100 protein-coding genes and 2 pseudogenes (2 of these 102 cut by a window edge) are annotated in these 115,343 nt (G+C 54.8%); 60 read left to right on the top strand and 42 right to left on the bottom strand.

Annotated features, from left to right (window positions below; all coding sequences use genetic code 11):
* The 4 genes from C3F35_RS02815 to flgL form a co-directional block, all read left to right on the top strand.
* A protein-coding gene (locus tag C3F35_RS02815; protein ID WP_032617538.1) for a flagellar basal body P-ring protein FlgI crosses the window boundary here: on the top strand, window positions 1-618 show its 3' portion. 480 nt of this gene lie to the left of the window's left edge; only the last 618 of its 1,098 coding nucleotides appear in the window; its start codon lies off the left edge, out of view; the stop codon is at window positions 616-618.
* Window positions 618-1,571: a flagellar assembly peptidoglycan hydrolase FlgJ gene (gene flgJ / locus C3F35_RS02810; protein ID WP_032617539.1), complete on the top strand. Its 954-nt coding sequence runs from the start codon at window positions 618-620 to the stop codon at window positions 1,569-1,571. The genes C3F35_RS02815 and flgJ overlap by 1 nt, the downstream gene beginning before the upstream one ends.
* A gap of 75 nt (window positions 1,572-1,646) precedes the next feature.
* Window positions 1,647-3,293: a flagellar hook-associated protein FlgK gene (gene flgK, locus C3F35_RS02805; protein WP_103792932.1), complete on the top strand. Its 1,647-nt coding sequence runs from the start codon at window positions 1,647-1,649 to the stop codon at window positions 3,291-3,293.
* Window positions 3,294-3,307: 14 nt separating this feature from the next.
* Entirely contained in the window at window positions 3,308-4,261 is a 954-nt protein-coding gene (flgL, locus tag C3F35_RS02800; RefSeq protein WP_103792931.1) for a flagellar hook-associated protein FlgL, read from the top strand.
* Window positions 4,262-4,338: 77 nt separating this feature from the next.
* Here the strand turns inward: flgL and C3F35_RS02795 are convergent, their stop codons facing one another.
* The gene (locus tag C3F35_RS02795; RefSeq protein ID WP_103792930.1) at window positions 4,339-5,553 is read right to left on the bottom strand and encodes an MFS transporter; all 1,215 of its coding nucleotides are present in this window, start codon (window positions 5,551-5,553) and stop codon (window positions 4,339-4,341) included.
* 109 nt (window positions 5,554-5,662) lie between these two features.
* Here C3F35_RS02795 and C3F35_RS02790 point away from each other — a divergent pair, with 109 nt between their 5' ends.
* Window positions 5,663-6,601: a LysR family transcriptional regulator gene (locus C3F35_RS02790; protein ID WP_103792929.1), complete on the top strand. Its 939-nt coding sequence runs from the start codon at window positions 5,663-5,665 to the stop codon at window positions 6,599-6,601.
* A 40-nt stretch (window positions 6,602-6,641) separates the two neighbouring features.
* Here C3F35_RS02790 and rne read toward each other — a convergent pair whose 3' ends face one another.
* Window positions 6,642-9,827, bottom strand: coding sequence for a ribonuclease E (rne, locus tag C3F35_RS02785; RefSeq protein ID WP_103792928.1), 3,186 nt, complete (start codon window positions 9,825-9,827; stop codon window positions 6,642-6,644).
* Between the two features lie 571 nt (window positions 9,828-10,398).
* Between rne and rluC the strand changes: the two genes are divergently transcribed.
* Window positions 10,399-11,346, top strand: coding sequence for a 23S rRNA pseudouridine(955/2504/2580) synthase RluC (gene rluC / locus C3F35_RS02775; RefSeq protein WP_059308268.1), 948 nt, complete (start codon window positions 10,399-10,401; stop codon window positions 11,344-11,346).
* A 77-nt stretch (window positions 11,347-11,423) separates the two neighbouring features.
* Here the strand turns inward: rluC and C3F35_RS02770 are convergent, their stop codons facing one another.
* Window positions 11,424-12,008, bottom strand: a complete 585-nt coding sequence (locus C3F35_RS02770; protein WP_032617546.1) for a Maf family protein — start codon at window positions 12,006-12,008, stop codon at window positions 11,424-11,426.
* A 141-nt stretch (window positions 12,009-12,149) separates the two neighbouring features.
* Here C3F35_RS02770 and yceD point away from each other — a divergent pair, with 141 nt between their 5' ends.
* From yceD to ptsG, 14 genes are all read left to right on the top strand, one after another.
* A complete protein-coding gene (gene yceD, locus C3F35_RS02765; protein ID WP_032617547.1) occupies window positions 12,150-12,671 on the top strand; it encodes a 23S rRNA accumulation protein YceD in 522 nt (173 codons plus the stop codon).
* A 16-nt stretch (window positions 12,672-12,687) separates the two neighbouring features.
* On the top strand, window positions 12,688-12,861 hold the full coding sequence (gene rpmF / locus C3F35_RS02760; protein ID WP_003857964.1) for a 50S ribosomal protein L32: 174 nt from the start codon (window positions 12,688-12,690) through the stop codon (window positions 12,859-12,861).
* 79 nt (window positions 12,862-12,940) lie between these two features.
* The gene (gene plsX, locus C3F35_RS02755) at window positions 12,941-13,975 is read left to right on the top strand and encodes a phosphate acyltransferase PlsX (protein ID WP_071886466.1); all 1,035 of its coding nucleotides are present in this window, start codon (window positions 12,941-12,943) and stop codon (window positions 13,973-13,975) included.
* Between the two features lie 6 nt (window positions 13,976-13,981).
* Entirely contained in the window at window positions 13,982-14,935 is a 954-nt protein-coding gene (locus C3F35_RS02750; RefSeq protein WP_103792927.1) for a beta-ketoacyl-ACP synthase III, read from the top strand.
* Between the two features lie 15 nt (window positions 14,936-14,950).
* The gene (gene fabD, locus C3F35_RS02745) at window positions 14,951-15,880 is read left to right on the top strand and encodes an ACP S-malonyltransferase (RefSeq protein WP_032617551.1); all 930 of its coding nucleotides are present in this window, start codon (window positions 14,951-14,953) and stop codon (window positions 15,878-15,880) included.
* 13 nt (window positions 15,881-15,893) lie between these two features.
* The gene (gene fabG, locus C3F35_RS02740) at window positions 15,894-16,628 is read left to right on the top strand and encodes a 3-oxoacyl-ACP reductase FabG (protein ID WP_032617552.1); all 735 of its coding nucleotides are present in this window, start codon (window positions 15,894-15,896) and stop codon (window positions 16,626-16,628) included.
* Window positions 16,629-16,782: 154 nt separating this feature from the next.
* Window positions 16,783-17,019, top strand: a complete 237-nt coding sequence (acpP, locus tag C3F35_RS02735; RefSeq protein ID WP_003857954.1) for an acyl carrier protein — start codon at window positions 16,783-16,785, stop codon at window positions 17,017-17,019.
* Window positions 17,020-17,111: 92 nt separating this feature from the next.
* Window positions 17,112-18,353: a beta-ketoacyl-ACP synthase II gene (gene fabF, locus C3F35_RS02730; protein ID WP_103792926.1), complete on the top strand. Its 1,242-nt coding sequence runs from the start codon at window positions 17,112-17,114 to the stop codon at window positions 18,351-18,353.
* 142 nt (window positions 18,354-18,495) lie between these two features.
* Complete coding sequence (gene pabC / locus C3F35_RS02725; protein ID WP_103792925.1) at window positions 18,496-19,305, top strand: aminodeoxychorismate lyase; 810 nt, start codon at window positions 18,496-18,498, stop codon at window positions 19,303-19,305.
* Window positions 19,306-19,307: 2 nt separating this feature from the next.
* On the top strand, window positions 19,308-20,330 hold the full coding sequence (gene yceG, locus C3F35_RS02720; RefSeq protein WP_103792924.1) for a cell division protein YceG: 1,023 nt from the start codon (window positions 19,308-19,310) through the stop codon (window positions 20,328-20,330).
* Window positions 20,320-20,961: a dTMP kinase gene (gene tmk, locus C3F35_RS02715; protein WP_103792923.1), complete on the top strand. Its 642-nt coding sequence runs from the start codon at window positions 20,320-20,322 to the stop codon at window positions 20,959-20,961. The genes yceG and tmk overlap by 11 nt, the downstream gene beginning before the upstream one ends.
* The gene (gene holB, locus C3F35_RS02710; protein WP_103792922.1) at window positions 20,958-21,962 is read left to right on the top strand and encodes a DNA polymerase III subunit delta'; all 1,005 of its coding nucleotides are present in this window, start codon (window positions 20,958-20,960) and stop codon (window positions 21,960-21,962) included. Before tmk ends, holB begins: the two co-directional genes overlap by 4 nt.
* Window positions 21,963-21,972: 10 nt before the next feature.
* The gene (locus tag C3F35_RS02705) at window positions 21,973-22,767 is read left to right on the top strand and encodes a metal-dependent hydrolase (RefSeq protein WP_032617559.1); all 795 of its coding nucleotides are present in this window, start codon (window positions 21,973-21,975) and stop codon (window positions 22,765-22,767) included.
* 297 nt (window positions 22,768-23,064) lie between these two features.
* Window positions 23,065-24,498, top strand: a complete 1,434-nt coding sequence (gene ptsG / locus C3F35_RS02700) for a PTS glucose transporter subunit IIBC (protein ID WP_032617560.1) — start codon at window positions 23,065-23,067, stop codon at window positions 24,496-24,498.
* Between the two features lie 201 nt (window positions 24,499-24,699).
* Here the strand turns inward: ptsG and fhuE are convergent, their stop codons facing one another.
* Window positions 24,700-26,886, bottom strand: coding sequence for a ferric-rhodotorulic acid/ferric-coprogen receptor FhuE (gene fhuE / locus C3F35_RS02695; RefSeq protein ID WP_103792921.1), 2,187 nt, complete (start codon window positions 26,884-26,886; stop codon window positions 24,700-24,702).
* A 354-nt stretch (window positions 26,887-27,240) separates the two neighbouring features.
* Here fhuE and hinT point away from each other — a divergent pair, with 354 nt between their 5' ends.
* The 8 genes from hinT to C3F35_RS02655 all read left to right on the top strand — a co-directional run bounded on the left by hinT (window position 27,241) and on the right by C3F35_RS02655 (window position 33,331).
* Complete coding sequence (hinT, locus tag C3F35_RS02690; protein WP_032617562.1) at window positions 27,241-27,600, top strand: purine nucleoside phosphoramidase; 360 nt, start codon at window positions 27,241-27,243, stop codon at window positions 27,598-27,600.
* A gap of 1 nt (window position 27,601) precedes the next feature.
* Window positions 27,602-27,976, top strand: coding sequence for a YcfL family protein (locus tag C3F35_RS02685; protein ID WP_032617563.1), 375 nt, complete (start codon window positions 27,602-27,604; stop codon window positions 27,974-27,976).
* Window positions 27,977-27,986: 10 nt separating this feature from the next.
* The gene (lpoB, locus tag C3F35_RS02680) at window positions 27,987-28,637 is read left to right on the top strand and encodes a penicillin-binding protein activator LpoB (RefSeq protein WP_032617564.1); all 651 of its coding nucleotides are present in this window, start codon (window positions 27,987-27,989) and stop codon (window positions 28,635-28,637) included.
* Window positions 28,618-29,442, top strand: coding sequence for a thiamine kinase (gene thiK / locus C3F35_RS02675; RefSeq protein ID WP_103792920.1), 825 nt, complete (start codon window positions 28,618-28,620; stop codon window positions 29,440-29,442). The genes lpoB and thiK overlap by 20 nt, the downstream gene beginning before the upstream one ends.
* Before the next feature lie 11 nt (window positions 29,443-29,453).
* Window positions 29,454-30,479 (top strand): beta-N-acetylhexosaminidase, encoded by a 1,026-nt coding sequence (nagZ, locus tag C3F35_RS02670; RefSeq protein ID WP_032617566.1) that lies wholly within the window; start codon window positions 29,454-29,456, stop codon window positions 30,477-30,479.
* A gap of 34 nt (window positions 30,480-30,513) precedes the next feature.
* Complete coding sequence (gene ycfP, locus C3F35_RS02665) at window positions 30,514-31,056, top strand: alpha/beta hydrolase YcfP (protein WP_032617568.1); 543 nt, start codon at window positions 30,514-30,516, stop codon at window positions 31,054-31,056.
* Between the two features lie 233 nt (window positions 31,057-31,289).
* On the top strand, window positions 31,290-32,594 hold the full coding sequence (locus tag C3F35_RS02660; protein ID WP_103792919.1) for an NAD(P)/FAD-dependent oxidoreductase: 1,305 nt from the start codon (window positions 31,290-31,292) through the stop codon (window positions 32,592-32,594).
* 197 nt (window positions 32,595-32,791) lie between these two features.
* The gene (locus C3F35_RS02655) at window positions 32,792-33,331 is read left to right on the top strand and encodes a glycine zipper 2TM domain-containing protein (RefSeq protein WP_032617569.1); all 540 of its coding nucleotides are present in this window, start codon (window positions 32,792-32,794) and stop codon (window positions 33,329-33,331) included.
* A 482-nt stretch (window positions 33,332-33,813) separates the two neighbouring features.
* Here the strand turns inward: C3F35_RS02655 and C3F35_RS02650 are convergent, their stop codons facing one another.
* Entirely contained in the window at window positions 33,814-34,449 is a 636-nt protein-coding gene (locus C3F35_RS02650) for a TetR/AcrR family transcriptional regulator (RefSeq protein WP_103792918.1), read from the bottom strand.
* A gap of 240 nt (window positions 34,450-34,689) precedes the next feature.
* Between C3F35_RS02650 and bhsA the strand changes: the two genes are divergently transcribed.
* Window positions 34,690-34,947, top strand: a complete 258-nt coding sequence (gene bhsA, locus C3F35_RS02645) for a multiple stress resistance protein BhsA (RefSeq protein WP_032617571.1) — start codon at window positions 34,690-34,692, stop codon at window positions 34,945-34,947.
* A 78-nt stretch (window positions 34,948-35,025) separates the two neighbouring features.
* On the opposite strand, the gene ldtC is transcribed toward bhsA, so the two are convergent.
* From ldtC to C3F35_RS02630, 3 genes are all read right to left on the bottom strand, one after another.
* Window positions 35,026-35,979: a L,D-transpeptidase LdtC gene (gene ldtC / locus C3F35_RS02640; RefSeq protein ID WP_032617572.1), complete on the bottom strand. Its 954-nt coding sequence runs from the start codon at window positions 35,977-35,979 to the stop codon at window positions 35,026-35,028.
* A gap of 154 nt (window positions 35,980-36,133) precedes the next feature.
* The gene (gene mfd / locus C3F35_RS02635) at window positions 36,134-39,580 is read right to left on the bottom strand and encodes a transcription-repair coupling factor (RefSeq protein WP_103792917.1); all 3,447 of its coding nucleotides are present in this window, start codon (window positions 39,578-39,580) and stop codon (window positions 36,134-36,136) included.
* A gap of 119 nt (window positions 39,581-39,699) precedes the next feature.
* Window positions 39,700-40,773 (bottom strand): acyltransferase family protein, encoded by a 1,074-nt coding sequence (locus C3F35_RS02630; protein WP_103792916.1) that lies wholly within the window; start codon window positions 40,771-40,773, stop codon window positions 39,700-39,702.
* A gap of 270 nt (window positions 40,774-41,043) precedes the next feature.
* Between C3F35_RS02630 and lolC the strand changes: the two genes are divergently transcribed.
* From lolC to cobB, 5 genes are all read left to right on the top strand, one after another.
* Entirely contained in the window at window positions 41,044-42,243 is a 1,200-nt protein-coding gene (gene lolC / locus C3F35_RS02625) for a lipoprotein-releasing ABC transporter permease subunit LolC (RefSeq protein ID WP_032617575.1), read from the top strand.
* Window positions 42,236-42,937, top strand: coding sequence for a lipoprotein-releasing ABC transporter ATP-binding protein LolD (lolD, locus tag C3F35_RS02620; protein WP_103792915.1), 702 nt, complete (start codon window positions 42,236-42,238; stop codon window positions 42,935-42,937). The genes lolC and lolD overlap by 8 nt, the downstream gene beginning before the upstream one ends.
* Window positions 42,937-44,181, top strand: coding sequence for a lipoprotein-releasing ABC transporter permease subunit LolE (gene lolE, locus C3F35_RS02615; protein ID WP_032617577.1), 1,245 nt, complete (start codon window positions 42,937-42,939; stop codon window positions 44,179-44,181). Before lolD ends, lolE begins: the two co-directional genes overlap by 1 nt.
* Window positions 44,182-44,358: 177 nt before the next feature.
* Window positions 44,359-45,270 (top strand): N-acetylglucosamine kinase, encoded by a 912-nt coding sequence (gene nagK, locus C3F35_RS02605; protein WP_103792913.1) that lies wholly within the window; start codon window positions 44,359-44,361, stop codon window positions 45,268-45,270.
* 15 nt (window positions 45,271-45,285) lie between these two features.
* Window positions 45,286-46,107 carry a Sir2 family NAD+-dependent deacetylase gene (cobB, locus tag C3F35_RS02600; protein ID WP_103792912.1) on the top strand — a complete coding sequence of 274 codons (822 nt, stop codon included), beginning with the start codon at window positions 45,286-45,288 and terminating at the stop codon, window positions 46,105-46,107.
* An 88-nt stretch (window positions 46,108-46,195) separates the two neighbouring features.
* Here cobB and potD read toward each other — a convergent pair whose 3' ends face one another.
* The 4 genes from potD to potA are packed head-to-tail and all read right to left on the bottom strand — an operon-like array spanning window position 46,196 to window position 49,992.
* Window positions 46,196-47,230 (bottom strand): spermidine/putrescine ABC transporter substrate-binding protein PotD, encoded by a 1,035-nt coding sequence (gene potD, locus C3F35_RS02595; RefSeq protein ID WP_103792911.1) that lies wholly within the window; start codon window positions 47,228-47,230, stop codon window positions 46,196-46,198.
* On the bottom strand, window positions 47,227-48,018 hold the full coding sequence (potC, locus tag C3F35_RS02590) for a spermidine/putrescine ABC transporter permease PotC (RefSeq protein WP_059308259.1): 792 nt from the start codon (window positions 48,016-48,018) through the stop codon (window positions 47,227-47,229). Before potC ends, potD begins: the two co-directional genes overlap by 4 nt.
* Window positions 48,015-48,872 (bottom strand): spermidine/putrescine ABC transporter permease PotB, encoded by an 858-nt coding sequence (gene potB / locus C3F35_RS02585; RefSeq protein WP_059308258.1) that lies wholly within the window; start codon window positions 48,870-48,872, stop codon window positions 48,015-48,017. The genes potC and potB overlap by 4 nt, the downstream gene beginning before the upstream one ends.
* Window positions 48,856-49,992 carry a spermidine/putrescine ABC transporter ATP-binding protein PotA gene (potA, locus tag C3F35_RS02580; protein ID WP_059308257.1) on the bottom strand — a complete coding sequence of 379 codons (1,137 nt, stop codon included), beginning with the start codon at window positions 49,990-49,992 and terminating at the stop codon, window positions 48,856-48,858. Before potA ends, potB begins: the two co-directional genes overlap by 17 nt.
* A 249-nt stretch (window positions 49,993-50,241) precedes the next feature.
* Between potA and pepT the strand changes: the two genes are divergently transcribed.
* A complete protein-coding gene (gene pepT / locus C3F35_RS02575; protein WP_032617586.1) occupies window positions 50,242-51,468 on the top strand; it encodes a peptidase T in 1,227 nt (408 codons plus the stop codon).
* Window positions 51,469-51,576: 108 nt separating this feature from the next.
* Here pepT and C3F35_RS02570 read toward each other — a convergent pair whose 3' ends face one another.
* From C3F35_RS02570 to rluE, 8 genes are all read right to left on the bottom strand, one after another.
* The gene (locus C3F35_RS02570; protein WP_103792910.1) at window positions 51,577-52,698 is read right to left on the bottom strand and encodes a ribosomal protein uL16 3-hydroxylase; all 1,122 of its coding nucleotides are present in this window, start codon (window positions 52,696-52,698) and stop codon (window positions 51,577-51,579) included.
* 89 nt (window positions 52,699-52,787) lie between these two features.
* Window positions 52,788-54,251 carry a two-component system sensor histidine kinase PhoQ gene (gene phoQ, locus C3F35_RS02565; protein WP_032617588.1) on the bottom strand — a complete coding sequence of 488 codons (1,464 nt, stop codon included), beginning with the start codon at window positions 54,249-54,251 and terminating at the stop codon, window positions 52,788-52,790.
* Entirely contained in the window at window positions 54,252-54,923 is a 672-nt protein-coding gene (gene phoP / locus C3F35_RS02560) for a two-component system response regulator PhoP (RefSeq protein WP_032617646.1), read from the bottom strand.
* Between the two features lie 125 nt (window positions 54,924-55,048).
* Window positions 55,049-56,419 (bottom strand): adenylosuccinate lyase, encoded by a 1,371-nt coding sequence (gene purB, locus C3F35_RS02555; protein ID WP_032617589.1) that lies wholly within the window; start codon window positions 56,417-56,419, stop codon window positions 55,049-55,051.
* A 19-nt stretch (window positions 56,420-56,438) separates the two neighbouring features.
* Window positions 56,439-57,068, bottom strand: coding sequence for a high frequency lysogenization protein HflD (hflD, locus tag C3F35_RS02550; protein ID WP_103792909.1), 630 nt, complete (start codon window positions 57,066-57,068; stop codon window positions 56,439-56,441).
* Window positions 57,069-57,095: 27 nt separating this feature from the next.
* Window positions 57,096-58,205, bottom strand: a complete 1,110-nt coding sequence (gene mnmA, locus C3F35_RS02545; RefSeq protein WP_146054048.1) for a tRNA 2-thiouridine(34) synthase MnmA — start codon at window positions 58,203-58,205, stop codon at window positions 57,096-57,098.
* A 41-nt stretch (window positions 58,206-58,246) separates the two neighbouring features.
* Entirely contained in the window at window positions 58,247-58,720 is a 474-nt protein-coding gene (locus C3F35_RS02540; RefSeq protein WP_103792907.1) for an NUDIX hydrolase, read from the bottom strand.
* On the bottom strand, window positions 58,713-59,384 hold the full coding sequence (gene rluE, locus C3F35_RS02535) for a 23S rRNA pseudouridine(2457) synthase RluE (protein ID WP_103792906.1): 672 nt from the start codon (window positions 59,382-59,384) through the stop codon (window positions 58,713-58,715). Before rluE ends, C3F35_RS02540 begins: the two co-directional genes overlap by 8 nt.
* A gap of 117 nt (window positions 59,385-59,501) precedes the next feature.
* Here rluE and icd point away from each other — a divergent pair, with 117 nt between their 5' ends.
* Window positions 59,502-60,752, top strand: a complete 1,251-nt coding sequence (gene icd, locus C3F35_RS02530) for an NADP-dependent isocitrate dehydrogenase (protein ID WP_103792905.1) — start codon at window positions 59,502-59,504, stop codon at window positions 60,750-60,752.
* Window positions 60,753-61,016: 264 nt separating this feature from the next.
* Window positions 61,017-62,243, top strand: a complete 1,227-nt coding sequence (locus C3F35_RS02525) for a Shedu anti-phage system protein SduA domain-containing protein (protein ID WP_103792904.1) — start codon at window positions 61,017-61,019, stop codon at window positions 62,241-62,243.
* Between the two features lie 76 nt (window positions 62,244-62,319).
* Here C3F35_RS02525 and C3F35_RS02520 read toward each other — a convergent pair.
* Together C3F35_RS02520 and C3F35_RS27020 are read right to left on the bottom strand one after the other, a co-directional pair.
* Window positions 62,320-63,460, bottom strand: a pseudogene (locus tag C3F35_RS02520) (phage integrase Arm DNA-binding domain-containing protein).
* Window positions 63,441-63,704, bottom strand: coding sequence for an excisionase (locus C3F35_RS27020; RefSeq protein WP_233211658.1), 264 nt, complete (start codon window positions 63,702-63,704; stop codon window positions 63,441-63,443). The pseudogene C3F35_RS02520 and the gene C3F35_RS27020 overlap by 20 nt, the downstream one beginning before the upstream one ends.
* A gap of 27 nt (window positions 63,705-63,731) precedes the next feature.
* Here C3F35_RS27020 and C3F35_RS02505 point away from each other — a divergent pair, with 27 nt between their 5' ends.
* The gene (locus C3F35_RS02505) at window positions 63,732-64,049 is read left to right on the top strand and encodes a hypothetical protein (RefSeq protein ID WP_103792903.1); all 318 of its coding nucleotides are present in this window, start codon (window positions 63,732-63,734) and stop codon (window positions 64,047-64,049) included.
* Window positions 64,050-64,334: 285 nt separating this feature from the next.
* Here the strand turns inward: C3F35_RS02505 and C3F35_RS02500 are convergent, their stop codons facing one another.
* Genes C3F35_RS02500 through C3F35_RS02490 form a run of 3 tightly spaced genes read right to left on the bottom strand, consistent with a single transcriptional unit; the run spans window position 64,335 to window position 67,114 of the window.
* Entirely contained in the window at window positions 64,335-65,834 is a 1,500-nt protein-coding gene (locus C3F35_RS02500) for a hypothetical protein (protein ID WP_103792902.1), read from the bottom strand.
* Window positions 65,835-66,755, bottom strand: coding sequence for a glycosyltransferase family 2 protein (locus tag C3F35_RS02495; protein WP_103792901.1), 921 nt, complete (start codon window positions 66,753-66,755; stop codon window positions 65,835-65,837).
* On the bottom strand, window positions 66,752-67,114 hold the full coding sequence (locus tag C3F35_RS02490; protein ID WP_103792900.1) for a GtrA family protein: 363 nt from the start codon (window positions 67,112-67,114) through the stop codon (window positions 66,752-66,754). Before C3F35_RS02490 ends, C3F35_RS02495 begins: the two co-directional genes overlap by 4 nt.
* Before the next feature lie 410 nt (window positions 67,115-67,524).
* Here C3F35_RS02490 and C3F35_RS27010 point away from each other — a divergent pair, with 410 nt between their 5' ends.
* Window positions 67,525-67,788: a hypothetical protein gene (locus tag C3F35_RS27010; protein ID WP_233211663.1), complete on the top strand. Its 264-nt coding sequence runs from the start codon at window positions 67,525-67,527 to the stop codon at window positions 67,786-67,788.
* A gap of 431 nt (window positions 67,789-68,219) precedes the next feature.
* On the opposite strand, the gene C3F35_RS02475 is transcribed toward C3F35_RS27010, so the two are convergent.
* Entirely contained in the window at window positions 68,220-69,185 is a 966-nt protein-coding gene (locus C3F35_RS02475) for a hypothetical protein (protein WP_103792899.1), read from the bottom strand.
* Window positions 69,186-70,828: 1,643 nt separating this feature from the next.
* Here C3F35_RS02475 and C3F35_RS02465 point away from each other — a divergent pair.
* Window positions 70,829-71,005: pseudogene (locus tag C3F35_RS02465) on the top strand (NADP-dependent isocitrate dehydrogenase); the annotation flags it as partial.
* 342 nt (window positions 71,006-71,347) lie between these two features.
* Here C3F35_RS02465 and C3F35_RS27005 read toward each other — a convergent pair.
* Window positions 71,348-71,614: a VOC family protein gene (locus C3F35_RS27005; RefSeq protein WP_233211657.1), complete on the bottom strand. Its 267-nt coding sequence runs from the start codon at window positions 71,612-71,614 to the stop codon at window positions 71,348-71,350.
* A gap of 222 nt (window positions 71,615-71,836) precedes the next feature.
* A complete protein-coding gene (locus C3F35_RS02450; RefSeq protein ID WP_032617657.1) occupies window positions 71,837-72,037 on the bottom strand; it encodes a hypothetical protein in 201 nt (66 codons plus the stop codon).
* 690 nt (window positions 72,038-72,727) lie between these two features.
* Between C3F35_RS02450 and C3F35_RS02440 the strand changes: the two genes are divergently transcribed.
* The 7 genes from C3F35_RS02440 (at window position 72,728) to C3F35_RS02410 (ending at window position 89,116) form a co-directional block, all read left to right on the top strand.
* A complete protein-coding gene (locus C3F35_RS02440; protein ID WP_158251933.1) occupies window positions 72,728-73,915 on the top strand; it encodes a TolC family protein in 1,188 nt (395 codons plus the stop codon).
* Entirely contained in the window at window positions 73,915-76,140 is a 2,226-nt protein-coding gene (locus C3F35_RS02435; RefSeq protein WP_103792894.1) for a peptidase domain-containing ABC transporter, read from the top strand. The genes C3F35_RS02440 and C3F35_RS02435 overlap by 1 nt, the downstream gene beginning before the upstream one ends.
* Window positions 76,130-77,380: an HlyD family efflux transporter periplasmic adaptor subunit gene (locus tag C3F35_RS02430; protein WP_082697346.1), complete on the top strand. Its 1,251-nt coding sequence runs from the start codon at window positions 76,130-76,132 to the stop codon at window positions 77,378-77,380. The genes C3F35_RS02435 and C3F35_RS02430 overlap by 11 nt, the downstream gene beginning before the upstream one ends.
* A gap of 80 nt (window positions 77,381-77,460) precedes the next feature.
* Window positions 77,461-80,028: a cadherin domain-containing protein gene (locus C3F35_RS02425; RefSeq protein ID WP_199186151.1), complete on the top strand. Its 2,568-nt coding sequence runs from the start codon at window positions 77,461-77,463 to the stop codon at window positions 80,026-80,028.
* Window positions 80,025-86,000 carry a cadherin domain-containing protein gene (locus tag C3F35_RS02420; RefSeq protein WP_103792892.1) on the top strand — a complete coding sequence of 1,992 codons (5,976 nt, stop codon included), beginning with the start codon at window positions 80,025-80,027 and terminating at the stop codon, window positions 85,998-86,000. The genes C3F35_RS02425 and C3F35_RS02420 overlap by 4 nt, the downstream gene beginning before the upstream one ends.
* Window positions 85,997-88,687: a tetratricopeptide repeat-containing sulfotransferase family protein gene (locus C3F35_RS02415; RefSeq protein WP_103792891.1), complete on the top strand. Its 2,691-nt coding sequence runs from the start codon at window positions 85,997-85,999 to the stop codon at window positions 88,685-88,687. The genes C3F35_RS02420 and C3F35_RS02415 overlap by 4 nt, the downstream gene beginning before the upstream one ends.
* Window positions 88,688-88,852: 165 nt before the next feature.
* Window positions 88,853-89,116: a hypothetical protein gene (locus C3F35_RS02410; protein WP_059308208.1), complete on the top strand. Its 264-nt coding sequence runs from the start codon at window positions 88,853-88,855 to the stop codon at window positions 89,114-89,116.
* 36 nt (window positions 89,117-89,152) lie between these two features.
* Here the strand turns inward: C3F35_RS02410 and yncL are convergent, their stop codons facing one another.
* Window positions 89,153-89,245, bottom strand: a complete 93-nt coding sequence (yncL, locus tag C3F35_RS02405) for a stress response membrane protein YncL (protein WP_071886459.1) — start codon at window positions 89,243-89,245, stop codon at window positions 89,153-89,155.
* Between the two features lie 362 nt (window positions 89,246-89,607).
* Between yncL and C3F35_RS02395 the strand changes: the two genes are divergently transcribed.
* Window positions 89,608-89,856 (top strand): GlsB/YeaQ/YmgE family stress response membrane protein, encoded by a 249-nt coding sequence (locus C3F35_RS02395; RefSeq protein WP_032617669.1) that lies wholly within the window; start codon window positions 89,608-89,610, stop codon window positions 89,854-89,856.
* 127 nt (window positions 89,857-89,983) lie between these two features.
* Here C3F35_RS02395 and C3F35_RS02390 read toward each other — a convergent pair whose 3' ends face one another.
* Both C3F35_RS02390 and C3F35_RS02385 read right to left on the bottom strand, forming a co-directional pair.
* The gene (locus C3F35_RS02390; protein ID WP_032617670.1) at window positions 89,984-90,082 is read right to left on the bottom strand and encodes a YoaK family small membrane protein; all 99 of its coding nucleotides are present in this window, start codon (window positions 90,080-90,082) and stop codon (window positions 89,984-89,986) included.
* Between the two features lie 44 nt (window positions 90,083-90,126).
* Window positions 90,127-91,155, bottom strand: coding sequence for a sensor domain-containing diguanylate cyclase (locus tag C3F35_RS02385; protein WP_103792890.1), 1,029 nt, complete (start codon window positions 91,153-91,155; stop codon window positions 90,127-90,129).
* A gap of 353 nt (window positions 91,156-91,508) precedes the next feature.
* Here C3F35_RS02385 and C3F35_RS02380 point away from each other — a divergent pair, with 353 nt between their 5' ends.
* Window positions 91,509-91,814 (top strand): hypothetical protein, encoded by a 306-nt coding sequence (locus C3F35_RS02380; protein WP_103792889.1) that lies wholly within the window; start codon window positions 91,509-91,511, stop codon window positions 91,812-91,814.
* 1 nt (window position 91,815) lies between these two features.
* Here C3F35_RS02380 and C3F35_RS02375 read toward each other — a convergent pair whose 3' ends face one another.
* Window positions 91,816-92,160, bottom strand: a complete 345-nt coding sequence (locus C3F35_RS02375; protein WP_103792888.1) for a DUF488 domain-containing protein — start codon at window positions 92,158-92,160, stop codon at window positions 91,816-91,818.
* A gap of 138 nt (window positions 92,161-92,298) precedes the next feature.
* Between C3F35_RS02375 and C3F35_RS02370 the strand changes: the two genes are divergently transcribed.
* Window positions 92,299-93,009: a CTP synthase C-terminal region-related (seleno)protein gene (locus C3F35_RS02370; protein WP_032617674.1), complete on the top strand. Its 711-nt coding sequence runs from the start codon at window positions 92,299-92,301 to the stop codon at window positions 93,007-93,009.
* A gap of 8 nt (window positions 93,010-93,017) precedes the next feature.
* Here C3F35_RS02370 and C3F35_RS02365 read toward each other — a convergent pair whose 3' ends face one another.
* Window positions 93,018-94,205, bottom strand: a complete 1,188-nt coding sequence (locus tag C3F35_RS02365; protein WP_077226411.1) for a CynX/NimT family MFS transporter — start codon at window positions 94,203-94,205, stop codon at window positions 93,018-93,020.
* Between the two features lie 99 nt (window positions 94,206-94,304).
* Between C3F35_RS02365 and C3F35_RS02360 the strand changes: the two genes are divergently transcribed.
* Window positions 94,305-95,093 carry an AraC family transcriptional regulator gene (locus tag C3F35_RS02360; RefSeq protein ID WP_077226421.1) on the top strand — a complete coding sequence of 263 codons (789 nt, stop codon included), beginning with the start codon at window positions 94,305-94,307 and terminating at the stop codon, window positions 95,091-95,093.
* Here the strand turns inward: C3F35_RS02360 and C3F35_RS02355 are convergent.
* Window positions 95,077-95,523: a DUF441 domain-containing protein gene (locus C3F35_RS02355; protein ID WP_032617676.1), complete on the bottom strand. Its 447-nt coding sequence runs from the start codon at window positions 95,521-95,523 to the stop codon at window positions 95,077-95,079. The two genes, C3F35_RS02360 and C3F35_RS02355, sit on opposite strands and share 17 nt — an antisense overlap.
* A gap of 347 nt (window positions 95,524-95,870) precedes the next feature.
* On the opposite strand from C3F35_RS02355, the gene C3F35_RS02350 reads away from it, so the two are divergent.
* Window positions 95,871-96,767: a diguanylate cyclase gene (locus C3F35_RS02350; RefSeq protein ID WP_103792887.1), complete on the top strand. Its 897-nt coding sequence runs from the start codon at window positions 95,871-95,873 to the stop codon at window positions 96,765-96,767.
* Between the two features lie 248 nt (window positions 96,768-97,015).
* Window positions 97,016-99,052: a TonB-dependent copper receptor gene (locus C3F35_RS02345; protein ID WP_103792886.1), complete on the top strand. Its 2,037-nt coding sequence runs from the start codon at window positions 97,016-97,018 to the stop codon at window positions 99,050-99,052.
* A 39-nt stretch (window positions 99,053-99,091) separates the two neighbouring features.
* On the opposite strand, the gene C3F35_RS02340 is transcribed toward C3F35_RS02345, so the two are convergent.
* Both C3F35_RS02340 and yeaG read right to left on the bottom strand, forming a co-directional pair.
* Window positions 99,092-100,378 (bottom strand): YeaH/YhbH family protein, encoded by a 1,287-nt coding sequence (locus C3F35_RS02340; RefSeq protein WP_032617680.1) that lies wholly within the window; start codon window positions 100,376-100,378, stop codon window positions 99,092-99,094.
* A 125-nt stretch (window positions 100,379-100,503) separates the two neighbouring features.
* Window positions 100,504-102,438: a protein kinase YeaG gene (gene yeaG / locus C3F35_RS02335; RefSeq protein ID WP_103792885.1), complete on the bottom strand. Its 1,935-nt coding sequence runs from the start codon at window positions 102,436-102,438 to the stop codon at window positions 100,504-100,506.
* Between the two features lie 433 nt (window positions 102,439-102,871).
* Here yeaG and C3F35_RS02330 point away from each other — a divergent pair, with 433 nt between their 5' ends.
* Together C3F35_RS02330 and C3F35_RS02325 are read left to right on the top strand one after the other, a co-directional pair.
* Entirely contained in the window at window positions 102,872-103,618 is a 747-nt protein-coding gene (locus C3F35_RS02330; protein ID WP_032617683.1) for a MipA/OmpV family protein, read from the top strand.
* A gap of 90 nt (window positions 103,619-103,708) precedes the next feature.
* On the top strand, window positions 103,709-104,563 hold the full coding sequence (locus C3F35_RS02325; RefSeq protein ID WP_103792884.1) for an aldo/keto reductase: 855 nt from the start codon (window positions 103,709-103,711) through the stop codon (window positions 104,561-104,563).
* Between the two features lie 46 nt (window positions 104,564-104,609).
* Here C3F35_RS02325 and C3F35_RS02320 read toward each other — a convergent pair whose 3' ends face one another.
* Window positions 104,610-105,494, bottom strand: a complete 885-nt coding sequence (locus C3F35_RS02320; RefSeq protein WP_059308179.1) for a D-hexose-6-phosphate mutarotase — start codon at window positions 105,492-105,494, stop codon at window positions 104,610-104,612.
* A 75-nt stretch (window positions 105,495-105,569) separates the two neighbouring features.
* A complete protein-coding gene (gapA, locus tag C3F35_RS02315) occupies window positions 105,570-106,565 on the bottom strand; it encodes a glyceraldehyde-3-phosphate dehydrogenase (protein WP_032617687.1) in 996 nt (331 codons plus the stop codon).
* Window positions 106,566-106,906: 341 nt separating this feature from the next.
* On the opposite strand from gapA, the gene msrB reads away from it, so the two are divergent.
* Both msrB and C3F35_RS02305 read left to right on the top strand, forming a co-directional pair.
* Window positions 106,907-107,320 carry a peptide-methionine (R)-S-oxide reductase MsrB gene (gene msrB / locus C3F35_RS02310; RefSeq protein ID WP_077226407.1) on the top strand — a complete coding sequence of 138 codons (414 nt, stop codon included), beginning with the start codon at window positions 106,907-106,909 and terminating at the stop codon, window positions 107,318-107,320.
* Between the two features lie 42 nt (window positions 107,321-107,362).
* Window positions 107,363-107,641: a YeaC family protein gene (locus tag C3F35_RS02305; RefSeq protein ID WP_103792883.1), complete on the top strand. Its 279-nt coding sequence runs from the start codon at window positions 107,363-107,365 to the stop codon at window positions 107,639-107,641.
* Window positions 107,642-107,804: 163 nt separating this feature from the next.
* Here the strand turns inward: C3F35_RS02305 and pncA are convergent, their stop codons facing one another.
* From pncA to sppA, 3 genes are read right to left on the bottom strand one after another with little or no spacing between them, the layout of a single operon-like run.
* Window positions 107,805-108,446: a bifunctional nicotinamidase/pyrazinamidase gene (pncA, locus tag C3F35_RS02300; RefSeq protein ID WP_103792882.1), complete on the bottom strand. Its 642-nt coding sequence runs from the start codon at window positions 108,444-108,446 to the stop codon at window positions 107,805-107,807.
* Window positions 108,447-108,455: 9 nt separating this feature from the next.
* Window positions 108,456-109,472 (bottom strand): asparaginase, encoded by a 1,017-nt coding sequence (gene ansA, locus C3F35_RS02295; protein WP_032617821.1) that lies wholly within the window; start codon window positions 109,470-109,472, stop codon window positions 108,456-108,458.
* A 59-nt stretch (window positions 109,473-109,531) separates the two neighbouring features.
* Window positions 109,532-111,388: a signal peptide peptidase SppA gene (sppA, locus tag C3F35_RS02290; protein WP_032617692.1), complete on the bottom strand. Its 1,857-nt coding sequence runs from the start codon at window positions 111,386-111,388 to the stop codon at window positions 109,532-109,534.
* A gap of 163 nt (window positions 111,389-111,551) precedes the next feature.
* On the opposite strand from sppA, the gene C3F35_RS02280 reads away from it, so the two are divergent.
* The 3 genes from C3F35_RS02280 (at window position 111,552) to C3F35_RS02270 (ending at window position 115,172) form a co-directional block, all read left to right on the top strand.
* Window positions 111,552-112,103: an NAD(P)H nitroreductase gene (locus C3F35_RS02280; protein ID WP_032617693.1), complete on the top strand. Its 552-nt coding sequence runs from the start codon at window positions 111,552-111,554 to the stop codon at window positions 112,101-112,103.
* 116 nt (window positions 112,104-112,219) lie between these two features.
* Window positions 112,220-113,263, top strand: coding sequence for a selenide, water dikinase SelD (selD, locus tag C3F35_RS02275; RefSeq protein WP_103792881.1), 1,044 nt, complete (start codon window positions 112,220-112,222; stop codon window positions 113,261-113,263).
* A 4-nt stretch (window positions 113,264-113,267) separates the two neighbouring features.
* Window positions 113,268-115,172: a DNA topoisomerase III gene (locus tag C3F35_RS02270; protein WP_103792880.1), complete on the top strand. Its 1,905-nt coding sequence runs from the start codon at window positions 113,268-113,270 to the stop codon at window positions 115,170-115,172.
* A 72-nt stretch (window positions 115,173-115,244) separates the two neighbouring features.
* Here C3F35_RS02270 and gdhA read toward each other — a convergent pair whose 3' ends face one another.
* Window positions 115,245-115,343, bottom strand: partial view of an NADP-specific glutamate dehydrogenase gene (gdhA, locus tag C3F35_RS02265; RefSeq protein ID WP_103792879.1) — the final stretch only. Its footprint extends 1,245 nt past the window's final position; the window shows 99 of its 1,344 coding nt (coding positions 1,246-1,344); its start codon lies beyond the right edge, outside the window; the stop codon is at window positions 115,245-115,247.

Below are 115,343 nucleotides of genomic sequence, written 5' to 3'. Positions count from 1 at the left end.
AATGGCGGCCGTATTACCAACGGGGCGATCATTGAGCGTGAACTGCCGACCCAGTTCGGCACCGGGAACACCATCAACCTGCAGCTGAACGATGACGACTTCACCATGGCGCAGCAGATCGCTGACACCATTAACCGCGGTCGCGGCTATGGCAGTGCCACGGCGCTGGACGCCCGCACCGTGCAGATCCGTGTCTCCAGCGGCAACAGCAACCAGGTTCGCCTGCTGGCGGATATCCAGAACATGGAAGTGAACGTCACGCCGCAGGATGCCAAAGTGATCATCAACTCCCGTACCGGTTCGGTGGTAATGAACCGTGAAGTGACTCTGGACAACTGTGCCGTGGCGCAGGGCAACCTCTCGGTCACCGTCAACCGCTCGGCTAACGTCAGCCAGCCGGATACGCCGTTTGGCGGCGGTGAAACCGTAGTGACGCCACAGACCCAGATTGATATGCGTCAGAGCGGCGGCTCGCTGCAGAGCGTGCGCTCCAGCGCCAACCTGAACAACGTGGTGCGTGCGCTGAATGCGCTCGGCGCGACCCCGATCGATCTGATGTCGATTCTGCAATCCATGCAGAGCGCAGGCTGCCTGCGCGCCAAAGTGGAAATTATCTGATGCTGACCGATAGCAAACTGCTGAGCAGCGCGGCCTGGGATACCCAGTCGCTCAACGAACTGAAATCCAAAGCAGGCAAAGATCCGGCGGGTAATATCCGCCCGGTTGCCCGCCAGGTGGAAGGGATGTTTGTCCAGATGATGCTGAAAAGCATGCGTGAGGCGCTACCGAAAGATGGCATCTTCAGCAGCGATTCAACGCGTCTGTATACCAGTATGTATGACCAGCAGATTGCGCAGCAGATGACTTCCGGTAAAGGGCTGGGGCTGGCGGATGTGATTGTTAAGCAGATGGCGGCCGCTCAGGGCGTGCCGCCGGAAGAGACCCCTCAACAGGTCCCGATGAAGTTCGACCTGGAAAGGGTGACCAGCTATCAAAACCAGTCCCTGACGCAAATGGTGCGTAAAGCAGTGCCGAAAGTGCCAGAAAGTAACGATGAGCCGCTCACCGGCGACAGCAAAGACTTCCTGGCCCAGCTCTCGCTGCCGGCGCGTCTTGCCAGCCAGCAGAGCGGGGTACCGCATCACCTGATTCTGGCCCAGGCGGCGCTGGAATCTGGCTGGGGGCAACGGCAGATCCGTCGTGAGAACGGCGAGCCAAGCTTCAACATCTTTGGTGTGAAGGCCACAGGAAGCTGGAAAGGGCCAACCACCGAGATCACCACCACCGAATATGAAAACGGTGAAGCGAAGAAAATTAAAGCGAAGTTCCGCGTCTACAGCTCGTATCTGGAAGCGCTTTCGGACTATGTCGGGGTGCTGAGCCGTAACCCACGCTATGCGGCAGTGACTCAGGCCGCCACGGCAGAGCAGGGTGCACAAGCGTTGCAGCAAGCGGGCTACGCCACCGATCCGCAGTATGCCCGTAAGCTGACCAGCATGATCCAGCAGCTTAAAGCGATGGGTGAAAAAGTGAGCAAAGCATACAGCAACGATATCGAAAATCTGTTCTGAAAGTTCTCAAGTCCAGCTGGGGGCTGCCGATAATCTCCAACAGGACTCGTGTCTGAAAGTATAAAAGGAACCCCCATGTCCAGTTTGATCAACAGCGCCATGAGTGGCCTCAGCGCGGCACAGGCTGCGTTGAATACCGCCAGTAATAACATTTCAAGCTACAACGTGGCGGGATACACCCGTCAGACCACGGTGCTGAGCGCCTCAAACAGCACCCTGACAGGCGGCGGTTGGGTTGGCAACGGCGTGTATGTCTCCGGGGTACAGCGCGAATATGATTCATTCATTACCAACCAGCTGCGCGCCGCGCAGAACCAGAGCAGCGCCCTGACCACCCGCTACCAGCAGATGTCCAAAATTGACGACGTTCTGTCCGGCAGCACAAACAGCCTGGCGTCGACGCTGCAGGACTTCTTCAGCAGCCTGCAGACCCTGGTCAGCAACGCCGAAGATCCGGCGGCGCGTCAGACCGTGCTGGGTAAAGCTGCGGGCCTGGTGAACCAGTTCAAGGTGAACGATCAGTATCTGCGCGATCAGGATAAGCAGATCAACATTGCGATCGGCACCAGCGTGGATCAGATCAATAACTACGCGAAGCAGATTGCGAACCTCAATGACCAGATCTCCCGTCTGACCGGCGTGGGTGCAGGGGCTTCCCCGAACAACCTGCTCGACCAGCGTGACCAGTTGGTGAGCGAGCTGAACCAGATCGTGGGCGTTGACGTCTCGGTCCAGGATGGCGGCACCTACAACGTCTCCTTCGGTAACGGCTACAACCTGGTCCAGGGCAGCACCTCTAACCAGCTGGCGGCCGTGAAGTCCAGCGCCGACCCGTCCCGTACCACAGTGGCGTTTGTGGATGGCACCTCTGGCCCGGTCGAGATCCCGGAAAAGCTGCTGACCAGCGGCTCACTGGGCGGGATATTAACCTTCCGTACCGAAGAACTTGACACTGCACGCAACACCCTAAACCAACTGGCGCTCTCCTTTGCAAACTCGATGAACAGTCAGCATGCAAAGGGCTTTGACGCAGAAGGCGAGGCCGGCGAGAAATTATTTGATATCGGTGCTCCGGCGGTGCTGGCTAACAGCAAAAATAGTGGTTCGGCTTCCGTCTCCGCGACGGTTGATATGGACAACTATGCCAAAGTGCAGGCTACCGACTACAAGATGGAGTTTGATGGCTCCAACTGGCAGATCACCCGTCTCTCCGATAAAACCACGGTAAATGCCACCAACGACGGCAACGGTAACTTGTCCTTCGATGGGCTGACGGTCAACGTATCAGGTGCGGCAAATAAAAAAGACAGCTTTATCGTTAAGCCTGTCGCCAATGCCATCGTGAATATGGATCTGGCGATCAGTGACGAGTCAAAACTGGCTCTCGCCTCTGATGCAAACGGCGGTGAAAGTGATAACCGCAATGGTCAGGCGCTGCTGGATCTGCAGAAAACCAAAGTGGTGGGCGGCAACAAAACCTTTAACGATGCCTATGCCTCTCTGGTCAGTACCGTCGGCAGCAAAACCGCGACGCTGAAAACCAGTAGCACCACCCAGGCTAACGTGGCGACGCAGCTGAGCAACCAGCAGCAGTCGATCTCCGGGGTTAACCTCGACGAAGAGTACGGCAACCTGCAGCGTTTCCAGCAGTACTACCTGGCCAATGCCCAGGTGCTGCAAACCGCCAGTACGCTCTTTGACGCGTTAATTAATATTCGCTAAGGCCGAGGTCAACGATGCGTATTAGCACCCAGATGATGTATCAGCAGAACATGCGCGGGATCACCGATTCCCAGAGCAAGTGGATGGAATACGGTGAGCAGATGTCCACCGGTAAACGTGTTAATCGTCCTTCGGACGATCCGATCGCGGCCTCACAGGCCGTGGTGTTGTCCCAGGCGCAGTCGGAGAACAGCCAGTACACCCTGGCCCGCTCTTTCGCTACGCAAAAAGTGTCGTTGGAAGAAAATATTTTGGGTCAGGTGACAACCGCGCTGCAGTCGGCGCAAGAAAAAATTGTCTATGCTGGCAACGGCACACTGAGTGACAGCGATCGCAACTCGCTCGCTACCGATCTGCAGGGTATTCGCGATCAGCTGATGAACCTGGCAAACAGTACCGATGGTAACGGACGTTATATTTTTGCCGGTTATAAAACTGACGCCGTTGCATTCGATCAGGCTAGCGGGACTTATACTGGCGGTTCAATGCCAATTAGCCAGCAGGTTGATTCTGCACGTACCATGCAGATTAGCCATACTGGCAGCGAAGTGTTTGAATCCTTTACCAGCAATGCGGCGCCAGAACCTGTTGGCAGCGCGACGGAAAAAAATCTGTTTAAAATTTTTGATAACGCGATTGCAGCGCTGAAAGTACCTGTTGAAGGCGATCAGACAAAAGCTGACCAGTTTGCTGTTGACATTGATAAGGCAAACCGCGGCTTACGTAATTCGCTGGATAACGTGCTGACTGTGCGTGCCGATCTGGGGACCAAACTGAAGGAGCTGGAATCTCTCGATACGTTGGGAAGTGACCGTGCTTTAGGTCAATCAACTCAGATGAGTAATCTTGTGGAAGTAGACTGGAACGCAGCGATTTCGTCTTACACCATGCAGCAGGCTGCGCTTCAGGCTTCCTACAAAGCGTTCAGCGATATGCAGGGTATGTCTCTGTTCCAGCTCAACAGATAACCGTCTTGACCTTTGGACATGACTTGAAACTGGTTATGTTCTGTGCCCAATCCGTTTGCGCGGATTGGGCTTTTTTTTCAGGAATTCTGCATCACTGAGGCGCTAGTGCGGGCGCTCTCTGCCAGACGAATGGCCAGGGCGATGGCTGCGGTCACCGTTGCCAGGGCAACCACACCCGGCCAGCCAGCCATCGTATACAGCTGACTACCCAGCGCCGAACCCAGCGCCATCCCGATAAACACGCCGGTAAAGAGCAGGGCGTTCAGACGACCACGTGCCTGCGGCTCGAGGCCATAAACCAGATTCTGGTGGGCAACCAGGCTTGACTGCAGGCCGAGATCAAAACCGACGGCGGAGACCGCGATCAGGATCAGCTGGCCGTGTACGCCAAGAGCGGGCATCAGGAACATCAGGGCGAAGGAGACGGTCACCAGCGCGGCACCCAGTTGGGTGACTTTACCGGCGCCCAGTTTATCAGCTAGGCCACCTGCGAGCGGCGCTGCCAGGGCACCTGCGGCACCGGCAATCCCGTATCCCCCCGCAACCGCACTGCCCAACTGATAGTGTTCCATCAGCATCACTGCCAGCGTAGACCAGAAGGCGCTGAAGGCAATAGAGAGGAAGCCCTGCGCCAGAGCGGCCCGACGCAGCGCCGGATAACGACGCCACAGGTGCACCACTGAGCGCATCAAATCTGGATAACGCAGGTTTGAATGCACCGCGAAACGGGGCAGAATCAGCCACATCACGGCGGCAAGAATGGCAATGCTGCCCGCCGCCAGTTGATACATCACGCGCCAGCCAAAGGCTTCACCCACGACGCCGCTCACCGTACGGGAGAGCAGGATCCCCAGCAACAGGCCAGTCATGACCGTTCCGACGGTTTTCCCCTGTTTGCCTTCCGGGGCCAGAATCGCCGCCGCCGGAACGATATCCTGCGCCATGGTGGCCGCCATCCCAATCAGCAGGCTGACCAACAGCAGCGAGTGAATCTGCCCTGTCAGGCTACAGGCCAGCAGCAATCCCGCCAGCGCAATGCTTTTTACCACTATCAGGGTGCGACGGTCATAGCGATCGCCCAGTGGCAGAAGGAAAAGGATACCCAGCGCATAGCCTGCCTGGGTCAGGGTTGGCACCATCCCCATCCCTTCAATGCTGAGATGCAGATCGGTGCCCATCAGCGGCAGCAGCGGTTGGGCATAATAGATGGACGCGACGCTGAATCCTGCGCCGATGGCAAGGATAAAAATGACCCAACGGCTGACGGCTGGGGTTAAGGTGCTGGTGTTCATATGCAGTTCCTCATTTCGGGTGTGTCGCTATTCTTTACCAGCCCGGCTTGCGGTGGTAGCAGGCGCAGTGTTAAAACACTTATACGTGTAACGTATAACCGGATAAATCATGAAACGCTCAGAGCGTATAGACAGGGTCGAACTGATGCGAACCTTCGTGCGCATCATCGAAACAGGCTCCCTTTCCGCTGCCGCCGTACAGATGGCCACCACCCAGGCCACCGTGAGCCGTCGCCTGCAATCGCTGGAGACGCTGCTTGGGGTGCGCCTGATCCTGCGCACCACGCATGCCATGAAGCTGACCGATGATGGGGAACGCTGCTACCAGCACGCCCGGCGGGTAATCGACAGCTGGCATGCGCTTGAGGACGACGTCGGGCAGACGGAAGATGAACCCGTGGGCGTGCTTCGCGTCCGTGCCCCTCATGCTTTCGGGCAGGAGCAATTGCTGGAACCGTTAACGGCGTTTCTGCTGCGCTATCCGCGGTTGAATGTGGAGTGGATGCTCAACGACCGCTCGGCCGATTTCCTGAGTGACAATATTGACTGCGCCATCCGTGTGGGAGCGGAGATCGACCCCGCCACGGTATCGGTGTTGCTGGCGGAGGTTCCGCGCAGTGTCGTTGCCTCGCCAGGGTTGCTCGCTGGTCATGCGCCTGTTAAAAAGCCAGAAGATCTCTCTGCGCTGCCCTGGGTGGCACTCAATACGTTTTATCGTGAGCACGTTGAGCTGTTCCACGCGGGCACCCCGCAATCGCTGCGGGTGGCTATCTCTCCACGGTTGAGTACGGACAGCCTGTACGTGGCGCGTAAAAGCGCATTAACCGGGTTGGGGGTGGCGGTGGTATCAAGCTGGACGGTAGAAGCTGACATTCGTGAGGGCAGGCTAGTGCACCTGGTGCCCGACTGGCAGCCAGCCGCGTTGCCGGTTCATCTGGTCTATCCGTGGTCACGCTATTATCCGGCACGCCTTCGTCGCTTTCTTGAGATGATGCGAGAGGTAATGCCTGAAATCGCCGGTATGCGCAGGCCAGAACAGAAGCAATAAAAAAGCCGACCCGAAGGTCGGCTTTTACGCTTAAGCGGGCTTATTCAGCCGGCTGTGGACGCGTGGCAGGCGCGGTCGCCTGGTGCGTTGCGCTGTGACCACCTGCTGAACCTTTACCCTCGAAATCAAACGCCGGGCGTACCCAGTCGCTGTGACGCGGGGCTTCCGGCACATATTCCGGGGCTGGCGCGCGGGTCATTGGCGCAGTGGCGTGGTGAACACCCGCGTTAACCTGAGCTACGGGCGCTGGTGCTGGTTTCACTTCCGGCGCTTTCACTTCAGCGACTTCAGGTTTCTCTTCAGCAACAGGTTCAACAGCAATCTCAACTTCAGGTTGAACTTGCGTTTCCACTTCCACTTCTACAACTGGCTGTGGCTCCACGGCTTCCGCGGTAATTTCAACCGGCTCGGCAGCCTTAACGTCTTCCACTACCTGCTCTGCGACAACCACATCTTCAGGAGTGATGATCTGCGGCTGTTCAGTAACAGGCGCGGCAATCACTTCCGGGTGTGACGTTTCCACTTCAGCAGTCTGTGGCTGTGGCTCGGGGATGACAACTGCCGCAGCCTCGGTGATAACCTCATCAACCACTGGCGCGACTGGGGCAACCGCTTCGGCCGTCACGTTCTGCTCGTCAAACTGCTGCTCCTGAGGACGTGCAACCGGATAACGGATCCAGGCTTTGCCGGAGGCCATTTCTGGTGACGCACAGGCGATTGCCAGCGGCATTGGCGACTGCAGCGGATAACGCTCGTCACGATAACGGCGACGACGCTGACCGCTCACGCGCAGATGACGCGGGGAGCGACGTGAGCGACGCGGCATACCCGCATTGTCACGGCCTTCGGTGGTCTCTTCCTGTTCAGGGGCATTTTCGATGACCGCAGGCAGGTCGACTTTTGCCAGTTCGGTGCTCTGAACGGGTTCAACCTGTGGCGCTACCGCTTCAACAGCTGCTTCGTCGGTCTGAGACTCGAAACGGACTTTCTGGCTCAGCTGACGCTGCTTACGGCGTGGCATGACCTGAACACGCTCTTCCTGATCCGCATCCTGCACGGTCTCTTCTTCGCGATTCAGCGCTTTTACTTCCTGCTGCGCCTGGCGCTTGTCATCATTACGACGACGGTTGCGCTCGCGGCGTGGCTGCTGCTCATCACGCGATCTGCTCTTTTCAGACTCCTCGCCGGCCGGCTGGCGAATTTCACGATCTTCCGCGTTCTGCTGCGGCTTCTCACGGCGGTTGCGACGGTTATCGTCACGTCCTTCGCGGCGTTCACGACCCTCACGGCCTTCGCGACCTTCACGGTTATCGCGATTGTCACGGCTTTCATTGCCTTCACGGCCTTCGTTGTTGTCTGAACGGTTATCGCGACGCTCGTTGCGGTCACGGCGGTTGTTCTGACGTTTACGACGATCCGGTGAACGCTCCTGTTTCTCTTCTTTCTTCTCAACCGGCGCCGGGGCAGGTTGTGGCTCTTCGCCAGCAAACATTTTCTTCAGGGCACTGAAGAAGCGGCTCAGCAGGCCAGGCTGCGCTGCCGGTTGGCTGACGTCTGCCGCAGGTTTAGCTGCTGCTGGTTTGGCAACGGTGCTCTCCTGCGCAGGCGCAGGTGGGGCTTCTGGCATCACAAAGGCCGCCAGAGCAGGCTGTTCTGGAAGTTTACGCTCGGCGTACTCTTCTTCGGACGGCAGAGCCATCGCCTCTTCATGCAGCTTAGGCAGCATGTAGCTCAGGGTTGAAGTCTCTTCGCCTTTGCGCACGCGCAGCACGGAGTAGTGCGGGGTCTGCATCTGGTCGTTAGGCACGATCACGCAGCGTACGCCGCTCAGACGGGCTTCGATAGCACTTACCGCGGCACGTTTTTCGTTCAGCAGGTAGGAGGCGACCGGCACAGGCACAATGGCGTGGACTTCTTTGGTGTTCTCTTTCAGCGCTTCTTCTTCAATCAGACGCAGGATAGAGAGTGACAGGGATTCGTTGTCACGCACGGTGCCGGTGCCGCTACAGCGTGGGCAGACGTGGTGGCTGGATTCACCCAGCGACGGACTCAGGCGCTGACGGGACATCTCCAGCAGACCGAAACGGGAGATATGGCTGATCTGAATACGCGCACGATCCTGACGCACCGCCTCACGCAGACGGTTTTCCACCGCGCGCTGGTGACGTACTGGCGTCATGTCGATGAAGTCGATAACGATCAGACCGCCCAGGTCGCGCAGACGCAGCTGACGCGCAATCTCATCTGCCGCTTCGAGGTTGGTGTTGAACGCCGTTTCTTCGATATCACCGCCGCGGGTTGCACGTGCGGAGTTGATGTCGATGGCGGTGAGCGCCTCGGTGCTGTCGATAACGATAGAACCGCCAGATGGCAGACGGACTTCACGCTGGAAGGCGGATTCAATCTGCGATTCGATCTGGTAGTGGCTGAACAGCGGGATCTCACCGGTGTACAGTTTGATTTTGCTAGTGAAATCAGGACGACCCAGCGCGGCAATGTGCTGGCGAGCCAGCTCAAGCACTTTTGGGTTATCAATCAGAATTTCACCGATGTCCTGACGCAGATAGTCACGGAAGGCACGTACGATAACGTTGCTTTCCTGGTGGATCAGGAACGGGGCGGGGCGGCTTTCAGCGGCTTTCTGAATCGCTTCCCAGTGCTTCAGGCGGAAGCCGAGGTCCCACTGCAGCGCTTCGGCAGATTTGCCTACGCCTGCGGTACGAACAATCAGGCCCATGCCGTCTGGCAGTTCAAGACTGGCCAGCGCTTCTTTCAGTTCGGTACGGTCGTCGCCTTCAATGCGGCGAGAGATGCCACCCGCGCGCGGGTTGTTTGGCATCAGTACCAGATAGCTGCCTGCCAGACTGATAAAGGTGGTCAGCGCGGCGCCTTTGTTGCCACGCTCTTCTTTATCGATCTGAACGATAACTTCCTGGCCTTCACGCAGGACATCTTTGATGTTCGGACGGCCATGGGCGTTATAGTTAGAAGGGAAGTATTCGCGAGCAATCTCTTTCAGGGGGAGGAAACCATGACGCTCGGCACCGTAGTCTACAAATGCGGCTTCAAGGCTGGGTTCGATGCGGGTGATTTTGCCTTTGTAAATGTTCGCTTTTTTCTGTTCGTGTCCAGGACTTTCGATATCCAGATCGTACAGACGCTGCCCATCCACAAGGGCGACACGCAACTCTTCTTGCTGAGTTGCGTTGATTAACATTCTTTTCATCGTAACTTACTCATTATTCTTACATTGACGACTAAGCTGCGGGCAAGGTGACGCTTTCCGGGGTATGAACCGATGGCCTCGTGTCTATTCACGTCGCCAACCTCACGGTTGTCGCTCGCTTAAGAGGCGCAAAGTGTCGGTTGCCTGTATTTCATACGGAAATACAGCGCGATTATCAGGGGAATAGCCTGGGTAAAACTCTCCAGAGAAGATTCCATTTACCGGTAAGTACTGCAACCCGCAGCCCGCTAACTGTCTGAAAGATCAATACGTCTTACGCCATTGCTGCGTGGATGATCGGTCAGACAAAATTGGTCATTCCGTCGACATCCTTACTTAACCAGGATTTAACACGGAAAACAGCAGCATTATTCCATTGCTAACCGGGTTATAGCAAGATGACTTTTGCCAATTATCACCCGGTTACTCACAGTTTTTTCACTTCCTTCGCAGGATTGGTTTAATAACCACCAAATCGATTGCGTGAACGAAACACTGACCGGGTAGAGCTAAATATAAGCATAGAAAAATGAGTGGCGCTAATGGCTGACGATAATTAGAATCGCCCCCCATGAAAACAGAGACTCCAGCCGTAAAAATGGTTGCCATTACCGAAGATGAAGCGGGGCAACGCATTGACAACTTTTTGCGCACCCAACTGAAGGGTGTGCCAAAGAGCATGATTTATCGCATCCTGCGTAAGGGTGAGGTGCGCGTGAATAAAAAGCGCATCAAACCGGAATATAAACTTGAAGCGGGTGATGAAGTTCGCATCCCGCCTGTGCGCGTAGCCGAGCGGGAAGAGGAGGCGGTGTCGCCGCATCTGAACAAAGTCGCCGCGCTGACGAATGTGATTCTGTATGAAGACGATCATATTCTGGTGCTCAATAAGCCCTCTGGCACGGCCGTCCACGGCGGCAGTGGATTGAGCTTTGGCGTGATTGAAGGTCTCCGTGCGCTGCGCCCGGAAGCCCGCTTCCTTGAACTGGTTCATCGTCTTGATCGCGACACCTCCGGCGTGCTGCTGGTCGCGAAAAAACGGTCGGCGCTGCGTTCGCTGCACGAGCAGCTGCGTGAGAAAGGAATGCAGAAGGATTACCTCGCGCTGGTGCGCGGACAGTGGCAGTCCCATGTCAAAGTGGTGCAGGCGCCGCTGCTGAAAAACATTCTGCAAAGCGGTGAGCGTATCGTTCGTGTGAGTCAGGAAGGCAAACCGTCGGAAACCCGGTTCAAGGTGGAAGAGCGTTATGAATTTGCCACCCTCGTGCGCTGCAGCCCGGTGACCGGGCGTACCCACCAGATCCGCGTTCATACGCAGCATGCGGGCCATCCTATCGCCTTTGACGATCGCTATGGCGACCGTGAATTTGATAAACAGCTGGCCGGGACGGGTTTATCGCGTCTGTTCCTGCATGCCGCCGCGTTAAAGTTTACTCATCCGGGTACTGGCGAGGTGATGCGTGTCGAAGCGCCGCTGGATGATCAGCTGAAGCGCTGCCTGAGCATTCTGCGCGGTTAATTGCCGGGGCGCTGCGCTTAGCTGGCCTACACAGCGTAGGTCCGTGCAAGCGTAGCGCCGCAGGGCGAGGCCGATGGCTACGCCATCAACGGGTTGTAATTCTCCCGACGCAGCATCTGGCACAGCGCAATCAGCGGTAATCCCACCAGCGCGTTCGGGTCTCGCCCGTCCAGTCTCTCAAACAAAGCAATACCCAGTCCCTCACTTTTAAAACTGCCCGCGCAATTTAATGGCCGCTCTTTTCGGACGTAGTCGTCAATTTCTTGTTCACTGAGATGGCGGAAGTGAACGTCAAACGGCTCGCATTCCGTCTGTAAATGGCCCGTAGACGAATTATAAAGTGCCAGGCCGGTGTAGAAGGTGACAATACTACCGCGCGCTTTCAGCAGCTGCTGGCGAGCATTCTCTTCGGTATGCGGTTTGCCGGTAATTATTCCATCCAGGACGCAAACCTGATCGGAACCTATAATTAAATGATCGGGGAATCGCGCTGCCAGACTTTTCGCTTTTTCCTGAGCCAGACGGACCACCAGATGGCGTGGCGATTCACCGGGTTGTGGGCTTTCATCCACGTTCGGCGCGGCGCATTCGAAGGTAACTCCGAGCTTTTCCAGCAACACGCGGCGGTAAGGTGATGTGGAGGCAAGAATGAGATTTGGCATATTTTTTTCACCAGATATAGCGTATCGATGCCAGCCATTTTAAACTACAGGCCGCAATGTGTGCGAATAAATGGCAAAAGGCAGCCTGAGGTTGCCTTTTTCTTTGACTCTATGACGTTACAAAGTTAATATGCGCGCCCTATGCAAAAGGTAAAATTACCCCTGACTCTTGATCCGGTTCGTACGGCTCAAAAACGCCTCGATTACGAAGGTATTTATACTCGTGACCAGGCTGAGCGTATCGCCGAATCCGTAGTCAGTGTGGACAGTGATGTGGAATGCTCCATGTCGTTTGAGATCGATCCCCAGCGCCTTGCCGTTATTACCGGTGATGCAAAGGTGTCGGTCACGCTCGAATGTCAGCGTTGCGGGAAACCGTTCCCACTTCATGTTCACACAACATATTGTTTTAGTCCGGTTCGTTCAGACGAACAGGCTGAAGCACTCCCGGAAGCGTATGAGCCGATTGAGGTTAACGAATTCGGTGAAATCGATCTGCTGGCGCTGGTTGAAGATGAAATCATCCTCACCTTGCCTGTAGTTCCGGTGCATGATTCTGAACACTGTGAAGTGTCCGAGGCGGACATGGTCTTTGGGGAACTGCCTGATGAAGCGCAAAAACCAAACCCATTTGCCGTATTAGCCAGTTTAAAGCGTAAGTAATTAAGGAGTAAGGTCCATGGCCGTACAACAGAATAAACCAACCCGTTCCAAACGTGGCATGCGTCGTTCCCATGACGCGCTGACTGCAGTTACCAGCCTGTCTGTAGACAAGACTTCTGGTGAAAAACACCTGCGTCACCACATCACCGCTGACGGTTTCTACCGCGGCCGCAAGGTTATCACTAAGTAATCACGCGTTTGCGTGATTAGGCTTAGTGAGGGTTTCCCCGTGAAAACGGGGATATACCGAACCAGGCTGCGACGATACCTTGACACGTCTAACCCTGGCGTTAGATGTCATGGGGGGAGATTTTGGCCCTTCCGTGACAGTGCCTGCAGCATTGCAGGCACTGAACTCTAATTCGCAACTCACTCTCCTTTTAGTCGGCAATCCCGACGCTATCACGCCATTACTTGCAAAAGCTGACTTTGAACAACGTTCACGTCTGCAGATTATTCCTGCCCAGTCAGTTATTGCCAGTGATGTTCGAGCCTCACAGGCGATCCGCAGCAGTCGCGGAAGCTCCATGCGCATTGCGCTGGAGCTGGTGAAAGAGGGTCGTGCCGAGGCCTGCGTTAGTGCCGGTAATACCGGCGCGCTGATGGGGCTGGCAAAATTACTGCTCAAACCTCTTGAGGGGATTGAGCGCCCGGCGCTGGTGACGGTATTGCCGCACCAGCAAAAGGGCAAAACGGTGGTGCTGGATTTAGGCGCTAACGTTGACTGCGACAGCGTGATGCTGGCGCAGTTTGCCGTAATGGGCTCGGTGCTGGCAGAGGAAGTGGTAGGGATTTCTCATCCCCGCGTTGCTCTGCTGAATATTGGTGAAGAAGAGACGAAAGGTCTCGACAGCATCCGTGAGGCGGCCGAGCGGCTAAAAAATGAGCCATCCATCAACTATATTGGATATCTCGAAGCCAACGAATTATTGACCGGAAAAACGGATGTACTGGTGTGTGACGGGTTTACAGGAAACGTTACATTAAAAACCATGGAAGGGGTGGTGAGGATGTTTCTTTCTCTGCTTAAATCGCAGGGAGAGGGGAAAAAACGGTCATGGTGGCTGATTTTATTGAAGCGTTGGTTACAAAAGAGCCTGGCGCGGCGATTCAGTCACCTCAACCCCGACCAGTATAATGGCGCCTGTCTGTTAGGATTGCGCGGCATTGTGATTAAGAGTCACGGTGCGGCCAATCAGCGAGCGTTTGCCGTCGCGATTGAACAGGCAGTGCAGGCGGTGCAGCGACAAGTCCCACAGCGGATTGCCGCTCGCCTGGGATCTGTATTAGCAAAAAGTGACTGAGCGTACATGTATACGAAGATTTTAGGTACCGGCAGCTATCTGCCAAAACAAGTGCGAACCAACGCCGATCTGGAAAAAATGGTAGATACGTCTGACGAGTGGATCGTCACGCGTACAGGTATCCGCGAACGTCGTATTGCCGCGCCAGATGAAACAGTTTCCACCATGGGCTATGAAGCCGCACAGCGTGCGCTGGAAATGGCGGGTGTCGATAAAGACGACATCGGCCTGATTATCGTTGCGACAACCTCTGCAACGCATGCCTTCCCGAGCGCAGCGTGCCAGATTCAGAGCATGCTGGAGATCAAAGGTTGCCCGGCGTTCGACGTTGCCGCTGCGTGCGCAGGCTTTACCTATGCGCTGAGCATTGCCGATCAATATGTAAAATCTGGCGCGGTGAAAAATGCGCTGGTGATCGGTGCTGACGTGCTGGCGCGCACCTGCGATCCAACCGATCGCGGGACGATCATTATTTTTGGTGATGGTGCAGGGGCTGTCCTGTTAGGACAATCTGAAGAACCCGGCATCATCTCCACGCATCTGCATGCTGACGGTAGCTATGGCGAACTGTTAACGTTGCCAAACGCTGATCGTGTTAACCCGGACAACGCCATCTATCTGACCATGGCCGGTAACGAAGTCTTCAAAGTGGCGGTCACAGAGCTGGCGCACATCGTTGACGAGACGCTGGCAGCGAACAATCTGGAGCGTTCCGCCCTCGACTGGCTGGTGCCGCATCAGGCGAACCTGCGCATTATTAGCGCCACGGCGAAGAAACTCGGCATGTTTATGGATAACGTTGTGGTGACGCTGGATCGTCATGGCAATACGTCTGCAGCATCCGTGCCCTGCGCGTTTGACGAAGCGGTGCGCGATGGACGCATTCAACGAGGCCAACTGGTCTTGCTCGAAGCCTTCGGTGGCGGTTTCACCTGGGGTTCTGCGCTGGTTCGTTTCTAGTATAAGGATAAAAAAATGACGCAATTTGCTTTTGTGTTCCCCGGCCAGGGTTCTCAGGCCGTTGGAATGTTGTCCGGCTTAGCGGAGCAGTATCCAGTCATCGAAGCGACCTTCCGTGAAGCGTCGGATGCACTGGGCTATGATCTTTGGGCGCTGACCCAGCAAGGGCCAGCCGAAGAGCTGAATAAAACCTGGCAGACCCAGCCTGCACTGCTGACCGCATCGGTCGCGCTGTGGCGCGTATGGCAACAGCAGGGCGGCAAAACGCCAGCACTGCTGGCCGGTCACAGCCTGGGTGAATACTCTGCGCTGGTTTGTGCTGGGGTGATTGCGTTTGCTGATGCAGTGCGTCTGGTTGAGCTGCGCGGTAAATTCATGCAGGAAGCGGTGCCGGAAGGTACGGGCGGCATGTCAGCCATTATTGGTCTGGATGATGCTTCCATTGCGAAAGCCTGTGAAGAATCTGCAGAAGGTCAGGTGGTTTCTCCGGTAAACTTCAACTCGCCGGGCCAGGTGGTTATCGCCGGTCATAAAGAAGCGGTTGAACGTGCAGGCGCAGCCTGTAAAGCTGCGGGCGCCAAACGTGCGCTGCCGCTGCCGGTAAGCGTACCGTCACACTGCGCGCTGATGAAGCCTGCTGCTGAGAAGCTGGCGGTAGAGCTGGAAAAAATCACCTTTAACGCGCCAACCATTGCGGTGGTAAACAACGTTGATGTGCAGTGCGAAACCGCGCCAGAGGCCATTCGCCATGCGCTGGTTCGCCAGCTGTACAGCCCGGTTCAGTGGACCAAAACCGTTGAGTTTATGGCGTCCCAGGGCGTTGAGCACCTGTATGAAGTCGGTCCGGGTAAAGTTCTCACCGGTCTGACCAAGCGTATTGTTGATACCCTGACTGCCTCGGCCATTAATGAGCCGGAAGCCCTGTCAGCGGCACTCACGCAGTAAGAAGAGGAATACCATGAGTTTTGAAGGAAAAATCGCACTGGTCACTGGTGCAAGCCGCGGTATTGGCCGTGCTATCGCTGAAACCCTCGTCGCGCGCGGCGCGAAAGTTATCGGCACCGCGACCAGCGAAAGCGGCGCGCAGGCGATCAGTGAGTACCTGGGTGCGAACGGTAAAGGTTTGATGTTGAATGTGACCGATCCTGCATCTATCGAATCTGTTCTGGGAAATATTCGCGCAGAATTTGGCGAAGTGGATATTCTGGTCAATAATGCCGGAATCACTCGCGACAACTTATTGATGCGAATGAAAGATGATGAGTGGAGCGATATTCTCGAAACCAACCTGTCATCTGTGTTCCGTCTGTCAAAAGCGGTAATGCGAGCTATGATGAAGAAGCGTCATGGGCGTATTATCACTATCGGTTCTGTGGTTGGTACCATGGGAAATGCTGGTCAGGCTAATTACGCTGCGGCGAAAGCAGGTCTGATCGGTTTCAGTAAGTCTCTGGCACGCGAAGTTGCGTCCCGCGGAATTACTGTAAACGTTGTTGCTCCGGGCTTTATTGAAACGGACATGACGCGTGCGCTGACCGATGAGCAGCGTGCGGGTACGCTGGCGGCAGTTCCAGCGGGTCGTTTAGGCGACCCTAAAGAAATCGCCAGCGCGGTTGCATTTTTAGCCTCTGACGAAGCGAGTTACATCACTGGTGAAACTCTCCACGTCAATGGCGGGATGTATATGGTTTAATCACGATAGAAAATATTTGCGTTATTAGGGTCAATGGCCTCAAAATAACGTAAAATCGTGGTAAGACCTGCCGGGATTTAGTTGCAAATTTTTCAACATTTTATACACTACGAAAACCATCGCGAAAGCGAGTTTTGATAGGAAATTTAAGAGTATGAGCACTATCGAAGAACGCGTTAAGAAAATTATCGGCGAACAGCTGGGCGTTAAGCAGGAAGAAGTTGTGAACTCCGCTTCCTTCGTTGAAGACCTGGGCGCAGATTCTCTTGACACCGTTGAGCTGGTAATGGCTCTGGAAGAAGAGTTTGATACTGAGATTCCGGACGAAGAAGCTGAGAAAATCACCACCGTTCAGGCTGCCATTGATTACATCAACGGTCACCAGGCGTAAGTGAGCATCTCCAGGCGGTCATTCGACCGCCTGTGTTTTTTCTTTTGTAGTCCCTCGTTTTTCTTTTTTTTATCCCTCCCTGGAGGACAAGCGTGTCTAAGCGTCGTGTAGTTGTGACCGGACTTGGCATGTTATCTCCTGTCGGCAATACCGTAGAGTCTACCTGGAACGCTCTCCTTGCCGGTCAGAGTGGCATTAGCCTAATCGACCATTTCGATACTAGCGCCTATGCAACGAAATTTGCTGGCTTAGTAAAGGATTTTAACTGTGAAGAGATCATCTCGCGCAAAGAACAGCGCAAGATGGACGCCTTCATTCAATATGGAATTGTCGCTGGCGTTCAGGCCATGCAGGATTCTGGCCTTGAAATTACGGAAGAGAACGCAACCCGTATCGGTGCCGCTATCGGCTCCGGGATTGGCGGTCTTGGCCTGATTGAGGAAAACCATACCTCTCTGGTAAATGGTGGTCCACGTAAAATCAGCCCGTTCTTCGTTCCGTCAACGATTGTTAACATGGTGGCAGGTCACCTGACCATCATGTTTGGCCTGCGTGGTCCTAGCATCTCGATTGCCACTGCCTGTACGTCCGGTGTGCATAACATCGGCCAGGCGGCGCGTATCATCGCTTATGGCGATGCCGATGCGATGGTTGCAGGCGGCGCTGAAAAAGCCAGTACCCCGCTGGGTGTAGGCGGCTTTGGCGCTGCACGTGCCCTGTCTACCCGCAACGATAACCCGCAGGCGGCAAGCCGTCCGTGGGATAAAGACCGTGATGGTTTTGTGCTGGGTGACGGTGCGGGTATGGTCGTGCTGGAAGAGTACGAGCATGCGAAAAAACGCGGCGCAAAAATCTATGCAGAAGTCATTGGTTTCGGCATGAGCAGCGACGCTTATCACATGACCTCTCCGCCGGAAGACGGGGCAGGTGCTGCGCTGGCAATGGTTAATGCGATCCGCGATGCGGGTATCGAACCGGGCCAGATTGGCTATGTGAATGCGCACGGTACCTCCACGCCAGCAGGCGACAAAGCTGAAGCGCAGGCCGTTAAGTCTGTGTTTGGCGATGCGTCCCGCCGCGTGATGGTCAGCTCAACCAAGTCCATGACCGGCCACCTGTTGGGTGCGGCGGGTGCAGTAGAATCAATCTATTCCATCCTTGCGCTGCGCGATCAGGCTGTTCCGCCAACCATCAATCTGGATAACCCGGATGACGGTTGCGATCTGGACTTCGTTCCGCACGAAGCGCGTCAGGTCAGCGGTCTGGAGTACACCCTGTGTAACTCCTTCGGCTTTGGCGGCACCAACGGTTCTCTGATCTTTAAGAAGGTCTGAGGCTGACAGCCGGGGCGGCCGATCGCCTTCCCGGCAAATTGATAAAAAAGGTCCGCTTGTCGGGCCTTTTTTATTCGGTTTTATTCCCTTGTCCACGGCCCTCCTTCCTGCCAGACTATTCGCCCATTCAAAAGGAGCCATCATGTTCTTGATCAATGGCATACCACAGGAAACATTGCCCGCGAGCGACAGGGCTATACAGTTTGGTGACGGCTGCTTCACGACGGCACGCATTGCTGCGGGCCAGGTCTGTCTGCTGAATGCCCATCTGCAGCGCTTGCAGATGGCCTGTGAAAAACTGCTTATCCCTTTCGTTGCGTGGGCAGAATTACAGCGTGAGATGGTAGAGCTTGCGCGGGGAAACGAGCGTGGCGTGCTGAAGGTCATTATCAGCCGGGGAAGCGGCGGCAGAGGTTACAGCGCGGCGAACTGCCTGCATCCGGTCCGAATCCTCTCGGTGTCGGGGTATCCCGCCCATTATGATGGCTGGCGTCGCGAGGGCATCACGCTTGAGCTAAGTCCGGTGCGGCTGGGACGTAACCCGCATCTTGCCGGTGTTAAGCACCTGAACCGGCTTGAACAGGTGCTGATCCGCACCCATCTTGAACAGACCGATGCGGATGAGGCCTTGGTTCTTGACAGTGAAGGGTTCGTTACGGAATGCTGTGCGGCGAATTTATTCTGGCGTAACGGGAAAGATGTTTTTACCCCCCGGCTGGATCAAGCAGGCGTTAACGGTCTGATGCGCCAGTTTTGTCTGCAACAGCTGGCACACTCCGGTTATCGCGTTGTCGAAGTACACGCCCGGGAGGCTGTACTGGCTGAGGCCGACGAAATGGTGGTCTGCAATGCGTTGATGCCCGTCGTGCCGGTTCGCCAGTATGGTTCTCAACGTTTTTCATCGCGTGAGTTGTACGCTTTTTTAGCCCCTCAGTGTGAGCAAATCAGATAGTCATGAAGAAAATGTTGCGCTTTATTCTCCTCATCCTTGTCGTGCTGGGCATTGCCGCTGGGGTGGGGATGTGGAAAGTTCGCCAGCTGGCGGGCAGTCAAATCCTGATCGAGACGGAGACCATCTTTACCCTGAAACCGGGCACCGGACGGTTGGCGCTGGGTGAGCAGCTGTACAATGAGAAGATCATTAACCGCCCACGGGTGTTCCAGTGGTTATTACGTGTGCAGCCGGAGCTGTCGCATTTCAAAGCGGGCACGTATCGCTTTACGCCGGGGATGACCGTCAAGGAGCTGCTGCAACTGCTGGAGAGCGGTAAAGAGGCGCAGTTCCCGCTGCGTTTTGTGGAAGGGATGCGCCTGAGCGACTACCTGAAGCAGCTGCGTGAAGCCCCTTACATCAAACACACCCTGCAGGATGACAGCTACGCCACCGTCGCTCAGGTTCTGAAGTTTGAGCATCCTGAGTGGGTGGAAGGGTGGTTCTGGCCGGATACCTGGATGTATACCGCAGGTACTACCGATGTGGCGTTGCTGCAGCGTGCGCATAAAAAAATGGTCGCTGCGGTGGATAAAGCCTGGGAAGGGCGGATGGAAAATCTGCCGTATAAAGATCAAAACCAGCTCGTCACCATGGCCTCGATCGTCGAGAAAGAGACGGCAGTCGCGAGTGAACGGGATCAGGTTGCCTCGGTATTTATCAATCGCCTGCGTATCGGCATGCGTCTGCAAACCGATCCGACGGTGATTTACGGTATGGGGGAAAATTACAAGGGCAATATTTCACGTAAAGACCTGGAAACCCCGACCGATTATAATACCTATGTCATTAGCGGCTTACCGCCGGGGCCAATCGCCACACCGGGGCAGGCATCGCTGAATGCCGCCGCGCATCCTGCAAAAACGCCGTATCTCTATTTCGTCGCGGACGGAAAGGGTGGACACACTTTTAACACCAATCTTGCCAGTCATAATCGTTCAGTTCAGGACTATCTGAAGGCACGTAAGGAAAAAAATGCGCAGTAATTACATCGTCATTGAGGGGCTGGAAGGCGCCGGGAAAACCACCGCACGTGACGTGGTGGTCGAGACGCTCAAACAGTGTGGCATTGAAGAGATGATCTTCACCCGCGAACCGGGCGGCACTCAGCTGGCTGAAAAATTGCGTAGCCTGGTACTGGACATCAAATCGGTCGGGGATGAGGTCATTACCGATAAAGCCGAAGTCATGATGTTCTACGCCGCGCGTGTCCAACTGGTTGAAACCGTGATCAAACCCGCGCTGGCGCGGGGATGCTGGGTGATTGGCGATCGTCACGATCTCTCTACCCAGGCCTATCAGGGCGGTGGACGCGGCATTGATCAGCATATGCTCGGCACACTGCGCGATGCGGTGCTCGGGGATTTCCGTCCTAACCTGACGCTCTATCTCGATGTGACGCCCGAAGTGGGTCTGAAACGCGCCCGCGCCCGCGGCGAGCTGGATCGTATTGAGCAGGAGTCGCTGGACTTCTTTAATCGCACCCGCGCCCGTTACCGTGAGCTGGCCGTCGAGGACCCTTCGATCCGCACCATCGATGCGACCCAGCCGCTTGAAGACGTAATGAACGACATTCGCAAAACAGTCACTGACTGGCTGAAGGAACAACAGGCATGAAATGGTACCCATGGTTGCGCCCGCACTTTGAACAGCTGGTGAACAGCTATCAGTCCGGTCGGGGGCATCATGCGTTACTGATCCAGTCGCTGCCGGGCATGGGCGATGAGGCGTTGATCTACGCCATCACCCGTTTTTTAATGTGCCAACAGCCGCAGGGATACAAAAGCTGCGGTCAGTGCCGTAGCTGTCAGCTGATGCAGGCAGAAACGCACCCGGATTATTACGCGCTGGAGCCGGAGAAGGGCAAGACTACGCTGGGTATTGATGCGGTGCGCGCCATCAGTGAAAAGCTGTACGAGCGCGCGCGGCTCGGCGGGGCGAAAGTCGTCTGGCTGAAGGATGCCGCCGAGCTTACCGAGGCAGCAGCCAACGCGCTGTTAAAGACTCTTGAAGAGCCGCCGGAAAATACCTGGTTCCTAATGGCCTGCCGTGAGCCTGGAAGACTCCTGGCGACCCTCCGCAGCCGCTGTCGTTTGCATCATCTTAGCGTGCCGCAGGAGGCCTGGGCTATCAGCTGGCTTGCACGAGAAGTGACAACGTCACAGGAAGCGGCGTTTAGCGCGCTGCGCCTGAGCGGCGGAGCTCCTGCCGCGGCGCTGGCATTGTTGCAGCCCAACGTCCAGACGCAACGGGAACAACTCTGTCACGCGCTCGGCGGAGTGGCAGACAGTGGCGACTGGCTGAGCCTGCTCCCGGCTCTCAACCATGATCAAGCACCCGATCGCCTGCATTGGCTGGCGGCTCTGCTGTTGGATGCCCTTAAAATTCAGCAGGGAGCAACCCTTGTCAGCAATGTCGATGCCTGGTCGCTCGTTGATAGTCTGGCGCAGCGCCTGCCAGGTGTGGCGTTGCGGGCTATCCTTCATGATGTCTGCCAGTGTCGGGAACAACTACTCAGCGTAACGGGGCTGAATCGGGAGCTTGTCCTGACCGACCTGTTACTCACAATCGAGCATTACCTGCAACCGGGCACAACGCTGCCTGCATCCTATCTCTGAGAGAGACATTATGTTTTTAGTCGACTCACACTGCCATCTCGATGGCCTGGATTATCAATCCCTGCATAAAAACGTCGATGACGTGCTGGCAAAAGCCGCCGCCCGCGATGTGAAATTTTGTCTGGCGGTCGCCACGACGTTACCGGGTTACAAAACCATGCGTGAACTGGTGGGCGTACGCGACAACGTGGTGTTCTCCTGCGGCGTGCATCCCCTGAACCAGGATGAAGCGTACGACGTTGAAGATTTGCGCCGTCTGGCGGCGGAAGAGGGCGTAGTGGCGATGGGCGAAACCGGCCTGGATTATTTCTACACCCCGGAAACCAAAGCCCGCCAGCAGGAATCGTTCCGCGACCATATTCGCATTGGCCGGGAGTTGAATAAACCGGTGATTGTCCACACCCGTGATGCGCGCGCTGATACGCTGGCGATCCTGCAAGAAGAAAAGGTGACGGATTGCGGCGGCGTACTACACTGTTTCACAGAAGACAGAGAAACAGCGGGTAAGCTGCTGGATTTGGGTTTTTATATCTCGTTTTCCGGGATCGTGACGTTCCGTAATGCTGAGCAGCTTCGTGATGCTGCGCGTTACGTTCCGCTCGATCGCCTGCTGGTGGAAACAGACTCTCCTTATCTGGCACCGGTACCGCACCGCGGCAAAGAGAATCAACCCGCGATGGTACGGGATGTGGCCGAGTACATGGCCGTTTTGAAAGGCGTCGACGTTGCAGAACTGGCACGCATTACCACCGATAACTTTGCCAGCCTGTTTCACATCGATCCCTCCCGCCTGCAATCTGCCTGATTAATCTATTTTTTTATGGCTCGTAATTAATAGCCAAAACGAGTAAAGTTCACCGCCCATGTTGGGGCGGTGAAGCGCTTTCTTGAAACATTTGGCAATTAATTTTGTAAATATCTGAAAGTTTTTCAGCTGCCTTACGCTGAAACGTGATAGCCGTCAAACAACGCTACGCGGATTTATTTTACTCTGTGTAATAAATAAAGGGCGCTTAGATGTCCTGTCCACGGCACGGTTCTCCCCCCGGGCCAATGCGTGAAAACGTAAAAAAAGCACAAATACTCAGGAGCACTCTCAATTATGTTTAAGAATGCATTTGCTAACCTGCAGAAGGTCGGTAAATCGCTGATGCTGCCAGTATCCGTACTGCCTATCGCAGGTATCCTGCTGGGCGTCGGTTCTGCAAACTTCAGCTGGCTGCCAGCCGTAGTTTCTCATGTGATGGCCGAAGCAGGCGGTTCTGTTTTTGCTAACATGCCACTGATCTTCGCCATCGGCGTTGCGCTTGGCTTCACCAATAACGACGGCGTATCAGCTCTGGCTGCTGTAGTTGCATACGGCATCATGGTTAAGACCATGGCTGTGGTAGCCCCTCTGGTGCTGCATTTACCTGCTGAAGAAATCGCGGCAAAACACCTGGCTGATACGGGTGTTCTGGGCGGTATCATTTCGGGTGCGATTGCGGCATATATGTTTAACCGCTTCTATCGCATCAAGCTGCCTGAGTATCTGGGCTTCTTTGCAGGCAAGCGTTTCGTACCAATCATCTCTGGTCTGGCGGCGATCTTCACCGGTGTGATCCTCTCCTTCATCTGGCCACCGATTGGTTCCGCGATCCAGACCTTCTCCCAGTGGGCTGCATACCAGAACCCGGTAGTGGCGTTCGGTATCTACGGCTTCATTGAGCGTTGCCTGGTACCGTTTGGTCTGCACCACATCTGGAACGTTCCTTTCCAGATGCAGATCGGCGAATACACCAACGCAGCAGGTCAGGTCTTCCATGGCGACATCCCTCGTTACATGGCAGGCGACCCAACTGCAGGCAAACTGTCTGGCGGCTTCCTGTTCAAAATGTACGGCCTGCCGGCTGCTGCGATTGCAATCTGGCACTCTGCTAAACCAGAGAACCGTGCAAAAGTGGGCGGTATCATGATCTCCGCAGCGCTGACCTCGTTCCTGACCGGTATCACCGAGCCGATCGAGTTCTCCTTCATGTTCGTTGCGCCGATCCTGTACATCATCCATGCGGTTCTGGCTGGCCTGGCGTTCCCAATCTGTATTCTGCTGGGTATGCGTGACGGTACGTCCTTCTCGCACGGTCTGATCGACTTTATCGTTCTGTCCGGTAACAGCAGCAAACTGTGGCTGTTCCCAATCGTTGGTGCGTGCTACGCGGTGGCGTACTACACCATCTTCCGCGTGCTGATCAAAGCACTGGACCTGAAAACACCAGGCCGTGAAGATGCGACAGACGACGTTAAAGCTGGCGCGACCAGCGAAATGGCTCCGGCACTGGTTGCAGCGTTCGGCGGTAAAGAGAACATCACTAACCTGGACGCGTGTATCACTCGTCTGCGTGTGAGCGTTGCTGATATCGCGAAAGTTGACCAGCCGGGTCTGAAAAAACTGGGCGCAGCAGGCGTAGTTGTTGCAGGTTCCGGTGTACAGGCTATCTTCGGTACTAAATCCGATAACCTGAAAACCGAAATGGATGAGTACATCCGCAGCAACTAAGTTGTGACCTGGGGAGACTAAGGCAGCCGAATGGCTGCCTTTTTTATTGCCTGTTGCCTGTTGCCTGGTGCCTGGTGGCGCTGCGCTTTCCTGAGCACACAACATTCAGGGCTCTGAGGTGGGTAAGGCACAGCCGTCATCCGGCCAACAGCGCGCATAAAAAAAGGGAGCCTTCAGGCTCCCTTTGACGACAGAATATTATCAGAACTGATAGCTTGCGGTCAGGCTCACGTTGCGCGGTTCGCCATACACAATTTCGCCTTCAACGTTGGTGTCGTAGGTCTTATCGAAGAGGTTATTCAGGTTACCCTGCAGGGAGAAGTTCTTCGTCACCTGGTAACGCGTGAAGAGGTCCACCAGCGCGTAGCTGCCCTGCGATGCACGCCAGGTGCCATAAGGCGTGTCCTGATAGGTATACACGCTGTTTTGCCAGTTAACGCCGCCGCCAACGGTCAGCTCAGGCATCGCCGGCAGACGGTAGCTGGTAAACAGTTTTACGGTCGTGCGCGGCAGCTGCGGGTTCACCGCCTTGCCCTGGTTATCTTCCGCAACGTAACGCGTTGCACCAAAGGTCATCTGCCAGTTATCGGTCAGCGCACCGTTGATTTCAAACTCAACGCCTTTACTTACCGTACCGTCAACGCTCTCGTAAGCCACATCGGTGGAGCCCTGAATGGTCCGGCCGGTGCTTTGGCCCAGGTTATCCTGCTCAATACGGAACACGGACAGCGTGGTGGTCAGTCGGCTGTTCATCCAGTCGGATTTCAGGCCCGCTTCGTAGTTATTACCGGTGATCGGGTCAAGATATTTTCCGGAGCTGTCGCGGTAGTTCTGCGGCTGGAAGATAGAGGTATAGCTGGCGTAGGCAGACCAGTTGTCATTGATGTCGTAAACCAGACCCGCATAAGGCGTGGTATGGTTTTTCTCCATGCCGTAGGTCAGGGTGTCTACACTCCAGTTGGTATAACGGGCACCAAGAATTAAATGCAGAGGATCGGCCAGTGAAATGCGCGTCGCGGCGTACAGCGATTTCATATTGGTGGTGTCATCCTGAGCCAGCGACTGCGATCCCCAGTTGGTTTCCGGGAAGTAACCGTTATAGTCGTAGAAACTGCCGAACTCATCCGGGTAGACGTTAGCCCACGAGTTAGTGTAACGGTTCGTCTGACGGCTGAAGCTGCCGCCAATCATCATGGTGTGCTGGCGGCCTAACAGTTCATAGCCACCGTCAGCGAACAGATCCACCGCATCCACTTTACGCTTACCGCTGTTCCAGCCGGTGCCGCCAATGTAATCATAGCCTGGGCCATAGTTCGAATAGGGGCCTTCCAGCATGCCAGTGCTCTTATTCACAAAGGCATCGATGTACATCGCTTTACTGTCGAACTTCGCTTCGGTATGGGTCGCATTCAGCGTGGCCTGCCAGTCGTCGGCAAAGCGCTGCTTCAGGGTGAAGAAGACCTTATTGAACTCTTTGTCGTTGTAAGCCCAGTCTGGCGACGTGCTGTGCGCACGATCGTAATGTTTGGTGCTGCCGTCGGTGTTCCAGCGCGGCAAACCGCCCCAGGTCTGGTTATTGATGTCGATACGCTGGTATTCGTAGCCGGCGGACAGCGAGGTGCTGGTGCCCAGGTCGGCGTCCAGAATCCCGGAGAAGAAGGTTCGCTTCTGATTGTAGTTGTCGAGCCAGGAATCACTGTCCTGATAACCCGCTACGATGCGGCTGCGCAGATTGCCGTCTTCCGTCAGCGGGCTTTGCATATCCATCACGTAACGCTGTTTGTTCCAGCTGCCGTATTCAGCCGACAGATTGGCCTTAAATTCGCGGCTGGTGGCATGTTTACGCACCATATTGATCGCCGCAGACGGGTTGCCTGTACCGGTCATCAGACCGTTAGCGCCGCGCACCACTTCGACCCGCTCAAACAGAGCCGTGTCTGACTGCGAATCGCCCAGATTCCAGCGTGACTCGAAATAGGTTGGGATGCCATCGACCATATAGTTGTCGATTTCAAAACCACGGGAATAAAAGTTGCTGCGATCGGAGTCAGTGGTGCTTTTGCTGATCCCCATCGTGTTATCCATCACGTCGCCCAGGGTTTGCAGCTGTTGGTCTTCCATGCGTTGTTCGCTGACGATGGTGACCGACTGCGGAATGTCACGCTGCACCATCTGCATTTTGGTGCCTACGGTCGTGGTTTTTACGCTGTAGTCCTGGCTTTCATCCGCGGCGTCCGACGCCGTTGAACCATCAACAATAACGGTCTCTTCGGCCGGAGCGGCGAAGGTGGCCACTGGGGTCAACGCGAAGGCAATACAGGCTGCGAGCAGCGAAGGTTTAGCGACAGGCTGGCGCTGCCCGTCCCTGGTATAATTCATGAAAGACATCAATAAACCTTTCTGAGTGAAGTGTGAATGTTATGCCTCAGTTCCGTAAGTACAGACTGAGATCGTTATCGGTTTTTGAAATGCGCATGTAAATGCAAATGCGAAATATACGCATTGTGATTAACCCTGTAAACAGACGTTTCAGCCGTATCTGAAATTCTGTTTTAAGATTTAAGGGGAGGGCGCAGTGGGCGACAGCGTATAAATTGCGCTATAAGGAAAGAATTCGAGGGATAAGGTTGAAAGGATTAGAGAAAGTCGCTCATACTCTTGAGTCGTGTCACATAATAGTGCGCCTGCGACGGGGGGTTATCTCCGGGCACGTCGGCAGATTAAATGAACAAGGAAAATCTCATGGCTGAAGAAACTATTTTCAGTAAAATTATCCGTCGCGAGATCCCGGCGGATATCGTCTATCAGGACGATCTGGTTACCGCTTTTCGCGATATTTCTCCGCAGGCTCCTACGCACATCCTCATTATTCCTAATATTCTGATTCCGACGGTAAATGACGTGAAAACTGAGCATGAACTGGCATTAGGCCGTATGCTGACAGTAGCCGCGAAAATTGCTGAGCAGGAAGGCGTGGCCGAAGACGGATACCGTTTGATCATGAACTGCAACCGCCACGGTGGTCAGGAAGTTTATCATATTCATATGCATCTGCTCGGCGGTCGCCCGCTGGGACCGATGCTGGCGCATAAAGGTCTCTAAGATGCCTGCAGGACGGATTGCGATACTGTTCATCATGATGGTGCTGGCGGGATGTAAATCTCAGCCAGCGATACCCGTCAATGATGAACAATCGCTGGTAATGGAATCATCAGTGCTGGCAGCAGGTATCACCGCCGACAAGCCTTCTCTAACGATCAGCGAAATTCAACCATCCGCTTCCTCTGTGCTGTTTAATGAAAGAGATGAGGCGGTTACCGTCCATTACCGATTTTTCTGGTATGACGCCCGTGGCCTGGAAATGCATCCACTTGAAGCACCGCGTAGCGTAACGATCCCGGCGAATTCGTCGGTTAAACTTTACGGCGGCGCAAATTACCTGGGCGCGCATAAGGTCAGACTTTATCTATATCTCTAAGGGGTGAATTTTGATTAAAAACATCAGTCGTTACACGCTTGTCACGGCTTTTGCACTGTTCCTGTCGGGCTGTATTAGCCGCACTGAGCAACCACCCGCACCGGTGGAAGAGGTGAAACCGGGTGTTGAGCAGCCGGTTCAACCGACCCAGCCTGTGCCAACCGTGCCTACTGTGCCGTCCGTACCTGAGCAACCAGGCCCGATAGAACATCAGGAAGAGCCCGCGCAGCCTGCGCCGCGTGAGCGTCATTACGACTGGAATGGCGCGATGCAGCCAATGGTCGGCAAAATGTTGCAGGCGCAGGGCGTCAACGCAGGCAGCGTACTGCTGGTGGACAGCGTCAACAACCGTACCAACGGCAGCCTGAATGCCGGGGAAGCCACCGAAACGCTGCGCAATGCCCTGGCCAACAACGGCAAATTTACCCTCGTGTCGGCGCAGCAGCTGGCCGTGGCCAAGCAGCAGTTAGGCCTCTCTCCACAGGACAGCCTTGGCTCACGCAGTAAAGCCATCGGCATTGCCCGCAACGTAGGCGCGCAGTATGTGCTCTACTCCAGCGCGACCGGCAACGTCAACTCACCAGCGCTGCAAATGCAGCTGATGCTGGTTCAGACAGGTGAAATTATCTGGTCGGGCAAAGGTGCAGTTCAGCAACAGTAATCTGACGCGCGACACAGTGCTGTCGCGCTTTTTCCCGCAATATCGTCTTATCGCGCCGCAAACCCACGCCGGGTTGAGCGGCGCGAGTTGCATTATTGAGCATGCCGGACAGCGGCTGGTGCTACGCCAGTATCACGCTGCACTGGCCACGCCAGCCCATTTTCGACGCCAGTATCATGCGCTCCGCCATCTTCCCGCCGACATTGCTCCTCAGCCGCGGTTTTACAGCCCCGGCTGGATAGCCGTCGATTATCTGTCCGGCGAGATCAAAACCGGGTTACCCACCGCACCAGCGCTTGCCGCAATGCTGTATCATCTGCATCAACAGCCCAGGTTTGGCTGGCGTATCACCCTGGCCCCGCTGCTGGAGCAGTACTGGTTGCAGGCCTCGCCGTCCCGGCGCACGCCGTTATGGCTACGATGGCATAAGCGGTTGCAAAAACGGGGCGAGCCGCGCCCGCTGCGACTGGCGCCGCTGCATATGGATGTTCATGCGGGTAATATCGTGCATACAGAGACCGGCTGTCGGCTGCTGGACTGGGAATACGCCGGAGACGGCGACATTGCCCTCGAGCTGGCCAGCGTCTGGTCTGAGAGCGACGCCCAGCGTCAGCTGCTGCTCGCCGCGTACAGTGAGATCGCGCAGCTTGACCGCTTCCTGCTGCAACGCCAGGTGAATCGCTGGCGCCCGTGGGTGCTGATGCTGATGGCAGGCTGGTTTGAGCTGCGCTGGCAACAATCACAAGACAAACATTTTATTACGCTGGCCGATGAGATCTGGCGCCAGTTAGAAACAACAGAATAAGAGAGGTTCGTGTGGGTCCGGTCATGTTGGATGTGGAAGGTTATGAACTGGATGCGGAGGAGCGCGAGATTCTGGCGCATCCGCTGGTGGGTGGTCTGATCCTGTTTATGCGCAATTATCACGATCCGGCGCAGTTGCGGGAGCTGGTGCGTCAGATCCGTGAAGCTTCTCATCACCGTCTGGTGGTGGCAGTCGATCAGGAAGGCGGCCGCGTGCAGCGTTTTCGCGAGGGCTTTACCCGTCTGCCTGCCGCCCAGTCATTTGCGGCGTTACTCGGGCTTGAAGAGGGCGGCAAACTGGCGCAGGAGGCCGGCTGGCTGATGGCCAGCGAAATGATCGCCATGGACATTGATATCAGCTTTGCACCTGTGCTGGACGTGGGCCATATCAGTGCCGCCATCGGGGAGCGCGCGTATCACGAGGATCCGCAGAAGGCGCTGCAAATCGCCACCCGCGTTATCGACGGGATGCATGAGGCCGGAATGAAAACCACCGGCAAACATTTCCCTGGGCACGGTGCCGTCACGGCGGATTCCCATAAAGAGACCCCGCGCGACCCACGCCCGCAGGCGGAGATCCGCGCCCGGGATATGTCGATTTTCAAATCGCTGATCAGCGACAACAAGCTCGATGCCATCATGCCCGCGCATGTGATCTACCCCGATGTCGATCCGCGTCCAGCGAGCGGCTCGCCGCACTGGCTGAAAACGGTCCTGCGCCAGGAGCTGGGCTTCAACGGTGTGATTTTCTCTGACGATCTGTCGATGGAAGGCGCGGCGATCATGGGCAGCTACGCCGAACGCGGCCAGGCATCGCTGGACGCGGGTTGCGATATGATCCTGGTCTGCAATAATCGTAAAGGCGCAGTCAGCGTGTTAGATAACCTGTCGCCGATCAAGGCTGAACGTGTTACACAATTGTATCATAAAGGTTCTTTTAGCCGTCAGGATCTGCGGGATACAGCACGCTGGAAAACGGTGAATGCGCAGCTTGAGGCGCTTCATGAGCGCTGGGAAGCGCATAAAGCGGGGCAATAACCCCTCCTGGCAAGCGTAGTGTGGCGAGGATACGATGATCATCTATTTGCACGGTTTTGATTCGAACAGTCCCGGTAATCACGAGAAAGTCCTGCAGTTGCAGTTTATCGACCCGGATGTACGGCTGATTAGCTATAGCACACGCCATCCGAAGCATGATATGCAGCATCTGCTGAAAGAAGTGGACAAAATGTTGCAGTTGAACGTTGACGATCGCCCGTTGATCTGTGGCGTCGGCCTCGGGGGATACTGGGCGGAGCGCATCGGGTTCTTGTGCGATATTCGCCAGGTGGTGTTCAATCCAAACCTGTTCCCGAACGAGAACATGGAAGGCAAGATCGACAGGCCGGAAGAGTATGTCGATATTGCCACCAAGTGCGTAAGCAACTTTCGCGAAAAGAACCGCGATCGCTGTCTGGTGATCCTCTCCCGCAACGATGAGGCACTGAACAGCCCACGTGCCGCGGAGCTGCTGCACCACTACTACGAGATTGTCTGGGATGAAGAGCAGACGCATAAGTTCAAGAATATTGCCCCTCATCTGCAACGTATCAAAGCGTTCAAGACATTAGGTTAATTCCTGATTACAGCCTAAGCCCGGCCACGTAGCGTGAGCCGGGCTTTCTTTTTGCTAAGCTTGTGTAAATTTTAAGCGGCAAAACTTGATGCATATCAATTTTGGTATGACCAATGCACCGAACATGTTATTCTCATGACAGTTGAATGGTTTCAGTGCTGTAACCTGTTGTTAATTAAAGGTTATTTTCATAACTTTTAGTTAACAATTGGTTAATAATTTAGGGGGTCACGTTGACTACGCCATTGAAAAAGATAGTGATTGTGGGTGGTGGTGCTGGCGGTCTGGAACTGGCTACGCAGTTAGGAAAGAAGCTTGGTCGCGGTAAAAAGGCCAAAGTAACACTCGTCGATCGTAACCACAGCCACCTGTGGAAACCGCTCTTGCACGAAGTGGCTACCGGTTCTCTGGATGAGGGCGTTGACGCGCTGAGCTATCTGGCACATGCGCGCAACCACGGTTTCCAGTTCCAGCTGGGTTCGGTGATGGATATCAACCGCGAAAGCAAAACCATTACCCTGGCAGAACTGCGTGATGAGAAGGGCGAGTTGCTGGTACCGGAGCGCAAGCTGGCGTATGACACGCTGGTTATGGCGCTGGGCAGCACCTCTAACGACTTCAACACCCCGGGCGTGAAAGAGTACTGCATCTTCCTCGACAACCCGCACCAGGCGCGTCGTTTCCATCAGGAGATGCTGAACCTGTTCCTGAAATACTCCAATAATCTCGGCGCAAATGGCAAGGTTAATATCGCCATCGTGGGCGGCGGTGCTACCGGCGTTGAGCTTTCTGCGGAGCTGCATAACGCGGTCAAACAGCTGCACAGCTACGGCTACAAAGGGTTAACTAACGACGCCCTGAACGTGACCCTGGTGGAAGCGGGAGAGCGTATTCTGCCTGCGCTGCCGCCGCGTATCTCTGGCGCTGCTCACAACGAGCTGACCAAGATGGGCGTGCGTGTCCTGACTCAGACCATGGTCACCAGTGCCGATGAGCATGGCTTGCACACCAAAGATGGCGAATACATCAAAGCCGATCTGATGGTCTGGGCGGCAGGTATCAAGGCGCCTGATTTCATGAAAGAGATTGGCGGCCTGGAAACAAACCGCATCAACCAGCTGGTGGTAGAGCCAACGCTGCAAACCACCCGCGACCCGGACATTTACGCCATTGGTGACTGCGCCTCCTGCGCACGCCCGGAAGGCGGGTTTGTTCCTCCTCGCGCTCAGGCCGCTCACCAGATGGCCAGTCTGGCGCTGCATAACATCCTGGCGCAGGCGAAAGGCAAAACCCTGAAGAATTACGTCTACAAAGACCACGGTTCTCTGGTGTCGCTCTCAAACTTCTCTACAGTGGGTAGTCTGATGGGTAACCTGATGCGCGGCTCGATGATGGTAGAAGGGCGCATTGCGCGCTTCGTCTATATCTCGCTGTACCGTATGCACCAGGTGGCGCTGCACGGTTACTTCAAAACCGGACTGATGATGCTGGTTGGCAGCATCAACCGCGTGATCCGACCGCGACTGAAACTGCACTAAGACCCATGCCCCTCCGCACTCGCTGGAGGGGCTTTTTCAGCATATTCTTCTGTGTATCTCGCCCCTGGGGTCTAAGAGTCCTCCTAAACAGACCTTTTTTGTGTTTATCCCCACGTTTTTAATCCTTTCTCTGATTTGCGGACACACCTCTTTAGTTGCAGAATTGTTACCAATAGCAACGAAAAGGAGAACGTCCCATGAATAAATCCATGGTGGCAGGTATAGGGATTGGCGTGGTTGCCGCGTTAGGCGTGGCGGCAGTTGCCAGTCTTAATGTCTTTGAACGTGGCCCACAATACGCGCAGGTTGTTTCGGCGACACCCATTAAAGAGACGGTGAAAACACCGCGTCAGGAGTGCCGTAATGTAACCGTAACGCATCGTCGTCCGGTGCAGGATGAAAACCGGATTGCCGGATCCGTACTGGGTGCAGTGGCAGGTGGCGTGATTGGTCATCAGTTTGGTGGCGGGCGCGGTAAAGATGTCGCGACTGTTGTGGGTGCGCTGGGCGGCGGTTATGCCGGTAACCAGGCTCAGGGAGCACTCCAGGAGCGGGATACTTACACCACGACGCAGCAGCGTTGTAAAACCGTTTATGACAAATCGGAAAAAATGCTCGGCTACGATGTGACGTACAAAATTGGCGATCAGCAGGGCAAAATTCGCATGGATAAAGATCCCGGCACGCAAATCCCTCTCAACGGTGATGGGCAGTTGGTACTGAATAATAAAGCATAAAAAAATCTGTTCTCTGCGTTTAGCTCCTCATTCGCTCAGGCTGGGGAGCTTTTTTTATTTATAAAAAAGACCTCAACCCCCGCAGCGATGCGTCAGGAATAAGGTCTTTCTTAAGGATAAAGCAGGGTTAACCGTGGTTAAAGGTCAAATTCGTTATCCTGGCGCAGTAACATAAATCCTGTTATCAGTACGGAAAGGAATGCAAATAAAACTGACCCACCACATAAAACCCAGAGACCGAATAACAATGTAATGACCATTAACACCTTGAAAAATGGTAATAGCAAAATCATTTTTATTCTCCTTCTGAATGTGAATAGCCAGAACATCTCCCTTATGACCACGCGTCTAATCATTAGCACGTCAATAATCACCCGTTAAGGATAGCAAGCGGCAGACATGTGGTGATAGTTTTTACCTATCTTTAAACAGATTTGTCTGAAAGTGGGGCAGAAGCAGGGCGGTAAACCGCCCTTTTTTGATCAGGATTTCAGGAGTTCAGGCCACAGGCGCAAGGTGGTTTGCGTGATAGTCTGCAGTTTTTCCAGGCTGGCACCTTCCCGGGCGCTGATTGACATTCCCTGCAGAATGCAGCTCAGATACTGCGCCAGTTTTTGCGGATCGCACTGGGCGGGGATCTCACCGCGCTGCTGACGTTGCTGTAAAAACCGGCACAGCGTCTCTTCCTGCATCGCATGGCGAGATTTAACCGTATGGGCAATCTCTTCTGACGACGCCGCCAGCGTCGCTGACGTGTTAATCATAAAACAGCCTGCGGGCGTGTCTTTGCTGGTAAAGCAGGTCGCCACTGCGGTGAAGTAGTCTTCCAGCGCGTCTTCAACGCGCTTCTCTTCGCAAAACAGCTGCGCTTCATGGCGGGCAGCGAATCGGCTGATATAGCGATCCAGCACCGCGCGGAACAGTCCTTCTTTATTGGTAAATTCTGCGTACAGCGTAGGCGCTTTGGCCCCGGTCGCTGCGACCAGGTCAGCCAGCAATGTGGCTTCATACCCATGCTGCCAGAACAATGTCATGGCCTTGTCCAGCGCCGCTTCCCTGTCGAACACTTTTGGTCGGCCACGGCTTTTCTTAGCGCAACGCGTGTCATCGGTTGTCATGAGCCGTTGTACCTCAATTGGTTTGTTGAATGACCATTATAAAAATAATCCCTTCTGGCAGCCAGCGCTGAATTCATAAAATAAATATCTTCATATCAATATGAATTTAAACGCTTTTAATTTTATTTTAACGATCGTTATAAAAATAGTTTGACCGTGATGGGGATCACATTTATCATTTAGTTATCGATCGTTAAGTTAATGCTTACGACATCCCATCACTTGCATAAGGTTCTCATTATGAAAAACGTAAAAACACTGATCGCCGCAGCCGTACTAAGCTCACTCTCTTTTGCCAGCTTCGCTGCTGTGCAGGTTCAGTCTACCCCTGCGGATCAACAAAAAGTGGGCACGATTGCCGCAAATGGCGGGCCTAACCTGGGTTCACTGGAAAGCCAGTTGGCGCAAAAAGCCGATGAGATGGGTGCAAAATCTTTCCGTATCACCTCTGTTACCGGTCCAAATAACCTGCACGGTACTGCGGTGATCTACAAATAAGCCTGGCTTAACCCTCATTAATGCCACTGCGAAAAAAACGCTCTGCAATTGCAGAGCGTTTTTTATTTGGCTATCTGGCTACAGGGCCTGAACCTCAGCATGGCGGGTAACATCCACCGGCATTCCCGAGCGGGCCTCCATTGCTCGCTCCATCACTGTTTCATCTGCACTGGCTTTGAAGCTCTGCTGGGCACTATTCAACACAATCGGCAGGGTCTGGGGATCGTCATTCAGCTGCTTCGAGAGCGGTTGATGCACCTCCACCAGCCGCACGCCGCCTGGCTCTTCTGACACTTTAACCGGCGTATTCATGATATTCACTTTGGTGCCGGGCTGTATGACGCGGAACAGCGTCTCAATGTCATTATCACGCAGGCGAATACAGCCGGAGCTGACGCGCATGCCAATCCCGAAATCGGCGTTAGTGCCGTGCAACAGGTAGACACCACCGTAGGCGGCGAGACGAATCGCATGATGTCCCATCGGGTTTTCCGGCCCGGCAGGCACGACCGCAGGCAGATCGATGCCCTGGGCTTTATAACGGGCGCGGATATTGGCGGTCGGGGTCCAGGTAGGGTTGGCGCGTTTGTCCGATACCGTGGTCACCATGGTTGGCGTCAGGGTATCGCCCCCCAGCTGGCCAATGCCAATGGGATAGACCGTGACCTCATTTTTACCCGGCGGGTAATAATAGAGACGCAGTTCGGCCAGGTTGATCACTATTCCTTCCCGGGGTGCGTCGGGGAGCAGGGTCTGCAACGGGATGGTCAGCACGCTGCCCGCGCGGGGAACATAGGGATCCACCCCAGGGTTAGCCTGGAGCAGGGCCAGAAAGCCGACATTATATTTTTTGGCAATCGCTTCCAGCGAGCCGCCGTCATTTTCCACCACATGAAAGCGATTCTCGCCCACGAGACGGCTGCCTGACGGGGGCAGGGGCCAGGTATTGGCCCGGGCCGGCAGAGCAAAGGCCAGGGTCGAGAGCAGCGCAACCAACGATATCCAACGGGTAAAACGCGGAGTTGTCATCATCACCAGAATCCATAGCAATAAAGATTATTGTTATCTGAAAGTTAATTGATAATTATGGCGAATGGACGTGTCGGGAAATCCAGGCGTATTGCAAAGAGTTGTAAATTGCGCGGGGAAATCAGGCCGGGCGATCGTAGGATCGCCCAGCAGTAGGTCAGGCGACGGCGTTCTCTTCGAGCTGACGCATAAAGTTACGCACCCATTCCATGCGGGTTTTCCGTTCCGCCAGATCCTGAGTGAATTTCAAACGCGTCGGGCCGTCCAGGCGATAGTGCTGAGGCTGCTTTTGCAGCAGGCTAATCAGCCACATCGGATCGACATGGTTCTTCTCGGCAAACTCAATCATGCCGCCTTTATCGTTCCCTTCAAGTTTGCGGATCCCCAGTTTCTGCGCCTGCTGACGTAACCGGGCGATATCCAGCAGGTTACGCGCCGCATCCGGCAGCAGGCCAAAGCGGTCGATCAGCTCTACCTTGATCTCGTCGAGGCTCGCTTCGTCTTTGGCGCTGGCAATGCGTTTATAGAATGACAGACGGGTATTAACGTCCGGGATAAAGTCATCTGGCAGCAGGGCGGGCATCCGCAGTTCGACTTCTGTTTGCTGGCTGGTGAGATCTTCCAGTGATGGCTCACGGCCTGCCTTGAGGGCATCGACGGCGTTCTCCAGCAGTTCCATATACAGCTGGAACCCGATGGTCTCCATCGATCCGCTCTGATCTTCACCAAGCAGTTCACCCGCGCCGCGGATCTCGAGGTCGTGCGTCGCCAGCGCAAAGCCAGCCCCCAGATCTTCCAGCGAGGCGATAGCTTCAAGACGTTTTTGCGCATCGGTGGTCATCGCCTTCGGATGCGGGGTCATCAGCCAGGCATAGGCCTGATGGTGCGAACGCCCGACACGACCACGCAGCTGGTGAAGCTGCGCCAGACCAAAGTGATCCGCCCGCTCAATGATGATGGTATTGGCGGTAGGAATGTCGATCCCGGTTTCGATGATGGTGGTACACACCAGCACGTTGAACCGCTGGTGGTGGAAGTCGTTCATCACCCGTTCCAGCTCGCGTTCGCGCATCTGCCCGTGGCCGATGGCGATCCGCGCTTCCGGTACCAGTTCCGCCAGCCGGTCGGCCGCTTTCTGGATATTTTCCACGTCGTTATAGAGATAGTAGACCTGGCCGCCGCGCAGGACTTCACGCAGGATCGCCTCGCGTACCACCAGATTATCGTATTCACGTACAAAGGTTTTCACGGCCAGACGACGGGCCGGTGGGGTGGCGATAATCGACAGATCGCGCATCCCGCTCATCGCCATGTTCAACGTGCGCGGGATCGGCGTGGCCGTCAGGGTGAGGATATCGACATCGGCGCGCATCGCTTTAATGCGCTCTTTATGGCGCACACCAAAGCGGTGCTCTTCATCGACAATCAATAGCCCCAGATCTTTCCACTTCACATCGCTCTGCAGCAGCTTATGGGTACCGATCAGAATATCGATTTTGCCTTCGCTGGCCTGCTCCAGGATCTGCGCCTGCTCTTTAGCGCTGCGGAAACGCGACATCATCTCAATGCGCACCGGCCAGTTGGCAAAGCGGTCGCGGAAGTTATCGTAGTGCTGCTGCGCCAGCAGCGTGGTCGGCACCAGGACCGCCACCTGCTTGTTATTCTCTACCGCGAGGAAGGTGGCACGCATGGCCACTTCGGTTTTCCCGAAGCCCACGTCGCCGCACACCAGCCGGTCCATCGCCAGCGGCTGACACATGTCGCTCAGTACGGCATTGATTGCCTGGGCCTGATCCGGGGTAGTTTCAAACGGGAAGCTGTCGCAGAACAGCTGGTACTGCTCTTTATCGTGTTTAAAGGCGTAGCCAGACTTCGCCGCACGCTGGGCGTAGATATCCAGCAACTCTGCCGCCACGTCGCGAACTTTTTCCGCCGCTTTCTGCCGCGCCCGCGCCCAGGCATCACCACCGAGTTTATGCAGGGGGGCATTCTCTTCTGCGCCGCCTGCGTAGCGGCTGATCAGGTGCAGGGATGACACAGGGACATAGAGTTTGGCGTCGTTGGCGTACATCAGCATCAGGTATTCGCCCTTGATGCCACCGGCTTCCAGCGTCGTCATCCCCGCATAACGGCCCACGCCATGTTCGAGATGGACAATCGGCTGGCCAGGATGCAGCTCTGCCAGGTTACGGATCAGCGTGTCGGGGTTGATGGTGCGGCGGCTGTCCTGGCGACGGCGGGCCACACGCTCACCCAGCAGATCGCTTTCGCAGATCAGCGCCAGGTTATTGAGCGTATCAATAAACCCGTGTTCAGCAGCACCGATCATCAGATAGCGCCCGTTACCGCTGGCTTCGTCCAGACGCAGGATGCGCTTTGGCGCCACTTTGATGCGGCTGAGCAGTTCGCCCAGCGCTTCACGACGCCCTTCGCTTTCAACCGAGAAGATCACCGGGCCGGTAAAGGCTTCGAGGAACTTGCGCAGGTTATCCAGCGGGGATTTATTCTGCGCCTGCACCGCGAGGTCCGGCAGTGGTTGATAGGCCAGATTGGTGTTGGCGGCTTTGTCCGGCAGGCTGTCCGTTTTAAGCTGCACGCGCGGCCAGCGCTTCAGCTCGCTGAAGAGTTCGTCAGTGCGCAACCACAGCAACTCCGGCTCGAGCAGCGGGCGCATCGGGTCCACGCCGCGGTTTTCAAAGCGGGCACGGGTTTCACTCTCAAAACGGTTGGCGCTGGCTTCCAGATCGCCGGTGTTGAGCACCAGCGTATTGGCCGGGAAATAGCTGAACAGGGCGGGCAGCGGCTCGCTGAAGAACAGCGGCTGCCAGTACTCGATCCCCGTCGGCAGGGTGCCTTTGCTCACCTGCTGATAAATATGCTCGGCATCGCGCTTGACCTCAAACTTGTCGCGCCACTGGCTGCGGAACAGTTCGATGGCGGCTTTGTCGGTCGGGAACTCGTGCGCTGGCAGCAGGTTGATGGCCTCCACTTCCTCCAGCGTACGCTGGGTGTCAGCGTCAAACAGGCGCAGGCTGTCGATCTCATCATCGAAGAAATCCAGACGATACGGCAGCGCGCTACCCATCGGGAAGAGATCGAGCAGGGCGCCGCGGGTGGCGTACTCCCCGTGCTCCATCACCTGATCCACATGGCGATAACCTGCGCTGTCGAGCTGGACGCGCAGTGCATCCCGCGACAAACGCTGGCCCTTTTTCATCACCAGCGCATGGCCGTGCAGATAGCTGTGCGGGCAGACGCGCTGCATCAGGGTATTTACCGGCACAATCAGCACGCCGCGCTGCATCGTGGGCAGCTGATAGAGCGTGGACAGGCGCGAGGAGATAATCTCCTGATGCGGCGAGAAGCTGTCGTAGGGCAGGGTCTCCCAGTCGGCAAGACTGGTAACCAGCTGATCGGTAAACTGGCGGATCTCATCATGCAGGCGCAGGGCGTTTTGCATATCCGGCGCGACCAGCACCACTGGCCCCTGATGACGCTCTGCAATTTCCGCAACCAGCGTGGCGCAGGCTGCGCCGGTCAGTTCACCCAACTGGCGTTGGTCGCCCGCTTTGCCGGGCAGGGAAAAACGATATTGTTCAGGCATGGCTTTGTCAGGATCTCTTAGTGGGCATATCACTGATACACAATGTCTTTATTATCCTTGATCGTTTTACATTAGCAAATCGTAACCGCACGCAGCGTGAAGACGCCCCCGCAGGGGCGCTAGCGCGTGGCCTGAACCGGCGTCAGACGGGCAGGCGGGCTAAAGAAGAAATCTCCGGTTAGCGCAGTGGAGAGTTTACGCGCGCCCAGTCCCACGAGGGTGCAGACCAGCAGGCTGGCAAAGGGATACAACAGTACCACCATCAATTCCGCCCACATCGGCCAGGTTCCGCTGTTCAGCTGGTGGATCATAAACAGGCTGACCCCTTCGATCAGAATGCGGTGGGTGGTGTAGATCGCAATGGTGTTAGAGCCAACCACGTTCAGCAGATTGTCAGGGCTGACGGAAAAACGCTGCTCAAAGCGGTAGAAAAGGGCCATGATCAGCAGAATCGACAGCAGCGACAGCGGCAGGGGAACCCCGACGAACCACAGCACCACGGAGACCACGCCAAACGCCGCTACCGCCAGCGCGTCACGCCGCCATACCCGGGCCTGCATCCACGCCATCAGCTGCACCCCATACCAGGCACCGAGGCTGTAATAGATCATATTGCGCACCACGCTGTTCATCCCCCACCACGGCAGCGGCAGAAAATTAATCGCGATGCTGACCAGCGCCAATAGTCCAATGAGCGGCAGCTTCCAGCGGCTCAGCAGCTTGCAGAGGGTGAAATAGACCACCAGCGCATAGAGGTACCACAGGCTGGTGCTGGCGGTGAGCATTCCGGTGATAAAGCCACTCAGCGAGTCGGCATAGGCGGCGTTCGAGGCGGTATTGAGATCCCGCTCCGGTGCCAGCCACGCATTCAGATGGGTCAATGCCTGCCACTGCAACACGCCCCACAGCGCCAGAACCCAGATAATGCTCCAGAGCCGTTTATCCACGCAGGTTTTCCAGTCCACCTCGTCAATATAGCGCCGCACCAGATACCCTGAGATAAAGAAGAACACCGGCATACGGAAGGGGGCGAGATAAAGATTGAACGTCACCCAACATTTGGCGAGCAGCACCGAAAGCGGAGCGTGCAGGGCCTCAAGGTGGGGATAAAAGGTGATCACCGAGTGGTAAATAACCACCAGGCAGATGCACAACCCCTTTATCTGGTTAATCCATAGTGCTTTTTGTTTCATCGCTTACCGGGTCCTGTTTTTCATCGTCATCGAACGGGTAAGTGTGTTCAGCCGCTGGCGGGATGTAACGGGTAAGAGTCTGTAAGCGGACGATTTTCAGAAAAACTGCAAAGTAAGGGTGAGGAAGCGGAGGGGCAGGTAGCGGTTACTGCCTTGATTTAGCCATATTTTTCGGATAATTGATTATCAAAGCTTCGGGTATCAGTCATTTACCCTTAGCGGATTCGCTTATATACTCGTGGGTCTGCTACCAGCAAACAGACGGATTTCATGTACCAACCTGTCGCACTTTTCATAGGCTTACGTTATATGCGTGGGCGCGCCGCGGACCGTTTCGGTCGCTTTGTCTCCTGGCTTTCAACCATTGGCATTACGCTTGGCGTGATGGCACTGGTGACGGTAATGTCCGTCATGAACGGCTTTGAGCGCGAGCTGCAAAATAATATTCTGGGGCTGATGCCGCAGGCCATTCTCTCATCCAGCAGCGGTTCGGTGGATCCGCAAAAGCTGCCAGAAAGCGCCGTTAAACTGCAGGGCGTGAGCCGGGTGGCGCCGATCACCTCCGGTGATGTGGTGCTGCAGAGCGCGCGCAGCGTGGCGGTCGGGGTAATGCTCGGTATCGACCCGGCGCAAAAGGACCCCCTGACGCCGTTTCTGGTTAATGTCAAACAAAGCGATCTCGCTCCCGGCCAGTACAATGTGATCCTTGGCGAACAGCTGGCCGGCCAGCTTGGCGTCAACCGCGGCGATCAGCTGCGGGTGATGGTCCCTTCCGCCAGCCAGTTCACCCCGATGGGGCGTTTGCCAAGCCAGCGCCTGTTTAACGTCATCGGCACGTTTGCTGCTAATAGCGAAGTGGACGGCTATCAGATGCTGGTCAATATTCAGGACGCCTCGCGCCTGATGCGCTACCCGCTCGGCAATATTACCGGCTGGCGTCTGTGGCTTAACGAGCCGCTGAAAGTCGATGTCCTGAGCCAGCAAACCCTGCCGGAAGGCACCAAATGGCAGGACTGGCGCGAACGTAAGGGCGAGCTGTTCCAGGCCGTGCGGATGGAAAAGAACATGATGGGCCTGCTGCTGAGCCTGATTGTGGCGGTCGCTGCGTTTAACATTATTACCTCGCTTGGCCTGATGGTGATGGAGAAGCAGGGCGAAGTGGCGATTTTACAAACCCAGGGGCTGACGCCGCGACAGATCATGGCCGTGTTTATGGTGCAGGGTGCCAGCGCCGGGATTGTTGGCGCGTTACTGGGGGCGGTACTCGGTACGCTGCTCGCCAGCCAGCTGAACAATCTGATGCCGATCATCGGCGCGTTTCTTGATGGCGCGGCACTGCCTGTGGCCATTGAGCCGCTGCAGGTCGTTGGTATCGCCCTGGTGGCGATGGTCATTGCCTTACTCTCCACGCTTTATCCTTCATGGCGCGCTGCCGCCACCCAACCCGCTGAGGCTTTACGTTATGAATAAGATCCTGTTGCAATGCGACAACCTGTGCAAACGCTATCAGGAAGGCACGGTGCAGACGGATGTCCTGCACAATGTCAGCTTCAGCGTCGGGGAAGGGGAGATGATGGCGATTGTCGGCACCTCCGGCTCCGGGAAAAGTACCTTACTGCACCTGCTCGGCGGGCTGGATACCCCAACCTCCGGGGATGTGGTGTTTTCCGGTACGCCCCTGAGTTCAATGTCGTCGAGCGCCAAAGCCGATCTGCGTAACCGCGAGCTGGGCTTTATCTATCAGTTCCACCACCTGCTGCCGGACTTTACGGCGCTGGAAAACGTGGCGATGCCGCTGCTGATCGGTAAAAAGAAACCTGCTGAAATCAACGCCCGCGCCAGCGATATGCTGAAGGCAGTAGGTCTCGGCCATCGCGGCAATCATCGCCCGTCAGAACTCTCCGGCGGCGAGCGTCAGCGTGTGGCGATTGCCCGTGCGCTGGTCAACAACCCGCGCCTGGTGCTGGCGGATGAACCGACCGGTAACCTCGACGCCCGCAACGCCGACAGCATTTTCCAGCTTCTCGGGGAGCTGAACGCCTCGCAGGGCACCGCATTTCTGGTGGTGACCCACGACCTGCAACTGGCAAAACGCATGTCCCGCCAGCTGGAGATGCATGACGGTCACCTGAATACTGAGCTGACCCTGATGGGAGCGGATTGATGGCTTCCCCGTTATCGTTACTCATCGGCCTGCGTTTTAGCCGGGGCCGTCGTCGCGGCGGCATGGTGTCGCTGATCTCCGTTATCTCCACCATCGGCATTGCGTTAGGAGTGGCGGTGCTGATCGTCGGTCTCAGCGCCATGAACGGCTTCGAGCGCGAGCTGAATAACCGTATTCTGGCGGTCGTTCCACACGGTGAAATTGAGCCGGTGAATCAGCCCTGGAATAACTGGGAAGAGGCGCTAAACAAAGTAGAAAAGGTGCCGGGTATTGCTGCTGCCGCACCGTACATCAATTTTACCGGGCTGGTGGAGAGCGGGGCGAACCTGCGCGCCATTCAGGTTAAAGGGGTCAACCCGCGTCAGGAAGAGAAACTCAGCGCGCTGCCGCAGTTTATTCAGAAAGAGGCCTGGGCGAACTTTAAAGCGGGCGAACAGCAGATCATTATCGGCAAAGGCGTGGCCGATGCGCTGAAAGTGAAGCAGGGCGACTGGGTATCGATCATGATCCCCAACGCCAGCGCCGATCATAAGCTTCAGCAGCCGAAACGCGTACGCCTGCACGTCACCGGTATTCTGCAACTGAGCGGCCAGCTGGATCACAGCTTTGCCATGGTGCCGCTGGAAGATGCGCGCCAGTATCTGGACATGGGCAGCAGCGTCACCGGTATCGCGCTGAAAGTTAACGACGTCTTTAACGCCAACAAGCTGGTGCGCGACGCCGGGGAAGTGACCAATAGCTATGTCTACATCAAGAGCTGGATTGGCACTTACGGCTATATGTATCGTGATATCCAGATGATCCGCGCCATTATGTACCTGGCGATGGTGCTGGTGATCGGCGTAGCCTGCTTCAACATCGTCTCTACCCTGGTGATGGCGGTAAAAGACAAAAGCGGCGACATCGCGGTGCTGCGTACGCTCGGGGCAAAAGACGGTCTTATTCGTGCCATTTTCGTCTGGTATGGTCTGCTGGCGGGGCTGTTTGGCAGCCTGTGTGGCGTGGTGATCGGCGTGGTGGTTTCGCTCCAGCTGACGCCAATCATCAACGGCATCGAGGCCCTTATCGGCCATCAGTTCCTGTCTGGCGACATCTATTTTATTGACTTCTTGCCATCAGAATTACACTGGCTGGACGTCGTTTATGTACTGGTCACGGCCCTGTTGCTGAGTCTGTTGGCGAGCTGGTATCCGGCGCGTCGCGCAAGCAAGATCGATCCGGCGAGGGTGTTAAGTGGCCAGTAATTTTACGTCATGACTGGTCGTCTTAGACACGCATCATTCGGGGTGCATCAGGATGGCAAGTCTGTGAAGCCCCGGACGCTTACACCGGTAAGTGGCTGGGGTAAACAGACGCCGCCAACGCAGAAGCAGCCTGAAGGATAAGGTGTATAGCCGCCAGATCAGAAAGAGGAATGCACTATGTATTATGGATTTGATATTGGCGGCACCAAAATTGCCCTGGGGGTATTTGATACCCAGCTCAAATTGCAGTGGGAAACCCGTGTTCCCACCCCGCGCGAAAGTTACGATGAATTCTTAACCGCTATTGCCGCACTGGTGGCCCAGGCCGATGAACGCTTCGGCGTGAAGGGGTCGGTGGGGATTGGCATTCCGGGGATGCCGGAGACCGACGACGGCAAGCTGTATGCTGCCAATGTCCCTGCTGCCAGCGGTAAGCCGCTGCGCGCCGACCTGACCCGACTGCTTGAGCGCGACGTGCGCCTCGACAACGACGCCAACTGTTTTGCCCTTTCTGAAGCCTGGGATGACGAGTTCCGGCAGTATCCGCTGGTGATGGGGTTGATCCTCGGTACCGGCGTCGGTGGCGGGATTATTGTTGAGGGTAAACCGGTCACCGGGCGCAGCTATATCACCGGCGAATTTGGCCATATTCGCCTGCCGGTGGATGCGCTGGAGGTCGTCGGGCGCGATTTCCCGCTGCTCCGCTGCGGCTGCGGCCAGCATGGCTGCATCGAAAACTATCTCTCAGGCGGGGGATTTGCGTGGCTTTATGAACACTTCTATCATCAAAAACGACAGGCGCCAGAAATCATTACGCTGTGGGAGCAGGGTGATGAACAGGCCATTGAGCACGTGGAACGTTATCTCGATCTGCTTGCCGTGTGCCTGGGCAACATCCTGACCATTGTCGATCCTGACCTGCTGGTGATCGGCGGGGGATTATCGAACTTTACGGCCATCGCCGAGCGGTTATCCGGTCGGCTGCCGCGTCATCTGTTGCCGGTCGCCCGTGTGCCGCGCATTGAGCGCGCGCGCCATGGCGATGCCGGAGGGATGCGCGGTGCCGCGTTCCTCCATCTCACCCGTTAGCCATACGAGGTTATTATGTTGTCGCGTCGGTCACATCGACTCAGCCGTTTTCGTCGAAACAAACGTCGCTTGCGTGAACGCTTACGCCAGCGGATTTTCTTCAGAGACAGGGTACTGCCAGAATTGATGGAAAAGCCAAGAGTGTTGGTCCTGACCGGGGCGGGGATCTCCGCCGAGTCGGGCATTCGAACCTTCCGCGCCACCGACGGGCTGTGGGAAGAGCATCGCGTTGAGGACGTGGCGACGCCGGAAGGCTTCGCCCGTAACCCGCAGCTGGTGCAGGAATTCTACAATGCCCGCCGTCGTCAGCTGCAGTCGCCGGAAATTGCTCCGAACGCGGCGCATCTGGCGCTGGCAAAGCTGGAAGAGGCGCTGGGAGATCGTTTTCTGCTGGTGACGCAGAATATCGATAACCTCCACGAGCGCGCGGGCAACCGCAACGTGATCCATATGCACGGCGAACTGCTGAAGGTGCGGTGTTCCGGCAGCGGCCAGGTATTTAACTGGACCGGCGATGTCACCCTTGCTGACAAATGCCACTGCTGCCAGTTCCCGTCCCCGCTGCGCCCGCACGTGGTCTGGTTTGGCGAAATGCCGCTGGGCATGGACGAGATCTATAGCGCGCTGGCGATGGCGGATGTGTTTATCGCCATTGGCACCTCCGGGCATGTTTATCCGGCGGCAGGATTCGTCCACGAGGCGAAGCTGCACGGGGCGCATACGGTGGAGCTGAACCTGGAGCCGAGCCAGGTCGGCAGCGAATTTGAAGAAAAAACCTACGGACTGGCGAGCGAAGTGGTGCCGACCTTTGTGGATAAACTGCTGAAAGGGTTATAACACGGAGATTTGCCGGGTAACGCTTCGCTTACCCGGTCTGCAACGCTATCACCCTCTCCCTGCGGGAGAGGGCATCAGGGCGCAGGGCTTAACGACCCGCCTTCAACTTCTGGTAATACTCTTCATACAGACGGCTGGCATCGCCCACATCATTCTGCCACTCGCCTTTACTGATGGTTGCGGCATCCGGGTAGAGCGATTTGTCGTTCGCCACGGCCGGGCTGAGCAGCTTGCGGGCGGCCAGGTTTGGCGTCGGGTAACCGATAGTTTCTGCCACCTGTTTCGCCACATCCGGGCGCAGCAGGAAGTTAATCAGCTTCAGCGCCCCGTCCACGTTTTTGGCATTGGCCGGAATGGAGAGGCTGTCCATCCAGAAGATGCCACCTTCTTCAGGCCACACCACCTCAAGCGGTGTACCCGCCTGACGCGCCACGTACGCCGAACCGTTCCACACCATCCCCACGTTAACTTCCCCTTCCATATACGGGTTAGCCGGGTTATCGGAGTTGAAGGCCGCGACGTTTGGCATCAGTTTTTGCAACTCGTGATACGCCGCTTCGATCTCTTTCGGATCGGTGGTATTGCCGGAGTAACCCAGCTTACGCAGTGCCACCTGGAAGACTTCGCGCGCGTCGTCGGTCAGCAGTAAACCGCCTTTGTATTCCGGCTTCCACAGGTCTGCCCAGCGGGTAACCGTTTTAGGATCCATTGCCTCGCTGTTGATGCCGATTGCTGTCGCGCCCCAGATGTAGGGGATAGAGTAGTCATTATTCGGGTCAAACGGCTTGTTGAGCATCTCAGGATCGAGGTTTGAAAAATTGGTTAGCTTCGTTTTGTCGATCTTCTGGATCATGCCCTCTTTGCGCATCTTGTCGACGAAATAGGTCGAGGGAACCACCAGATCGTAAGCGCCGTCTTTATAGGCTTTGAGCTTGGCATACATGGTTTCATTCGACTCGTAGGTGGAATAGATAACCTTGATGCCCGTCTCTTTGGTGAACTGCTCCAGCAGGCCTGGCGGCACATACTCGGTCCAGTTGTAGAAGTAGAGCGTTTTACTGTCGTCTGCGTGCGCAGCGCCCATTCCGAGCACCAGTGCCGCGGCGGCAAGCATTTTTTTCATTTCACTGTCCCCTGAGATTTTGTTGTATCACGAGCAACAAGCTGGCTGGCAATCACCAGAACCAGCGATAACATCAACAGAATGGTCGCCAGCGCGTTCACCTCCGGTGATACGCCGACTTTCACCATTGAATAGATCTTCAACGGCAGAATTTCATAGCTCGGTCCGGTGACGAACGACGAAACCACCACGTCATCCATCGACAGGGTAAAGCTGAGCAGCCATCCCGCAGCCACCGCGGGCATCGCCAGCGGCAGAATAATTTTGCGCAGAATAGTCATTTCGCTGGCACCCAAATCTTTTGCCGCTTCCAGCATCCTGACATCAAAGCCTTTCAGACGGGAGTAGACCGTCACCACCACAAACGGCAGGCAGAAGGTGATGTGCGAGAAGAGCAGCGACCAGAAGCCCAGTTGCACCCCCAGCAGCATAAACAGCACCAGCAGGGAAATGGCCATCACGATGTCCGGGGACATCATCACCACAAACAGCATCCCGCTGACGAAGGGCTTACCGCGAAAACGGTAGCGGTAAAGCGCCACCGCGGTCAGGGAGCCAATCAGGGTGGCGAAGGTGGCCGAGATGATGGCCATGGTCAGCGAGTGTTGCGCCGCCTGAAGTAGGCTGTCGTTATTCATCAGCAGGCTGTACCACTGGGTAGTAAACCCCTGCCAGTTGATGCCGAAGCGCGAGCTGTTAAACGAGTTGACGATCAGAATAATGATCGGAATGTAGAGATACGCATAAATGGCGGTCATAAAACCGCCGCGGAGCAGTCGACCGATCATCCGAGTTCACCCTTATTGTTAAGCAAGCGCGAAGCACGCCAGTAGACCAGCAGCATCAGCCCCATGACCACCGTCAGGGTAATGCTGGTGGCCGAGCCGAACGGCCAGTCGCGAATGTTCAGGAACTGGCTTTTGATGACGTTGCCAATCAGCAGGTTCTTTGCCCCGCCCATCAGGTCGGAGACGTAGAACAGCCCCATCGCCGGCAGCATCACCAGCAGGCAACCGGCAATGATCCCCGGCATGGTCAGCGGAATGATGATGCGGATAAAGGTTTGCAGTTTGCTGGCACCCAGATCTCTCGCCGCTTCCAGTAAGGGTTTATCCAGCTTCTCGATACTGGAGTAGAGCGGCATCACCATAAACGGCAGCAGGATATAGACCAGCCCAATAATCACCGCCCCGGGGGTAAACATAATGCGGATCGGGGTGTCGATCACCCCCAGCCAGAGCAGAAAGGCGTTCAGGTAACCTTTGGTGCTGAGGAAGATCTTCAGGCCATAAATGCGGATCAGCGAGTTGGTCCAGAAGGGCACAATCAGCAGAAACAGCAGCAGCGGGCGCACCTTTTGCGGCAGCTTCGCCAGAAACCAGGCGAAGGGATAGCCCAGCACCAGGCAGGCCAAGGTGGCGATGACCGCCATATTGAGTGAATGGAGCAGCACCTGGAAATAGAGCGGATCGAGCAGGCGCGCGTAGTTTTCCAGCGTAAAGACCAGCGAGACGAAATGGGCGTCATCGCGGGTCAAAAAGCTGGTGGCAATGATCATCAGGTTGGGTAAAAAGACAAACAACACAAGCCAACCGACGATAGTGGCGATCACCACATTCTGGAACTTACTTGTGTTCTTCATCAGCCAGCACAACCTCCCAGCTTTCTACCCAGTTAATGACCATTTTCTGATTGAGCGAATGGTCGAAATCAGGATCGTCCTCGTTAAAGAACTCACTGACGATCACCATCTTGCCGTTTTCCAGTTCGACCACCGACTCGAGCGTCATCCCTTTGTAGTTGCGCTCACGGATATAGCCGATCAAGCCCTCGGCTTCGGTCTCGTCGTGGATCTCATCGACGCGCAGATCTTCCGGGCGCAACAGAACGTTAAGCTGCTGTCCTGGCTCTACGGCAAAGTTGACGAAGATGTTGCAGGCACGGCCTTCGACATTGGCCAGCACCCGCTGGTCGTCGAGGCGTTCAATAACCGTAGCACTGAAGATATTGATTTCGCCAATAAAGCTGGCGACAAACAGGTTTTTCGGCTCTTCGTATATCTCGCGTGGCGTGCCGTCTTGTTCGATTTTGCCGTCGCGCATCACCACGATGCGATCCGACATGGTCAGGGCCTCTTCCTGATCGTGGGTGACAAAGACAAAGGTGATCCCGAGCTTACGCTGCAGCGCCTTTAACTCGTTCTGCATCTGCTTACGCAGCTTGTAATCCAGCGCGGAGAGCGACTCATCCAGCAGCAGCAGGCGCGGCTTATTGACCACCGCACGGGCGATGGCGACGCGCTGTTGCTGTCCACCCGACAGCTGGTGTGGCTTACGCTGTGCGAAGGTCTCCAGCTGCACCATGCGCAGAGCCTCGGTGACGCGGGGCGTAATTTCGCTGGCAGGGGTTTTTTGCATCCGCAGGCCAAAGGCGACGTTTTCGAAAACCGTCATATGCGGGAAAAGGGCGTAACTTTGAAAGACGGTATTGACGTGACGATGTTCAGCAGGAACCTGAGTGATGTCCTGATCTTCAAGATGGATGTAACCATGATCGACGTTGTCCAGCCCGGCGATAAGGCGAAGCACTGTCGTTTTACCGCAGCCCGACGGGCCAAGCAGCGTAAGAAACTCGCCGTTGTTGATCGTTAAATCGAGGTCGGAAATGACGGTTTTTCCGTCAAAGCTTTTACCAATTCCGGCCAGTTGCACCAACGGTGACAGTGAAGCTGGTTGTGTATTCAATTTTTGATTCAGTCCCATATCGACGCTGCAGATACTTATCGCAGCGGGGTTTGTGGTTAGCCACCTTGGTGAAACGTAATGAGGGCGGACATTCTACGGGAATACTCCGTAATCGCCAATCCTTGTTACCCATTGATAAGCTACATTTATTAGCGATAGCTGCGACAAAACGGAAAAACTCTCGTTAACGGGATAAAAGTGACCTGACGCAATATTTGGGTTTTGATGCTTACTGATAATGTTGTCACAAAAAGTGAGGGTGACTGCATGGATAAATTGCTTGAGCGTTTTTTACAGTACGTATCGCTGGATACCCAATCTAAACCGGGTGTCCGCCAGGTGCCGAGCACCGAAGGACAATGGAAACTGTTACACCTGTTAAAGGCGCAACTGGAAGAGTTAGGTCTGGTCAACGTCACGTTAAGTGAAAAAGGGACGGTGATGGGGACGCTTCCCGCCAGTGTCAGCGGTGATATTCCGGCGATTGGTTTTATTTCCCATGTTGATACCTCACCGGATTTTAGCGGTAAAAACGTAAATCCGCAGATTGTTGAGAACTATCGCGGCGGCGATATTGCGCTGGGGGTTGGCGACGAAGTGCTCTCCCCGGTGATGTTCCCGGTGCTACACCAGCTGCTCGGGCAGACGCTCATCACCACCGACGGCAAAACGCTGCTCGGTGCCGATGATAAAGCCGGCGTGGCCGAGATCATGACCGCGCTGGCGGTACTGAAGCACAACAATGTACCGCACGGTGATATTCGCGTGGCCTTTACCCCGGATGAAGAGGTCGGCAAAGGCGCGAAGCATTTCGACGTTGAAGCGTTCGATGCCCGCTGGGCCTATACCGTTGACGGTGGCGGCGTGGGCGAACTGGAGTTTGAAAACTTCAATGCGGCGTCGGTCAATATCCGCATCGTTGGCAACAACGTCCACCCGGGCACGGCGAAAGGGGTGATGGTGAATGCGCTGTCGCTGGCGGCCCGTATTCATGCCGAAGTCCCGGCAGATGAAAGCCCGGAACAAACCGAAGGCTATGAGGGGTTCTACCACCTCACCAGCATCAAAGGAACGGTCGATCGCGCGGACATGCACTACATCATCCGCGATTTTAACCGCGACGGCTTTGAAGCGCGCAAACGCAGGATGATGGACATCGCCAAAAAGGTGGGCAAAGGGCTACACCCGGATTGCTACATTGAGCTGATCATTGAGGACAGCTATTACAATATGCATGAAAAGGTGATCGAGCATCCGTACATTCTTGAGGTGGCGCAGCAGGCGATGCGCGACTGTGGCGTCGAACCGCAGCTCAAACCCATCCGTGGCGGCACCGACGGCGCACAGCTCTCCTTTATGGGATTGCCGTGCCCGAATCTGTTCACCGGTGGCTACAACTATCACGGCAAGCATGAGTTCGTGACCCTTGAGGGAATGGAGAAAGCGGTACAGGTGATTGTGCGGATCGCCGAGCTAACGGCGAAACAGCAGTAACCCTGTGGCGCCAGGACGCGCCGATAAAAAAAGCCGGGTGGCAGCGATGCCATACCCGGCTTACGGTTTTGCAGGCCCGGTTAGCGCAGCGCCACCGGGCAACTCAACTCAGTCTTCGAAGAACCAGTATCCGCTGTTGACCAGCGCCGCCAGCATAGCGAGGAACGACGGATCTTCCAGTGCTTCACCGAACGTGTTGGCCGTCAGCACCGTGTGGCTCGCCAGCGCTTCCAGCGCAGGACGGTGTGGGGAATCCAGCTGTTCGCCGTTGACATACACTTCTTCGCCAATACGTAACACGCGCAAGCCACCCAGACGTACCAGCTTGTCGCCCTGTTGCAGCGCATCGTAAATCTCATCTGGCTGATACGGCGGCTCCGGCAGAGAGACGTCCAGCTCGTGACGGGACTGACTGATAAATTCCCCGAACCACTGATTGAAATGCTGCGGCTGGTTGATCAGATCCAACATCATGCCGCGCAGTTTTTCCAGCTCTTCGGGCAGGATATCTGCCGGATGCTCACGCGATGGCACATCCGGGTCGCTGAAGCGATGGCTGCCCAGCTCGCGCTGCAGAACGTAATCGGCAAACCCGCTGATCATCTCGCGGCCACTTGGAGCGCGGAAGCCCACCGAATAGTTCATCGAGTTCTCGAGGGAGTAACCCTCGTGAGGGAAGCCTGGCGGGATATAGAGAATATCGCCCGGCTCCAGCTCTTCGTCGATAATGCCGACAAAAGGATCGACCTGCAGCAGGTCCGGGTGCGGGCAGTGTTGTTTCATCGGCACCTTTTCACCCACGCGCCAGCGGCGACGGCCGGTGCCCTGGATGATAAATACGTCGTACTGATCCAGATGCGGACCAACGCCGCCTCCTGGCACGGAGAAGGAGATCATCAGATCGTCCATCCGCCAGTCGGGCAGGGCGCGGAACGGCTGCATCAGGGCTGCGGCAGGCTGGTGCCAGTGGTTGACCGCCTGCACCAGCAGGGACCAGTTGTTCTCGCCCAGATGATCGAAGCTTTCAAACGGACCGTGGCTGACCTGCCATTTCCCTTCGTTATGGCTGACGAGGCGGCTGTCGACTTCGCTCTCCATGGCCAGGCCGGCCAGTTCATCGGGAGAGATGGGATCGACGAAATTGGTGATGCCGCGTTTCAGAACCACCGGGCGTTTTTGCCAGTAACGTTCGATAAAGTCGGGCCAGTTAAGGGCTAATTGATAATCCATATTTATATTCCGCAGGCTTTTACTGACACGGATTATAACGGAAGCTTGGCGGGCTGCGTGGGAGAATCACGCTTTTTTCACCCGAAGGCTTAACTCTCGTCGCTTATCAGGTGCTGGCGGGCAAAAATGGCTTCCATCCGCGCGCCGCCCAGCAGACTGTCGCCCGTATCGATCCGGCCGCCGTACTGCTCAACAATATCGCGTGCAACCGACAGACCAACCCCCTGACCAGGGCGTAAGGTGTCGGCACGCTGCCCACGATCGAAGACCTGGTCGCGTTTGCCCTGCGGGATCCCCGGGCCGTCGTCCTCCACAATAATGTGCAGCTGGTCTTCACCCTGACGGGCAGAGACTTCGACGAACTCCAGGCAGTATTTACAGGCGTTATCGAGCAGATTGCCCATCACTTCCATAAAGTCATTCTTTTCGCCCACGAAGCTGATCTCAGGCGAGATATCGAGAGTAATGTTCACCCCCTTGCGCTGATAGACTTTGTTCAGGGCCGATGTCAGGCTGTCCAGCAGTGGGGCGACGGGGTGCAGCTCCCGGCTCAGCAGGGTACTGCCAGTACGCATACTGGCGCGATGCAGGTAGTAACCGATCTGCTGTGAGATACGGCTGATCTGCTCCAGCATCACCGGTTCTGCCTCATCGGCGCTGAGCTTCGCGCTGCGCAGGGATCGCATCGTACTTTGCATCACCGCCAGCGGGGTTTTCAGGCTGTGCGTCAGATCGGTCAGGGTGGTGCGGTATTTGTCGTAACGCTCACGCTCGCTTTTCAGCAGCCGGTTCAGGTTGCTCACCAGGCTGGTCAGCTCCCGCGTGGTGTTCGGGTCGAGATTCTCGCGATGATGCTCTTCCAGCTCGCGCACCTCTTTTGCCAGTGACTCAATGGGTCGCAGGCTCCACCAGGCGGCCAGCCACAGAAGAGGGATCACCAGTAGCAGGTTGGCGGCCAGCACATACACAAACCAGTTCCACACCATATAAGAGCGTTTCAGCTCGACCGGAATGGTGTCGATAACCACAATCGTCAGCTGCGGCATGGTGATGGTGGCGGGATAAATATTGACTGCCACCGAGTGGGTCAGCTCACTGTTGTCGTCATCCTCGCGGATCTCAGCCAGCTCTTTCTGCATGTTCCGATCGTTACCCACCAGCGCGCTGGTAGCATCCACATCCGCCTCCAGCTCATGAAAACCATTGGCCTTTAACCACTCCGGGCGGATGCTGTTAATCAGCCAGGGCACATCGCGCTGCGCCCACAGCAGCTTGCCTTTTTCATTGTAAATCAGAGACATGGTTGGACTCTGGTGATCCAGATGCTCCGGCATATCGATGCTGATTTTGTTGTCTTCCCATTTCGCGAGGGTATAGAACAGATTGCTCTCCCCGCGCAGCAGGCGGAAGGTAGTTTTGTCGAAACTGACGCTGTAGCCCACCAGCGCGACCATCCCGTAGGCCAGCGAGAGCACCAGCACCACTACCGCCGTCGCCAGCAGAAAACGAAAGCGCAGCGACAGAGGCAGAAAGTGACGAAAGAGTTTTTTCATTTAGCGTAATTCGAACAGGTAGCCCTGACCGCGCACGGTGGTGATAACATCCTCAGGGTACTGCGCCTGTATTTTCTTGCGCAGGCGACCCATCAGAACGTCAATGGTGTGGCTTTCACGCAGCTCCGCGTCGGGATAGAGCTGGAGCATCAACGAATCTTTGCTCACCACTTTGCCGCTGTTGCGGATCAACGTCTCCATGATGGTGTATTCAAAGGCGGTGAGCTTAATCACCTCGTCATGGATAGCGAGTTCCCGGCGGGAGAGATCGACCTGAAACGGCGGAATGGAGATCACCTGTGAAGCCAGACCGCTGTTGCGGCGCATCAATGCCTGCATACGGGCGGCGACTTCTTCGATATGAAAGGGTTTGGTGACGTAGTCATCTGCCCCGGCACTCAGGACTTCAACCTTATCCTGCCAGCCTTCGCGGGCGGTCAGGACCAGCACCGGTAGTGACACATCGTGGCTGCGCCAGCGGCGGATCAGCGACAGGCCATCTTCATCGGGCAGACCCAGGTCAACGATGGCGATATCGGGCAGGTGTTCATTGAGATAGTAATCGGCTTCTTTTGCATCTTCGGCATCGTCCACCTGATGCCCCATTTCCTGAAGCTGAACCTTCAGGTGATGACGTAGCAACGCATTATCCTCAACAACCAGTACGCGCATCATCGCTTCTCCCTAATATGAATGGTCAGAATAGTTTAACGCTGATTATGTTGCGGCGGGGATAAACATTTCGTAAACCGGAGGGGAAGCAACCCTCTTTCCGGGTGGAAAGAGGGCAAAAAGCATTATTTCAGCTCATCAACCATCGCAATGGCGCGACCGATGTAGTTGGCCGGGGTCATCGCTTTCAGGCGGGTTTTCTCGTCTTCTGGCAGTTCCAGACCGTCGATAAACTGTTTCATGCCTTCGGCGTCCACGCGCTTACCGCGGGTCAGCTCTTTCAGTTTCTCGTACGGTTTCTCGATACCATAGCGACGCATCACGGTCTGGATCGGCTCTGCCAGCACTTCCCAGTTGTGATCCAGCTCGTCGAGCAGGCGCTCGCGGTTCACTTCCAGCTTGCTTACGCCTTTCAGGGTCGACTGATACGCGATCAGCGCGTAGCCAATGCCCACGCCGAGGTTACGCAGCACGGTGGAGTCCGTCAGGTCGCGCTGCCAGCGGGAAACCGGCAGTTTGCTGGCCATGTGTTGCAGCATGGCGTTCGCCAGACCCAGGTTGCCTTCGGAGTTTTCGAAGTCGATTGGGTTAACCTTATGCGGCATGGTGGACGAGCCGATTTCACCCGCGATGGTCTTCTGCTTGAAGTGGTTCAGGGCGATGTAGCCCCACACATCACGGTCGAAGTCGATCAGGATGGTGTTGAAACGCGCGATGCAGTCAAACAGCTCGGCGATATAGTCGTGCGGTTCGATCTGGGTGGTGTACGGGTTCCACTGGATGCCCAGAGAGGTGACAAATTCTTCGCTGAACTGGTGCCAGTCCACTTCCGGGTAGGCAACCATGTGCGCGTTGTAGTTACCGACGGCACCGTTAATTTTGCCGAGGATCTCCACCTGCTCCAGCTGGCGGTACTGACGCTCCATACGGTAGGCGACGTTAGCCATCTCTTTACCGATGGTGGACGGGGTGGCTGGCTGACCGTGAGTACGGGAGAGCAGCGGGATATCGCGATACTCCACCGCCAGGGCTTTTACCGCGTCGATGATTTTGCGCCAGTACGGCAGGACCACTTCCTGACGTGCGGTAGAGAGCATCAGCGCATGGGAGAGGTTGTTGATATCTTCTGAAGTACAGGCGAAGTGAATAAATTCAGATACCGCGTGCAGCGCCGGGACGTTGGCCACTTTCTCTTTCAGGAAATACTCAACCGCTTTCACGTCGTGGTTAGTGGTGCGCTCGATGGTTTTGATACGCGCGGCGTCTTCTTCATTGAATTCTGCCACGATTTTATCAAGGTAATCGTTTGCCTGGCTGTCAAAAGCAGGAACTTCCGCGATCGCTGCCTGTGCAGCCAGCTTTTGCAGCCAGCGTACTTCAACTTGTACACGGAATTTCAGCAGACCATATTCGCTGAAGATCCCGCGCAGCGCGCTGACTTTATCGCCGTAGCGTCCATCGACAGGGGAAACGGCGGTCAGTGAGGATAATTCCATAATTCGCAACTCCGGGAGGTTAACAATGAGCAAGAATTTGTTTTGCCTGAGTCGTCAGGCGATTACGATAAAACATTAACTGCAGGCGGCCACCGCCAACCTGTTGCCACAGTACCGCGGCACGAATACCGGCCAGCAGTGAGGCGCGCACTTTGGCCTGTACCTGCGGGCTTTGCAGGACGGCAGGGGATCCGGTGACCTGGATCCGCGGCCCCAGTGGACTGATGACATCCACATAAATACCGGCCATGGCGCTGAGTAACGTCTCTGACTGCAAATCGAAATGATCAAGCTGACGCTGAAGGCCTGAAATGCGATCGCCCAGGGTGTCCATGGCCCCTTTGGTGGCGTTCAGTTTGCGCTCCAGCACCATCATGCTGAGGGTATAGCGCGTCAGTTCCGCGTTCAGCCCCTGACGGCTACTGGCATTTAACACACCGAGTAAGGTTTCCAGACCGAGGCGAAGATTCGCTTCGCTACCACCAAAGACGCCGAGGGTTGAACTGGGGTTCAAATCCACGACGCTGTTGAGCGAAACGTGCAGGGCATCAGCGTCACAGTGACCCTGATGTGCCAGCTGTTGCACCAGACGGGCAGACTGGCAAATTCCCGCCAGTGCCAGGGTGATGTCATAAAAGTTCTTCGCCACACTGGCTCCTTTCTGTGTGTAATCGTATTAAACCGCAGTCAGCGGCAGGCGTTGTTCAATAATACCGCCGCCAAGGCAGATCTCGGCGCTGTAGAAGACGGCAGACTGGCCCGGCGTTACGGCAGAAACCGGCTCGTCAAAGCGCACGTCAATGCGTTCATCGTCCAGCGCGGTAATAGTGCAGGGAATATCGGTCTGACGGTAACGGGTTTTCACCGTGCAGCGCAGCGTGCCTTTCAGCGGCTCACGGTCAACCCAGTGCAGCTGTTGCGCGATCAGGCCGATGGACATTAGACGCGGATGGTCATGGCCCTGAGCCACAATCAGAATGTTATTTTCAACGTCTTTATCAACAACGTACCACGGATCTTCGCTACCCTCTTTGGTGCCGCCGATCCCCAGCCCTTTACGCTGGCCTAAGGTGTGGTACATCAGTCCCTGGTGCTCGCCAATGACATCGCCATCCACGGTAACGATGTTGCCCGGCTGGGCAGGCAGATAGCGGCCAAGGAACTCACGGAATTTGCGCTCACCGATAAAGCAGATACCGGTAGAGTCTTTTTTCTTCGCGGTGATCAGATCCAGCTCTTCAGCGATTTTACGCACTTCCGGTTTTTCCAGCTCGCCAACCGGGAACAGGCTTTGGGCAATCTGTTCGTGGCCGAGGGTATAAAGGAAGTAGCTCTGATCTTTGTTGCCGTCGAGGCCGCGCAGCAGCTGGCTTTTGCCGTCGACATCGGCGCGGCGCACGTAGTGGCCGGTAGCGATGTAGTCAGCGCCCAGATCTTCAGCAGCAAATTCGAGGAAGGCTTTAAATTTGATCTCTTTGTTGCACAGAATATCCGGGTTCGGCGTGCGGCCGGCTTTGTATTCAGCCAGGAAATGCTCGAACACGTTATCCCAGTACTCTGCGGCAAAGTTGACGGTGTGCAGTTCAATGCCGAGCTTGTCGCAGACCGCCTGCGCATCGGCCAGATCTTCCGCCGCGGTACAGTATTCCTCGCCATCGTCCTCTTCCCAGTTCTTCATGAACAGGCCTTCAACCTTATAGCCCTGTTGCAGCAGGAGCCAGGCTGATACAGAAGAATCGACGCCGCCGGACATGCCGACGATCACTTTTTTTTGGCTTTCAGACATTGGAATACTCACGACATTGAACTTCAAGGCGGCGTATTCTATCACGCGCCCCCGGCATTGACACCCTCTGTAAACGGCCAGTTAAATTCCCCAATGGTCTCCAGCGGCAGACGATTGCCGGTGAGGTAGCTGCGAATGCTCTCCGCCACCAGTGGCGAACGCAGATTAGTCGCACTCAGAATGGTGTCGGCATCCACCCACAGGCAGCGATCGATATCGCTGTCGTGCGGCTCAGTGGCGCACGTTTCGCTAAGCTCAATGGCAAACAGGAAGCGCAAAAAAGGCGTTTTATCCGGCGCGATCCACTGATGTAACCGGATGAAGTGTTGCGGTTCGGCATGAATGCCGGTCTCTTCCCACAGCTCGCGCCGCGCGGCCTGGACCAGCGTTTCGTCGGCTTCCAGATGACCCGCAGGCTGATTCCACAGCGCTTTACCGTTGATGGTCTCTTCCACCACTAAAAATTTACCCTGGGCGTGGACAATGGTGGCCACCGTGACATGCGGCTTAAACATGATGCTCTCCTTGTTCGGTAACGTCCCGCCACTCACCGTTGGCGAGAGAATCCAGCGTGTAACTGCCCATCGCGTAGCGTATCAGGCGTAAGGTTGGATGCCCGACATGGGCCGTCATACGACGCACCTGGCGGTTGCGGCCTTCATAAAGGGTGACTTTGATCCACGAAACGGGAATCGATTTGCGCTCGCGGATAGGGGGATAGCGCGGCCAGAGCCATTCAGGTTCGCTGACCAGCTCAATGCCTGCGGGCAGGGTAGGGCCGTCGTTCAGCGTGACGCCGTTACGCAATGCCGTCAGCGCCTCGTCGTCCGGGATGCCCTCAACCTGAACATAGTAGATTTTGCCGGTGCGTTTCCCAGGCTGCGTGAGCTTCGCTTGCAGGTCGCCATTATTGGTGAGCACCATTAGCCCTTCGCTGTCGCGATCGAGTCGGCCCGCGGCATAGACACCCTGAACGGGGATATAATCTTTCAACGTGCTGCGCCCGGCTTCGTCGGTGAATTGCGGCAGCACATCATAAGGTTTATTGAACAATATGACGCGTGTCGGCTCGCGTTGCTTGCGCGGCCTGGCGGCTTGTCGTGTGCTGAATCGTTCAACCCGGTGATTTCTAAAAGAAGTTTTCTGCATGGTATTTTCAGACGTTATCAATTGCCGCATTATAGCCTAATAACGAATGCCTTTCATGGCGCCAGACATTCAGGTACTATCGATAGGCTCATTACAAATTATTAACATAAGATCAGTAACAACCAGAAGCGCTCGAAGGAGAGGTTAATGGAAAGCAAAGTAGTTGTTCCGGCGGAAGGTAAAAAGATCACCCTGCAAGACGGTAAGCTGAACGTTCCACACAATCCGATTATCCCGTTCATCGAAGGTGACGGTATCGGCGTTGACGTAACCCCAGCGATGCTGAAAGTGGTGGATGCCGCTGTTGAGAAAGCCTACAAAGGCGAGCGTAAAATTTCCTGGATGGAAATTTACACCGGTGAAAAATCTACCCACGTTTATGGCCAGGACGTCTGGCTGCCAGCTGAGACGCTGGATCTGATTCGTGACTACCGCGTTGCCATCAAAGGCCCGCTGACTACCCCAGTCGGTGGCGGTATTCGCTCTCTGAACGTTGCGCTGCGTCAGGAACTCGACCTGTACGTGTGCCTGCGTCCGGTGCGTTACTACCAGGGCACCCCAAGCCCGGTTAAACACCCAGAACTGACCGACATGGTTATCTTCCGTGAGAACTCCGAAGATATCTACGCGGGTATTGAGTGGAAAGCCGACTCTGCCGATGCGGAAAAAGTGATCAAGTTCCTGCGCGAAGAGATGGGCGTGAAGAAAATTCGCTTCCCTGAACATTGCGGTATCGGTATCAAACCGTGCTCCGAAGAAGGGACTAAACGCCTGGTTCGTGCAGCGATTGACTATGCCATCACCAACGACCGTGACTCTGTGACCATCGTTCACAAAGGCAATATCATGAAGTTCACCGAAGGTTCCTTCAAAGACTGGGGCTACCAGTTGGCGACGGAAGAGTTCGGTGGTGAACTGATCGACGGCGGCCCATGGCAGAAGATCAAGAACCCGAACACCGGCAAAGAGATCATCATTAAAGATGTGATCGCCGATGCGTTCCTGCAGCAGATCCTGCTGCGTCCAGCTGAGTACGACGTTATCGCCTGTATGAACCTGAACGGTGACTACATCTCCGACGCCCTGGCGGCGCAGGTTGGCGGTATCGGTATCGCACCAGGCGCGAACATCGGTGACGAGTGCGCTCTGTTCGAAGCGACCCACGGTACTGCACCTAAGTACGCTGGTCATGACAAAGTGAACCCGGGCTCTATCATCCTGTCCGCAGAAATGATGCTGCGTCATATGGAATGGTTCGAAGCCGCAGACCTAATCGTTAAAGGTATGGAAGGCGCGATCAACAACAAGACCGTGACCTACGACTTCGAACGTCTGATGGAAGGCGCTAAGCTGCTGAAATGTTCAGAGTTTGGTGACGCGATCATCAAGAACATGTAATCCGGTATCTGGATTATGTGGGAACGGGAGCCGATTGGTTCCCGTTTTTATTATTAGTTTTCGAAGGGTTATCAAAATTTTATCAAAACAAGTTAACAAAATCATCTTCCGGTTCTAATAAAACTCAAGATAAACACAGCCTGCAATGTTACAGTATCAAGCGCTAACTTGTTGAATGGCGGCTCAATATTGTACTATGACCTCTAACTATTCGAACTTAATTACGGATTTATTTTCTAACAACTGGTTTACAGAAGGCCTTTTATGACTGACATAGTGCATTCGACAATAAAACCTTTGATTACTGAATTTTTACAACAACTAGCAACTCGCTACTGGACTCCTTTATATCATTACGTCAAAGATAACCCTCATTTGATTAATACCATGCCTGGTTTTCTTCTTAAGCATCAAAAAATAATAATATATGTTGGTCGAACTCATATTGCTATTGAGTACAATGACTCTGAACTTTTAGAGGAACTTCCAAGTGAATATCGGATAGAGGTTCAATATTTTGATTACTCTGTCAAAGAATGTAACTTATTTGAAATGATAATAGGTTTCGAGTATGATTCAACGGTTGATTTTAATTTTCATCTTCCGACATTCAGCGAAGATTTACTCCTTCCAACAAACAGAGGTTATGATAAATTAAGGGAGTTAGGATGGAATTTTAGCGCTCAAAGCAGTATTATGGGGTTTAATGTCCCAACGCCTACTGTTGATGAACGCAGTTTTACACGCATAATTAATGGTATGTTTTTTGATGCTGATGAGTCGGGTCTGAAAACCAGAAGAATTAAATGGATTGATTTCTTTCCAATTATATTTGATGGCGCTAACGATGATAAAGATAGTATAAGTTTTTCTCTAGATGGTATTGAGAATTTTGTGAAGATTGATGCACACTATTGTTATCCTCTTCCTGATGATTATAAATACAAACAATTACCAAAAATAAATAAATTTATTGAAAAGTGGGGTTGTGTTGAAACATCTGAGCCTGAGATAACATCTTTCTTATCAGAGTCTGAAAATGAATTTATATTGTCCATGAAATTCGGAGCAATAAGTATACACTCAGAACTTACATGTGAATGGCAAAGTGAGAATAGGCCATCCATTCGTCCGGATTTTTTTGTGGTTCAACCGAATGGATTCGCTGATATAGTGGAATTTAAACTGCCAACTATTGATAAAAAATTTGTAGTTGGGAAAGGCAATAGAGAAACATTTGGCTCTTGGTTAAACTCATATATATCACAAACTCGCGTTTATAGTACTTATTTTGATGATCCTAATAATAGGAAGTGGTTTGAAGATAAATATGGATTCAAAGTATTTAAACCTCGCAGATGGATAGTAGTTGGTCGGCGGCATGATTTTGAGTCAGATGTTTGGCGTGAAATAATGTCGGATTATAGAGATTTGGAAATATTAACCTTTGATGATCTGATTGACGGTACGGTCGCTCAATTTTATAAATAATTACATTGGAATGTTGGTTTGAAATTTTTAATATGTTTATTTGGTATGCGGGCAAAAGCCCGCATATTGTTAAACCTTATAGCTTAAATCTTTGGAGAGGTACATTAATCCAGTCTTTACCTCTATCATCATGGTAACGTGCGGTCTGATTTGGGGATTTGTGCCCAAGCAGTTTCTGTGTATCTATACCTTCTGCTTCATATAAGCGCTCAGCCAAGGAGCGTTGCTCATGAAATGTTGCAGGAGAGCCATCACCCCATTCAATATTAGCGTTATCTCGCGCCTTACTAAAATTCATCGTTAATGTGTTCGGTTTTACCTGTGCTCCTCGTTCTGCCATTGAGGTTGTGCGGAAGAAATGGATAAGGTACGGGCTCACTGCATAGTCGCGGCAACGTGCTACTACATCCCTCAAACTCCAATTAATTGCATTTAGTCTGAGGGAAAGAGGGATTGCCAGCTTGCTCCCCGTCTTCTCCTGAATAACATGAAGATGGTCGTCCCAAATATCGCTGAATTTCATATTCGAAATATCACCGAGGCGCTGGCCAGTAACGAGCGCCAAAAGCATCGCATTACCCATATATTGGTGCTGAGCGTCAGCAATCTCGAAAATCTTTTGCCATTCTTCAAGGTTAAGGCGTTGCCTGGTGACACGTCTGCGTGGCTGCTTTGTGGCCAAGGCTGGATTATAACCAAGTGGAACCTCGCCAAAGTGTTGAGCTTCTTTAAATACGTCGATTAATACAGAGCGGATGACCTGTGCCATTCTCGGCTGACCCTCTGATATATAAGACTCGAGAATCTCAGCAACGTCTCGAACGTCAACATTGGGAATAAGTTTCATTCCAACTTTTTCGCGGAGATGCGCGACCGGTTTAACTTTTTGCTATAAGTGTTCGGCCTGATATCGCCGTTCTCTAGCCTTTCATCTTGGATTTTCCAGTAACGGTCAAGCCAAGTACTGGTTGTTATTGCTTTCCCCTTGCTGGTGGCAATCTTGTCACTAATTGCCAGTATTTGCCTGGTTCGCTGCTCAGCGAGTCGTGCATTAGCTTCGATGGCAATCGCTGTTGCTTCAGCCTCGTCAGTACCGAGGCTGTAAAATTTACCAGTGAAAGGGTGCTTATATCGCCAATAGACTTTATTAACCTTTCGGCTAAATACGGGTAGAGGTTTGGGACTTTGACATTGTTCTTACGCGGACGAGCAGCCATCGTTCAGGATCCTTTGAAGTTTTTGTGAATCAGTTTTTTGGATATCAGGCTTTGCCAGTTCGCCAACGATTTCAGCATCCTCTCTTACTCTCCACAAACGTCCTTTCTTCATAGCTGGTGGGGAAAAGCATCTGGCCCGTGCTAACTGGGATTGGTCGTTAAAGGAGGCGAACGAGTGGATAAAAAGCCACGTTTCGACCTTCAAAGACATTTCGACAATTGAGGGGCAGGCCAGAACCTTCATGCTCTACAACCCGAACGGAGGTCTGTAATGGGGTTTCCTTCACCGGCAACAGACTCTGTCGAGCGGCGCCTAACGCCGGAGCTGATCTGCGGCGTTGGCATCAATACTCGCATAATAGAAACGTCATCCGGGTTTGCGGTGATCGAGCCGTGCACCAGACTGGTACAGAATCAGGTTCTGCTGATTTTGTCCGGCGGCCACACCCAGTTTGCAAGAGTCATGGGTCGGGCATTAATCACCGATGATGGTGAAACGATCGAGGGCGCCGCTGCGGAAGAAGTCGAGGTTATGGGGCGGGTGACGTACTTTATCAACAGCATGGACGCTGATGACCTTCCGGTGTAAGAAGCGGTGCGTAATAGGGGGCAAATTTGGGGGCAGATCTTAACTTAGGGGCACGTTTTGGGGCGGTAAAATGTCCAGCATGGTCCGATATTGTCCAATGTGGCAGGTGATTAACTCATTGATTTTATTTTATGTTCCTGTTTTAAATGTGGTCCGATTTTCTTCCGTGTAATTATCTTTTTTTTCTTCCAATTCTTTCAAGAAAAAAGAAAGTTAGCGCAATGAAATGCTGGGTATTACAGAAAATTTAAGATTAACGCCGCACTAATGCGGCGTTAATCTAATTTATTTTTTGAAAACTAAAAGGGTGATATCTGCATGTGTTAATATCTCATCCGGTTTTTTAAATTTTGCAGAAATAGCGTTGATACACTTCTCTACGCCGCCACATGCGGTGTTTTTATCAATAGCAATGAAATACTTGTCGCTATTCTTTTTTCCTGCATATTCGCTAGAGTACCAAGGTACCATCGTTTGATATCTTGGACTGTTAAGTACTACATCTCCTTCAGCGGATATGCTTATTGGAGCAATAGTTATCTCGCCATTGGATAGCCAAAATGATGTGATGCTCTTATTCCAGTAATCACCATAGCCAAACGCGAGATTATTTTGCCGCAGGAAGGATACATAGCTTCTTATATCTTTTTCCGACTCTTTGTATGAGGGCTTTTCGTAGTCATAGCTCAATAGACTAGAGACGACAAAGAAAAGACATACTACATAGGCAACGCGTCTCAGTTGAGTTTTTACCATCATTGAAAGGATAATAAAAAACAGCGGTGCCATATTCACAAAAAATCGTGGTACTCTTTGTAATGGATCTTGGTTGCTGATTATATAGGCAGCGGTTATTCCGGCAATAGATAGCATTGCTAATAATGAGAAATAACTTTTGATGTCATTATTTTTCAACAATGAGAAACAAAACACAAAAAACAGGCTTCCCATTAAAGCAAGCGAGACGAGATAAGACCATGCTTCTTTAACGAAGAAAATGTTAAACATTTCTCCAATTATTAAAGCTACCTGCTTAATATTTTCCAAAATAATTGCGAAATTCGCAATTATAAATGGTTGTGAATCGATCCCTAATAGCTTAGGAATAGTATGGTTGAAAGCAATTGCAAAAAGAACCGCCACCACAATAAAGTTTAGGGGCCTAGACTTGCGTTTAACTAAGAAAAAAAATTCAGTTAAAAGAATTGGTAACAGGAAGGTTGGTGCAACCCACATATCAGAAGAGCAAATGATTACGCCTACGATACCAGAAGCAAAACTCAGGCTTAATTTTTGCTTTTCGAAGTTAATGATAAAAAGATAAGTTAACAGAAGTCCATAAGCCACTGTAGAATAGTGAGCAAAGGGGTGCTGTACAGCCCCTTCTGTCCAAAATATATGTGGTAAAAATGTGAGTGGCAGGCATGCTATTGCTAAAGATGCGTTTTTATCAACTTTTTTAGCAATAATCGCAGATAATAATATAACGGCAATGACGAAAAGCGCAGTGCCTGCTATTAACATCAATGGGCCATTATTGCCAGTAATAAAATACATCAAAAAATAGACAGGATATAGAGTAAAGTACCAGTTGTCTGGAGTTGGTAACCAATCCTTTAACGCTGTAAAACCATGAAGTTTAAACTCCATCCATACTACAGGGGCATTAACGCCATCTGCATCGATACCGAAGTAAAGAAAGGAGAGATAGATTGATACCAGGCTGCATAACGTTATAAGCGTTATAAAATACTTGTCGCAGCTTTTTGTGTTAAATCTGAACATTTAATCGCCCTTATTTTTAATAATGTAACGAGGTCTTTTCTTTGCCTCTATATATATCCTTCCAACGTATTCTCCCAATATCCCAACGCCAATAAGTTGTATGCCGCCAAGAAAAAGAATAGAAATAAGCAGAGATGGATATCCTCGAACTGGGTTTCCAAAGACAATCGTATCTATAATCATCCATGATCCGTAGAGAAAGGAGAGGCTGGCAACCGCTAAACCTATATACGTCCACACGCGAAGTGGAAAGGTTGAAAAACTAGTGATACCTTCGAGCGCTAAATTCCAAAGTTTCCAGCCATTAAATTTGGTATTGCCCGCGACTCGCTCGGCGCGCATATACTCCACAACCTCGGTTCTTCCACCCACCCACGAAAGAACGCCCTTCATAAAAAGATTTCTCTCCGGGAGAAGCTTTATATTGTCAATAACTTGTTTACTCATCAATCTAAAGTCGCCGACATTTTCCTCTATTTTGGGGTTACTTATTTTATTATGAAGCTTATAAAACCATTCGGCTGTTTTTCTCTTCAAGCGGCCATCGGTAGAACGGTCTGAGCGCTTGCCCAGGACGACATCGGCCCCTGCCTGCCACTTTTCAATCATCAAAGGAATGGCTTCAATCGGATCCTGAAGGTCGACGTCGATAGGAATAATGGCATCACCGGTAGCATGGCCCAAGCCAGCAAAAAGAGCGGGTTCTTTGCCGAAGTTTCTAGTGAAAGACAGAGAAACAATCTGCGGATCAGAAACTGCAAGCGCGTTGATGATCGACTCGGTAGCATCTTTACTGCCGTCATTTATAAATACGATTTCTACATCGTATTTTTTCAATGGCTCGTATTCACGAACTGCTTTATAGAAAAGGGGTATTGCGTCTTCCTCATTGAAGACAGGAACTACCAGAGAAATTTTCATTTCGCATCCCTAAAGACAATGAATTTTGAATAGATAAAACCACCCACAAGGCTGATCGCGGAAAACACGATTAAAGTGACGATCGGAGCCATACCAGATTTATCAGCAGCCAAGCCAACCGCGGCGCTCAGTGTGCCCATGAACCCAACATATAGCATGTAGCGCAGCGTGGTAGTTGACGACTTAAATGTAAATCTGGCGTTAGCAAAAAAGCTAAATGAAACAGCGACAACGAACCCTGAAAAGTTCCCAAGGGCCTGGCTTGTTTGGAATACATAGAGGCATACTGCGAACACAATCCAATGGACGAGCGTGTTTATCACACCTATCGATACGTACTTAGCAAATAACTTTAACATTGTATAAGTCAGTGAATTCTAAGAGGAGTAGAAGTTTAGCAAACATCCCGTACTTGATCGACAGTAAAGATAAACGATGCTGTATATATATACAGCAATTTATGGAGTGCGGATCATGGGCAGGAAATACGAAATACCAGGCGCGTTTACATCAGCAATAAAGGAAGCGGCAAACGGCCGCAAAATAATTTCAACGCAGGACTTTGTGACCGAGCTCGCTAAGGTAAACTGGAACTAGTCTCTGCATGAGGCCAATCAGCGGATCGAGCATTACGTCACGATCCTCAAAGACAACTCGATCAATGAGGGCCAAGTCAGAACCTTCCTGCTCTACAACCCGAACGGAGGGTTGTGACATGGGCTTTTCTTCACCGGCAACGGACTAGGTCGAATGGCGCTTAACGTCGGAGCTGATCTGCGGCGTTGGCATCGACACTCGAATAATGGAAACGTCATCCGGGCTTGCGGTGATCGAGCCGGTCACACGACTGGTACAGGGGCAGGTTCTGCTGATCCTTAGTGGCGGGCAAACCCAATTTGCTCGGTTTCTGGGAAAAGCATTAATCACAGAGGACGGCGAGGCGATAGAAGGCGACGCAGCGGAAGAGGTAGAAGTAATGGGCAGGGTGACTTTCTTCATAAACAGCACAGACGCTAATGATAGGCCGGTGTAGAAAGAGTTCATAAAAAAGCCCGCATCAGCGGGCTTCTTATCACTCGGGAGCCGCGGCTCCTTTGCGTATCCTTTTTTGTCCCCTCACCGTCTGGTCGGTGTCCTGCTGAGACTGCTAACTTCCTGTTATTGCTGGTGATGTCCTATCACCGTCCAATCATGATTGGTGGAGCTGGCGGGAGTTGAACCCGCGGCCTCGAAACTTCGCCAGGATTAACGATGATCAAACCGGTCTGCATCTGTACGCATTCGAAATAAAGACATGATGGCCTTGCCTAAAAAGTCTAAGGTCCGCTATGAGCGAAAAGCGGGCATTAACGCCCAATTAAAGTGTGAAGCACGTATTCACCATACTCAATTTGAATACCTTAATCACTAAATTTGAACCAAACTGAAAATGCCAAGCGTGCTGAGCCATTCTTAAATTGTTTGTTATATTTCAAGCACGACGGAGTCAATAGACAACCTTGAGTTATCAGAAATATCCTCGACAAACTCAGCCCACGTACCTCTCTCGACTCTTCGACTGCAATAATGCGAAGTAGCCCTAATGAAGCCAATAGCGACGTCATACAAATCTTGGATAAATTCTTCTATAATAGCTTCGTTGTTGTCACCGTAGGATAAAAATATAGAGTCACGATAGTTCGCTTTACCACGGTATCTAAATGCCTGAATAAGGAAATTAACTTGTCCTTTTTCTAGTGCGTGATCGCGAACTTCGCGAGCAGCTTTCGTGCGAAAGTTGTCAACACTAAGAGCTTTGAAATCACGAGAAGTTCTCACCCTCTCTTCTGTTTCCCACTTTTTGTAGCCATGAGTCCCCTTTAGATAGGAAACCAGTGCACCATGAGCAGTTTCATTATCATAAGCTCTATCATTTAGGTCGAAACGGTTAGCACCTCTATATGCAGCAATCTCGGCATCAGCAGTGTTTGAAACTAAACTAGTTAGAAGAAGATTAAATGGATATGGGATAAGTTCTTTTTCCGCGATATCTGACTGCCAAACTTTTGCTGTGGCTGTATGTGTCTCTTGAATAGAACCAGAAGATGCTGCAACCATCGCGCTAGCGGAAAAATAGATACTGTAATACCAAGAAATAATAGCTGAACGACATATGTCATATTTATCTTCGACATCTTTATTCATACTTTTCAAAGATGACAGATTATGTAAGGCCATCATTGTGTTCTCAAACACAAGCGTATCAGCTTCACGATTGACAGGTCTACGTTGTACCCGAGCATATAAATCATTTAGTTTATCATCGGCACAAGCGCCACCGTTAACGACTTCGGCAAGGGCCCTCATCCAATTTACAGTCCCCTGAAACGCAAACCGGGGCTCTGCCTGATCACCGGCTTCAAATAGCCTGTCTAATAGCCACTTACTCATGATAAACCTTTGGTAATATGCGGTTATTCAGCGGAAAAATCTGTATCTAAACACGGACTTTTCCACGTTTGAAATTTAATGTGTGGAACACTACATCGCTTTTGTATAACTGACAACAGCTTATAGGTACAGCCGGGAATTGTATTTGTTATAAATACGGATTAATCCACCTAACAAGTGGTGGCGATACCTTGATCCGGACAAGATATTTTTGCAGTGCTACAACGTCTGCAATTGGCACAAAGCCGGCTTTGGCGGTTGAACCTGGTTCGCGAAATACAACCTAATAGCTAGATATTCTTTAGAGTTTTGACTGGCACAAGGGGTTTGAACCTCCGCCCCCGCAAGTCAGTTAACCCTGCATTGACTGAGAAAACGCAATCATCTTTGGGTGCAAGTTATTGAAAGAATTACATCACCAAAATATCCTTTTTTCTCATAATTGAAGGTAACTACTTAAAAGTAAGGGCGTAAGGGACGGTCTCGAAAGCCGGGTGTAATTTATTTTTTATCTAGATCATACATCAATGATATTTTAAAGTGACTTCATAAGAAAAGAAATAGCATTTAAAAAATAACTCGCAATTTACAAGTGATGGGGTTAGATAAAAATGAGAATGGTACGATCTCATTTTTATCATAAAGTAGTAAAGCTTTAAAAATTAGTAGTTTTATTATTTATTTTTAAAATGATTTACAATAAACCACGCCACTATTATTGGAATGAAAAGAAGAAATAATTCAACTGAAAAAAACCATACGCTGTACCAGTTTGGATAGAAATAAGTTATGGCACTTGAGATAAAACAAAAGCTTACATTAAGATTTAACAATATCATGCCAATAACTTTGGATAAACAGAAAAAATAATCAAAGCCTTGCTTTTTATCTAACCTTGCATCTTCGACGATGCAGTTACCCTCTTTATCTAAATGACATTCTGTTAAAATTATATTATGTAACGGATATGTAACCCATTCATTTCTAAATAATTTAATCGCACCCCATATGTTGAATATGTGGTAAACATTGCGCACATTAAAAATGCTATTAAGTAATCCCAAAGAATTACCCTGAAATATTACATTGGACGTATTAATGCTTGGTTTAGGTATTAATTTTTTTGATTTATTTGTAATTATATTTTGCATCCAAATGAATAAATTAACAGATCGCCGGTGAAGACATTTTAAATTAATTTTAGATAAGCCTAAGTTATTATCTTTTTTTGGGGAGAAATAGGCACGTCCCTCAGTTTTCGTTATGAATTTTTTATCGAGATATATTTTATTTACGGAGGTGGTTTTACAACAGTGATAAAGTATTTCTGGTTTTTTTCTAAAGAAACAAAGTAAATAGGCCGCGATCATTAAAAAAGGGTATGCCAAGAACATTGCAAAAAAAATTGCGAACCACATGTCCATGTCCAACTCCGTCTAAATTTTGGTTAAGTGTAATTTAAAAACTTGCCATCTTAAGGGCTTTAACTTCGTCTAAATTGAATTAAGACAAAGTGGAACGGTAGATTCTCCAAACCTCTAATCATTGTCAACGAAAACAATTGCTTAGTTAGGAACTTAATCAAAGCGATTTATGATGCAATATCTGTATTAATTCATTACATATCAATTATTTATGGAAATTCTAACGATATAGTGCTGCGTCACATGGAATGGTTCGAAGCCGCAGACCTGATCGTTAAAGGTATGGAAGGCGCGATTAACGCCAAAACCGTTACTTACGATTTCGAACGTCTGATGGAAGGCGCTAAGCTGCTGAAATGTTCAGAGTTTGGTGACGCGATCATCGCGAACATGTAATCCGGTTTCCGGGTTATGTACAAACGGGAGCCGGTTGGCTCCCGTTTTTTTTATTATTAACTGACCCTGACCCTGACCCTGACCCTGACCCTGACCCTGACCCTGACCCTGACCCTGACCCTGACCCTGACCCTGACCCTGACCCTGACCCTGACCCTGACCCTGACCCTGACCCTGACCCGCTGACCAACACAGGTCTTTATTGTTAGCCGTGAAAAATAAAAGATAACATTCGCTTTATTGAAGGAAGGGGATTAGGCTTCCCCTGTGGTGAATCCCCCTAAGCGGTGGGGCGACTAGTCAGAGCAGGTGAATGACGCGGCTCTGTGGTCTGGCGCAGAGTCACCGGGAGGCACCCGGCACCATGATTTCATCCAACCCGCTATTTTCCTGAGAACGATACAGGCTACCGTGACCGGAGCGGGCACGGGGCCAGATTTCGTCATCTGACAATGTCGTTTCGATGAGTTCAATGGGCACTCCCGCGTCATTGATCACCGCGACCGGGTAACCATCAATTGGCTCGTAAGGGCCCAGAATAATCTCTTCCCCTTCAATGGCCGCAGACAGGCTGTTTACCTTAAAAGCGACATGCGGTAAGGTTTTCAAAAAAGGGTGGAGGGGAGAGTCATGCGTGAAACGATGTCACTGAACCCTGAATTTACCCGGGTTGTCAGCGGTATACATTCCTGCTTTTTCACTGAATGAACCTTCAGGGGTTCCTTCCTGTAGCGGGATGCCGAAGTGATGAAACGCGTAGTGAATGCCTGCTTTCATAAGCAAAGATGTTTAATTGAATGCCGGGCAGCTGTCACCACCCGGCTTGGGTTACTACTGCAATTCCTTATCTTTTAGGTGTTCAACGTAAAAGTCATAACGGTCAAGGAACCACAGCCGGCAATCCTCATCCATGTTGCCGGTTATTGCATCCGTGCACAGATGTCGGCCGTGCAAATGCATCCGGGCAAAGCTACTGGCTAGAAAATCTAAATCCCGGGAAGACACGACACCCTTCTCACTGCCTAACTGCATACATTCCTCCTCTGTTAGTGAAACAAAAAGAAAAATGTGTCTGTTACAAGTATGGCTCAAAAAAAGCTCGGCGCTATCATTCCGCATTCAGAAAAATGCTCAAAATCAACACCAGATAGCTGTCCGGCCTGTAAGTGCATAGTCAACCGTGGCAGGAGGGCTATCCGCTGCCTTGTTATTGCGTCCGCTAAAGCCTCTGCAACTTTCAGGTAGCGAAATATAATCCCCTGCTTTAACAGATATTCTGCACACAAAGTTTTCCTTGTCCTGCGGGTATTTGTATTAAAGGAAGTTATCTTCTTAATTACCCCTGATTTACAGCTTTTATTACGCGATTACACATATTGACACGAATGTTGCCGATCGGTAATTATTACGTTAAGCAATAAGGTTATTCTTATTTATTGTTCGTTATTCCGGCCGTGCCATTTATCAAATCATTGTTATGTCGGGATAACCTGAGAAAAATCATGATCGGTGGGCCTTTTAATCTTTCTTACATAAAGGGCTCTTCAGACGATGAGGATTCTTCCTGGTCGACACGGTTGTCGCATTCTTCCTGCAATCATACTTTCTTTGCCCTTTGTCATTTCTGTGACCATGGCTCAGGCGAGGGCGTCTTCGTCTCCCTCGCACTCTATTTCTGACAACACCTCGCCGGGCGGTTTGTTTGCCGCGCTGCGGAGCACGATGCTCCATCATCCCGGTCTTGCCAGTCAGCAGGCGCTTGTGCGTTCCAAAGAGGCCAATGCCGACAGTGCCCGCGCGGCGCGTTTGCCCACGCTTGGGGCCAGCGCAGGGACGGGGCAAATTTCGGGTTACAATGATTCCACTTCGACCACCTTAAGCGTATCGCAACCGTTATGGGCTTTTGGGCGTATCGACAGCGCGATTGACTACGCCGACGATGACACCCTTGCTCAACAAGCCACGGCCTGGGCTACACGTCGTGAATTGCTGGAAGAGACCGCAGTGGCCTACGCGAATGTGCAGGGGGTTCGCGAGCGTCTTGCGGTTGCTGAATCGAACGTAAACAACCATCTGGCGTTGCAGGAGCAGATCCAGCGCCGCGCGCAGGGTGGACTGGCCTCTTCGGCTGATGTCAGCCTGGCGAAGGCCCGGTTGTTACAGGCGCGTTCCTCGCTCGAACAGGCCAAATCGGACCTGCTTACCGCCGAATCCACGCTGTTATCCCTGACTCAGGAGCCGATCGCAAGCGATCTACCGGTGCCTGGCAACATCCTCCAGCTACCTGCCGATCAGGCGATACAGGAACAAGTTCTTGCGCAGAGTGCGACCGTGCGTGCCCGCGAAGCGGGGGTTACGCTTGCCGAAACTGATGTAGAACGTCAGCGCACCTCATCGCTGCCGACCGTCTCCCTGCAAGCCTCCCGCAACGACTACTCAGGCATCCCCAACCAGAGAAATAACAATACGATCAATATTGTGGTGACCGGCACTATGGAAGGGCTGGGGCTGGTGAACCGTGGTCTTCAGAACGCGGCGCTGGAACGCGTGGAGTCCGCACGACAGGATCTGGCCCAACAACGCCACAGCGAAGACATTCAGACGCGCCAGTTGCTTGATCAGCGTGATGCTAACCAGACGTTGCTGGTGGGTTATGAGCAGTCTGTTGTCGAACTCAGCGACACGCTGGCATCGTTCCGTCGTCAGTACGAGTCGGGCTACAAAAGCTGGCTGGACGTTCTCAACGCTGTGCGCGAATTAACCGAACAACAACAAGCGCTGGTATCGGTACGATCGGCATGGCGGGTCGACAGCTTACGACTGGCCGCGCGCACGGGACGTATGGACGATACCTCGGGCGCCCTGCCCACGGGCACACCACTAGCTAACACCTCTGCGAGCCATCCCTGATGATACCTGTTCCTCTCTCTGAATTACTGGCCTTGCTGGACAAGCTACGCGCCCCGGTGAATAAAGCGGCATTAACGCAGGCGTATGCGCGAGCGCAGACCGCGACTCCGTTGACAGATCGTCCACAGGATCATGTGCGCAAGATATTGTCAGACGCGGGAATGAAAGATGTCCGGCTGGCATTGCTTCCCTGGCGGCGTTTTGATCCACGCCATCTACCGGCACTGATGTGGCACGAACAGACATGGTGGCTGGCCGAACGCTATAGCGAGGAAGGGAAAACCGATACCCTCACGCTAACCCGGGAAGGTGTCGAACCCCGAACGCTGACGGTAGACGACCTTGTGACCGGCGCGCCGGGTACGGCTACGGATGACGAAACGGCGGTGCTCTGGTTCAGCCTGGCTTCGCACGTCCAGTCAGAAAATCTCTCTGATAGCGAAAATCCGGCTATGCGCCTGGTCTGGCGAGAGCTGCTGCGCGACCGCCGCTGGGTGTCCCGGGTCGTCGCCGCCACGCTGCTGGTAAACATTCTGGCCATTCCCACCTCGCTCTTCGCCATGCAGGTTTACGATCGCGTGGTTCCCACGCTGGCCTGGGCAACACTGACCACGCTGGTTGTGGGGATGGTGCTGGTGGTGGGGCTGGACTGGCTACTCAAAACACTGCGTGCCCGCGTCATGGACAGCGTTGCCAGCAGTGTGGATAAACGGCTTTCCCAGCATGTCTATGAACACCTGCTGCACCTGCAACTCGACCAGCAGCCCGGCAGTCTGGGCACGCTGGCCGCTCAGGTGGGGGCGCTGGATTCGGTACGGCAGGTTGTCTCTGCCGGTCTGGTCTTCGGTATCGTGGATCTGCCGTTTGCACTGCTGTTTATCGGGCTTATTGGTTTGATCGGTGGGCCTGTAGGCTGGGTTTACCTCGGGATGTTACCTGTCGCCCTGGCGATTGGCCTGTTCACCCGTCTGCGCTTACGTCGTCTCACGCGCCAACAGATGCTTCGCAGCAATGAGCGTCTGGGCCTGTTAGTGGACAGTATTCGCGGGGCCGAGACGCTGCGCGCCAGTCATGCTGGCTGGCGTTTTGCACAAGACTGGCAGACGCTCAGTCATTCCATCTCTGGCTATAGCATTCAGCAAAAATCGCTCAGCCAGTTCTGCACTATCACCACCGGCAGCCTGGCAACACTGGCGTATGTCATGGGGATTGTTGTCGGGGTCTGGGGCGTCGAAGCCGGATATTTGACCACCGGCGGCATGGTAGCGTGCAGTATTCTGGGTGGCCGTGTCATCGGGCCGGTGAGTCAGGGTGTTCAGTACCTGATGCAGTGGCAGCAGGTCAGAGAAGCGCTGGATATGGTGAACAACCTCTTGCGTAAACCTACGGAGCGCCGTCCCGGGCAGACCCTGTTGTTACCCGATCGCCTGCCAGAACATATCAGTGTGGAAAAGCTGCGCTTCGCCTTTCCGCAGTCTCCGGTACAACAACTCAATATTCCCGCACTCCACTTTCATGCCGGTGAACGCGTCCTGCTGTTAGGACCCGTTGGCGGCGGTAAATCGACGTTGCTGAAGGTCCTGGCCGGGCTGTATCGCCCCGGTGAAGGCAGCGTCCGTCTGGGCGATGTCGATTTGTGGGAGATCGATCCCCAGTTGGTCAGTGCTCAGGTCGGCTATCTGCCACAAGCGGTGCAGCTCTTCAAAGGTACGCTGCGCAGCAATCTTATGCTCGCAGGTGCAGTCAGCGACACCACGCTGACGGACGTTACCCGCGATCTGGCGCTGGATCAGGTGGCTGCCAGTAATCCGCTGGGTATGGATATGGCTATCAGTGAAGGTGGCTCGGGTCTGTCTGGCGGTCAACGCCAGCTGGTAGGCCTGGCACGTGTGCTGATGGCACGTCCACGTATCTGGCTTCTGGATGAACCGACAGCCTCGCTTGATGGCGAAGCGGAGGCCCGTGTGTGGAAAGCATTACAAGCCAGGCTCCAGCCAGAAGATATCCTCATCGTCGCCACTCACCGTCCGATGGCGGCCATTAATTTTGCAACCCGTGTGCTGGTCGTGCAGGAAGGCACCATCGTACGAGATGGTACTCCAGACAAGTTGTTGCCAGGACTGATGGCGCGCGCCACCGGCTCGCGGCCCACCGTTGAGGTCATGAACGTAAAAACACGTATGCCAGAAGCATCAAATTCAGCAGGAGTTCTTAATGGCCGTTGAACTGTTTGACGACGAAGTCGCTGATGCTGCTCGCGTGCATCGGCTGGAAAACTACCACCGCAGCCGCATCTCCGCCGGGCTGATCTGGAGCAGCGTCGCACTGGTCCTGGGTTTCGTCATATGGGCGAGCTATTTTCGCATTGATGAAGTCGCACGGGCACACGGTGAAGTGATCGCCAGCAGTCGGGTGCAGATAATCCAGACCGTGGACGGGGGCGTACTCTCCGAGCTGCATGTCAAAGAGGGTGACCACGTTAAGGCGGGGCAGATTCTGGCTCGCCTCGATCCAACTCGCGTTGAAGCAGCGGCGGGTGAAGTGGACGCACGTATCATCGGTCTCAGGGCGCGTATTGCCCGACTTCGCGCAGAATCAACGGGGCAGTCAGCGCCAAGGTTCCCCTCCGATCCAGGCCCGGCCTTGCGCGAGCAGGCAGACATTGAGCGTGCACTTTTTCTGCAACGCCGTCAGAGCCTGCAGGAAGATATCACCGCGCTGCAAACCGCCGTGAATTTAGCCAGTCAGAAGCTCAACCTGGTCAACGAGCTGGAACGCTCTGGCGATGTGAGCACCAGTGAGCGGCTTAACGCGCAGCGCGATCTCAATGAAGCCCGTGCCCGCCTGCTGGGTCGCCGCAATAAGTTTTTGGACGACGCACGAGCCGATCTCACCAAGGCTGAAGATGACCTGGGCCAGACATTGCAACAGATGGCAGGCCGTCGCCAACAGGTACACGATACGGTCTTTACGGCCATGGGGCCTGGGATAGTCAAAAACGTCCGCGTCACCACGCTGGGCGGGGTATTACGTGCGGGTGATGAGATCATGCAGATCGTCCCGTCCGATGATGCCCTCATCATTGAGGCTAAGGTTCTGCCTGCTGATATTGCCCGTGTTCAGGTTGGACTCCCGGCCACCGTACGCCTTGACCCCTTCGATTACACCATTTATGGCGCCTTGCAGGGGGAGGTGATTTATGTCTCGGCCGACACCCTTAAGGAAAACACACCACGTGGCGAGGAGATCTACTACCGCGTCCATGTTCGTTTGAAAAGCCATGCTGAAGGTCAGTCAGACCGTCAGGAAGAAGGGCAGTTTGTGCGCAGTACGACAGGGCGTCAGCTCGACATCCTGCCGGGCATGACCTCTCAGCTCGATATCCGTACCGGTGATCGCACGTTGATGGACTTTTTACTTAAACCTTTGCGTAAAACACTCAGTGAATCATTCCAGGAGCGATGACACCGCAGGTGGTCGTTGCAACCCGATTTTCCTGTTCGCCCCAATTGGACATAACACACACAATGAACTCCGAGACCCAGATGAAGCCACGCCAATATACGCTTAATACCGGTAAAACCCGTATCACTCTGCAGGCCGGGCAGACCAACATTCACAAGGCTGCGCCGGGTGAAACTTACCGGGTGCTCAAGCGCCAGGGCGAAAATGATCAGGAAAAGCTGGCCGATGACGTAGTCGCTTCGCGTCACGGACAAGATCTGCAACTGGACTATGCCGATGGGACCTCGTTGACCCTGCAGGACTGGTTTACGCAAAGCGATACCAGCGTAACCCTGCCTGCTGATGGCACATCTACCCAGGTGATGACGCCAGCCAGCACCGAGGGGGCGGCTTTGGCCGACGGCAGTCATGTGTTCTATGCGCACGGTTCTCCCGATGCGCTGGCCAGCATGACCTCAGGCCACCCGGGGCTGGATCATATCTTATCCGGCCTGCAAAATGGCACGGCAGGGTCGGGCCATCCGATTACCTACCTTCCTCAGTCGCATTCTTACGCGGGTTACCTCGCCGGCGCACTCGGACTGGGTGGCGTGGTCGGGGTTGCCGTGGCAAGTGGTCACAGTGGGGGTGACAATGGCGGCAAGCACGACAACGGTGGGGGTGAACCCGCTGTAGAGAACGCCGTCCAGCTTAATTTTGTCGGCGGCCCGGCGCTCAGCAGTAACGATTTGAATGTCGAGATTTATCAGGCCGATGGCAAAACGTTGATTGGCACGGGAACGCTGGGGCCAAACGGCTCAGTAACCGTGTCTGCTGGCAGTTACAGCGGCGTCGTTATCGTTAAGCTCGTCAATAGCGGCGGCGCGGCTGACTACCTGGACGAAGCGACAGGCGCGGGTAAAGACCTCTCTGCTCAGCTCTGGAGCATGGGTGTTATCTCCGGAGACAACAGCACCCTCGTTCTCAATATTAACGTGTTGACAACCCTCGCCTACACCAAGGCCCAGGAAGCCATGGGCGGCACGCCTGACAGCCCAGCGACCCTGAACGCGACGCAGGTGGCCGACACGTCCGCTGCCATCAGCAACCTGTTAGGTGTGGATGACATTCTGAACACCACGGTTGTCGCAACCAACGGCGGCAGTTATGACGCGACCGATGGCCTGAGTGCCGGTGAAAAATATGGCCTCCTGCTGGCGGCATTCTCCGGCGCGGAAGCCAATGCCGGAGCGTCCAGCCAAACCATCCTTGACACCGTCACTGCCGGAATCACACTCGGCAGCAGTAGCAGTCTGTCCGATGGGGTGCAGTCGTTGCTGATTAAAGGCGCAGCGGCCGCTACTGACACGTCCAGCGGTCTCAGCCTTATTATTGACACCCATGCTCCTGTTTTCAGCAGTTCCAGTACAGCCAGCGTGGATGAAAACATCGGGGCTGGCCAGGTGGTCTGGACTGCCGTCGCGACTGACCCCAGCCCATTTACCTACAGCCTGAGTACCATCGGCGATGGCGCGCTGTTCAGCATCAATGCCTCCACCGGCGCGGTCACCCTGACCGGCAACCCGGACTTTGAGAACAAAGCCAGCTACAGCTTCACCGTGGTCGCCACCGATGCGGCCGGGAATGCCAGCAGCCAGGCGGTCACGCTGGGAATTAACAACCTCGATGAAGTCGCTCCAACCATCACCAGCGGCACCATCGCCACCGCGATCGACGAGAACAGCGGCGCGGGCCAGGTGATCTACACCGCCACGGCCACCGACACCGCCGACATCAGCGGCGGGGTGACTTTCTCCCTTAAAGTGGGCAGCGATGCCGGGCTGAGCATCGATCCGGTCACTGGCGCGGTCACCCTGACCGGCAACCCGGACTTTGAGAACAAAGCCAGCTACAGCTTCACCGTGGTAGCCACCGATGCAGCGGGTAACCACAGCAGCCAGGCAGTTACGCTGGGAATTAACAACCTCGATGAAGTCGCGCCGGTTATCATCAGCGGCACCACCGCCACGGCGATCGACGAGAACAGCGGCGCGGGCCAGGTGATCTATACCGCTACGGCCACCGACACCGCCGATATCAGCGGCGGCGTCACCTTCTCTCTGAAAGCGGGCAGCGACGCGGGCCTGACCATCAACCCGGTCACCGGCGCGGTCACCCTGACCGGCAACCCGGACTTTGAAAGTAAAGCCAGCTACAGCTTCACCGTGGTCGCCACCGATGCGGCAGGCAACCACAGCAGCCAGGCGGTCACGCTGGGAATTAACAACCTCGATGAAGTGGCTCCAACCCTCACCAGCGGCACCACGGCCACGGCGATCGACGAGAACAGCGGGGCGGGTCAGGTGATCTACACCGCCACGGCCACCGACACGGCGGATATCAGCGGCGGCGTCACCTTCTCGCTGAAAGCGGGCAGCGATGCGGGCCTGACCATCGATCCGATCACCGGCGCGGTCACCCTGACCGGCAACCCGGACTTTGAGAACAAAGCCAGCTACAGCTTCACCGTGGTGGCTACCGATGCGGCGGGCAACCACAGCAGCCAGGCGGTCACGCTGGGAATTAACAACCTCGACGAGGTGGCTCCGACCATCACAAGCGGCACCACCGCCACGGCGATCGACGAGAACAGCGGCGCGGGCAGGTGATCTACACCGCCACGGCCACCGACACCGCCGACATCAGCGGCGGCGTCACCTTCTCGCTGAAAGCGGGCAGCGACGCGGGCCTGACCATCAACCCGGTCACCGGCGCGGTCACCCTGACCGGCAACCCGGACTTTGAAAACAAAGCCAGCTACAGCTTCACCGTGGTCGCCACCGATGCGGCAGGGAACCACAGCAGCCAGGCGGTCACGCTTGGGATCAATAACCTCGACGAGGTTGCCCCGACCATCACCAGCGGTACCACCGCCACGGCGATTAACGAGAACAGCGGCGCAGGCCAGATCGTTTACACCGCCACGGCCACCGACACGGCGGACATCAGCGGCGGCGTCACCTTCTCGCTCCAGCCGGGCAGCGATGCGGGCCTGACCATCGATCCGGTTACCGGCGCGGTCACCCTGACCGGCAACCCGGACTTTGAGAACAAAGCCAGCTACAGCTTCACCGTGGTGGCCACCGATGCGGCGGGTAACCACAGCAGTCAGGCGGTTACGCTGGGAATTAACAACTTCGATGAAGTGGCCCCCAGCTTCACTACCGGCAACAGCAGCGACAGCTATGCCAGTGCCACGGTGAACGTGGCCGAGAATATCGCCGCCAGCACCGCCATCTATACTGCGCAGGCGAATGATAATGACGCCGCCGACGGTGGCGAGCACGTCACTTACAGCCTGGCTGACGAAAATGGTGCCGCAGACGCCCAGTATTTCAGCATTGACGCTGTAACGGGGGCGGTCACCTTTAAGTCCAGCCCCGACTATGAAGGTGCCCACGCGCCTGCATACACCTTTGCAGTCGTCGCTACTGACGCAGCCGGTCACACAACCCGCCAGACCGTCACTGTCAATGTCACCGATGTGGACGAAATTGCCCCCACAGTCACACTCGATGGAAGCTCTACGGGGCCTGTGATGTTGAATACAGCGCCCCTCAACACGTATCTCAACGGTTATGACACTACCGCGCTGGGTGACGGCACCTTCCTGGTGACATGGGCAAGCAACAACAATGGCAACCTCGGGATATATGCCCAGCGCCTTAGCGCGCAGGGTGTGGCGATGGGCGATCCGGTACAGCTCGCATCAGGCGCAACCTATACGGTCATGAGTTCTTCAGACAGTATCCTCAGCGTCACCGCCCTTAATGATGCAGGGGCTTACGCCGTGGCCTGGATCGGCAAGGACGGCACCAGCAGTTACAGCAGCATCTTTGCGCAATCGTTCAACGCTGACGGCACTCCACTATCCGCAGCCGCGCAACTTGATGGGGTTGCTTCTGCACATGACCTCGCCCCGCAAATCGCGACGCTTGCCGATGGCGGCTATATCGTGAGCTGGTCCATCAACAGCGGTGGCATTTACGTGCAGCGCTTTGACGACACTGGCGTTGCAGTAGGCAACACCGTGCCACTGGCTGTGTCCGGCTCTTCTGGCAACGCCAGCCCGCAGGTCACCGTGCTGGACAACGGCAGCTATGTGGTAACCTGGCAGGGCTATACCACCGGCGACTATCACATCTACGTGCAGCAGTTCGACGCCACAGGCAACGGCACCACGCCTGTGATGCTGGACGCTACGACGGGAACCAGTAATAGCTACGAAAACCTGCCACAAATCACGGCGCTGGCTAACGGCGGCTATGTCGTCACCTGGTCCGGCTATAACTACAGCGGTTCGAACTACAACAACAGCACCTATGTGCAGCAGTTCGATGCCACAGGCTCCAGGGTCGGCGGCATTGTCGTTCTGGACGGCTCAAGCAACGCCAATAACGGTGGCAGCTATACCTATCCGTATGTCGCAGCCCTGGCCGACGGCGGCTACGCCATCACCTGGATGGAATACGACAACACCAACGGCTACTACAATTACAAGGTTTATGTACAACAGTTCTCTGCTGGCGGCAGCAAAGTGGGCGCTACCGTGCAACTGGACGCACCGCACAACAGTACGAGTAACGACCGTGATCAATTCCCGCGCATCACGGCGCTGGGGGATGGTGGCTACGCCGTCACCTGGATGAGTATTGGCAGCTCGAATTGGGACATCTATGTGCAGAAATTCAATGCCAGCGGTGTCGCGGTAGGCGATATGGTGCGACTGGAAGCTTCCGGCGGTGCGAGTGACCTCTATCCACAGGTCACTGCCGTCGGTGCAGACGGTGAATACATGGTGACATGGTACGGTTACAGCCCTGGCAGCGGCGTTTCTGGTTACCACCTCTACGTGCAGAAATTTAATGCCGACGGCAGCACTTACGACAACCTGGTCGTACTGAACCATGACGGCCAGGCCACCGTGCAAAGCACCGAAACCGGCACCGTCTATCTGGTCAACGACAATGTCGTGGTCAGTCAGCTCAGCGACATTACTGGCGCCGCCAGCGACCAGTGGGCCAGCACGGCCGTGATCGCAAATACCAGTGCAACGATCTCCGCTGCCAACCTTGCTGACGGCACCTATCACGCCTGGGCTGTCGATGCGGCAGGCAATCTTTCTGTCATTTCCGGCCGCAGCGTGGTGGTGGATAACACCGTGCCTGTCTTTACCAGCGCGACCACAGCCGCCGACATTACCGACAGCACCGTCGCTGGCGATACCGTGTATACCGCTGCCGCCACCGACGCGCACGGCGTCACCTACAGCCTGAACGACACCCAGCACTTCCGCATCAACGCCAGCACCGGCGTGGTGACACTGATTTCCAGCCCGGACCAGGCCAGCGGTGCGCAATTCATTGTCACCGCCACCGATGCCGCCGGCAATCAGACCACGCAGACCGTCACCTACAACGTCGTCGATACGACGCCGCCGGGCGTCATGCTCGTCAGCGACGCGGACGGCGTGGAGAACAGTGGTGAGATGGTCATCGTGCAGAGCTCCGAGGCGGGCACGGTATACCTGGTCAGCGACAGCGTGACGGTGACGGATCTGAACAGCCTCAACAATGCTGCCGACAACCTGGTGAATAGCGTTGCCGTCGCGGCTAACGTCGGCACCGTGCTGGCCCTGAACGGCCTGGCCGAAGGGACTTACCACGCGTATGCCGTGGATGCCTCCGGCAATGTCTCCGCTATCTCCGGCAGTAGCGTGACAGTGGATAACACTGCGCCCGTCATCTCCGGTGGCGCAACGGCTAACGGCACCAGCCTCACCAGCGGTGCAGCGGCGGGCACCCAGGTGTACGACGCCAATGCCAGCGACGCCCACGCCATCATCTACAGCCTGGACCAGGACAGCCTCGCCTGGTTCGACATTAATGCCGCCACCGGTGTCGTCACGCTGAACAGCGCCGCCGTCGCCGGCAGCTATAACCTGGTCGTGACCGCCACCGATGCGGCGGGCAACCACAGCAGCCAGACCGTTACCGTTGAGGTCGCGCCAGGCAACAACCTTGATGGCATCCCGATGGTCTCGGGCAGCACCACCGACACCTCCACCGAGATGATTGTCAACGTCGGCCTGGAGAAGCTGAGTAACGGTTACACGGTCGTCGAGTACATGCGGCAGACCGGCGGTGACTATATCACCTGGGATCCGACCGGCGCGCTGTACGACGGCGTCGTCAGGGTGCTGGACGCAAGCAACAACGTCGTCAAGACCCTGGACATCAGCATTCCTGCTGGCTACACCATGCTGGATACGCAGATCAAGGCGCTGGCCAACGGCGGCTTCGTCGTGGCCTGGTCGCAGGTGGATACCCTTAACTGGACTGACTTTAGCGTCCACTATGCGATCTACGACAACAGCGGTAACCTGCAATCCAGCGACACGCTGGCGTCGCCAGGCTCCGGCGTTACCATTGCGGCGCAAAGCAGCGCGAATGGCGGTGATTTCGCGATCGCCTACCAGACGATGGGCAACGGGACCGACCAGCAGGAGGCCATCTCGGTCTTCCACTACAACGGCAGCGGATCCAGCTTTACACCGGGAACGCAGACCCTGATTGGCGGCAATGACGCGAGTCAAAACTTCGGCGGCGTTGCCAGCCCGGCCGTCCAGTTGATGAAATTCCAGCTGACGCCAGGTGTGTTGACGGCGCTGAGCGATGGCAGCTATGTGCTGGCCTCCGAGGTCTACGACTGGATTGGCACGCCGGGTCAGTCGGCGACAACCACGCCTATCGGTGCCTTCATCTTCAAGCTCGACGCCAGCGGCACGCTGACCAGTTTCGACAGCGGCACCACCTGGCAGCGCGTTAACTGGAATGACGAGCAGGGCTCGCCGACTAACGTCATTGCTTTCGACGGTGGTTTTGCCGTCTTTAGCCAGGAATACCGCACCGCGGCCTGGGAGGTCACGCTTTACAACAACAACGGCACGCTGATCACCACCAACATACAGAGCAACACTGTCCATAACATGGGGACCCAGAGCTATCACGCCGTGGACGTTGGCGCGATGGACAAAACGCTCCATGACGAGCTGGCGTGGATCGGCAATGGCTCTGTGGCGGCATCGGCCACGGCCTACGACAACGGCACCGATCTGGTGTTTGTGTTCCCTGACGGTAACGGCGGCTTGAGCCAGGTCACCATCTCCAAAACCACCGGCGATCTGACCAGTGACGTGACCGACACCGGTATCACGGTGCCTCAGGGCGGGCAGTTGTATAACCCGCGGATCGTTTCCGATGGCGCAGGCGGCTATGACATCACCTATTCTGTGCTGTTTGATGCCGACACCAGCGATGGCAGCAAGAGCGGCTACGCAGTGGGCGGTATCTACCAGATCGGCCTGAATGCCGGTCCTGCTCCGGTGTTACCGACAGTGACCGATGCCCACATCGCCATCACCTCTACGCCAGGTGGTGCAGATGGCATGACCTACAAGGTCGGCGACACCGTCACCGCCGTGTGGGACAACTCGGCCAGCGGCGACGCCAATACCAGCGCCGTGACCAGCGTTACCATGGATTTCAGCCAGTTTGGCGGCAGCACCTCGGCGACGGCTTACGATGACGGCACCCACGGCGATGCCATCGCAGGTGACGGTAAATTTACCGCTCAATACACTGTCACCGCCGGTGCCCTTGACCATGTAGCCGGTCGCAACGTCGCCGTCACGGTCACTGCGGCGAATCACACGTCTACCACGACGGCGGACAGCACCGGCCTGACGGTCGACAGCACTGCGCCTGTACTCACCAGCAGTACGCCGCAGGACAATGGCGGCAGCATTGCCACGGGCGCTAACCTGACGCTGACCTTCAGCGAAGATGTGCTGGCCGGCAGCGGCCATATCACCCTCGTTAATGAGAGCGACAGTAGTCAGAACAAAGTCATCGACATCACCGACAGTTCGCAGGTCAGCATCAGCGGCAACACGGTGACCATCGACCCGACAACGGACCTGGCGGCAGGCGCAAACTACCACGTCCAGATCGACAGCACTGCGCTGCACGACACGGCGGGCAATGACTATGCCGGTATCAGTTCGTCTACTGGGCTGAATTTCACGACCGTTTCCGCCTCGACCGCGGATCCGTCCATCGTGGTGTTCGACCTGACAACGGGCCAAAGCTCCGATCACAACGGGCGCGTCTTTGATGCCAATACCGCGTACACCATCTATATCCGGGTCAACAGCGATTCCCATTCGCTGGTTGGGCTGGATAGCAATGAGATGTGGTCGGGCGCGCAGAATCTTGGCATAGACGACAAGATTGTGCTGGTGGGCACGGGCAGCGAAGTTAAGGGTGACTTTGGCAACGCAGTGTCGGGGATGCGCGGTGGGAATTCCATTAATTGGCTGGCGGGATCCTCTATTTCGTTTTCCTCTTATAACGTCGCAGGCGTTGACGCAAGCGGCAAATTCTATCGGGATGGTAATAACGTGGATCTCTGGAACGGCTCCTGGGCCGCGAACCCGAATCAGGACAACGGGTTTGCTCAGGCGTATCTACAGGCGATGCCTGCTGGCGTCCTCACCTCGCAAGGGCTGGCGATGCCATGACAGGTTCTCTGACGTTGCTACGCCGTCTGGTGGAAATGCAGCAGTTCGACGCGCTGCATGAAGCCTGTTATAGCCTGCCGGTGATTTCATCGGCAGAACAGGTGCTGCTGGCCCTGGCCCAGGCCCATCTGGGCCAGCCAGAGACGGCCCGGCAGACGCTGATGGCGCTGGACCCGGCTACACTGGAGGTCGACGCCCGCGTCGACCTGGCTGCCGTACACCTGCGGCTTGGGGAATGTGACGCGGCACAGGCGTTGCTGGAAGCCACCCGCCCAGAGGCACCCGACCACGCGCTTCTGCTGGCGCGTCTGGCGGCCTGTTATGTGCAGCATCAACGGGGGGAGGAGGCTATCCCCCTGTATGAATGCAGCCTGCGCCTGCAACCCCGTATCGCCGTCTATCAGCCACTGCTGCGCCTCTACCTGCAAAGTGAGGCGTTGCCGCAGGCCGAGGAGACGCTGGCTGCCGCTGACCTCTTCTGGGCAGGCGAAAGGGAGCACTGGCCCGCATCGCAGGCGGCTTTGCATGACCAGCAGCTGCGCGGCCTGCGTCTGGAACTGTGGCTGGCCCGTGATGACTTCGTCAGCGCTGACGCCTGGCTGGACGCACGCCATGCTGAGCTGGCGGAGGACGATTATTGCGGCCTGCTGACCGGTTATGCTCAGCGTCTGGCCGAGCGCGGACGCCATGCCCAGGCCGAGGATGCGCTGCGCCGTGGTCTGTGGCATTACCCGGACCATACGGATCTGTACCAACAGCATGCTGAACTGGCGGAGTTACAGGGGCGCCTGCCTCAGGCCTTGGCGTTGCTGAACCGTGCCCTTCATCTGGCCGGACAACAGCAAAAAATGACGCTTCCGTTGCGCCTGAAGCTGGCCAGCCTCGCTACTCAGGGTTATCCGGCGCTGGCACGTAAGATGGCCGAACAGGCTATCGAGGAGGCCGGGGCGCTGACGCCATCACCTGAGATGGACGCGGCGCAGATCGGCCAGTGGCTGGCGCAGGCGCAAGTGGCACTCGCCGGGGTGGATGCACAGGAGCAACACTACACCGACGCGGAGGCGCGATACGTCGACATCCTGCAAGCCCATCCGCACCTGGTGCCCGCGCTACAGGGGCTGGGGCAGTTATATATGCAACTGGGGCGCATCGACGAGGCTGTCGCGCTGTTCGGGCAGGTTTTGGCTGTCGACCCGGCACGCGGTCATGCAGCATTGATCAACGCCAGGCGTTTTCCGCAAGACGAAGAGACGTTGATTCGCCTGGAAACCCTGGCGCGACAACCTGGCCTGTTCGGCCCGGTGCAGCCTGGATTGCTGCTGCAACTTGCGGCAGCCTGGGAAAAGCGCAAGGACTACACCAAAGCCTTCACCCTGGCAAACGAAGCCAATGCCGCCAGCCGCGCACTGCTACGCTACGACCCGGTTGCACACCGGCAAGGCAGCGCGCGTATCCGCCATGCTTTCAGCCGTTCGCTCTACGAGCACCGACGCAGCATCGGCAATGATTCAACGCTGCCCGTGTTCGTACTGGGTATGCCGCGTTCCGGTACCACCCTGGTCGAACAGATCCTGGCGGGACACAGCCAAATCCACGGCGCGGGAGAACTGGGGGTGATCCCCAGTACGATCGCCCGGCTGGAACGCTGGGAGCGTCATACCGGGTCAGGACGCCATTACCCGGACTGTGTGGACGATCTGACTGCGGATGACGTCGCGGGTATCACCGCCAGCCTGCTCAAGGAGCTGCGGGAAACCTTGCCAGAAAACGCGGCCGAGATCCGGCATGTGGTGGATAAGCTGCCGCACAATTTCGAGAACATTGGTCTTATCAAACTGCTGTTCCCGAACGCGAGGATAATCTCAGTGCGACGTGATCCGCGCGATATCGCTATCTCCAACTACTTTACTGACTACGCGGCCAGACACGGTGGGATGGGCTTTGCCTATGACCTGCAGTGGATCGGTGAACAGCTGGCCGACCACAACCTGATGATGCACCACTGGAACCAGCTGTTTCCGGGTGACATTCTCGAGGTGCGCTATGAGGACGTGGTCTCTGAGCCGGAGCGAGAGGCGCGTCGTATGCTGGATTATGTGGGGGTGCAATGGGAACCGCAGGTGCTTGATACCTCTGAACTGGACAGGCCGGTCAAGACAGCCAGTGTCTGGCAAGTGCGTCAGCCTATCTATCAGACGGCGCGTGAACGCTGGCGGCGTTACGCGGACTTTCTGGCGCCGCTGATCGCGGGAACGAATGCGAAGATCGTGCATGAGCCTGTTGAGATGGTGAGCCTGCCAGTGCCGGGTATGCAGAGCGAGGGTATAGCACGCTATCGTCAGGGGAAGCTTGATGAAGCCGAGATGCTCTTTAAACGCCTGCTGCACCACGTGCCCGAACACGCTACCGCGCAGTTTATGGTGGGCCTGATATACGTGCGTAAAGGGCATCTGGCTGAGGGTATTGTGCACATGGAAAAGGGATACGAGGCATGCCCGTGGAATCTCAACTGGCGACGCGATCTGGCGCAGGCATACGAATTAGCGGAGCAGCCGGAAAAAGCACAGGCGTTAAGGGCGGGCCACGTCGGTACGGATGACAGCGTGGCGAGCGCAATGGATATTGACCAGGAGGATGCCCTTCCTCTGGGCTTTTCCATTCGCACCTCCGCGACGGCACCATATTAATGAGCATCGGGATTTGCAGGCAGGGACGCCCGCCACGCCCTTAAAAGTAGGGCAGGGACGATCACTGCGAACAGGTCATCCGGTTTCCGGGTTAGACTAAAACGGGAGCCAACAGGCTCCCGTTTTTTTATGGGCACTATGATGAAAGACCATGGAGGAGAGACCATGATTGACGAAGCATGGCTTCAACGATTGCGTGCAGGGGAAGTCTCCACGCTGACACCAGCGACGCTGGCGGAACTTGCCGCCGAGCTGCTCTCCTTGCGCCAGGAGAACGCCCGGCTGAAACAGCGGTTAGCGACGGAAGTGAAACTCCCCTATACCAGCGCCAGCCCGGTGTGCGATATCGAAGCGGGCTACGCCGCAGGCGTCACGGACTGCAAAGAGGCGATACGCCGGGCCGGGTTTTTGATCGAAGGGGACGACTAGAAGGAAGTACCCGGCGGAATGCCGGGCCTGCTCACGTTAAAACCAGTTAAATTTGTCAGAAAGAATCAACAATAACGAACTGGCACAAACAAGATTAATGCAGATCACGAATCTACTGGAAACGTTCATGTCTCAACACCATTCTGGCTATGAATGAAATGTGCTGATAAGCGTAATAGCAAATAGCGGAACGATCAAATCACGCGGGCAGGGCAAAAAAAAGCCCACATAAAGTGGGCAAGAAATACTGGAAGCAATGTGAGCAATGTCGTACTGAATACCTGAGTGATTTGCTCAACTATTCAGTGTTGAGAAAGATAATGTTTCTCATTAACGATTACAACCCCAATTTTTGTGCGGAAGGCCGGTTTCTCACTTTTTTCTTAAATTTCTCTCGTGATGGGTATCACAAACTTGCAATTCTGAATCCTGTGCTAAGCTTTGTGTGTATTTGATTTGACGACAAAAACCATACAGAGAGGAAAGCAGCTATGGGAATCATATCCTGGATTATCTTTGGGCTTATCGCGGGTATTCTGGCTAAGTGGATCATGCCGGGCAAAGATGGCGGTGGATTCATCGTTACGGTCATACTGGGTATCATCGGTGCCGTCGTGGGCGGCTGGATCAGTACCCTCTTCGGTTTCGGCAGAGTTGATGGTTTCAACTTCGGCAGCTTCATGGTCGCGGTGATTGGTGCACTGGTTGTGCTGTTTATCTACCGTAAAGTCAGAAGCTAAACCGACGCTTCAGACAAAAAGACCGCCTAAAGTGGCGGTCTTTTTGCATCGTTTACCACCAGCCCAGTTGGCTACCGGCGACGGCTGCGATGGCGACAATCAACATTATAATGGTTGTTTTTCTCACTTATCCCCCAGGCGCAGCGTAACCGCCGACAAAAAACCACGTTAAAAAGATGACCGCCGTGATAAAAATCACGATCGGGAACAGAATACCAAGCCGCATGCTACCACCTGTCCTGAAATGCAAAACCCGTCAAGTGTACGGGGTTAATCAATATTGAGAAAGGGCGTTTTGAGTTTGCCTTTCTTATCGCTGTACATGGCGGCATCGGCTGCCCGCAGCGCGCTGTCGGCATCTATTTCGGCAGGATCCACCTCAATTACCCCCAGGCTGGCGCCCGGATAGACAAGATGGAGATCTCCCAGCCAGTACTCACCGGCAATTTGCGCGCTCAGCTGCGTTCTCACCAGGGTTAATGAGGTCTGCTCAGTGCTCTCCCGATCCTGACTCAGGCAGGCCACCAAAAACTCGTCGCCGCCGAGTCTGCCCACGATATCATCGTCGCCGCGTCCATCATTCAGGCGCTTGCCCACCTCAACCAGAAACCGATCGCCCGCCTCATGACCAAAGCGATCGTTAATCAACTTAAAATCATCCAGATCGATGTAGGCGATGATGGCGTTGCGGTTCAGATGGCGCGCCAGCGAGAAGAGGGTAGTGAGGTTCTCGAAGATGGCGCGGCGGTTCGGCAGGCCGGTCAGGGCATCGGTATAGGAGTAAGCGATCAGCGCGGCGTTGGCTTCGCGCAGCTGCCTGACCAGCGACTCCTTCTCGATGTACTGCGCGATAAGTCCGGCGAAAAGCTTTAAGACGTGCTCGCCGCGTTCGCTCAATTGATGCTTGCTGGAACTGGCGGCGCACAGGGTGCCGTACAGGGTACCATCCGTCAGATGAATGGGTATGCTCATATAGGTAGTGATGCCCAGCGCATGCGCTGCATCACAGTCGTCCCAGTGTTCGGCCACGTTATTGCTGAAGAAACAGTTGGAATCGATCGCCCGCTTACACAGGGTCTCGCCCCAGGGAACGCTCAGCCCCTCCGGGATCTCCATCTTTTTGCTGTTTCGGGCATACAGAATATGCTGCAGGCGGGCATTGATATCGATTTTGGTAAGGTAGGTCGACTCCATGTCGGTGACCACTTCAAGCATTTCGAGCAACTGACGCACCAGGCTCTCAAGCGATTGCTCAGTGCTGAGCGTTTCTGAAACACGGGCAAGAATAATATCCGACATGACGCTGCACAACTCCCCTACAGAAGACCTCTGTACCTGTCTGTATTGCTGAAAGATTCGACTGCGCGTAGTAGAACACGATTTAACAACATTTCATATATTCAGGCGCGGAACAGCAAATTCTGGCGGGTAAAAAAAGCCCCGGCACGGGCCGGGGAAATACATCTTGATTACGGAATGATGTTCTCTGGTCAAGGTGAGAACAGCACCATTCTGGCATTGAAACATGGCCTCATGATGAAGAAATAATGGAGAAAGGATCACCCCTTCACCCTGGTGACACGGCGTTTTGGCTGAGATACACTTCGCACTAAGATTATTCCTATGTATTCAGCAGCCAATTACGAGGACATATGTTTCAGTTAAACACGGGCAGCCTGGCGATGATTATCGGTGCCCGCACGCCAGCTGGGCGTCGCAATATCGGAAAATCCGTTGAGTTATTCAGCCTCTGCCAGCCGGGGCAGCGTTTTCTGAACCCCGTCAACGGGATAGTGACAGAACTGCCGCCAGGTGCAGAGCGGGCCTTGTGGCTGGTGACCGGGGATGTATTTTCGTTTGATAACCAGCTGGGCTTTGCGTTTGTACGCCCTGAACATCTGATGCCGCTCACGCCTGAAGAGGCGCCAGAAACCCTCGACGCCTTGATGCTGGATTGATTCAAAGCTGACGCAGCCAGTCGGCTAACACCTGCGCGTGATTCTGCTGCCGATCTTTCGCTCCATACAGCAGCGTCACGGTCTGTTCGTCTGCAAGGCGGGCAATGCGCCGTCCTTCATCCTGATGCAGAACAAGCTCCTGACGATAGGCCTCGCTGAAGCTGGCAAAGTCTATCGTCTCGCTGTGAAACGCTTTGCGCAAATCGCTGGAGGGGGCCAGAGTCTTACACCACTCGTCGCAGGCCAGCGCCTCCTTTTTTACCCCCCGCGGCCAGAGCCGGTCCACCAGGATCCGGTAGCCATCTTCTTGACTGGCCTCGTCATACAGTCGTTTACATGTAATCATTTTCCCGCTCCTTTTCCTGTCGCTGTAACGCTAAGCTATTTTCGCCCACTTATTTTAAGGTGTTGTGATATCAACGGAAGATCGGTAGTCTGAGGCGCCTTATGTTACTTGATATTTGTCTGGCATAAGGATCTCTCTATGGAACTCTCCGCGGTAAAAAATACCCTCCGAATTGCGCTGGTTGGCGACTACAATCCTGACGTGCTGGCTCACCAGGCGATCCCGCTGGCCATTGATGATGCCGCAGCGGTGCTGGAGATCACGGCCGACTACGACTGGCTGGCAACCACCGAATTAACCAGCCCGGAAGATCTGGTGGGCTACGACGCTATCTGGCTGGTTCCGGCAAGCCCCTATAAAAATGCTGCAGGCGCGTTTATTGCGGCACGCTATGCCCGCGAAAACAGCGTGCCGTTTCTCGGCACCTGCGGTGGCTTCCAGCATGCATTAATTGAGTATGCTCGTAATGCCCTGGGCTGGCAGGATGCGGCGCACGCGGAGACCGATACCGAAGGCCGCATGGTGATTGCCCCGCTGACCTGCTCGCTGGTCGAAGTCAGCGACGCTATTGAACTGCGCGCCAACACCCTGATTGCCAGAGCCTATGGTCAGGAAGAGATCGAAGAGGGTTATCACTGCAATTACGGCGTCTCGCCTGAGTTCGCGCAGGCGCTGGAGAAGGGCGATATGCGCGTCACCGGCTGGGACGCGCAGGGTGAGATCCGCGCCGTAGAGCTGGTGACGCACCCGTTCTTTGTCGCCACACTGTTCCAGCATGAACGTGCTGCGCTGGCGGGCCGACCGGCCCCGCTGGTGCAGGCTCTGCTTCGCGCCGCGCAGAAGTACTAAAAGCTGGCTTAGCCGGAGGTGATCTCCCGATCGCGTCCGGCAAGGATCCCACAGATGGCCATTACCACTGATACCAGTCCACAGGCCAGCAGCGGGATGCGCCAGTCACCGTTGGCATCGTGGATTTTGCCCATCAGCGGCGGCCCACAGGCGGCCAGCAGGTAGCCCACCGATTGCGCCATCCCGGAAAGGGCCGCGGCCTGATGTGCCGAGCTGGCGCGCAGGCCAATAAAGGTCAGGCCGAGGATCATCGTGGCCCCGGATCCGAAGCCAAAAATTAGCGTCCACATCACCGCCAGATCCGGCATAAACCACAGCCCCGCACTGCTCACCGCACACATCAGCGCCGACAATCCGGCTACGCCACGTTGATCCTTCAGCCGAAGTAGGATCAGCGGCACTACAATGCCCGGCGCGGCGGTTGCCAGCTGCAGCAGCCCGTGCAGGGAACCGGCTTCGGTTTCGCTGTAACCATGGCTTTGCAGGATCGCCGGCAGCCAGCCAATAATCACGTAGTAAATCAGCGAGTTGATCCCCAGAAACAGGGTCACCTGCCAGGCCAGCGTCGAGCGCCAGATGCCCCGGCTTTGCAGCGCACGCGAGCCGCTCAGCGATCCGGCAGGGCGCTGGCGCCACTGCGGTAGCCACAGGAGCAACGCCAGCAGAGGGAATACCATCAGCATCAACAGCGCACCGTGCCAGCCTGCGCCGCTCAGGGCAACCGGCACCACCAGCGCCGAACCAAGCGCCGCGGCTGCCCCCATCGTCAGGGAGTACGCCCCGGTCAGTTTCGCCACCTGGCCAGGGAAATCACGCTTGATCAGCCCCGGCAGCAGCACGTTACCCAGGGCAATCCCGCAGCCAATCACCGCGGTGCCGCCAAACAGCAGCGCGGCAGAGGGGAGGGAACGCAGGGCGATCCCGGCGATGATCAGCAGCAGGGCAATCATCAGGCTGCGCTCCATGCCGATGCGGCGGGCAAGACCGGCCGCCAGCGGCGAGATCAACGCAAAGGCCAGCAGCGGGAGCGTAGTAAGCAGCCCCGTCTGGGCAGTGGTCAGGGCATAATCAGTGCGGATGGCATCCAGCAGCGGTGCAGCACCGGTAAAGGTCACCCGCAGCGAGGTGGCAATCAGCAGGATCCCGGCAATCAGCAGCGCACGCTGTTTACCGGCAGGTGAAAGGGCAATAGTCATTGTTTTCTCTTACATCGAAATGAATCCACAGGATACGCATTTTCAGGTCGGTTGAAATCAAGCTAAAATGACAGATTATCGCTAATATCGGACAACATGATGATAGGCCTGGGCCTTGAAGGCTACGATCCCGACAGCCAGCATGACGCCGCGGTGGCGTTTCATGTGCGCGTGGTGGCAGACGAGCAGCGCATCCCCCTGCATCAACACCGGAAAGGGCAGCTGATCCTGGCCCTGCATGGGGCGATCACCTGCGAGGTGGAAAATGCGATGTGGATGGTGCCGCCGCAGTTTGCGGTCTGGATCCCCGGACAATTGCCGCACAGCAATAAGGCCACACCCAGCGCCCGGCTCTGTTTTTTATTTATCGAGCCCGGTGCCGTCACCTTGCCGGATCGCTGCTGCACGCTAAAAATTTCACCGCTGGTGCGGGAGCTGATTCTGACCCTGGCGGAACGCAGCCCGGGACACCATGAGCCCGCTACCCGGCGGCTGGTGGAGGTGCTGTTTGATGAACTGCCCCGTCAGCCGGAGGAGCAGCTGCAGCTGCCGGTCTCCTCGCACCCTAAAATTCGCCTGATGAGTGATACCATGGCCGCCTCCCCGGCGGAATGGCAGACGCTGCACCAGTGGGCGCACCATTTCGCGATGAGTGAGCGCAATCTTGCCCGGCTGGTGGTAAGTGAAACCGGGCTTAGCTTTCGCCGCTGGCGGCATCAGCTCCAGCTGATCGTGGCCCTGCAGGGATTGATCCGCGGTCAGTCGGTGCAGCAGGTGGCCCAGGAGTTGGGTTATGACTCCACCACCGCGTTTATCACAATGTTTAAAAAGGGGCTGGGTCAGACTCCCGCGCGCTATATTGCCAGTCTGGCTACGACTTCCCGATAAACAGCGATACCAGCCCGGCGGCAATCAGCGGGCCGACCGGCACACCGCGGAACAGTGCCACCCCCAACACCGTGCCCACCAGCAGGCCGGCCACCAGTGTAGGCTGGGAACTCATCAGCGTGACGCCGCGCCCGCCCAGCCATGACACAAACACACCCACGGCGATGGCAATTAACGATTTCCAGTTCATAAAGGCGTGGATCAGCGTGGAGGCCGGCAGGGTGCCGCTGGCAATTGGTGCCATCACGCCGATGGTGAGGATAATAATCCCGACGGTCAGGCCTTGCTTTTCGATCCACGGGAAAAAACTGCTTAGCGGCGTTACGCGGACGATGATCAGCACCAGGATAGAGATGGCCACTGTGGTGTTGTGGCTGACAAATCCCAGCGCCGCCAGGCCCAGAAGAATGAGCAGGGTAGGGTCAAACATATTGTATTCCTTGCCAAAATAAAAAAAGTAAGCCTGCTTACTTTACGCCCTGGCACGCCGGTAAAAAGGCTTTTCTACAAAAAAATGTCTGATTTGGGCGATTGCCTGAAGACGCTGAGAGATATGGCCTTTCCCGGCCTACGCTGCCCTTAATCCTCTAACTCCCTTAAACCTCGTTTATCTCTTAAACTGTTTAAACCGTGAAAGCCCGTTGACAGATAATTGGAAACAATCATTCCATATCTTTATTAGTAGGCTGCTATATAATGTTTTCATTCGCTGACATTTTTTGAGATTTAATCAATTATGATTTTGGTTGTTATTAATTTATTGTCATGGAGGGTTCTGTGAACAGAAAGTTTAAAGAAATTGATGATACTGTTCGCAGTTTGAATCAATCCACAGATGCGCACTTTAGATGGTTAGTAAAAATATTACGATTTATCGACAGTCGTAATATCGATTTATCTGAGATAAGCAGTGACGAAGCCCACCTGCATTGCGAGTTTGGCCACTGGCTGAATACCCGTTTACTGGAAGAGCGGGAAGACACTAATTTTTTACTGGATATTAACAAAAAACATATTCGCGTTCATCAGGCGTGCCGGAATCTTATTTCCGCCATTGAACAGCAGCGTCAGACCAATGACGTTTTTACCCTTTTCGAAGAATCCTTGCTGGCGTTTACCGAAGCCCTTACCCATTATAAAGTTCACCTGCTGCAGCTGCGTACCAGTTATGACGCGCTAACCGGCCTGCCGCTGCGACGCATTCTCGATGAATCCTTCGCCAGCATGAATAAAGAGTTGGGCGCGGATGGCCTCTATTTATTATTACTGGATATCGATCACTTTAAGAAAGTGAATGATAATTACGGCCATCTTAACGGGGATATTGTTCTGCGTTCGCTGGCCCTGAATATCAGCAAGAATATTCGGCGCTCTGAATCGATGTATCGCTATGGAGGTGAAGAGTTTATTGTTGTTCTGCATGCCAGCAACGATCAGGATGCGGTGGCCATTGCCGAACGCCTGCGCCGTGACATTGCCCGGCTTGAAACTATCGCCGGGGAACATCTCATTCGTGTTACCTTCACCGGCGGATTAACGCGCATTCATGAAGGAGAGTCCCTCCGGGAAGTGCTGGAGCGGGCAGATATTGCGTTATATACCGGCAAGAAAAGCGGCCGAAATTGTTCCCAACTGATTAACCGGGAACTGCAAACGCAAAAGTTTTGCGATTAGAGAAAATAAGCCAGTTAGAAGTTAACTGGCTTAATTATGACGTCAGGGCGTGAATTGCGCCCATATCACCATTCCTAAAATTTCAACTGTTTCTGCTCCTCTTATTCTCTTCATTCAGTGTTGTTCCCTCCCGCTTCGCCCGGCAATATTTTGACCCTGATTTACGTGCCTGCTCGTCACCTGCTTTCGTTAGCGAAAGGATTCACTTTACGGCGGTACTCCACGAAACCCCTTGCTCAGGCTCAGAAATGAAAAAAGTACGCTTTGCTCCCCATCCGCTGGCCCTGTCGTTGCTGATGACGATCTCCGGCTCCGCGATGGCGACAGAACCTACCAGCGCGCCCGTAGACGATCAGGATGTGATCACCGTGACGGCGCCCGTGCTCTCTCCGCTTAACGTGGTGACCTCACCGAAAACGCCGCGGCAGCCCGTACCGGCCAGCGATGGCTCCGATTACCTGAAAACCATTCCCGGCTTCAGTCAGATCCGTAACGGCGGCAGCAACGGCGATCCGGTGTTTCGTGGCATGTTCGGCTCGCGTTTGCGCCTGCTGACCAACGACAGCGAGATGCTCGGTGCCTGTCCGTCGCGGATGGATGCGCCAAGCTCGTACATCTCGCCGGAAAGCTACGATCTCCTGACGGTGACCAAAGGGCCGGAAACCGTACTCTGGGGGCCGGGCAACTCTGCCGGGACGGTGCGCTTCGAGCGTGAGCCGCCGCGCTTTGACAGCGCGGGCGTTAAGGGCGATGCCAGCTTCCTTGCTGCCTCAAACGATCGTTTCGATGAGAATGCCGACGTCAGCTTTGGTAACGATCAGAGCTATGTGCGTCTGAATGGGAATAAATCGAAGTCAGGTGATTACAAAGACGGCAACGGCGATCGCGTGGCCTCGAAGTGGGACAAGTGGAACACCGATCTCGCCATCGGCTGGACGCCGGATGCCGACACGCTGCTGGAGCTGTCCGCCGGGCAGGGCAATGGCGACGCCAGCTACGCCGGGCGTGGTATGGACGGCTCCCAGTTCAAGCGGGAAAGTCTGGGCCTGCGCTTTAAGAAAGAGAATATCGGTAAAGTCTTCGACTCGCTGGATGCGAGCATCTACTACAACTACGCCAACCACATCATGGATAACTACTCCATGCGCTCCCCTGGCACCACGGATCCTGACGCCATGAACGGAATGCCGATGGGGTCGATGGACATGTCGATGCCGATGGAGAAACAGGTCGATCGCCGTACCGTCGGCGGCAGGATAATGGGCACCTGGCTGTGGTCAGATTTCCAGCTGCAGAGCGGGGTGGACATGCAAACCAACACCCACCGCAGTAACGACGATGACGAGGACAAAGGCTGGCAGGAAGATGCCCGCTTCCACGATTACGGTACATTTGGCGAGCTGACGTGGAATGCGACCGAGTTAAGCAAAGTGATCGGCGGCGCGCGTCTCGATAAGGTCGAGGTGGATAACTACACCGGCATCGGCAGCGACAGCCGGCAAGATATCCTCCCGGCGGGCTTTTTGCGCGTGGAGCATAATCTGGGCACCATGCCGGGCATGGTCTACGCCGGGCTGGGCTATACCGAACGTTTCCCGGATTACTGGGAACTGTTTTCACCCACCTACGGGCCAGATGGTACGTCGGACGTGTTTGATCATCTGAAACCGGAGAAAACCACCCAGCTCGATATCGGTGCCCAGTACAAAGGCGAGCGCACCACCGGCTGGATCTCGGCCTACGTCGGGCGCATCAACGACTATATCCTGTTTATTTACGACCCGGACGATAGCCACGTCAGCCAGGCCGACAACGTGGATGCCACCATCATGGGCGGCGAGATGGGGGCTACGTATAAGCTTAGCGGCCAGTGGAAAACCGACGCGACCCTTAACTACTCCTGGGGCCAGAACACCGACGATCACCAGCCACTTCCGCAAATGCCGCCGCTGGAAGCGCGTCTTGGCCTGACGTGGGAGAAGGGCGACTGGAGTTCTACCGGGCTGCTGCGTATGGTCAGCCCGCAACATCGGGTGGCGATGAACGAAGGTAACGTGGTCGGGAAAGATTTCGATCAGAGCGCCGGGTTTGCGATCCTCTCTGCCAACGCATCCTGGAAGGTGAATCAGTACCTGAAGTTGAGTAGCGGGGTGGATAACCTGCTGGATAAGGACTACAGCGAACATCTAAACCTGGCGGGGAACAGCAGTTTTGGTTACTCCTCTGATACCCCGGTGAATGAGCCTGGCCGCACCGTCTGGGCGAAAATGAACGTCACCTTCTGAGGCTAACGTAACACCGCCGGTCAGTGACCGGCGGTGGAGTTAACTGTTGCTGGTGGCCGATTGCTTATGGAACAGCTCCCGGAAGACCGGGTAGATGTCGTCCTGATCGCGAATGTGCTGCATCGCGAAGTTATCGAACATCGCTTGCAGATGCTCGTACTCACGCCACAGCGTCTGGTGGGCGCGGCGGGTGATCTCGATATAACTGTAGTAGCGCACCACCGGCAGCAGTTTTTTCGCCAGAATTTCATGGCACAGCGGCGAATCATCTGCCCAGTTGTCACCATCTGATGCCTGGGCTGCATAGATGTTCCACTGCGCCGGGTCGTAACGCTCCTTCACCACCTCATCCATCAGCTTCAGGGCGCTGGACACGATAGTCCCCCCCGTCTCCTGGGAGTAGAAGAACTCATGTTCATCCACCTCTTTCGCCTGGGTGTGGTGGCGAATATAGACCACTTCCACGTTCTTATAGGTTCGGCTCAGGAACAGATAGAGCAGAATATAAAAGCGTTTGGCCATATCCTTGGTGGCCTGATCCATCGAGCCGGAAACGTCCATCAGGCAGAACATCACCGCCTGGCTTGAGGGTTCGGCACGTTTTTCGTAATTCTTGTAACGCAGGTCAAAGGTGTCGATGAAAGGCACGCGCTCAATTTTGGCGCGCAGTTCGGCTATCTCTTTACGCAAACGCTCCTCTTCGAGCAGCTGCGCCGGCTCGCTGTTCTCCACGCTATCCAGATCGGCTTCCAGCTCGCGAAGCTGACGCCGTTTGCCCGCCGTCATGGCGGTACGCCGCGCCAGGGAGTTCTGCAATGAACGCACCACACTGATATTGGCCGGTACGCCGTTGGCGGTATAGCCAGCCCGGTGCGTTTTATATTCATTCAACTGACGGTGCTGATTCTTCTTCAGATTCGGCAGGGCCAAATCTTCAAACAGCAGATCCAGATACTCATCCTTGGAGATCTGAAACACAAATTCGTCCTGACCTTCCCCGTCCGGGCTGGCCTGGCCCTGACCACTGCCGCCGCCGCCACCGCCACCGCCCTGCGGGCGTTCGATACGATCGTTCTGAATGAAATGGTCGTTGCCGGGATGAACGCGATGGCGCAAACCGCCGCGTCCCTGATGAAACATCGGTTCGCTAATGTCGTCCGTTGGAATGGAAACGGACTCCCCACTGTCTACGTCGGTTACCGAACGCTTGTTAATGGCCTCGGAGATCGACTGTTTGATTTGCGCTTTATAACGGCGCAAGAAGCGCTGGCGGTTCACCGTGCTCTTGTTTTTGCCGTTAAGACGCCGGTCAATAAACCAGGTCATATGCCCCCCGTACTGCATTTGCCAACTTTATGCTGCGGCGCAGGGCCGGATGCGCGCTGCTTATCCGGCCTACGGTTCGCATCTTATGTAGGCCCGACAGCAACGCGCCGCCGGGCACCGGGCTATCAGGACGATTTACGCACGCGCAGGTACCACTCGCAGAGCAGGCGAACCTGTTTGCGGGTGTAACCTTTCTCCATCATGCGGTCGACAAAATCGTCGTGCTTTTTCTGCTCGTCAGTTGAGGTTTTGGCATTAAACGAAATGACCGGCAACAGCTCCTCGGTATTGGAGAACATTTTCTTCTCAATCACGGTGCGCAGTTTTTCGTAGCTGGTCCAGTTCGGATTGCGTCCGCTGAAGTTCGCTCTGGCGCGCAGCACGAAGTTGACGATCTCATTTCGGAAGTCTTTCGGATTACTGATCCCGGCAGGCTTCTCGATTTTTTCCAGCTCCGCATTCAGTGACTCACGGTCAAACAGCTGGCCGGTATCCGGGTCACGATACTCCTGATCCTGGATCCAGAAATCGGCATAGGTGACATACCGATCAAAGATGTTCTGCCCGTACTCGGAGTAAGACTCCAGATAGGCGGTCTGGATCTCTTTGCCAATAAACTCGGCGTATTTCGGGATCAGATAGCCTTTGAGGAACTCCAGATAACGTTCAGCCTGCTCCTGCGGGAACTGCTCACGCTCAATCTGCTGTTCCAGAACGTAGAACAGGTGTACCGGGTTAGCCGCCACTTCGGTGTGATCAAAGTTGAACACGCGGGAGAGGATTTTAAACGCAAAGCGCGTGGAAAGACCGTTCATCCCTTCATCAACACCGGCGTAGTCACGATACTCCTGGTAGGATTTCGCTTTCGGGTCGGTATCTTTCAGGCTTTCACCGTCATAGACGCGCATTTTTGAGTAGATGCTGGAGTTTTCTGGCTCTTTCAGGCGCGACAGGATCGAGAAGCGCGACAGCGTTTCCAGGGTTCCCGGGGCGCAAGGGGCATGAACCAGCTCACTGTGGTTCAGCAGTTTCTCGTAAATCTTGATCTCTTCGGAGATCCGCAGGCAATAAGGCACTTTGACGATGTAAACACGGTCAAGGAAGGCCTCGTTGTTCTTGTTGTTACGGAAAGTGACCCACTCCGATTCGTTGGAGTGCGCCAGAATAATACCGTTGAACGGCAGGGCGGAGATCCCCTCCGTACCGTTGTAGTTACCTTCCTGGGTTGCGGTCAGCAGAGGATGCAGCACCTTGATCGGCGCTTTAAACATCTCAACGAACTCCATGATCCCCTGGTTGGCGCGGCACAGCGCACCGGAATAACCGTAAGCATCAGGATCGTTCTGCGCGTGGTTTTCCAGTTTACGAATGTCGACTTTACCGACCAGCGCAGAGATATCCTGGTTGTTCTCATCACCCGGTTCGGTTTTAGCAATCGCAATCTGTTCCAGAATCGACGGCCAGACTTTCACCACGCGGAATTTGGTAATGTCACCGCCAAATTCATGCAGGCGTTTCGCCGCCCACGGCGACATAATCGTGCCGAGATAGCGACGGGGAATGCGGTACTCTTTATCCAGAATTTGCGCATCTTCCTGCGGGTTAAACAGACACAGCGGATGGTCGTTGACCGGGCTGCGTTCGCCGTTGGCGCTGAGCACGTAAATGGGCACGCGCTGCATCAAGGCTTTCAGCCGCTCGGCCAGCGAGGATTTACCACCGCCGACAGGACCCAGCAGATACAGGATCTGTTTCTTCTCTTCCAGACCCTGAGCAGCGTGCTTCAGGTAGGAAACAATCTGCTCGATGGCATCTTCCATGCCGTAAAATTCTTCAAACGCAGGATATCGGGCGACGACCCGATTCGAAAACAGACGGGAAAGCCGTGGCTCCTGGGCAGTATCAACCATATTCGGCTCACCGATAGCCATCAATAGTCGTTCTGCCGCATTGGCATAGGCACTGCGATCTTGCCGACAAATGGTAAGAAACTCCTGCAGTGTGAACTCTTCGTCCTTGGCAGCTTCATAGCGCTGGCGATAGTGATCGAATATATTCATGGCATGCCGTCCTTTCGTTTTTTAGCACAGGAAAAGAGCCGTTCATATGAATAGTAGAGGCTCCCGGAAGCGGGATCCGTTGCACCTCACTGCAAGAGCAGCAACCCGTGTGCCAGGTCGGGCGCTAAAACCGCGGGGTGATTCGGTATTCAGCTTCTTAAAATTAAGCGTAGATGGCATTTGCAAAACTTGCATGCACGCAAAATCTAATTTCAATGACATATCAATAACTCAACCAGAAATTTAGCCAGCGCTTGCAAGACAAACAGACTTCCTTCACTGAACGGTAATCTGGCTGACTGCGTTCCGTCATGTAAGGCACATACCATGACGGGTTAATCAAATTGATTAGTTAACAAAAAATTTTGAGAAATGGGGGGAATGACGGTTACACTTCATTCGCTGATTATTTGACTACAGGAAAGAATGGATTGTGACCAAACTCAAACTTCTGGCACTGGGGATTATCGTTGCCACCTCAGTGAGTACAGCATACGCGGAGAATCAGTGGTCAGTTGGTGCTGGTGTAGGCGTAATCAATAGCCCTTATAAGCAATATGACCGTGATATCTATCCGGTTCCGGTGATTACCTATGAAGGGGATAATTTCTGGTTCCGCGGCCTGGGCGGTGGCTACTATCTGTGGAACGACCAGACCGATAAACTCTCTATCATGGCTTATTACGACCCAACGCACTTCAAGCCAGGCGACAGCGATAGCTACCAGCTTCGTCAGCTCGATAAACGTAAGAGCACCATGATGGCAGGGATTTCCTGGGTCCATAACACCGAATACGGTTTCCTGCGCACCGCCCTGGCAGGCGATACGCTGGATAACAGTAACGGCTATATCTGGGATCTGGCGTGGTTGTACCGTTACACCAACGGCGGGCTGACGCTCACCCCGGGTATCGGTATGGAGTACAGCAGCGAAAACTACAACGACTACTATTACGGCGTGTCCCGTAAGGAAGCAAGACGCAGCGGCCTGAACAGCTATGATGCAGACGATGGCTGGAGCCCGTACCTGGAGCTGACCGCCAGCTATAAGTTTGCCGCTGACTGGAACGTCTATGCCACGGGTCGTTACCACCGTCTTAGCGATGAAGTGAAAGACAGCCCAATGGTCGATAAGTCCTGGACCGGACTAATGTCGATGGGTGTCACCTACAGTTTCTGATTGTGCATTTTTACTGTGCATTTTATGCATCATAACGGAGCGCTTGCGCTCCGTTTGTTTTAGGGTGGTGCAGATAAACAGGAGAGTGTGATGAGCGAAAAAACCGTTACCTTTGGCGACAATATCCTGCTTCCGGCCATTGGCCAGGGCACCTGGTATATGGGCGAGAAGGCGAGTCAGCGCCGCCAGGAAGTGGATGCCCTGCGGGCAGGTATTGAACGTGGACTGACGCTGATTGATACCGCCGAGATGTATGCCGACGGCGGCGCGGAAGAGGTGGTCGGCGAAGCAATCGCTGGTCAGCGCGACAAGGTATTTCTGGTCTCCAAAGTTTACCCGTGGCATGCCGGAGGGCAAAAAGGCATGGCCGCCTGTGAAGCGAGCCTGCGCCGTCTCGGTACCGATCATATTGACCTGTACCTGCTGCACTGGCGCGGAAATTTTTCTCTGACAGAAACCGTCCAACTGATGGAAACGCTGCAACAGCAGGGCAAAATTGGCCGCTGTGGCGTGTCGAACCTCGATTATGCGGATATGCAGGAACTTTGGCAGGTGCCGGGCGGGCAGGCCTGTGCCACCAATCAGGTGCTGTATCATCTGGCCTCGCGCGGTATCGAATATGATCTGCTGCCGTGGTGTCAGCAGCAGTCGATGCCGGTGATGGCCTATTGCCCGTTGGCTCAGGCCGGGCGGCTACGCACCGGGCTGTTCAATCATCCCGTGGTGAATGCGGTGGCAAAAGAGTACAACGCCACGGCGGCCCAGATCCTGCTGGCGTGGGTGATCGGTCACCGCGGGGTGATGGCAATTCCGAAAGCGTCATCAATTCAACATGTGGAAGAAAATGCAGGCGCGCTGGCGATTTCTCTGTCAGCGGAGGCAGTAATGCAGCTGGATGCTGCCTTCCCGGCGCCGAAACAAAAAACGGCGTTAGACGTGGTATAAAGCGAGCGTAATGCCCTCTCTGCATGGAGAGGGCAAGGGCAGGGGATTAACGCTTCACGATGTGAATAGTTTGTCCCAGACGCGAAGGTTTCTCTTCGGTCGCGGTTTGCGGTTCGCTGACACAGGCGGTTTCAACGCAGACGAAGGTTTTATAGCCATCATCCGGGATGTCACCCATGCTTACCGACAGCGCCGGGCCAGGGTTCCAGCCCACCACGTTGCTGTGGTGATGATGGATCACTTCGATAGCGCGGTTCAGCGCTGTATCTTCGATGACGCTGCAGGCTTCCGGGTTCAGATAGACGCGGTCGGTACGATCCGGGAAGGTCTGAGAACCGTCGTTCAGTTTCCCTTCTTTCGCATTATCCACTTTATCGATAAAGGTATCGCCGAGACCATTCACGGTTACGGCAGCGATATCGCCGACGTTGAAATAGGTGTGCAGGGCAGAGGTGGTCTCAAATTCACCGTGCGCTTCCAGTTCGATTTCACAGGTTTTACCCAGCTTGAAGCGGGCGTAAAGGGTGAAGTCGTGCGGCCACAGCTTACGCGTCTCGTCATCGCTTTGCAGTTCAAAGGTCAGCACCACGCCGGACTCATCTTCGTTGTGGGCTTGCAGCGTCCATGGCAGGTTACGGGCAAAACCGTGTGACGGCAGACCCTGTTCCTTAGACGGGCCAAACCACGGCCAGCAGATTGGCACACCGCCACGGATCGCTGCCCCTTTTTTAAAGGAGGTGATGTCGCTCAGCCACAGCGCTTCTGCTTCGCCTTCTGGCTTCCAGGAGAGCAGGTGTGCGCCATGCAGGGCAACAGAAGCCTGCACCTGCGGGTGTTCGATCACAATCACTTCGACATCATCAATCTGACGACGGGAGAGCACAGGGGTAAGTTGTTCGACTACCGGAAGTGCAAAAATTGTTTTAATCATTACGCAATCCTCTGTCTTTAATGCCATAAAAAAAGGCGACCGAGGTCGCCTTTTTGGATCAGAATCTCATCTCACTTATTTGGAGATGTGAGCGATCAGGTCCAGAACTTTGTTAGAGTAACCGGTTTCGTTGTCGTACCAGGAAACCAGTTTCACGAAGTTGTCGTTCAGTGCGATACCTGCTTTAGCATCGAACACGGAAGTGCACACTTCGCCGTTGAAATCGGTAGAAACAACGTCGTCTTCGGTGTAACCCAGAACGCCTTTCATTGCGCCTTCAGAAGCCGCTTTGATTGCTTTCTTGATTTCTTCGTAGCTTGCTGCTTTTTCCAGACGAACGGTCAGGTCAACAACAGATACGTTAGGAGTTGGAACGCGGAACGCCATACCAGTCAGTTTACCGTTCAGCTCTGGCAGTACAACGCCTACAGCTTTAGCAGCACCGGTAGAGGATGGGATGATGTTCTGAGCTGCGCCGCGGCCGCCGCGCCAGTCTTTGTGAGACGGGCCATCAACGGTTTTCTGAGTTGCGGTGGTAGCGTGAACGGTAGTCATCAGGCCTTCAACGATACCGAAGTTGTCGTTGATAACTTTAGCCAGTGGCGCCAGGCAGTTGGTGGTGCAGGATGCGTTGGAAACGATGTCCTGGCCAGCATACTTCTCGAAGTTAGCGCCTTTAACGAACATTGGGGTGTTGTCTTTGGATGGACCAGTCAGAACAACTTTTTTCGCGCCAGCGGTGATGTGCTTACGCGCAGTTTCGTCAGTCAGGAAGATACCGGTTGCTTCAGCAACTACGTCAACACCGATTTCGTTCCACTTCAGGTTAGCTGGATCTTTTTCAGCAGTAACACGGATGGTTTTGCCGTTGACAACCAGGTGGCCGTCTTTCACTTCAACGGTGCCGTTGAAACGACCGTGAGTTGAGTCGTACTTCAGCATGTACGCCATGTATTCAGCGTCTAACAGATCGTTGATACCAACGATTTCGATGTCAGAACGTTCCTGAGCAGCACGGAAAACAATACGGCCGATACGGCCAAAACCGTTGATACCTACTTTGATAGTCATATATTCCACCAGCTATTTGTTAGTGAATAAAAGGTTGCGTGTAAAATTACAAAAACCTTACGCAGCGTCAAGCGGAATCGTGTCAATCATTGCGACAAATCAATCCTTCGCATTACCTTTGCTCGATTGACTCACCTCACATTCCCTCGGAGCTAGCACCCATATGGGGCCTGCGCACGGAATTTTAAAGGGCTGGCCGCATAAAAATGTGGTCTAGATCACATTTGGCCGAGTGCCTTTTGGCAACGAGTAAGTTTAGATCAAAAGTTCATACTTCAGTGTTAATGTTTTGTTAGAATCGAGGGTAAAAGTTGTCTGTTTCAACTGCGAGATGTAAGCCTATGTCGAATCAACAAAACCCCGATGACCTGAAAAAAAACCTTACCGAAATGCAGTTCTACGTAACGCAAAATCACGGTACGGAACCGCCATTTACCGGGCGTCTGCTGCATAATAAACGGGATGGCGTATACCACTGTCTGGTGTGTGACGCTGCGCTGTTTAACTCCCAAAGCAAATACGATTCCGGTTGCGGCTGGCCGAGCTTTTATGAACCGGTCAGCGAGGAGGCGATTCGCTACCTGACCGATAACAGCCACGGCATGCAGCGCATTGAGATCCGCTGTGGAAATTGTGACGCACATCTCGGTCACGTCTTCCCGGACGGTCCTCAGCCGACAGGCGAACGTTTTTGCGTCAACTCTGCCTCTTTAAGCTTCACTGATGACCAGAATGGCGACCAGATGAAAGGTTGAAAAATCGATTCAGCAAATTATTCCTTTGGAGTCGGATTTAACATGAATATTAAAGAGATGATCAAGGGCATGACGCCGGACGTATACCAGCGTCTGGTCACGGCGGTCGAGCTGGGAAAATGGGCTGATGGCGTGGCGCTGACGCCGGAGCAAAAAGAGAACTGTCTGCAACTGGTGATGCTGTGGCAGGCGCGCAACAATACAGACGCGCAACACATGACCATTGATACCCAGGGCCAAATGGTGATGAAGAGTAAGCAGCAGCTTAAAGAAGATTTCGGCATTGCGCCGAAGCCGATCGTCACGCAGAAAGTGCATTAATGCTCTGCCGGATAGCGGTTTTGAGGTAAAAAAAAACGGTAACCCGGGTTACCGTTTTTTTATCTTCGAGCCCTTTCCCTGTGGGAGAGGGTGAGGTATCAGGCCGTAAAAAATCCCAAGGATTATCGGCCGGGTAGCATAGTGCTGCCCGGCCAAACCGGCATCAGGCCTGCGTCTCCTGCCAGTCTGCCAGCGTATACAGCGTGGCGCCTTCCGCCGCCATATCCATAAACGCCTGCGCGCTGTCCTGGCGCTGGATGTTGACCCCGCGACAGCCGTCGGTGATCACGTTCACCCGGTAACCCAGCTGTAGCGCATCCAGCACGGTGAATTTAACGCAGTAGTCGGTTGCCAGGCCCATCACAATCAGTTCCACGATTTCGTGATGGCGCAGCCACTGATCCAGCCCGGTTTTCTGCCGATGACCGTTATCAAAGAAGGCGCTGTAACTGTCGATGTTCGGGTTTTCCCCTTTCTGGAAGACGGCGTCAGTGGCTTTGCTGTTCAGCAGAGGATGCAGCTCTGCGCCCTCCGTGTGCTGCACACAGTGATCGGGCCAGAACGTTTGTGGCAGGCCATCCAGCTCGCCCTGGGTGAAAGGCTCGACCTTGTGCTGGCTGGCAAAGCTGCCGTGATCTGCCGGATGCCAGTCCTGGCTGGCCACCACCGCTTCGCCGCGGGCTTTACACCACTCAATTAAAGCGTTGGCGATATCCACCGTACTGTCGCCTTCAGCCACCGCCAGCGCGCCACCGGCACAAAAATCATTCTGTAAATCGACCAGTAACAAGGCTCGTTGTTTCATGCAGACTCCTTATTCGTCTGGCGTCAGTTCGCCACGCAGGTTTTGCATCATCGCGGTGCGAATCGACTGCACGTCCAGATCCTGACTCAATAAGTAGTGAAGTTTAGTCAGAGTGGCTTCTACCGTCATATCGAATCCGCTGATAATCCCCGCTTGCGCCAGAGCGTTTCCGGTGGCATAGCCGCCCATATTCACTTTGCCCGACATGCACTGGGTCAGGTTAACGACCACGATCCCACGGCTGCTTGCCTCCTGAAGCTCCTTAAGGAACTCGCCGTTTTGCGGGGCGTTGCCCACGCCGTAGGAGCGCAGGATCAGTGCTTTTACCGGCTGGCGGAGGAAGTTACGCACAACATCGGCGGAGATGCCGGGATAAATCGTCACCACGCCAATCGGCTGCGGGGTAATAGGATGAACCACCAGCTCGCCCGTAGTATGAGGGGCGGGGGGCGTACCGAGGCGGCGAATATGAATCCCGGCTTCCAGCAGCGGAGAGAGGTTCGGCGAGGCAAAAGCATCAAAGCCATCCGCATGCGCTTTGGTGGTACGGTTGCCGCGATACAGGCGGTTGTTAAAGAACAGGCTCACTTCATTAATCGGGAAGTTGGCGGCCACGTACAGGGAATTGAGCAGGTTGATCTGCCCGTCGGAACGCAGCTCCGCCAGGGGGATCTGCGAGCCGGTCACGATCACCGGTTTACTGAGGTTTTCCAGCATGAAAGAGAGCGCTGAGGCGGTAAACGCCATGGTGTCGGTGCCATGCAGGATCACGAATCCATCATACTGATCGTAATGCGCCTTGATGTCGTCGGCGATATGTTGCCAGTCTTCCGGGGTCATGTCGGAAGAGTCCATCAGCGGGTCATACTCGTGAATGGTGAAATCCGGCATCTCCGGGCGATGGAACTCAGGCATTAACGCCAGCTGGCGTTGCAGGTGACCCGACACCGGGATATAGCCGTTTTCCGAGCGCTGCATACCGATCGTACCGCCGGTATAGGCCACATAGATTGATTTCTTTTGCATCATGTAATGTTCTTGGGCTTCAAAGAAAAATCCCCTCTTCGCAGAAGAGGGGATGATGATTAACGTACGTTAGCGCAGGTGAGGCAGAACGCGTAGCGATTTTGCGGATCGTTAAAGGCGGCCAGTTTATCGCCCTCCGCTTTGACTGCTTTCGCCGCCGAGGCGACCGGTGCAGGCAGATACGCCTGCAGCGCATCTGGCAGCATGGCTTTAACCGAGCCGGAGAAGCTGTCCATTACCACATCAATGAAGGTCGGCTCATCCTGATAGAAATCGATATGCCACTGCTTCAGCTTCGCCAGCTCGGCGGCTTTGGCGACGGCGTCATCGAAATCACCCAGATTATCCACCAGCCCATTGGTCTTCGCATCCTGGCCGGTCCAGACGTGGCCCTGCGCAATCTGATCAATCTGCGCCGGGGTCTGCTTACGGGAGTCGGCCACCAGGGTGATAAAGCGCTTATAGCCGTTCTCAATGCTGAGTTGCATCATCTCTGACACTTCCGGCGGTAAGGCTTTGGTGATGGCAACATCCGCCAGCGGCGAGGTCGCAACGCCATCGGTATGCACGCCAAGATAGTCGAGGCTGTTTTCCACGGTGTTGATTACGCCGAAGATGCCGATGGAGCCAGTCAGGGTGCTCGGGTTCGCCACGATGTAGTTCGCCGGGGTCGAGATCCAGTAACCACCGGATGCCGCCATCCCGCCCATGGAAACCACCACCGGTTTGCCGGCGGCGCGCGCCGCTGACAGTTCCGCGCGGATCACTTCCGAGGCGCTGACGCTGCCGCCCGGGCTGTTCACCCGCAGGACGATGGCTTTCACTTTCGGATCGAGGCGCGCTTCGCGGATTTGCGCCGCGGTCGTATCGCCGCCAACGTTGCCCGGCGTCTCTTCGCCATCCATGATTGCTCCGTTAGCGAAGACCACGGCAATGCTGTCACCGGTATCGGCCGGTTTTTTCGCCTGATAGTCGTAGAAGCTGACGGCGCTGTAATTCTTCTCCTCTTTACTCCAGCCGAACTGTTTAGTCAGAGATTTTTCAATCTCGGCGCTGGTACCCAGGGCATCCACCAGCTTAGCGTTCAGGGCATACTTCGCGGTATCCCCCTCGACTTTACGCAGTCCGTCCAGAACCCCCTGCGCACCCGGGAAGACCTGCTCCGGGGTGATCTGACGGTTCGCAGCAACGGTGCCCAGGTAGTTTTTCCACAGTTCGCCGATCCAGCGGCTGTCTGCTTCGCGGGCAGCAGGGGACATGTCGTCGCGGATAAACGGCTCAACGGCAGATTTATAGGTGCCGACACGGAACACGTGGGTGGTGACTTTCAGCTTATCGAGCAGCGTTTTGTAATAGAGGCCATTGGTGGCAAAGCCATGCAGATCGACGGTACCCTGCGGCGAGAGCCACACTTTATTGGCGAAGCTTGCCAGATAGTACTGCCCCTGGCTGTAGTTATCGCCCACCGCAATGACCGGTTTGCCGCTGTCACGGAACTCGCGCAGCGCTTTACCGATGTACTGCATGGAAGGCTGATCCGCCCCGGCGAAGTTCTTCAGATCGAGCACGATGCCGGTAATGTTACGGTCATCTTTAGCCTGACGAATGGCATCGACGATATCAAACAGCGAGTTTTCCTGCAGACGGTCGCTGCTGGCGCCAAACAGCTGGCGACCCAGCACGCCAAGACGATTGCTGGTGGAGGGTTTATCCACCACGACCCCAGCGATATCCAGCAGAAGCGCACCGCGGCCGGTGTTCTGCGACTGGCTGGTGGCGCTGAGGTGCATCCAGACGCCCACGCAAACCATCAGAATAAGGATGAAGAAGATGTTCATCACCAGATTGCGGACGAAATTAAGCAGTCGCCACGTCCATTTAAAAAAGCCGGCAAACAGTCGCCAGAGGGTTCGCATGTATTCTCCCTGTCCAGATAATTACCTTCCCGTCGCCATGGACGGTGTTGTCGGGCTATCGTAATGACCCGACCGCCACTTGTCAGCAGGAATCGCCTGCCACGCTGTAACAAAATCTGCCGTCGTGTTAATTTTGAGTAAATTTCAAGACAGGAGTAACCCCATGGATGCACTCGAACTGCTTGTTAACCGTCGTAGCGCGGCGCGCCTGGCGGAGCCAGCCCCGGCAGGCGAACAGCTGGACAACATTCTTCGCGCCGGGATGCGTGCCCCGGATCACGGCACCTTACAACCGTGGCACTTCTTTATCATAGAGGGTGAAGGACGCGATCGCTTTAGCGCCCTGCTGGAGAAAGGGGCCGTGGCCGCAGGTCAGGATGAAAAGGCGATTGAAAAAGCCCGCAACGCGCCATTCCGTGCGCCGATGATTATCGCCGTGGTTGCGAAATGCCAGCCGCAGCACAAGGTGCCGGTCTGGGAGCAGGAGATGTCAGCCGGATGTGCGGTGATGGCCATGCAGCTCGCCGCCGTTGCCCAGGGTTACAACGGTATCTGGCGCAGTGGTGCGTTAACCGACAGCCCGGTGGTACGCGACGGCCTGTCCTGCGGCGCAGACGATAAAATCGTCGGATTCCTCTATCTGGGCACCCCACAGCTCAAAGCCTCGACCACCGTTTCCGTGCCTGATACCGCGCCTTTCGTCACCCATTTCTGATCCCCAACACAAAACTGTCTGGATCCTGAGCAACCGCAGCAGAATTCAGACAGTCATACTTATCACTTAATGGAATGAGCGCTACCATAGTGCAATTGTAATGAAAGGAGATTGTCATGAGCGAGCAAGTTATTCGTTTAACGCAATACAGCCATGGAGCCGGTTGCGGTTGTAAAATTTCCCCTAAAGTGCTGGAAACCATTCTCCATAGCGAGCAGGCGAAGTTTGTCGACCCGAACCTGCTGGTGGGTAACGAGACCCGCGACGATGCGGCAGTCTACGATTTAGGCAACGGCACCAGCATTATCAGCACCACCGATTTCTTTATGCCGATCGTCGATAACCCGTTCGACTTCGGGCGCATTGCCGCCACTAACGCCATCAGCGATATTTTTGCGATGGGCGGCAAGCCGATCATGGCGATTGCGATCCTCGGCTGGCCGATCAACACCCTGGCCCCGGAGATCGCCCGCGAGGTGATTGAGGGCGGTCGCTTTGCCTGCCAGCAGGCAGGGATCGCGCTGGCGGGTGGCCACTCCATTGACGCGCCTGAACCGATTTTCGGCCTGGCAGTGACTGGCGTAGTGCCGACGGAGCGCGTCAAACGCAACAGCACCGCCGAAGCAGGCTGTAAGCTGTTTCTGACCAAACCATTAGGCATTGGTGTCCTGACGACCGCGGAGAAAAAATCCCTGCTGAAGCCAGAACACCAGGGGCTGGCGACGGAAGTGATGTGCCAGATGAACCTCGCCGGTGCTGCCTTCGCCAACATTGACGGCGTGAAGGCGATGACCGACGTGACCGGCTTTGGCCTGCTGGGCCACCTGAGCGAAGTGTGCCAGGGGGCGGGTGTGCAGGCGCAGGTCTGGTATCAGGACGTGCCGAAACTGCCGGGTGTGGAAGCCTATATTGCCCAGGGGGCTGTGCCGGGTGGCACGCAGCGTAACTTCGCCAGCTACGGTCACCTGATGGGCGAGATGCCCGCCGAGTGGCGCGATCTGCTGTGCGACCCGCAGACTTCCGGCGGCCTGCTGCTGGCGGTCACCCCGGAGGCCGAAGCAGAAGTCCAGGCAACCGCCGCTGAGTTCGGTATCACCCTGACCGCCATCGGCGAGCTGGTGACTGCGCGCGGTGGCCGTCCGATGATTGAGATCCGTTAATTCAATGCGGTTATTTATTGCCGAAAAACCCAGCCTCGCCCGGGCGATTGCGGATGTACTACCCAAGCCGCATCGCAAGGGCGATGGTTATATCGAGTGCGGGAACGGGCAGGTGGTCACCTGGTGTATCGGCCACCTGCTGGAGCAGGCCCAGCCGGATGCCTACGACAGCCGCTACGCGCGCTGGAATCTCAACGATCTCCCTATCGTGCCAGAAAAGTGGCAGCTGCAGCCACGCCCGTCGGTGACCAAACAGCTCAACGTCATTAAGCGTCTGCTGAATGACGCAGCAGAAGTGATCCACGCTGGTGACCCGGACAGAGAAGGGCAGCTGCTGGTGGACGAGGTGCTGGATTACTTGAGCCTTGCGCCAGAAAAACGCCACCAGGTAAAACGTTGTCTGATTAACGATCTCAACCCGCAGGCGGTAGAGCGTGCCATTTCGCGTCTGCGATCCAATAGCGAGTTTGTACCGCTGTGCGTGTCGGCGCTGGCCCGTGCCCGTGCCGACTGGCTGTATGGCATCAACATGACCCGCGCCTATACCATTCTCGGGCGTAACGCGGGTTATCAAGGGGTGCTGTCGGTGGGCCGGGTACAGACGCCGGTGCTGGGGCTGGTGGTGCGCCGTGATGAAGAGATTGAGAACTTTGTCGCCAAAGACTTCTTCGAAGTGAAGGCCCATATCGTCACCCCGAAGGACGAACGCTTTACCGCCGTCTGGCAGCCGAGCGAGGCCTGCGAACCTTATCAGGATGAAGAGGGACGTCTGCTGCATCGTCCTCTGGCCGACCATGTGGTGACCCGCATTCAGGGCCAGCCCGCCGTCGTCACCAGCTATAACGATAAACGGGAATCAGAACCCGCGCCGCTGCCGTTTTCCCTTTCCGCTCTGCAGATCGAGGCCGCAAAACGCTACGGCCTGAGCGCGCAAAACGTGCTCGATATCTGCCAGAAGCTGTATGAAACGCATAAGCTGATTACCTACCCGCGTTCTGATAGCCGCTATCTGCCGGAAGAGCATTTTGCCGGACGTCACGCGGTACTGAACGCCATTGCCGCTCATGCTCCTGATTTAATGCCGCAGCCGGTGGTCAACCCGGATACGCGCAACCGCTGCTGGGACGATCAAAAGGTGGATGCTCACCACGCTATCATTCCGACCGCCCGCAGCAGTAAGGTCAGTCTGACCGAGAATGAGTCGAAGGTTTATAACCTTATTGCCCGTCAGTACCTGATGCAGTTCTGCCCGGATGCGCTGTTCCGCAAGTGCGTCATTGAGCTGGAGATCGCCAAAGGCAAATTTATCGCCAAGGCACGCTTCCTCGCCGAAGCGGGCTGGCGCACGCTGCTGGGCAGTAAAGAGCGCGATGAAGAAAACGACGGAACGCCGCTGCCGGTGGTGAAAAAAGACGATGAGCTGCTGTGCGAGAAGGGCGAAGTGGTGGAGCGGCAAACTCAGCCGCCGCGCCACTTCACCGACGCGACTATCCTCTCCGCCATGACCGGGATCGCCCGGTTTGTGCAGGATAAAGATCTGAAGAAGATCCTGCGCGCCACCGACGGGTTGGGAACGGAAGCGACCCGCGCCGGGATCATCGAGCTGCTGTTTAAACGCGGTTTTCTGCACAAGAAAGGGCGTTACATCCACGCGACAGATGCAGGAAAGGCGCTGATACACTCTCTGCCGGAGATGGCCGCAAGACCGGATATGACCGCGCACTGGGAATCAGTGCTGACCCAGATCAGCGAAAAACAGTGTCGATATCAGGATTTTATGCAGCCGCTGGTGGGCACGTTATTCGATCTGATTAACCAGGCGCGGAACACATCCGTCAGGGATTTTCGTGGCATGGTTGCGCCGGGTGGCGACAAGAAGAAAAAGTTTAAGAAGAAGAGTACGGCCTGAAAATTCGCCGGGTGGCGCGACGCTCACCCGGCCTGAGTTTTTCGCCCTCTCCCTTGAGAAGAGGGCGCAGAATCAGATCACACCCTGACCCAACATCGCATCCGCGACCTTCACAAACCCGGCAATGTTCGCCCCGCGAACATAGTTGGTCTGCTTCTCTTCCCCGCCATA

This window comes from Leclercia sp. LSNIH3, assembly GCF_002935105.1.
Taxonomy (GTDB): Bacteria; Pseudomonadota; Gammaproteobacteria; order Enterobacterales; family Enterobacteriaceae; genus Enterobacter; species Enterobacter adecarboxylatus.
This window is presented reverse-complemented; position numbering and strand designations above follow the sequence as displayed.

Excerpts from the sequence above, each read along its gene's own strand:
- flgJ (WP_032617539.1), top strand. The coding sequence starts at position 618 with ATGCTGACCGATAGCAAACTGCTGAGCAGCGCGGCCTGGGATACCCAG.
- flgK (WP_103792932.1), top strand. The coding sequence starts at position 1,647 with ATGTCCAGTTTGATCAACAGCGCCATGAGTGGCCTCAGCGCGGCACAG.
- flgL (WP_103792931.1), top strand. The coding sequence starts at position 3,308 with ATGCGTATTAGCACCCAGATGATGTATCAGCAGAACATGCGCGGGATC.
- C3F35_RS02795 (WP_103792930.1), bottom strand. The coding sequence starts at position 5,553 with ATGAACACCAGCACCTTAACCCCAGCCGTCAGCCGTTGGGTCATTTTT.
- C3F35_RS02790 (WP_103792929.1), top strand. The coding sequence starts at position 5,663 with ATGAAACGCTCAGAGCGTATAGACAGGGTCGAACTGATGCGAACCTTC.
- rne (WP_103792928.1), bottom strand. The coding sequence starts at position 9,827 with ATGAAAAGAATGTTAATCAACGCAACTCAGCAAGAAGAGTTGCGTGTC.
- rluC (WP_059308268.1), top strand. The coding sequence starts at position 10,399 with ATGAAAACAGAGACTCCAGCCGTAAAAATGGTTGCCATTACCGAAGAT.
- C3F35_RS02770 (WP_032617546.1), bottom strand. The coding sequence starts at position 12,008 with ATGCCAAATCTCATTCTTGCCTCCACATCACCTTACCGCCGCGTGTTG.
- yceD (WP_032617547.1), top strand. The coding sequence starts at position 12,150 with ATGCAAAAGGTAAAATTACCCCTGACTCTTGATCCGGTTCGTACGGCT.
- rpmF (WP_003857964.1), top strand. The coding sequence starts at position 12,688 with ATGGCCGTACAACAGAATAAACCAACCCGTTCCAAACGTGGCATGCGT.
- C3F35_RS02750 (WP_103792927.1), top strand. The coding sequence starts at position 13,982 with ATGTATACGAAGATTTTAGGTACCGGCAGCTATCTGCCAAAACAAGTG.
- fabD (WP_032617551.1), top strand. The coding sequence starts at position 14,951 with ATGACGCAATTTGCTTTTGTGTTCCCCGGCCAGGGTTCTCAGGCCGTT.
- fabG (WP_032617552.1), top strand. The coding sequence starts at position 15,894 with ATGAGTTTTGAAGGAAAAATCGCACTGGTCACTGGTGCAAGCCGCGGT.
- acpP (WP_003857954.1), top strand. The coding sequence starts at position 16,783 with ATGAGCACTATCGAAGAACGCGTTAAGAAAATTATCGGCGAACAGCTG.
- pabC (WP_103792925.1), top strand. The coding sequence starts at position 18,496 with ATGTTCTTGATCAATGGCATACCACAGGAAACATTGCCCGCGAGCGAC.
- yceG (WP_103792924.1), top strand. The coding sequence starts at position 19,308 with ATGAAGAAAATGTTGCGCTTTATTCTCCTCATCCTTGTCGTGCTGGGC.
- tmk (WP_103792923.1), top strand. The coding sequence starts at position 20,320 with ATGCGCAGTAATTACATCGTCATTGAGGGGCTGGAAGGCGCCGGGAAA.
- holB (WP_103792922.1), top strand. The coding sequence starts at position 20,958 with ATGAAATGGTACCCATGGTTGCGCCCGCACTTTGAACAGCTGGTGAAC.
- C3F35_RS02705 (WP_032617559.1), top strand. The coding sequence starts at position 21,973 with ATGTTTTTAGTCGACTCACACTGCCATCTCGATGGCCTGGATTATCAA.
- ptsG (WP_032617560.1), top strand. The coding sequence starts at position 23,065 with ATGTTTAAGAATGCATTTGCTAACCTGCAGAAGGTCGGTAAATCGCTG.
- fhuE (WP_103792921.1), bottom strand. The coding sequence starts at position 26,886 with ATGTCTTTCATGAATTATACCAGGGACGGGCAGCGCCAGCCTGTCGCT.
- hinT (WP_032617562.1), top strand. The coding sequence starts at position 27,241 with ATGGCTGAAGAAACTATTTTCAGTAAAATTATCCGTCGCGAGATCCCG.
- C3F35_RS02685 (WP_032617563.1), top strand. The coding sequence starts at position 27,602 with ATGCCTGCAGGACGGATTGCGATACTGTTCATCATGATGGTGCTGGCG.
- ycfP (WP_032617568.1), top strand. The coding sequence starts at position 30,514 with ATGATCATCTATTTGCACGGTTTTGATTCGAACAGTCCCGGTAATCAC.
- C3F35_RS02655 (WP_032617569.1), top strand. The coding sequence starts at position 32,792 with ATGAATAAATCCATGGTGGCAGGTATAGGGATTGGCGTGGTTGCCGCG.
- C3F35_RS02650 (WP_103792918.1), bottom strand. The coding sequence starts at position 34,449 with ATGACAACCGATGACACGCGTTGCGCTAAGAAAAGCCGTGGCCGACCA.
- bhsA (WP_032617571.1), top strand. The coding sequence starts at position 34,690 with ATGAAAAACGTAAAAACACTGATCGCCGCAGCCGTACTAAGCTCACTC.
- ldtC (WP_032617572.1), bottom strand. The coding sequence starts at position 35,979 with ATGATGACAACTCCGCGTTTTACCCGTTGGATATCGTTGGTTGCGCTG.
- mfd (WP_103792917.1), bottom strand. The coding sequence starts at position 39,580 with ATGCCTGAACAATATCGTTTTTCCCTGCCCGGCAAAGCGGGCGACCAA.
- C3F35_RS02630 (WP_103792916.1), bottom strand. The coding sequence starts at position 40,773 with ATGAAACAAAAAGCACTATGGATTAACCAGATAAAGGGGTTGTGCATC.
- lolC (WP_032617575.1), top strand. The coding sequence starts at position 41,044 with ATGTACCAACCTGTCGCACTTTTCATAGGCTTACGTTATATGCGTGGG.
- lolD (WP_103792915.1), top strand. The coding sequence starts at position 42,236 with ATGAATAAGATCCTGTTGCAATGCGACAACCTGTGCAAACGCTATCAG.
- lolE (WP_032617577.1), top strand. The coding sequence starts at position 42,937 with ATGGCTTCCCCGTTATCGTTACTCATCGGCCTGCGTTTTAGCCGGGGC.
- nagK (WP_103792913.1), top strand. The coding sequence starts at position 44,359 with ATGTATTATGGATTTGATATTGGCGGCACCAAAATTGCCCTGGGGGTA.
- cobB (WP_103792912.1), top strand. The coding sequence starts at position 45,286 with ATGTTGTCGCGTCGGTCACATCGACTCAGCCGTTTTCGTCGAAACAAA.
- potD (WP_103792911.1), bottom strand. The coding sequence starts at position 47,230 with ATGAAAAAAATGCTTGCCGCCGCGGCACTGGTGCTCGGAATGGGCGCT.
- potC (WP_059308259.1), bottom strand. The coding sequence starts at position 48,018 with ATGATCGGTCGACTGCTCCGCGGCGGTTTTATGACCGCCATTTATGCG.
- potB (WP_059308258.1), bottom strand. The coding sequence starts at position 48,872 with ATGAAGAACACAAGTAAGTTCCAGAATGTGGTGATCGCCACTATCGTC.
- potA (WP_059308257.1), bottom strand. The coding sequence starts at position 49,992 with ATGGGACTGAATCAAAAATTGAATACACAACCAGCTTCACTGTCACCG.
- pepT (WP_032617586.1), top strand. The coding sequence starts at position 50,242 with ATGGATAAATTGCTTGAGCGTTTTTTACAGTACGTATCGCTGGATACC.
- C3F35_RS02570 (WP_103792910.1), bottom strand. The coding sequence starts at position 52,698 with ATGGATTATCAATTAGCCCTTAACTGGCCCGACTTTATCGAACGTTAC.
- phoQ (WP_032617588.1), bottom strand. The coding sequence starts at position 54,251 with ATGAAAAAACTCTTTCGTCACTTTCTGCCTCTGTCGCTGCGCTTTCGT.
- phoP (WP_032617646.1), bottom strand. The coding sequence starts at position 54,923 with ATGCGCGTACTGGTTGTTGAGGATAATGCGTTGCTACGTCATCACCTG.
- purB (WP_032617589.1), bottom strand. The coding sequence starts at position 56,419 with ATGGAATTATCCTCACTGACCGCCGTTTCCCCTGTCGATGGACGCTAC.
- mnmA (WP_146054048.1), bottom strand. The coding sequence starts at position 58,205 with ATGTCTGAAAGCCAAAAAAAAGTGATCGTCGGCATGTCCGGCGGCGTC.
- C3F35_RS02540 (WP_103792907.1), bottom strand. The coding sequence starts at position 58,720 with ATGTTTAAGCCGCATGTCACGGTGGCCACCATTGTCCACGCCCAGGGT.
- rluE (WP_103792906.1), bottom strand. The coding sequence starts at position 59,384 with ATGCGGCAATTGATAACGTCTGAAAATACCATGCAGAAAACTTCTTTT.
- icd (WP_103792905.1), top strand. The coding sequence starts at position 59,502 with ATGGAAAGCAAAGTAGTTGTTCCGGCGGAAGGTAAAAAGATCACCCTG.
- C3F35_RS02525 (WP_103792904.1), top strand. The coding sequence starts at position 61,017 with ATGACTGACATAGTGCATTCGACAATAAAACCTTTGATTACTGAATTT.
- C3F35_RS27020 (WP_233211658.1), bottom strand. The coding sequence starts at position 63,704 with ATGAAGGTTCTGGCCTGCCCCTCAATTGTCGAAATGTCTTTGAAGGTC.
- C3F35_RS02505 (WP_103792903.1), top strand. The coding sequence starts at position 63,732 with ATGGGGTTTCCTTCACCGGCAACAGACTCTGTCGAGCGGCGCCTAACG.
- C3F35_RS02500 (WP_103792902.1), bottom strand. The coding sequence starts at position 65,834 with ATGTTCAGATTTAACACAAAAAGCTGCGACAAGTATTTTATAACGCTT.
- C3F35_RS02495 (WP_103792901.1), bottom strand. The coding sequence starts at position 66,755 with ATGAAAATTTCTCTGGTAGTTCCTGTCTTCAATGAGGAAGACGCAATA.
- C3F35_RS02490 (WP_103792900.1), bottom strand. The coding sequence starts at position 67,114 with ATGTTAAAGTTATTTGCTAAGTACGTATCGATAGGTGTGATAAACACG.
- C3F35_RS02475 (WP_103792899.1), bottom strand. The coding sequence starts at position 69,185 with ATGAGTAAGTGGCTATTAGACAGGCTATTTGAAGCCGGTGATCAGGCA.
- C3F35_RS02450 (WP_032617657.1), bottom strand. The coding sequence starts at position 72,037 with ATGCAGTTAGGCAGTGAGAAGGGTGTCGTGTCTTCCCGGGATTTAGAT.
- C3F35_RS02440 (WP_158251933.1), top strand. The coding sequence starts at position 72,728 with ATGCTCCATCATCCCGGTCTTGCCAGTCAGCAGGCGCTTGTGCGTTCC.
- C3F35_RS02435 (WP_103792894.1), top strand. The coding sequence starts at position 73,915 with ATGATACCTGTTCCTCTCTCTGAATTACTGGCCTTGCTGGACAAGCTA.
- C3F35_RS02430 (WP_082697346.1), top strand. The coding sequence starts at position 76,130 with ATGGCCGTTGAACTGTTTGACGACGAAGTCGCTGATGCTGCTCGCGTG.
- C3F35_RS02425 (WP_199186151.1), top strand. The coding sequence starts at position 77,461 with ATGAAGCCACGCCAATATACGCTTAATACCGGTAAAACCCGTATCACT.
- C3F35_RS02415 (WP_103792891.1), top strand. The coding sequence starts at position 85,997 with ATGACAGGTTCTCTGACGTTGCTACGCCGTCTGGTGGAAATGCAGCAG.
- C3F35_RS02410 (WP_059308208.1), top strand. The coding sequence starts at position 88,853 with ATGATTGACGAAGCATGGCTTCAACGATTGCGTGCAGGGGAAGTCTCC.
- yncL (WP_071886459.1), bottom strand. The coding sequence starts at position 89,245 with ATGAACGTTTCCAGTAGATTCGTGATCTGCATTAATCTTGTTTGTGCC.
- C3F35_RS02395 (WP_032617669.1), top strand. The coding sequence starts at position 89,608 with ATGGGAATCATATCCTGGATTATCTTTGGGCTTATCGCGGGTATTCTG.
- C3F35_RS02390 (WP_032617670.1), bottom strand. The coding sequence starts at position 90,082 with ATGCGGCTTGGTATTCTGTTCCCGATCGTGATTTTTATCACGGCGGTC.
- C3F35_RS02385 (WP_103792890.1), bottom strand. The coding sequence starts at position 91,155 with ATGTCGGATATTATTCTTGCCCGTGTTTCAGAAACGCTCAGCACTGAG.
- C3F35_RS02380 (WP_103792889.1), top strand. The coding sequence starts at position 91,509 with ATGTTTCAGTTAAACACGGGCAGCCTGGCGATGATTATCGGTGCCCGC.
- C3F35_RS02375 (WP_103792888.1), bottom strand. The coding sequence starts at position 92,160 with ATGATTACATGTAAACGACTGTATGACGAGGCCAGTCAAGAAGATGGC.
- C3F35_RS02370 (WP_032617674.1), top strand. The coding sequence starts at position 92,299 with ATGGAACTCTCCGCGGTAAAAAATACCCTCCGAATTGCGCTGGTTGGC.
- C3F35_RS02365 (WP_077226411.1), bottom strand. The coding sequence starts at position 94,205 with ATGACTATTGCCCTTTCACCTGCCGGTAAACAGCGTGCGCTGCTGATT.
- C3F35_RS02360 (WP_077226421.1), top strand. The coding sequence starts at position 94,305 with ATGATAGGCCTGGGCCTTGAAGGCTACGATCCCGACAGCCAGCATGAC.
- C3F35_RS02355 (WP_032617676.1), bottom strand. The coding sequence starts at position 95,523 with ATGTTTGACCCTACCCTGCTCATTCTTCTGGGCCTGGCGGCGCTGGGA.
- C3F35_RS02345 (WP_103792886.1), top strand. The coding sequence starts at position 97,016 with ATGAAAAAAGTACGCTTTGCTCCCCATCCGCTGGCCCTGTCGTTGCTG.
- C3F35_RS02340 (WP_032617680.1), bottom strand. The coding sequence starts at position 100,378 with ATGACCTGGTTTATTGACCGGCGTCTTAACGGCAAAAACAAGAGCACG.
- yeaG (WP_103792885.1), bottom strand. The coding sequence starts at position 102,438 with ATGAATATATTCGATCACTATCGCCAGCGCTATGAAGCTGCCAAGGAC.
- C3F35_RS02325 (WP_103792884.1), top strand. The coding sequence starts at position 103,709 with ATGAGCGAAAAAACCGTTACCTTTGGCGACAATATCCTGCTTCCGGCC.
- C3F35_RS02320 (WP_059308179.1), bottom strand. The coding sequence starts at position 105,494 with ATGATTAAAACAATTTTTGCACTTCCGGTAGTCGAACAACTTACCCCT.
- gapA (WP_032617687.1), bottom strand. The coding sequence starts at position 106,565 with ATGACTATCAAAGTAGGTATCAACGGTTTTGGCCGTATCGGCCGTATT.
- msrB (WP_077226407.1), top strand. The coding sequence starts at position 106,907 with ATGTCGAATCAACAAAACCCCGATGACCTGAAAAAAAACCTTACCGAA.
- C3F35_RS02305 (WP_103792883.1), top strand. The coding sequence starts at position 107,363 with ATGAATATTAAAGAGATGATCAAGGGCATGACGCCGGACGTATACCAG.
- pncA (WP_103792882.1), bottom strand. The coding sequence starts at position 108,446 with ATGAAACAACGAGCCTTGTTACTGGTCGATTTACAGAATGATTTTTGT.
- ansA (WP_032617821.1), bottom strand. The coding sequence starts at position 109,472 with ATGCAAAAGAAATCAATCTATGTGGCCTATACCGGCGGTACGATCGGT.
- sppA (WP_032617692.1), bottom strand. The coding sequence starts at position 111,388 with ATGCGAACCCTCTGGCGACTGTTTGCCGGCTTTTTTAAATGGACGTGG.
- C3F35_RS02280 (WP_032617693.1), top strand. The coding sequence starts at position 111,552 with ATGGATGCACTCGAACTGCTTGTTAACCGTCGTAGCGCGGCGCGCCTG.
- selD (WP_103792881.1), top strand. The coding sequence starts at position 112,220 with ATGAGCGAGCAAGTTATTCGTTTAACGCAATACAGCCATGGAGCCGGT.
- C3F35_RS02270 (WP_103792880.1), top strand. The coding sequence starts at position 113,268 with ATGCGGTTATTTATTGCCGAAAAACCCAGCCTCGCCCGGGCGATTGCG.